A 111,587-nucleotide genomic window follows, 5' to 3' on the forward strand; every position below is an offset into this window, starting at 1 on the left:
GAGCCGCTGTTTCACCTCGTCGCTCTCTTCGACCTCGGGGAGGTCGGTATCGGTAGCTCGAGCCTCGGCAGCGTGGTCTTCCAGCAGAGCGCGGAATTGCTCGACGATTTCGGGACTCTCCGCGCTCACGTCGTGTTCTTCGCCGGGGTCCTCGGTGAGGTGGTACAATTCCACGGTGTCGGCCTCGCGGTCCCACAGGAGTTTCCACTCCGGAGTTCGGGTGGCGAGCATCCCGCCGCCCGAGGCGGTACAAACGACGACTTGCTCCTCGCGCTCCTCGCCAGCCATCAGCGGTTCGAGACTGCGCCCCTGGACGGCCTCGGGCGTCTCGACGCCCAGCAGGTCGTACAGTGTCGGGGGTACGTCGATGAGCGACACCTGCTGGTCGATCTGCCGACCATCACGGCCTGGCACGTCGAACACCAGCGGGACGTGGAGGAGTTCGTCGTAGTTGTAGGGATGGTGACCGTAGCGGTCGTGTTCACCGAACGCCTCGCCGTGGTCCGCCGTCACGACGACGGTCGTGTCCTCGCGGGCATCCTGTGCTTCGAGTTTTTCGAGAAGCCGGTTCAGGTTGTGATCCATGTAGCGAATCTCTCCATCGTAGAGATCGAGCAAGTCCGACTGGTCCTCCGCGGTCAGCGAGTCAGGATCCTCCTGCATCCGGCCGTTGAGGTCGGCGGTCCGCCGGGTCGATAGCGGGTCGACATCGATGTCTTCGAGGAACCGGTCCGGCGGCGTGAACGGGTAGTGGACATCCATATAGTGGAGCCACATGAAGTAGGGCGAGTGGCCGTCCCAGTCGGACTCCAGCCAGTCGATGGCCCGGTCCGTTATCTCTGTCGCCGGCGCGTACGCGGAGGTCTCCGTCTTCATCGTCACGTAGTGCCAGATGCGCCGCAGGACGGTGTAAAGTCGTGAGTCGGACGGCACCTGCTCGTCGACGAAGTTCTTTATCGTACGAGCGTCGTCGTCGTCTTCCGCACCGTCGTTGAACGTGTCGAACCCGTGGTTGTAGTTCTTCTCCGGGCCCAGGTGGGGGTTGGAGTGGTACCCCACCGTTCGCATACCTGCGTCCTGCAGGGTGGCAGAGAGGAAGGGTCGCCGCTCGTCGAGGTACCGGTACCCGCCGTACATCGCTGGGTACGTGCCGGTCAGGAGGGTCGGGAAACTGGAGGGCGTGTTGGGTCCGTTCGCGAACGCCCTATTGAAGCAGAACCCGTCCTTGGCCAGACGTGAGAGGGTGGGTGCCGGGGTAACCGCCCTGTCCGACTGGAGGGCTCTGTCGTAGCGGAGACTGTCGATGGTGACGAGAACCACGTTCGAGACGGACATTTTACGTCCGACTTTCAACAGCGTCTATATCAGTTTTTCCCGTCGGACGCGGTTCGAAGCCGTCTATTCCGTAGTCCCCGGATATCCAAACATATACGGTTCTCTCCAGCGGTTGTAGGAACGACTCGAACCGCCAATGCCACGTCACGCAATCCTGATTACCGTCGACTGTTTGCGGTACGACCGGCTCTCAGTCGCCGGCTACGACCGGCCCGTCTCGCCGACGATGGACGCGCTCGCCGAGGTGGGGGCCTTCTGCGACGAGGCTATCGCGACGGGGCCGAACACCCGCACGAGTTTTCCGGGGATTCTCTGTTCGACATATCCGCTGATGTACGGTGGGTACGCCCAGTTGACGGGCACTCGACAGGTCGTCAGCGAGGCGTTTCAGGACCGAGGATTCCGGACCGTCGGTGTCAACACAAACACGCAACTGCACTCACGGTTCGGCTGGGACCGCGGCTTCGACGTGTACTACGACAACGAACGGACGCTGGTCGACGACCAGTCACTCGATATAGAGACCGGCGACAGTAGCGACGACGGTTCGCGTGCGGCGGAGTTCGTCGAGACGGCCAAGGAAAAAGTATACGCCTCGCTGGACCAGAACGGCCTCCCATACCGGCTGGTCGAATCCGTCTATCGACGGGTAGCGACCCGTTCAGCACCGCACACGTCGGCCAGCGAGGCCGTCGACCGCGCCTTCAGGTACCTGGACGCGCTCCCCGGTGAGAAACCGCTCTTCCTGTGGGTTCACTTCATGGAGCCACACTCGCCATACGTCCCGCCGAGGTCCTACCGCGAGCAGTTCCTCGACGAACCGCTCTCGGACAGTGAGATGTGGCGCATCAACGACAAGGTGAACACGAAGGAAGCGGACGCGACCGACCGTGAAGTCTCGATAATCTCGGATCTCTACGACGCTTCTATCAGAGAGGTCGACGACCAGATTGGCCGCTTGGTCGAGGGTCTCCGTGAGCGTGGCTACTGGGAGGACGCGATGGCCATTCTCTGTGGCGACCACGGCGAGGAGTTCCGGGAACACGGCGAACTGGCACACGGCGGCCGACCCTACGACGAACTCGTCCGCGTGCCCCTCATCGTCCGGCGTGGCGACGAGTCGATATCGTTCCCCGAGGGCGTGACCTCGACCATCGACGTCGCGCCGACTCTACTCGACGCGACAGTCGAGGACGCGACCGTCCCCGAGCGGTTCCACGGTCTCTCGCTCGACCCCATCCTCCGGAGCGAGGAACCGATGCCCGAGGATCGGGCCGTCTTCAGCCAGATCGCGGCAGGTGGCTGGCGCGAAATCGACCTGAACAACCGGATAACTGCCTGCCGGACCGACGAGTGGAAGTTCATCACCTCCGTCCGTGACGAGGACGCCGACGAACTGTTCTACATCCCCGAGGACCAGTACGAACAGAACGATTGCGCGGCGGCCAACCCAGAAACGGTCGACGCGATGATCGACCGCGTCGCGGATCATTACGCGCTCGACGCCTACGAGAACTACGCCATCGAGGACGCGGTCGAACCCGACGACCTCGGCGACCAGCTCGAAGCCCTCGGATACGTGAAGTGACGAGTAGTTCTCAGCTTTCCTCCTCTTCGCGCAGTTCCATGTAGCCCAGCGCTTCGAGTTGTTCGCGGTCCACCTCGTCTTCCGGCTCTCGCGGGTCCTCCACGTCGCGGTCGAGCACGGAGTCGGGGATCGGCCGTGCGAGTCGGGCGGCCACGTCGGGGTTGTCGTCGACGACGTTCTCGGTCTCGGCCGGGTCGGCGGTCAGATCGTACAACCGTTCGCCCTCGCCGGTGTCGATGTACTTCCACCCGTCGTGACGCACTGCGACGGCCGGGTCTCTGTCGTTTGGCTGGCCGAGTGTGACGACTTCGCGTCCGTCGCCCTCGAACAGCGGCGTCCCCTGGAAGTCGTACGCGTCGGGGTCCAGACCGTGGAACTGGCAGATCGTCGGTGCCAGGTCGAGCAACTGGCGCTGTTCGGTGACGGTCGCCCCGCCTGCGGGGTCGTCCGCCCGCTTGGCGATCAGGGGCACGTGGATGAGCTCGTCGTAGGGGTAGTTCCGGTGGAAGTACTTCCCGTGTTCGTAGAACTCCTCGCCGTGGTCGCTGGAGAACAGCAGGTTCGTCTCGTCCCAGAGCCCCCGGTCGCGGAGGTAGTCGAAGAGTCGAGCGATGTGTCGCGAGCAGTAGCGAACGTCCGAATCGTAGAGGTCGACCAGCAACTGGCGCTCGGACTCGGAGATGGCGTCGGGGTTGGTGCCGGCCGTCTTCATCAGTTCACGGACGCACTCCTGCTCGACCGTCCCGTCGTGGTAGGCCGGGTCGTCGTCGTGGACGCCGTACGGGCGGTGGGCTTCCATGTAGTGGACCCACAGGAAGAAGTCCTCGCGGTCGGTCTCCTCGAACCAGTCGATGACCCGGTCGGTGACCACTTCGGCGCTGGTGTAGCCGCTGTGTTCGAAGGGTGTCTCCGGATAGAGCCTCCGGTAGGGGCGCTTCAACACGTCGTAGAGCCTGTCGGCACCGCGACGCTGGAGTTGCTGGCTGATCCACGTCGCGACCTTGTTCACCCGGTAGCCGATCAGTTCCGTCAGCGGGCGGTCGGCGTTGGCCTCGTCGAAGTTCTCGTCGCGGCCGAGGTCGATGGTCTCCCCGTACTCGAACCCCCCGTGGACGAGCCCGATGCCGGTCTGGGTCCCGATCACTGCGGTCTCGGTACCACCCGATTCCAGCGTCGGTGCGAGTTTCGGAATGGCGTCCAGATTCTCGTAGGCCAGGTAGCGCGAGGTCTGGAACGACGGGACCGAGATGCGGGTGTACGTCCCGTTCGAGAACGCAGATTCGAACCGCGTCCCCGCCCCCGTGAGTTCGTCCAGCACCGGCATCGTGTCGCGTTCGTACCCGTACTGACCGAGGTGATCGGCACGGAGCGCGTCGACGGTCAGCAGTAACGTCTTCATTGGTGAAGCCGTCAATTGCGTGTCTGATAAAGTATTCCGAGTCGCGTCGCGGCCGGATCAGGCCTCGACATCCGAGAGGTGGACCCCGTGGTCGACCGCGTCACACAGCCGCTCGAACGCCTCGAATCCGTCCGCGAGTCGCATACAGGCGGGGTGGGCCAGGACGGTCGCGACCGTCCCCGAGTCCCGGTGGCCTTCGACGTGTTCCAGCACCCAGTTGGCCCAGTCCGCGGGCGAGCGCGACTCGGTCCCGAACGGCCCCTCGAAGTCGTCGTCGGCGACGAACTCGGGCGTTCTGAACGCGTGATAGACGTGTTCGTGGTCGGGCGGCGTGTTGATCGGGACGACCGTCAGCCGACTCTCCTGTCTGATTTCGCCGTCGGGGTCGACGTGATCCGAGAAGTGCGTGACGCCGTACCGCGAGAGGAGGTCGGCAGTGTGACGGTCGTGGCGGTAGGCGTGGTCGCGCCAGCTCCGCACGAGGACGCCCAGTTGCTCGAACGCGTCGACCGTCTTCCGGATCTCGTAGGCCTGGAACACGCGGGGTCCGTTCCACGAGCCGATCGCCCCACCGGTCACCTTCCCCAGCGCACGCCACGCCGCGTGGACCGGGGTCGTGAACGCCCAGTAGTTGTGCCCGCCCAGTTCCACGTTGTCCATCTCGGCCAGCGTCCGCATCCGCTCGGGCTCCTCTTCGATGCACTTGGCCGTACAGAATAGCGTGACCGGCACGTCGTGTTCGGCCGCGATCTCGGCGTACTCGACGGCCGCCGCGACTTCCGTCCCGTCCAGGTACTCCTGATCGCGGGTCGCCATCGACACGTGGTGAACGTCGCCAGTGATGCAGACGGTCATTCGAGGTAGCCGAGGTCTTCGAGGCGGTCCTGTACGTCCCCCCGGGCGGCGTCGGTCACGGCGTCGAACGGGAGCGGGTCGCAGGTCTCGACCTCGCGGTCGCCGAACAGCGGGACAGGATCGCCGTCCACGTCGGTCGGAACGGCACAGTCGACGCTGTGCAGTACGGTCGGCGCGATGTCGGTGATCGAGATCGGACCGTCGATCTCGGTCGCCTCGACGGCCGGTCCGTCGACCAGAAACAGTCCGGTGCGGACGTTCTCGGCCTCCCACTGGCCGGCGTCCGCGAAGACGGGATTCGAGCCGATCGCACCGCTCGTGTGGACGCCGGGTCGCTGGTCGAACACGATCTCCGGGGCGTCGTCGACGAACGGGCCGTCGTAAGCCTCTTCGCGGCGCATCACCTGCCGAGCGACGGGATTGCCGTCATCGTCCGTCAGGGATTCGAGGTCGGCGACGAGCGCGTCGACCGTCTCCGGATCGTCGTCGATTACGTAGACGAGGCCCTGTCCGCTGGCGACGGCGCGCGACTGCTCCCAGTCGACCTTCTGCAGTTTCTGCTCGCGTTTGAACCCCTCGTCGTCTTCGGGGAGGCGGTCGGTGACCGAATCCGGCGTCAACCGTGTCACCAGATTGTGAACGCCGAGTTTGTGCGCGAGTTTCGAGAGCCGTTCCTTGTTGATGCCGTACTCGGTGAGCAGGTCCGAGGTGTCTTCGGTGACGAGATACCCCTGCTCTTCGAGCCAGGAATTGGCGTAGAACACGGTTTCGACGTCCTTACAGCCGTGATCGGACATCAACAGTAGCGTAGCGTCTGGGTGGGAGTCACGGATCGCGCCGATCTGTTCGTCGATGACCTCCCAGGCGCGCCGGGTCGGCTCCCCGCGCCAAAAGAAGTGCTGGAGGACGTTGACGTAGAAGACGGTACAGTGGGCCACGTCCACGTCGGTGTCGTCCAGCCGTTCGCGGAACGTGAGGAGTCGCTCCCGGATCAGGTCGACGACGGCGTCGGCGGCGTCGCGGTCTTCCTTCGAGGTGACCGGCACGGCAGGGTGGAGTCGGTACCCTTCCATGTCGAGTCGGTCGCCCAGTTCCGGCGGGTGGGCGTACCCATCCGATTCGCTGTCGGGCCCACCGGCGATCATGAACTCGTCGACCTCGAACGGTGGGTAAGTCATCGGGAGGTTCATGATCCCGGCGGTCAGCCCCGCGTCGTCGAGGTAATCCCAGTAGTTCGCGCTCTTGAACGAGCGGGAATCCGGCGTCGTCAGCGTCCGCCGGTCGGTGTCGATGGTCTCCCACCAGAACACGCCGAGTTTGCCGGGGTTCTTGCCGGTCGAGTAACACCGCCAGTTCGGGCAGGTAACCGGCGGGAAACAGCTGTGCATGTCCGTCCACACCCCCTCGTTCCGAAGGGCCTCGATGTTGGGCAGTCGACCCTCATCGAGCCAGGGTTCGAGCAAGGCCCAGTTGGCCCCGTCCAGGCCGAGTACGATCGTCTCAGTCATGATCTCGTGTACCGGTCGCCCGGAAGCGTTCGAACCGCCGGACGACACTCGATTCGAGTTGGTCAACGAAGGCGTCCGTTGAGAAGGTTTCGACCTGTTCGCCGAGATCCCCGGCGATTCCGTCCCGCTCGAACCGTTCGACTGCCTCCCTGATCCCCGCAGGCGTTCCGTCGTGTCGGAACCCGTTCTCGCCGTCCTCGACGAAGATTGCAGGGAACCCCTCGTCGCGGGTCAGCACCGCCTTGCCGCTGGCGTTGGCCTCGATGGGGACGATCCCGAAGTCCTCGTCGCGGCCGTTGAACACCAGTGCGCGGCAGGTGGCCAGGAGGTCGTACTTCTTGGATTCGTCGACGAACCCGCGATACTCGATCTCCTCGGCACGGCGAATCCGGTCCATCACGGCGTCGTCCACGTCACCGCGGCCCCCAGCCAGCACGAGGCGATGGTCGCTCCCGGCGAAGGCCTCGACGACCGCGGGGACGCCCTTCTCCTCGTCGAGTCGGCCGAGATGGAGGTAGAACCCCTCGTCGCCGTGGGTTTCGTACTCATCGAGGTCGACCGGCGGATACAACACTTCCGAGTCGCGATCGTAGAACTTCCGGATACGGCGGGCGACGACCGGACTGTTGGCGAAGTAGCCGTCGACGCGGGGGTCGACGGTGGCGTCGCGCATCCGCAGGTATCGCACCAGCGGACGGGCCAGCTGACCCACCAGCGAGTCCTTCCGGTCGTGATAGAGGTCGTAGAACCACCGCGGCGGCGAGTGACAGTAGTTCAGGTGGAGCGTGTCGTCCGGCGTGATGACCGCACGCGTGGTGGCACCGGAGGTCACGAGCACGTCCGGGTTGCCGTACGCCCGCCAGTCCACGTCCTCCCAGAGGGCGTACTCGAAGACGCGGCCGGCCCTGGCCTGCAGTCGCCGGAGCGGGGCGGGCGAGAGGTCACGCGTTACGTCCACGAACTGCACGTCGCCGTAGGGATTGGGGTCGTGGGGATCGGGGTCGCCGAGCGTGTAGACCCGGTCACAGTCCAGCGCCTCGGCGAGATGGGTGACGAGGTACTCGGCACCGCCCCAGGCGTTGATCCCCCAGTGGGCGACGGCGACATCGAGGTCCGCGAAACTCGTCGTCGCCCCCTCTTCGCGCTCCCCGGCGTCGTCCTCGCTCGCCCCGACTGTCATTATCGGGGCCGAGCGACGGCGCGCGCTTAAGCGTACCGACGCCAGTCCGTGGCCCCGGGGCAGCCCGAAGGCTCCCTTCACCGCCACTTGGTCGCGCCGTAGAGATAGCCGAACCCGACCGCGGCGGTGAACACGAACAGCATGACGAACTGGAGCGCCTTCTCGCGGGACGGCTCGGCCACGAGACCACGCAGTCGCTGGGGGACGAACTCCCCGAGCAACTGGCCGAGGAAGTCGTACTCCTCACCGGTCGACTCGGGGACCAGGACTTCCATCCCGCGTTTGGAGTAGCCCTGCCAGAACGCGCGGTCGAGCAGCCACGTCGGATCGGTCCGGTACTCGAAGACCTTGTGCGCGACGCGTGCGTCAGGATTGTAGTACACCCCGGCATCGTAGGCCTCACGAAGGCGGGCGCAGAGTTCGGTCTCCCCACCCTGGAGGTTCTCGTCGCCCTTCCGGCCCCCGATGTCGGTGTCGAATCCGTCGAGGTCGAGGAACACGTCGCGGCGAAAGGAGATGTTCGAGCCGAAGGTGTTGCGGACCTCGCCGGGACCGTCCGCGAACCCGCGCTGGGTGACGCCGACGAGGAAGTAGAACTCCTCGGGGAGGAAGGTGGGCCGGCCGGCGACCCACTCGGGAGTCATCTTTCCGCCGGCGGCCACGGCGTCTCGATACTCGTAGGCTTCGACGAGCTGGGCGACCCAGTCTTCGTCGGCCACGGCGTCGTCGTCGATGAACGCGACCACGTCGCCGGTGGCCACCTCGGCCCCGTTGTTGCGACTCTCCAGCAGGCCGACGTTCTCGTCGTTGCAGTGGGTGAGCACGTCCTCGCGGTCACCGAAGTCGGTCCGGAACCGTTCGTAGACGGCCTCGGAGCCGTCGCTGACCAGTACCAGTTCCGTGTCGTCGTGTGTCTGTTCGAGGACGCTGTGAGCGGCCTCGGTGAAGGTTTCGTAGCGGTCGAGCGTGTGGGTACAGAGAACGACCGAGACCCGCATAGAGACGGCTCGTCACCCGCCCGGCAAAGGTATTTCTATCCCGCGCTGCTGTTGGGGGGCCAGCTGGACAGCACCCGCGTCTCGTTCCCGCCGGTGTAGACGATCCGGACCGACGTGTCCGTCGTGATGGGCTTGCCGAACCGTCCGGTCCCGGTCAACTGGATCGTCGAGCCTTCCGAGACCTCCTCGGACTCGGTCGTGTTGGCCAGCATCGCCCAGGTACGGTTGGTCTCGCCGCTGACGATCGACAGGTCCCCTGCCGTGATCGGATCACCCTTCGCGAACGTCACGACCAGCACCGAATCGTCGGCGAAGTGCTGGTAGGAAAAGTTCGCGCGCGTCGCGTCGGTTCCCCCATCCGAGGGGGCATAGAGGACGCCCAGCCCGAGCCCGGCCGCGAGTACCACGGCCAGAACGACCAGCGAGCCGGCGGCGATGCTATCGGTGACCGTGATGGCTCGTTCGTCGCCTCGAACCGTCCGTCGTGTGTCCTGGCGGGTCATCGTCGTCAGTCCGACGTGCCGGAGGGCACGCCTGGAGCTTCGGATCCTTCGAGGTGGCCCCACGTGAGTGTTGTGTCGGTGTCGGTGTTCGATTCGAACGGTGAAAGTCCTGAATACCGGACAGTGAAACGCTCTCGAAACGGTCTCGGAATCACTGTATTGCGGGCGAGAAGAAGACGATTTGACAAAGCTTATCCCCGCGTTCGTTTTTACCCCGGGCAATGAGTCAACGCCGGGGGTACTTCGAGGACTACGACTTCGCTACAGTCCTCGGAGATGTCCAAGACTGGTATCATATTCCGACTCTGGTCGCGTTGCTCGGGTTCATGCTGTGGGTCCGGGTGCAAAGCTGGAGTAACTTCGTCAGGGGCGGACAGGTGTTTTTCTCTGGCAACGACGCGTGGTATCACTACAGACAGACCCAGTACGTCGTGAACAACTGGCCGAACACGATGCCGTTCGATCCGTGGACGTACTTCCCGTACGGCACGTCCTCGGGCCAGTTCGGGACGCTGTTCGACCAGTTGGTCGCGACGGTCGCGTTGATTATCGGGCTCGGGAATCCCAGCGATCAGACGGTCGCGATGACGGTACTGATTGCACCCGCCGTGTTCGGGGCACTCGTGGCGATTCCGGTGTACTTCGCCGGGAAGCGACTGGGTGGGCGATTCGGTGGCCTCGTCAGTGTGCTGATCCTCGCGCTCTCCTCGGGAAGTTTCCTCAGCCGCAGTATCGTCGGCTTCTCCGACCACCACGTCGCCGAGGCGCTCCTCCAGATGACCGCAGTGCTGGCGATCATGGTTGCCGTCTCGGTGGGTGAAGAGGAGATGCCGGTCTGGGAACTCGTGGTCAACCGCGAGTGGGACGCGCTCCGTCGGCCCGTCGGCTGGGCGACACTCGCCGGCGTGGCGATGGCCCTGTATATCTGGGTGTGGCCGCCCGCAATTCTGCTGGTCGGTATCTTCGGTATCTTCCTCGTCGTCCAGCTGAACCTCGACTATCTCCGCGGTCGCAGTCCGGAACACGTCGCGTTCGTCGGTGCGGTCGCGCTCGTCGTCACCGGTCTCCTCTCGTTCGTTCCGCTCAGCACCTTCGAGTTGACGGCGGTCGACTTCACCTTCATCCAGCCGTTGCTCGCCTTCGCCGTGGCGGCGGGGGCCGTGTTCATGGCGTGGCTGGCCCGCCAGGTCGACGACGCCGACGTTGACCGGTGGGCGTATCCGGCGGCTGTGTTCGGTGCCATCGCGGCAGTGGGCGTGGTGACTGCTGTGGTGCTGCCCGACGTGTTCGGGTACATCGTCAAGAACACCAACCGGTTCATCGGCCTCGGCGGCGGGGCACAGGCGGGCACCATCGGTGAGGCACAGCCGCTTCCGCTGGGCGATCTGCTCCCGCGACTCTTCGGGAGCTACGGGCTGGCCTGGTTCGGTGCCTTCGCCGGCCTCGTCGTGATGCTGGTCGGCCACGTCCGTGGGACCGAGCGTCGGGGCGAGACGGTCTTCGTGATGATCTGGACGGTCATGATGTTGCTGGCGACGTTGACCCAGGTCCGCTTCGGCTACTACCTCACGCTCCCGGTGGCCGTGCTGAACGCCTACGTCATCGCGTTGATCGCGAAGTACGTCTCTCCGACGGGCTCGCTCGAGGAGGTCGAGACGTTCCAAGTACTGACGATCATGGCGGTGTTGATCCTGGTGATCGCACCGATGGTCGTGCCGATGACCAGTGGCTCGACGACCGCGATGGCGGCAGGCAGCGGGGCCGGTCCGAGTGCTGGCGTGGTCGGCTGGACGGACAGCCTCGGGTGGATGCAGAACAACACGCCGGTTCCGGGGACCTACGGCGGTGCCGACAACCGGATGCAGTTCACGGAACCGTTCCCGCGGCAGGACGATTACGACTACGACGAAGGTGCCTACGGTGTGATGTCCTGGTGGGACTACGGGCACTGGATCACACAGCGGGCGGAGCGGATTCCGAACGCCAACCCGTTCCAGCAGGGCGCGGGCGAAGCGGCGAACTTCCTGCTCGCACCCAACGAACAGCAGGCCAACGACGTGATCGAACAGGTCAGCGAGGACGACGCCGAGACGCGGTACGTCATGATCGACTGGAAGATGGTCAATACGTACTCGCGGCTCTCGCGCGGGAAGTTCTTCGCGCCCATCGTGTTCAACGAGAGCACCACGGCGACGGACTACTACGGCCGTGTGATCGACATCAGCACCGGACAGCCCCGTGTCGGGTACAACCTCAAGACCCAGCGCTACTACGAGAGCATGGTCAACCGGCTGTGGCACTTCCACGGGAGCAGTCGCCAGCCCAGACCGATCGTCATGGACTACAACACGAGACAGACCCGGGGCGGCGAACTGAAGGTGCTCCCGACCAGCGAGGAGAGCCAGCCATACCGCGTGTTCAACTCCATGCAGGAAGCGCGTGATTACGTCGAGGAGGACGGCACGGCACAGGTCGGCGGTGTCGGCCCGAACCCGCCGGAGGCCGTCGAGGCCCTGAGCCACTATCGGCTGGTCTACAACTCGAACACGTCCGCGTTCCAGGCCGGGAGTCCGTACACCCGCGGATTCCAGCGTGCGGCAGCCTCGCTGGCCGGTGGTGTCGGCGAGTTCCGGAACTCCAGTCGGGCGGAACTGCAGGGCATCCAGAGTATCCTGCTGGGACAGGGTTCGATACCGCCCTGGACCAAGGTGTTCGAGCGTGTCCCCGGGGCGACTATCGAGGGAACTGGTCCGGCCAATCGGACGGTGATCGCCGCCGTTCCGATGCGCATGAATAGCGGCAACTCGACGTTCCGGTACATCCAGCGCGCCCAGACGGGGCCGGACGGTGAGTTCTCCATGACGGTCCCGTACTCGACGACGGGCTACGACGACTGGGGCCCCGAACAGGGCTACACGGACGTGGCTGTCGAAGCCGCCGGTCCGTACTCCATCAGAACCAACGTGTTCCGGACCCTGGGGAGTGGCTCGAGCTACATGTACAACGCCACCGCCGAGGTGAGCGAAGCGAAGGTCATCGGCGAGGACGGTTCGGCCGTACAGGTCGATCTGGAGCGGACCAACCTCAGCCAACCCCAGCCGGACGGCAACGAGTCGTCGAACGAAACCAGCGGAGACGGTACGACCGACGGGACCAGCGATGACGGCACGACCGGCGACACCGCCGGCAGTGACGGCTCGACCAACACGTCGACGAACGGGTCGGAGAGTCAGTCGCTGATCGCGGAACCCGCAGGCGGCGCTGGCATCGTGGCTCCCTGAGAACGCGACGACGATTTTTCGAGGACAGTCTTCGTTCGCCGTCCGTCAGTCCCAGTGTTCGCGTTCGTTCGGCCCGTCACTCAGACCCGTGTCGACCCAGGCGGCCGCCACGAGCGCGACGAGGACGACGACCCCGACGTGGTGGAGCGGGACGCCACCCGCGAGCGCGGAGACCTGCGCGAGCATCGGGGAGAACTCCAGCGTCGGGAACGCCAGAATCGGGGCCATCCCGGCCACCGCGAGCCCGACGACGAAGACGGCGATATCACGTCCGTTTGCTGGCATACCCAGTACTCGTCGAACATCCGGAATAAGTCCACCGCGTCAGTTACGAAATTTGAAAATCAGAACACCCTACCCGTGGTAGGGGTAGAACCGGTTTTGAGAACGCCCGTCTGACGGTGGGCGTGCGTCTGTGATTACGGACAGATTGACAGGTCCGGTTCCCGACCGGATCGAATCCACCGATAACCGCACGTCGGCGGCGGTGGTCGGTCGACCGATAGATACATTTACGGTTCTATCGACATGTCCGAATCGAAGAGCTATGAAACTGATACGACGCTGGCTCGACCGGATCAGTTTCGTCGGGGTGACCAGTGGCGTGTTCGCCTGGGGATTCGTTCAGGGGAACGTGGCACTGGGTGGTACGATCCGGTTCGAGTTCGCATTCGTCGTCCTGGCCGTGGTCCTCCTCCAGGCGGTGATCTCCAGCCTGATCTTCACCGGGTTCATCGGTGTGTCGGGGGTCACCTTCCTCTGGTCGCTTCTCCGCGATACCGATCCCGAACCGGTGTACGCTGGCGACACCGTCACGGCTATCGTCCCGGTGTACCGGGACGCGACCGTCCTCGACAGGAGTGTCGAGAGCCTGCTGGCGAGCGAGTACGAGGACCTCGAAGTACTGATCGTCACCGAGGAAGACGACGAGCGGAGCCGCGAACGGGCGCGTGAACTCGCGACCCGCGAGGGCGTGGCCGCGCTGGTCAACACGCGCTATCCCGGCTCGAAGGCCGGTGCGGTCAGCTACGCCGTCGAGGAGACCGACAGCGAATACGTGGCGGTCTTCGACGCCGACGAGGTGGTCGATCCGCAGTTCCTGCCCGAGGCGGTCGCCCGCCTTCGGGACTGTGACGTGGTGCAGGGCCGGACGGTCCCACAGCCCGACGGCCTCGTCGAGGAACTGGCCTACTACGAGTCGGTCCTGCTGAGTTACGTCGGCCGGCGGCTGCTGTACGTGTTCACGGAGTTCCGGATGGCCGCGAGCCGTGCCGTGGTGATGCGTCGCTCCTCGCTCTCGATTACCGGCGGCTACGATACCGAGATGCTGACCGAGGACTTCGACTTCGCGTATACCTGCTACAAGAAGCACCTGGACGTCGAGGAGCAACTCGGCCATCCCTCCAGGATCGAGTCGGCACACTCCCTCCGGGACTGGTGGGGCCAGCGCAAACGCTGGATGACCGGATACGTACAGGTCCTCCACAAGCTGGTGGCCAACGCGCGCCCGATCCGGAAGCTGCGCAATCTCACGTCGGCCGCGATCTGTGCGGGAACGGTCGTCGGGAGCTTCCTGCTGTTGACCATCCTCTCGAAGTTCGTCGTCCTCTTTCTGGTCGGGATGGAGGCCTACTTCCTCCCGCCGCTGGTCGCCGTGATCGGCGTGACGGCCGCGGTCAGATTTCACGACTGGCGGGTCGGCTCGGTCGACCGGCTCGGCTGGGCCTGGCTCGTCGTCCCCGTGATCGTCCCGCTGTACAGCCTCACCGCGATCAAGGCCGTCATCGAGTACGCCTATGGCTGGGACGGCGACTGGTACAGCGTCGAGAAGGGGAGCTGAGCCGGGTCGTTTTTGTCACTGGGGTCGGACAGCACGCACGATGATCAGAGCATTCGACGGTGTCGAACCGACCATCGCCGACTCCGCCTACGTCGACCCGGCGGCGACGGTCATCGGTGACGTGACGCTGGAAGCCGACGCCAGCGTCTGGCCCGGAACCGTTCTCCGTGGCGACCACGGCGAGATCGTCCTCCGCGAGGGCGCGAACGTGCAGGACAACGCGACCCTCCACGAGGGCGTCGAGATCGGTCCGTACGCGACCGTCGGGCACAACGCCATCGTCCACGCCTCGACCGTCGAAGAACGGGCGATGGTCGGGATGGGTGCCATCGTCCTGGACCGCTCGACCATCGGCGCGGAGAGTCTGGTCGGGGCCAACAGCGTCGTCACGGAGGACACCGAGGTGCCCGAGTCGGTACTGGTCGCGGGCCAGCCTGCGGAAGTGGTCAAGGAAGTCGAGGATTCCATCTGGCAGTACGCCGGCGACCAGTACGTCGAGATCGCACGGGAACACGCCGAGACGGACGAGCCGATCGCGGACGCACACATCCCCGACGAGGACTGACGGGAGCAGAGCGGTCACTCCGTCGGACCGACAGACTCCTGCAGCCAGTCGGCGAACTCGGCGGAGACGCCGGAGTCGTCGAACCGCTCGATAGCCGGCACGTCGTAGGGATGTAACTCGGCGATGCGTTCTTTGGCGTCCTCGTACCCGCTCTCGGTGGTCTTGACCAGCAGGATCTCCTCGTCGTCGGCGTGAACCTCGCCGTCCCAGCGGTACGTCGACCGGCAGGGAAACCGGTTCACACAGGCGGCGAACCCTTCCTCGACGAGCGTTTCCGCGAGGGACGCGGCCTCGTCCGGTGGCGCAGTCACGAACACTGTCGGCATACCCGAGCGGAGGAGAAGCAGGTAAAAACGTGTTGCGACGGTCAGATTTCGACGGCCCCGATCCAGCTGTCTGCCCCGTCGTGCGGACACCACTTCCGGTGGTTCTCGCTGCAGTTACGGTCGAGCCACCAGCCGCAAGTGCACTCGACGTCGTGACCGGTGTCGGGCAGTCGATGTCGGCAGAGTTTACAGCTAACAGCCATGGTAACTAGTACCACGGGATAGCGGGAAAACCTGCCGGTCGGCGTGTGTAACTGACGAGAACGTGGCCGCGTCGTGGAACGCAGTTACCCCTCGAAGGGGTTGTAATCGCCGTTGATGTCCCACTCGTGGAGACAATGGGGGTTCCCGACTGCTTTCTCGTCGCCTTCGGTGACGATGATCCAGGTGTCGCGCTCCTCGTCCCAACGGTCGTGACGGCCACAGCGCTCGCAGACGCGTTCCGTCGGCGGGATGACCTCTGCCATGTGTAACAGGAGGGTAGCCAGCCGTTAAGAAGGTCCCGACTGCCACCGAATCCCCGACCAGGATCACGGGGAACCGGGTGGTGAGTCGGAGCGAAAGGGTTATTTTGGTTCGTTTGCCAGTAACTCGCATGAATGGGATCGATCCGTACCAGCCGGGGGAATCAGTGTACGAATGTGTGGAATGTAACGGCCGAGTCCGAACGGACGATCACATGGCGAGCTGTGACGGGTGTGGCGGGGACGTACGCAACATCGCGGTCCCGCGCGAGTGATCAGAAATCGGGGAGGTCTTCTGGTGGTTCGTAGTCGGTCTCCCAGTCGATGTAGTCGTCTTTCAGCACCTCACAGACGATCTGGCCGAGTTCGGTGAGTTCGGCGTTGATCGAGGAGACGGTCCCCCACGAGTCCAGGTCGGGGTGGAGATCGTGTTGTTTCCAGTCTTCGGGAAGCCCTGGGGCGTGATATCCCACGCGGTCGGCGTGTGAGTCCCAGAAGAAGTCGAACCGCTCGATCAGGCCGAGGTCGGTCACGATGTCGTAGTCTTCGGTGTCCAGATCGGTGTGGTCGGTCCACTCGCCGAACGCCCGGTCCCAGGCCCCGTCGTCGAGGAATTCTTCGATCTCGTCGCGGCGGAAGTCCGTGTCGCCGACGACTTCGGCGTCGTCGTACTCGTTGGGGTCGAACGCTTCGAGTTCCGGCGGCTCGGGGGTGTCCACATCCAGTCCCATACCCAACGGTAGGACGCCGGCGCGGAAAAGGACCACCCTCGGAACTGACGGGGACGGCCGACTCTCACTCGTCGTGGTCGTTGTTTTCGTCGCTGGCTCTGGCGGCTTCCAGCAGTTCCTCGCCGCGCTCACTGTCGACGGTCAACTCCGGGACGCTCCGTGGTTCGAACCCCTCGTCGATGGCGACGTACACGAGGTGGGACTCGGTGGTCAGTTCCGTCTCGGGGCTGCGGAGGTCTTCACGGAAAGTTCGCACCCGGACGCGCATGCTCGTCGTCCCGGTCTCGTAGACGTAGCTCTCGATGAGGGCGTTCTCGCCGACCGGAATGGGACCACGGAAGTTCGTCTGTTCCATCCGGGCGGTCAGCACGTCGCTCCCAGCGAAACGGATCGCGGACATCGCGCCCACCTCGTCCATCCACTTCAGGACGTTCCCGCCGTGGGTGGTGTCGAGGTCGTTGGCGTGGTTGGGCTGAATCATCTTGCGGTTCTCGATGTAGGTGTCCATCAGATCCGGCATTTGCCCGGGATTTCCGGCCGCGGGAGAAGAGTCTTCCGAGCCGTCGCCGGCGGGGCGGGCGTTGTCGTCCCGACAATCGTAAGACGGGGGGTTGTCTATGACGGGGCAATGAGCGAACGGTCGGCACCGACGCCGTCGGACCCGTCGGCCCCGTCGGGGGAGGGGAGCGTGACGGTGCTGGGGACCGCCCACGTCTCCGAGGACAGCGTCCGCGAGGTCGAGGAGACCATCGAAGAGCAACGACCGGACGTGGTCGCCGTCGAACTCGACGACGGCCGATATCGCCAGCTCAAAGGCGAGACGCCCGACGATCTCGATCCGAGCGACCTGCTCGGCGGGAACACGGTCTTCCAGTTCCTGGCCTACTGGATGCTATCCTACGTCCAGGCCCGACTCGGCGACCAGTTCGACGTGGACCCCGGCGCGGACATGATGGCCGCGATCGACACCGCGGAGGAGTTCGGGCTCGGGGTCGCGCTGGTCGATCGGGACATCCAGACGACGATCCAGCGGTTCTGGGCCCGCCTGACGGGACTGGAGAAGATCAAGTTACTCGGCGGACTGATGGCCGGCGTCGCCGACCCCATCGTCGCCGGGATGACCTTCGGGTTCATGCTGGGCTTTTTCCTGGCCATCCCGCTGGAACTGCTCGTCGGACCGCTCTTGCTGGGCGGTATCGGCTTCGTTCCGGGCGTCCTCGTCGGCGTCCTCGACGGACTGGCGCTCGTGGTCACCATCGGGCTCGCCGTCGGGATGCCGCTGGCCCTCCTGCTCTCGGGGTCCGGCGAGGAAGAGGAGCTGGAAGACCTGGATATGTCCGAGATGACCAACACGGACGTGGTTTCGGCAATGATGGAGGAGTTCCGCCGGTTCTCTCCCGGTGGCGCGGAGGCGCTGATCGACGAACGCGACGCCTACATCGCGCACAATCTCGTCGAGTTGCGCGACGCGGGCTACTCGGTCGTCGCGGTAGTCGGCGCTGGTCATCGGGCGGGAATCGAGGAGTACCTCGGCAACCCCGAGACCCTCCCGCCGATGGAGTCGCTGGTCGGCGTCGATTCGGGCCGCCGGTTCTCGTTTTTCAAACTGTTCGGGTACCTGTTCACGCTCGGCTTCCTGGCCATCTTCGCCCTGCTGGTGATGGCCGTCGCGACCGGCGTCGAGGGAATCTCGACCGGCCTGCTGCTCCAGATCTTCGGCTCCTGGTTCCTGATCAACGGGCTCATCGCGTTCGGACTGGCCAAACTCGCGGGGGCACACTGGCAGAGCGCGACCGTCGGCGGGGCCGTCGCCTGGCTGACCAGCCTCAACCCACTGCTGGCCCCGGGCTGGTTCGCCGGCTACATCGAACTCCGGTACACCTCGGTCAACATCGGCGACATCAACACGCTCAACGAGATCATGAATGACGAGGAGGCACCAGTTCGGGACCTCTTCGGCCGGATGTACGACGTGCCGCTGTTCAGGCTCATCCTGATCGTCGCGATGACCAACGTCGGGAGTATGATCGCCAGCGCACTCTTTGGCTTCGTCCTCCTGCCGTACTTTTTCGCCGAGATCGGTTCGACCGCCGAAGTGGTCGGGCTGATGGCCCAGGGCGCGGAGAACAGCGCCCGCCTGATCTGGGGGCTGGTGACGTGAACATCCGGTTTTCCACCCGCGAACTGCTCGATCTCGGGGCCGCCTGGGTCGCGCTGAGTGTGGCGTTCATGATCATCATTCTGCGCCCGTTCTACGCGTTCCCGGTTTCGGTGATCGTCCAACAGTTGGCGCTGAGTTTCGTCACCGTCGGGGTGGCGTTCCTCCTGCACGAACTGGCACACAAGGTCGTCGCGATCCGGTTCGGCAAGATCGCGGAGTTCCGGGCGGACTACGGGATGCTATTCGTCGCGATCATGGGGGCGACGATCGGCTTCCTCTTCGCCGCACCCGGCGCGGTCTATCACCAGGGACGGTCGACGCTCCGGCAGAACGGCCTTATCGCGCTGGCCGGGCCGGTGACCAATCTCGTGCTGGCGGCGATATTCGCCCCGCTGGCATTTCTTGCGGGCGGTTTCCTCGGCTCCATCGGTAGCCTCGGGCTGTCGATCAACCTCTTTCTGGCCGCGTTCAACATGGTTCCGTTCGGGCCGCTGGACGGGACCACTGTCAAGGAGTGGAGTACGCCGGTGTTCGTCGCCGTGTTCGTTCCGTCGGCCGCTCTGGCACTGTGGGCGCTGTTCCGTCTCGGCCTGTTCTGACGGCGGTTCGGTGTCCCGAAGCGGTCCGGGGTTTATGCCGCTCCCAGCCCGGAGTACCGTATGCACAAGTCGACGCGGCGCGGGTACCTCGTGGCTGCCGTCGGAATCGCCGGGCTGAGTGGCTGTCAGGACGTCCTCGACGGCGGCAGTGATCCCGGTGGCAACGACGACTCCGACGACACACCCGGGTCCGAATCGTCCGATCCACAGGAAGTGGTGGAGACGTTCTATCGGGCACTGAACCAGAGTAAGTTCGAGGCCGCGAACGAACTACTGCACAGCGAGACACTGGAGCAACCGGTGACCCAGGAGCGATACGGTCAGCTCGCCGAGAACGAACTCACAGTCGAGTCGGTCGAAGTCGTGGATGGCGGCGAGGAGTGGACGGTCGTTCGGGCGAATCTACAGTTCGTGCCCCCGGAGACGAGCGAGCCGATCACCGATTCCATCGAGATCGAACTCCGGACGGAGGACGACGAGTGGCGGATCTACGCCTCCGGACGACGCATCCAGCGAGGCGAGACCGGGACACAGGAGCCGACACGTGACGGGGACGGGCAGTCCGGCTCCGGGACCGAGGCCACCGGCGACCCGGCGACGGTGGTCAGTGGGTTCTACGCCGCGCTCGACGCCGGCGACCGGGACGCCGCGAACGCTCGCGTCCACAGCGAGGCGGTGGGCATCGACGTGACCCAGCAGGCGGCCGATACGATGGCGGACGCGTCGCTATCGACCGAGAACGTGACGCTGGTCGAGGAGAGAGCCGACTCCGCGACGGTCGATGTCACGGTGATTGTGTCCCCGGCCGGGAGCGACCGGGAGCGGAGCAATCGAGTCCGGATCGAGCTCCGGCCGGAGAACGGGCAGTGGCGGATCTACTCGGCGGGGCAGGCGAGCTGAGCCGCCCGCGACCGACGGGCTTTTGCGAGCGCCGCGCGGCCTCACGAGTATGACCGAGGACGCTGACGACGGGATGACCTACGCCGAGGCCGGGGTGGACATCGACGCCAGCGAGGCGGCGACGGCCGCCCTGATCGGCGCGACCGAGGGCTTCGAGGGTGACTTCGCGGGGCTGCTGGACATCGGCGACCGCTACCTGGCGCTGGCGGCCGACGGCGTCGGGACGAAACTCCTCGTCGCCGAGGCCATCGACGACTACTCGACCATCGGCATCGACTGCATCGCGATGAACGTCAACGACCTCGTCGCGGCAGGCGTGCGCCCGGTGGCGTTCGTCGACTACCTCGCTGTGGCGGAACCCGACGACGAGACCAGCGAACAGATCGGCGAGGGACTCGCAGAGGGTGCCGACCGCGCGAGCGTCGAACTCGTCGGCGGCGAGACGGCGGTGATGCCCGAAGTCGTCAAGGGGCTCGACATCGCCGGCACCTGCGCCGGACTGGCAGAGAAGGGTGCACTGTTCCCCGGCGAGGCCGAGGCCGGCGACGCGCTCGTCGGGTTTCCCTCCAGCGGCATCCACTCCAACGGCCTGACGCTGGCTCGGCAGGCAGTCACGAAGAACCACGAGTACACCGACCCGTTCCCGCCCAATCCTGACCGCTCCATCGCCGAGGAACTGCTGGAGCCGACCCGGATCTACACCGACCTGCTCGACCCGCTCCGGGAGCACGACACCGACGCCGCGGCCCACGTCACCGGCGGTGGCTGGGGGAACCTCACCCGGATGGGTGACTTCCGCTACGAGGTCACCGATCCCTTCGAGGCCCAGCCGGTCTTCGAGTTCGTCCAGCAGGAGGGCACCGTGGCCGACGAGGAGATGCACCGCACGTTCAACATGGGGACCGGCTTCGTGGCGGCGCTGGATCCGGCGGACGCCGAGGTGCTGGTCGCAGAGACCGAGGGCCGAATCATCGGCGACGTGCGAGACGGCGAGGGAGCGGTCACGATTCGCGGCCTGGAGTTGTAGCATCCGCGCGAACGGAATGAGCGTGGTTCGCTGCCGACGAGCGCCGGAGGCGTGAGTCGGCAGGTCGTTTTTTACCCACGTTTTTACAAGGGGGTTCGCCCTCGGCGAATCCCCCGCAACAAAAACGTGGGAAGTACCCGGATCCGAAGTGGCTAAGACCACCCGTCCCGCTTGCTCGACACGGCAACCGATGACTGAGGACCTCCCCGACGAGCGAGCCGCGTTCCTGGCGATGGCTCGTGCGTTCCCGCTCCGAACCTGTCTCTTTACGCTCGGCTTACCAGCGTTTGCACTCCGACAGGTATCCAGTGGGCTGTTCAACGACGGGCCGCTCGCGTTCGGACTGATTCTGGCACTGCTCGCGGTGGCGATGTCGGTGGTACTGACCAGATATCACGTCGCGAGGTACAGACGACAGGTCGTGACCGACGCCCTGGCACCGGACCGGTAAGCAAGTCAACCCACGAAGTTGCTGGGATTAGCTGATGTTGGCGGCCACGTCCGCGTCGGTAATAATGCCGACCATCTCGGCGTCCTCGATGACGATGACGGCCTCGTGGTGGTCGAGGTGGGTGTCCACTTCGTCGACGGTCGCGTCTTTCGTGACGGTGGTGATCGACTCGCGCATCACTTCGGCCACGGGGAGTTCGCCGGGGTCGTCCTCGTCGGAGTGTCGGATGTCGCTGTGGCCGACGATCCCCACGGGGTAATCGTCCCGAACGACCGGAAGCTGGGAGTAGCCCTCCTGGTTCATCACTTCGATGGCCGTCATCACGCTGTCGTCAGGTTCGACGCCGTAGACGGGACTGTGCATCAGGTCGCCGGCGCGTAGAATACCACCCTCCGCTTCTTCGAGCGCGTTGACGATCCGCCGGAGCGTCGAGAGCCGCGGGTCCACGTCCCCACCCTCGATCCGAGCGATCAGTGGCTGGGACACGTCCGCACGTGCTGCCAGTTCACTCTGGGTCAGATCCACCTCCTTGCGGCGGTCCTTGAGATCCTCAGGGGTCGGTAACTCCATACGGCTCGATAACCAAGGGTAATATAAAAAGGTTGCCCAGTCGTCAGGCACCGGCGGAGGCGTCGGCCTCCTCGTCTTCCTCGAACTCGATGGTCTCGACGACCGAGAGCGGCACGTCTCGGAGGGCACCGCCGACCTCGCTTTTCGCGATCCGCTGGGCGTGTTCGGTGTTCTCGGCGTTGAACACCTTCATCTCCAGCACCAGGCCCACGAGCGCGGTGTCGGCGGCGATGAACGCCGAGTCGAACGGCTCGCCACAGGCGGGACAGCCCGTGGCCCCCACGTCGACTTCGACGTAGTCCATGTCCTGATCGTTGAGGCGCTTGCCCGCTTCGCTGACCGCGACGCCGATCGCGTCGTCGATGTCCTCGACGTCTCGAACCAACCAGGCGGCTTCCATCGCTACGAGATAGTTCATACCAACTCGTCCGGCCCCCACCCCCACGTGTCTTGTGATTCGCTCGCGCCACTGCGACAGATGCGCACGTCACTTCGATAATGGCCATAACTTATGGCTCCGACTGGCGTCATTTATCTCCGTGTTACCGGTCGCGGCCGACAGGACGCGCCTCCGGTTGTCGTTTCTCCAACCAGAATTGAATCGCAATACGGGAGCGCCATCGAGACCGAACATAGATCGTTATATATTCGATACAGAAGGAACGTTTATATACACCGATGGACCCAGCACAGACGAGGACAATGGAAACCCGCCTGCACAGTGGCCTGCTGTTCGCGCTGTACCAACTGAGCCTGATGGTCGGCATCGCGCTCATGCCCGTCGCGTTCGTGACGAGTCGATTCGGCTTCACACTGCCCGTCCACCGCGTGATCGACCGACTCGGCGCAGCCTACGATCGGACCAGCGCCGGAGAGTAACTCACTGCGGCCTCCCCACGGTCTCCGCTCGAACGCCCGCACTACCGAGAACGTCTGCTTTCGCCCGCACGGAATTGCGCGACTCCGCGAGGTTTAACACTCGGTCGCGGCTACTGCGTCTCGATGGAATTCGCCGCCTTCGCCGCGCGCGCCGACGAGATCGAGGCGACCGCGGCCGATCTGGAGACCGTCGCCCTCGTCCGAGACCTGTTTTCCGTGGCCGAAGACGACCTCGACACCGTCGCCCGGTTCGTCCAGGGCCGGGTCTTTCCCGCCCACGAGTCGACGACGCTCGACGTCGGTCCGACCCTCTGTTACGAGGCCATCGCCCGGGCAGCGGGGCACAACGTCTCGGCTGCCGACGTCGAATCTCGGGTCGCCACCGTCGGCGACGTGGGCGACGTGGCCGCGGACTACGATTTCGGCGGGCAGCAGGGCCTCGGCACGTTCGGCGCTGGCGGCGGGGCAGAGGGCCTGACTGTCGGCGCGGTCGAGTCCGAGTTGCGCGACCTCGCGGCGGCGGCCGGTGCGGGCAGCCAGGACCGCAAGCTCGACCTCCTGTTCGGGCTGTTCAATCGCTGTGAGCCACCCGAAGCTCGCTATCTCGCGCGGATCGTCCTCTCGGAGATGCGCATCGGCGTCGGGGAGGGGACAGTCAGGGACGCGATCACCGAAGCCTTCGAGGTCCCCGTCGAGGCCGTCGAGCGCGCACTGCAGGTGACCAACGATTACGGACTGGTCGCCACCGTCGCCCGGGCGGACGGCGAGTCCGGCCTCGACGACCTGCATCTGGAGGTGGGGCGGCCGGTCCAGGCGATGCTGGCACAGGCCGGGACAGTCACCGACGCCGTCGAGGACTGGCCGTCCGTCGCCGTCGAAACCAAGTACGACGGCGCTCGCGTCCAGGTCCACTACGACGGGGACGCGGTGTCGCTGTTCTCGCGGAACATGGAGGACGTGACCGACCCGTTGCCGGAGGTCGTCGGGTTCGTCGAGGACGCGCTCGGCGTACCGGCGATTCTGGACGGCGAGGTCGTGGCGGTCGACGACACGGGCGAGCCCCTCCCCTTCCAGGAGGTGCTGCGGCGCTTCCGCCGGAAACACGACGTTGCGAAGGCCCAGGAGAAAGTCGAAGTTCAGCTGTGGGCGTTCGACTGCCTCCACGCGGACGGCGAGGACTTGCTCGACGCCCCCCTCACAGCACGTCACGACCGACTCTCCGAGCTGCTCGATTCGCGCGTCTCGACGCTCACCGTCACCGACGACCCCGACGAGATAGCCGACGTCGAGGCCGAGGCGCTCGACGCCGGGCACGAGGGGATCATGTTGAAACTGCCCAATTCGACCTACTCACCGGGCCGGCGCGGCAAAGAGTGGCGCAAGCGGAAACCCGACGTGGAGACGCTCGATCTGGTCGTGACCGGCGCCGAGTGGGGCGAAGGGCGGCGCGCCGAGTTTCTGGGCACCTTCGAGCTCTCGGTACGGGCCGGCCCGGACGCGTTCGAGACCATCGGCAACGTGGCGACGGGCATCACCGACGAGGAACTGGCCGAATTGACCGACCTGCTGGCCCCGAAGATCCGCGCCGAGGACGGGAAAGACGTGACCATCGAGCCGTCCGTGGTGTTCGAGGTGGGGTACGAGGAGATACAGACCTCGCCGACGTACTCCTCTGGCTACGCGTTGCGGTTCCCCCGCTACCTGGGCGTTCGCGACGACAAAGACCCAGAGAGCGCCGACACGCGAGCGCGGGTGGAGCGGCTGGCAGACGGCGAGTGAACCGACACCGGTATTCTTCGACCGCCCGAAACAGTTCACATGACCGTCCACTTCGACGACTGCCGTGTCGACTGGCTCGGCTACGCCACCGTCCGCATCGAGGCGCCCGACGGGACCGTCGTCTACCTCGATCCCGGCCGGTACGGCGTGCTGGACGACTACGACGCTGGAGACGCAGACATCGTCTGTGTCAGTCACGTCCACCACTACGACACCGACGGGATCGAACGGGTAGCCCGCGACGACGCGACCGTCCTCGTCCACGAGGCCGTCCACCACAGCGAGACGGACCGCGACGTGACGCCCGTGCGTGACCTGCCATACGACACGGGCCGGGTCGACGCCGAACTCGACGAGCTGCTCGGCGACGTGATCGTCCGGACGACCGCGGCGTACAACCACGCCGACGGCCCCCACACCGACGCCGACGGTGAACCGATCCATCCCGAGGGCTTCGGCTGTGGGTTCCTGCTCACCATCGACGGCACGACCGTCTTCTGGCCGGGCGATACCGACGTACTCGCTGGCCACGCCGAACTCGACGTGGACCTGTTCCTGCCACCCATCGGCGGCACGTTCACGATGGACCGCGAGGCGGCGGCAGACCTCGCCGAAGCGATGGCTCCGGAGCTTGTCCTCCCGATCCACTACGATACGTTCGAGGCGATCGAGGTCGACGCCGAAGCCTTCGCCGCCGACGTAGCGGGTCTCGGCGTGCCGGTCGTGCTGGACGGGTAGAACAGAAGCCGGAACCAGTGGTCAGATGACACCCATCGCGTCCAGTCGCTCCGGCAGATACGTGTCCGTCACGAAGTCCAGGCCCCGCGCCGCCAGGCTCTGCTGTTCTGCCTTCTTCTCGATGTCGAGTTGCAGTTCGATCTGTTCCTCCCAGTAGTCGGTCTGGAAGCGCGGGTCCTCCAGTTCCGACTCCAGGGCGTTCACGTCCGAGTCGCTGAGCGGGTCGGTCGGGAGGTCGTACTCCACGATGTCCGCGGGCTGGATGCCGATGAACTGCGCGTCCGGCGTCGCCAGGTACTCCGAGAGGTGTGCGGACTTGATCGACCCGTACGCGACCGAGCCGTAGATGCGGTACGACCAGGGGTCGCCGTCTGTAAACACGGTCACGGGGAGGCCGAGTTCGTCGTGGAGCCGCTTGGTCAGCCGCCGGGTCGCCCGCGCCGGTTGGCCCTTGAGGTGGACGACGATGCAGTTGTGTTCCTCGTCGAACCCGTTTTCGACGAGGCGGTCGCGCATTCCGCCGGTCTCCACGCACAGCGCGAAGTCGGCGTCGTTGTCCAGGAACTCGATGGTATCGGGATTGTTCGGGATCTGGTAACCGCCCTCGCCCACGTCTTCCTGGCAGTGTATCTCGCGTTCGCCCCGCCGGGTCTGCTCGCGGATGAGGAGCGGCCCCATCACCGTCGCCCCGGACTCCTCGGGGCGCATGTGGAACTCCTCGCGGCGCACGTCCGAGACGATCTCTAAGTCCTCGATCAGCTGGTTCGACTCGTCCTGGCTGTTGAACTGTGCCTCCTCGTGGTCGAACGATTCGCTGAGGTAGTAGAGTTCACGCAGGGTGGAGGAGCGGTCCTCTTCGAGTTGCTGGGCCAGGAATTCGATGACGTAGGTGGCTTTCAGCAACTTCTGCGCGCCGCTGACGGTCTTTGCGCTGCGGGTGCTCTTCCGGTCGCCGTACACCCAGACGTCCATGTCCTCGTCGTACTCGATGTTGGATTTCGTCCGGGTCGGGATCGACATGGTCGGCACCTCGCCGTCGGCGAACTGGTCGTAGAACTCCGCCGCCAGGTCGATCAACTGCTCGCGTGCGTCACTTTCGCTCTGGGTATCGCTGTCTGTGCTCATGTCAGGCGTTGATGGTCAGTTTCTCGTCTTCGATGCCCTCGACCTGCACGTCGAAGGTGGCGTCGCCGTCGACGCTGTACTCGATGCTCGCTTCGGTGCCCGCCGCGACCTCCGCAGTCCACTTGACGAAGTACTCGCCGTCCATCTCGACGACGTTTGCCCCCTCGACCTCGCCGGGATCCTCGCTCACGATGTCGGTGATCTCCAGCGTGGCGGTGGTGTCGTCGTTGTTCTCGACGATCAGTCGCACCGTCTCCCCGTCGCGCTCGCGGTCGACGAGAACGTTGTTCATGATCCGGGCCAACGAGTCGTCGATGTTCAGCTCGCCGTTGCCCGTCACCTCCTCGAGTTTCTCGGCCATCTCGGGCAGGATCGTCGCGAGTTTGTCTTGCTTTCGGCGGCGCTTCTCCATCGACCGGCGCTTCTTGAGGTAGGACTTCAGGTCGCGGGCGGCTTCCCGGATAGCCCGCTCGACCTCGTCTTCGATCTCGGGGACGTTGGCCACCGCGTCCTTGGACTCGCTGGTGAAGGGGACGTTCGTGGAGGCGACGTGGACCATGATGACCGCCGGGCCGTTGGGGATGCCGCTCCCCCCGGGCTGGTCGAGCTTGTAGTTGCGCCAGTTGATCGTCTTTACCACGTCGGTGATCGAACAGGCCCCGCGCTGGTAGACCAGGGGGACGCGGTTGGCGAAGCGCATCACGTCGGCGCTGGAACTCTCCTCGAGGTCACCGCCGTAGGCGATGCCCGCCTCGACGATGAACGGGTCGCCGCCGTGGACGGCGGCGTCCCGCGTCGAGGCCGCGTAGAAGTCCGCGTCGAACTCCTTTTTGAGCCCCTCCAGCACCAGTTCGTCGGAGATGGGCGAGAGACAGTCCGTCGGCGGCGCGATGATGTCCGTCTCGCGCATCGCCTCGTGGAGTTCGCTGGCGGTGTCGCGGTCGTCGTCGATAGCCGTGATGTTCGGCGGTTCGTCGGGGACCGTCGCCATCCGTCCCCAGATAGCGTCGACGACCTTCTCGCGGGCCGTCTCGCCGAACGTGGCCTCGTCGTACTCCTCGGTCGCGTCTGCGGCCCGGTCGACGTAGTCCCCGACCTGATCGCGAGTGAGCCGGTCGTGGGGGGTGTCCTCGTCTTCGAACTTGGCCGCGATGCGCTCGGCCAGCCCCTGCACGTGGGCGTCGTCTTTCCGGTCCGTGGTCGCCTCGTCGACCAAGGCGTAGATATCGCCGGTGCGCTCGTCGGTGACGGCGTCCCAGGCCGCCGCGACGGCCTTCTCCCGAACGGTCGAGCCGAAGGTCGTGCCGTACTCGTCTTCGATGCCCTCGGCGACGGTCTCGACGATGCCCTGCACGCGGGAGTGGGTGACCGAGCCGGCGTCGTCGATCTCGGCGGCGACCGATTCGGCGAACTCGGCCGTGGCTTGGGCCCCCTTGTTGGCGACGGCCTCGGAGACCGCGGCCTCCACGTCCGCCTCCTCGTGTGTCGCGGGCGCACTCCAGGCCATCTCGCGGCCGAAGTGCCGATCACGGAAGCTGTCGATGACCTTGTCCGAGGTCTTCCCGCCGACGCGGGTGAACTCCTCCTGCAAAAAACCCGACACCGAGTAGGAGTCGGTGGCGTCGAGCATCTTCTGGAGGGTGCCCAGTTCGACACCGTGGGGGTGGGGGCGGATCTCCTCGGTCTCCTCGGGGAGCTGGTCGGTCGCGCGCTCGAACTTGAACTGTTCCTGGGGTTCGCGGAGTTCCAGCCGAGCGTGGGGATTGACGACCGCTGTGTGTTTGATGTAGTCGTGGAGCTGGTTGCGGGCGCGCATGTTCGCCTCCATCTCCAGTTCGATCCGCGTGCCGTGGGGTCGGTCCCACGAGGTCGTGTCCTCGCCCTCGATTTCGGGCTCGTTCGAGTCCGTATCGATCGTGAGCTCGAAGTACTTCGCGTCGGCGCTGCCCTTGGTGCGGCTGGTGATCTTGGCGGGCTTGCCGCTCGTGAGTTGCGAGTAGAGGACGGCCGCGGAGATACCGATCCCCTGCTGACCGCGGTTCTGCTCGCGGGCGTGAAAACGGGAGCCGTAGAGCAGCTTCCCGAAGATCTTGGGGATCTGCTCTTTGGTGATCCCGGGGCCGTTGTCCTCGACGATGAGGCGGTAGTAGTCGTCGTTCTCCTGGATCTCGACGTAGATGTCCGGGAGGATCCCCGATTCCTCGGTCGCGTCGAGCGCGTTGTCGACGGCCTCCTTGACGGCCGTCACCAGCGCCCGCGCGCCCGAGTCGAACCCGAGCATCTGACGGTTCTTCTCGAAGAACTCGGCGATGGAGATGGACCGCTGCGCCTCCGCCAGCTCCTCCGCGATCCCCTCTCCCTCGGCGAGCGTCGACTGGTACGAGGTCATTCTCTGCCCCCTTCTACCCCCGGAGGGGTTAAATGTTGCACGGCAGCTCGGTGAAAGTGAAAGTGTGAGTGTGTATGCCTCACAGGCAACGGAGCGACCCCTGACGAGCGAGCGAACGGGGCAGTCGAGGACGGTCACAGCGCCGCGCAGAGACGGCGAAACGTGCCCCTACTGATCGAGTTCGCACGCGAGCGTGCGCGTGCGGGAATTTTATCAGTACGCAAAACCTACGCCGTAGTAGATTTCATGTCTAACGAGTCTGAGTACGGAGCCAGGCAGATTCAGGTCCTGGAAGGGTTGGAGGCCGTCCGCAAACGGCCGGCGATGTACATCGGGTCGACGGACTCCCGTGGACTGCACCACCTCGTCTACGAGGTGGTCGACAACGCTATCGACGAGGCCCTGGCGGGGTACTGTGACACCATCGAGGTCACGATCCACGAGGACGACTCCGTCAGCGTCAGCGACGATGGGCGGGGGATTCCGGTCGACACGCACGACGAACACGACCGCCCTGCACTGGAGGTCATCATGACGGTCCTCCACGCGGGCGGGAAGTTCGACAACAAGTCCTACCAGGTCTCTGGCGGGCTCCACGGGGTGGGGGTATCGGTCGTCAACGGGCTCTCGAAGTGGCTCGAAGCGGAGGTCAAACGCGACGACGCAGTCTGGAAACAGCGGTTCGATCACGGCGAACCCGAGTACGAACTGAAGGAGGTCCGGGACCTCGAATCCGAGGAGGAGACCGGGACCTCGATCCGGTTCTGGCCCGACGACGAGATCTTCGAGACGACCGAGTTCGAGTTCTCGACGCTGGAAGCGCGCCTGCGGGAACTGGCTTTCCTCAACTCCGGCGTCGAGATTACGCTCCAGGACGAACGCGACGGCACCGAGTCTACCTTCTGCTACGAGGGCGGTATCAAGGAGTTCGTCACCTACCTCAACGAGACCAAGGAACCGCTCCACGAGGAGGTCATCTACTTCGAGGACGAGGAGGAGATCGACGAAGGGACCGTCCAGCTCGAGGTCGCGATGCAGGCGACCGACGAGCTGCAGGGCTCGATCCACGCGTTCGCCAACAACATCAACACACGCGAGGGCGGCACCCACCTCACCGGCTTCAAGACATCGCTCACACGGGTCGTCAACGACTACGCCAACGACCACGGCCTGATCGGCGACCTCGACGAGAACCTGAAAGGTGACGACATCCGCGAGGGGCTGACCGCCGTCATCTCGATCAAACATCCCGACCCGCAGTTCGAGGGCCAGACCAAGACCAAACTCGGCAACTCGGAGGTACGGGGCATCGTCGAGAGTGCCGTCCACGAGAAGCTCACGACCTTTTTCGAGGAACATCCCGACACGGCACAGTCGATCATCCGGAAGGCTGTCGAGGCCGCGAAGGCACGCAAGGCCGCCAAGAAGGCCGAAGAACTCACCCGCCGGAAGAACGCGCTGGAGTCGACGGCCCTGCCGGGCAAGCTCGCCGACTGCCAGACGAAAGACCCCACGGAATCGGAACTGTTCATCGTCGAGGGTGACTCCGCAGGTGGCTCGGCCAAACAGGGACGCAACCCCAAGTTCCAGGCGATCCTGCCGCTGGGCGGGAAGATCCTCAACGTCGAGAAACACCGGCTCGACCGGATCCTGGAGAACAACGAGATCCGGAACATGATCACGGCCATCGGGACCGGGATCGGCGACGAGTTCGACCTCGACGACGCCCGGTATCAGCGGATCATCTTCATGTGTGACGCGGACGTGGACGGCGCACACATCCGGACCCTGCTGTTGACGCTGTTTTACCGACACATGCGACCCTTGATCGAGGCGGGCTACGTCTACGCCGCCCAGCCGCCCCTGTACCGCGTCCGGTATCGCGGTGAGACCTACGACGCGATGACCGAGGCCGAACGGGACCGGATCGTCGCCGAGAAGTGTGACGGCAATCCCACGCAGGTCCAGCGGTTCAAGGGCCTCGGAGAGATGAATCCCGAACAGCTCTGGGAGACGACGATGAATCCCGAGAATCGCCACCTCAAGCAGATCACCATCGAGGACGCAGCGAAGGCGGACAAGATGTTCAACGTCCTGATGGGCGACGCCGTGGAACCGCGCAAGCAGTTCATCAAGGAACACGCGCCGGAGGCGGAGTGGGTCGACATATGAGTTCGGAACTGCCGGACCAGCCCGACGATTCGACGGCGGCCCCCGCGGCCAACGTCGAGCGCGTGCGGGTCGAAGACGAGATGGAGCAGAGCTACATCGACTACGCGATGAGCGTCATCGCGGGTCGGGCTCTCCCGGACGTGCGCGACGGTCTCAAGCCCGTCCACCGACGCATCCTCTACGCGATGCACTCCATGGGCGTCACGAGCGGCTCCAGCCACCGCAAGTCCTCGTCGGTGGTCGGGGAGACGATGGGTGACTACCACCCCCACGGCGACCAGGCCATCTACGACACCCTGGTGAACATGGCCCAGACGTTCACGATGCGGGAACCGCTGATCGACGGCCAGGGGAACTTCGGCTCGATGGACGGCGACCCCGCCGCGGCCATGCGGTACACGGAGGCCCGGATGAGCCCCATCGCCGAGGAGTTGCTGGAAGACATCGAGAAAGACACCGTCGACTTCCAGTCCAACTACGACGACCGCCTCGAAGAACCCGAGGTCCTCCCGGCGGCGTACCCGAACCTGCTCGTCAACGGGTCCACCGGGATCGCGGTCGGGATGTCGACGAAGATCCCGCCCCACAACCTCGGCGAGGTAATCGACGCGACGATCCACCTGATCGACAACCCGGACTGTGACGTGGAAGACCTGATCCACCTGGAGGAGAGTCCGGGGCCGATCAAGGGGCCGGACTTCCCGACGGGCGCGAACATCGTCGGGCGCAACGACATCCACAAGGCGTACAAGACCGGGCGCGGCCGGTTGACCGTCCGCGCCGAGTACGAGGTCGACCGCGAGGAGGGCCGCATCGTCATCTCCGAGTTGCCCTACCAGGAGAACAAGGCCCGCGTGGTCGAGCGGATCGCCGAGAACGTCAACGAGGGGAAGATCGAGGGTATCAGCGACCTGCGCGACGAGTCCGACCGGGACGGCGTCCGGGTCGTGGTCGACCTCAAGCGGGGCGCCAACGCCGACGTGGTGGAGAATCAACTGCTCGAACACCACCTCGAATCCACGTTCGGCGTCATCAACCTCGCCCTCGTTGACGGCCAGCCCCGCGTACTGACGCTCAAGGAGACCCTGGCCGAGTACGTCGACCACCGCAAAGAGGTCGTTCGCCGCCGGAGCCAGTTCGAACTCGACGAGGCGCAGGATCGCGCCCACATCCTCGAGGGTCGGCTGACGGCAGTGAAAAACGCCGACGACGTGATCGAGATCGTCCGGGACGCCGACACCCGCGACGACGCCAAGTCGGCGCTGAGAGACGAATACGACTTCTCGGCGGACCAGGCCGACCACATCGTCCGCATCCAGATCGGGAGCCTGACCTCCGAGGAGGTCGGCGAGATCGAGACCGAGTACGAGGAGGTCCAGGAACGGATCGACAGGTTAGAGGAGATCCTCGGGGACCAGCAGGAACTGCTCGACGTGATCAAGGACGAACTTCGGGAGATCAGCGAGGACTACGGCGACGAGCGCCGGACCCGGATCGTCGAGGACGACGGCGAGGTCACCCACGAGGACCTCATTCCCGAGCAGGACTGCGTGGTCGTCATCACCGAGGACGACTACATCAAGCGGATGCCCGTCGAGAAGTTCGAGCCCCAGGGTCGGGGCGGAAAGGGCATCATCGGCGCGGACCCCAAGGAGGGCGACCGCGTCAACGAAGTGTTCCGGGCCAACAGCCACGACTACCTGCTCTGTTTCACCAATCAGGGCAAGGTCTACCGACTGAAGACCTACCAGGTGCCGGAGATGAGCCGGACGGCACGTGGCAACCACATCCGGAACGTCATCGAAGGAATCGACGACGGCGAGGAGATCACGGCCGTCGTGGACACGGACGCGTTCACCGAGGACAAGTGTCTCACGATGGTCACGCGGAACGGCTACGTCAAGCGGACCTGCACGACCGACTTCCAGAACATCCGGTCGACGGGGATCATCGCCGCCTCGCTCGAAGACGGGGACGAACTCGTCGACGTGGAGGTGACCGACGGCGAGCAGGACCTCGCGATCGCGACCGCACAGGGCATGACGATACGGTTCGCGGAGACGGAGGCCCGGCAGATGGGCCGGAACGCCCGCGGTGTCGGCGCGATCAAACTCCAAGACGACGACCGCGTGGTCGGACTGGTCGCCACGAGTGGCGAGGACGACCGCGCGCTGTTGACCGTCACCGAGAACGGGTACGGCAAACGGACCCTGCTGGACGAGTACCGCCAGCAGTCCCGCTACGGCAAGGGCCTGATCGACATCAAGACCGACGGCCGGAACGGACCGGTGACTGACGTGAAGGCTGTCGAGGAAGCCGACCACCTCATCATCATGAGCGAGAGCGGCCAGATCATGCGTATCCGCGCCGCCGACATCTCGACGGTCGGCCGCAACACGAAAGGCGTCACCATCATGGAACTCGAAGGGCAGGATCGGGTCGCCAGCGTGACCGTCGTGCCCGACCTCGACGACGAGTAGTCGCCGATCCACCCTCGTCAAAATCGTCTATCGACCGTCCGTCAGTCGTCCGCGGGCGCGGCGTCGGCCAACTGGTCAGGCGAAAGCGACCCGTGCCGGACGATCTCCGCGAAGTGATCGTCGGGGAGTTTCTCCCCGTCCGTGATGCCGCGGGCGTCCTGCTCGGCGAAGCGGGTCTCGACGAACCACTCGGCGACCAGGGCCTTCCGGGCGTCGTTGTGCTTGTCGATGGCGTCTTGGGCGCGCTCGATCAGCAGGGCGGCGGTTACCACGTCGAAGATGTAATCCGCGAGCTGTTTGGCCTCGTGCTGGGCGTAGTCCTGATCCTCGGTAGCCAACGAGATCATCGCTTCCTGCATCGACTGGAACTCGTCGGCGACGGTTCCCGCGAGGTGGTCGAGGTGAGGGTGGTCGGCGGCGTCGAGACTGTCCTCGACCAGCGGGAACAGTTCTTCGTGGGCGGCTTCGCGGTTCAGCACGCGCAACACGTCCAGCGAGAGGACGTTCGAGGTTCCCTCCCAGATCGGGAGGACCTGCGAGTCCCGGAGCATGCGCTCGGTCGCAAAGCCGTTGACGTAGCCGTTGCCGCCGAGGACTTCACAGGCGTACGAGGCGGTGTCGACGGCCATCCGGGCGGTCTTGTACTTCGCGATGGGGACGAGCAGGCGCATCAGCTTGAACGCCCGCGCCGCGTCGTCGTCGCGGTCCGCGGGCGCTTCGTCGAGGCGCTGTTCGTTGGCCATGTAGTCGGCGTAGTGGCGGGTCGCCTCGAAGGTGAAGGCGAGTGCGGCCTCGTAGTCGGTCTGCATGTTCACGAGGTCCCGGCGCATCAGCGGGTACTCCTGAATGGTCTCGCCGAAGGCGTCCCGCGTCGCGGCCTGGACCTTCGATTCGAGGAGGCACCGACCCATCCCACCGACCGAGCCCGTGGCGTTGGTCAGCCGCTCGAAGTTCATCATCTCGGCCATCAGCTTGAACCCGTTCTCGGGTTCGCCGACGAGGTAGGCCTCCGCGCCGCGGAACTCGACCTCGCCCGTCGGGACAGCGATGGTGCCGAGTTTGTCCTTCAGCCGCCGGTAGAGCTGGTCGTTCAGGCTCCCGTCCCGTTTCGTGTGTGGCACCAGGAACAGCGAGAGTCCCGCAGTGCCCTCGGGCGCGTCGGGACGGCGGGCCAGCGCCAAGGTCCCCTCGGCGTCGATGTTCGAACAGAACCACTTCTCGCCGTAGAGTTCGTAGATGCCCTCCTCGTCGGTGGGTTCGGCGGTCGTCTCGTTGGCTCCCACGTCGGAGCCGCCCTGCTTCTCGGTGAGGAACATCGCGCCCTCGATGTGGTCGTCGTAGTCGCGGCTGGTGAGGCCCTGGAAGTACTCGTCCAGCAGGTCGGCGTTCGGGTGGTCCTCGTCGACGTACTTCTCCAGGACGATGGCCGCACCGGTCGTCATCGAGACCGGACAGACGAAGCCGCCGTCGGCGAAAGACAGAATGGTCTGCTGGGTCAGGACGTGCTGAAAGCCCAGCGGGTCGTCCCGCCCGGGCGGCGCGTGGAAGATGTCGTGGGTCACGCCGCGGTCGTAGACGAGCTGGTCGTTCTCGTGCTGAAGCGGGTGGTACTGGACGTGGTTCTGGATCTCGCCGTGCTTGTCGTAGGTCCGCAACTCGTGGCCCTCACGGTCGATGATCTCGGCGTTGTCCGCGATGGTGTGGCCCGTCACCGCACCCAGGTCCGACAGCTCCGACTCGGCCCACTCGAACGCCGCGTCGGGATAGGTCCGCTCGACTTCCGCCCGCAACGCGGGGTCGAGAGTCCAGTAGTTGACGTGTCTCCCCTCCTCGTACTGGCTGTAGTCGATTGGCGTGTCCACCATGCTACGCCATTTGCGGACGACCTACATAAAGACACAGCCCACCCGTTGTTCGTTTATTGCGGCCGTCGAACGGCGAATATTTTGAAAACGGGAAACTCCTTGTGAGTTTCTTCCTGTCCGAAATACTATTGCGGCGGCGTGTGCCACGATACAAAACCTCATGGAAGACCAGGAGCTCTCGAACGAGGCGCTCGACGTATCGGTGAGCGACGACGGCTTCGTCGTCCGGGCGACTATCGACCGGCCCGAGGAGCGCAACTCGCTGAACGAACCGGTGATACTTGGACTACTGGACGCGATTCAGTTCGCCGACGAGAGCGAGGCCCGGGTCTTTGTCCTCCGGGGCGCGGGCGGCACCTTCTGCTCGGGCGGCGACCTCTCGGAGATGTCCGGCGTCATCGGCCAGGGATCGGAAGCCTACCGCGAGCAGTTCTCCTCGCTATCGGCCATCGTTCAGGAGATGGTCGACGCCAGCGTCCTGACCGTCGCGGCGGTCGAGGGCTACTGTCTCGCTGGCGGACTCGGCCTCGCGTCGGCGTGTGAGTTCGTCGTCGCGCGGGACGACGCCGAGTTCGGCACACCAGAAGTGAACGTGGGGCTGTTCCCGGCACAGGCGATGGCCCCGATTATGCGCTCGGTCGACCAGAAGGCCGGGCTGAAACTCCTCTTTACCGGGGAGCACGTCACCGCCGAGGAGGCCGCCGAGATGGGGCTCGTGACCGAGTTGGCACCCGAAGGCGAGTTCGAGGCGACGCTGAACGACCTGGTGGACCAGCTCGTGAACAACAGTCCGGTCCTCATCGAGGTGGGCAAGGAGGCCTACTACACCCAGCGTGACATGGGCTTCCAGGAGGCGCTCTCCTATCTGAAAGAGATCATCACGGTGGTCGCGATGAGCGACGCGACCGAGGAGGGGATCAACGCCTTCCTGATGGACGATGACCCCGAGTGGGAGGTGCGCCAATGACCGACGCCAACCGCGAGTCCGTGAAAGGGAACGATCCGGACAGGGTCGTGATCTCGGCGGCGCTGACGGGTGCGCTCACGACCCGGGACCAGTGCGAGGCGATCCCCTACACCGCAGAGGAGATCGCCGAGGAGGCCGCCGCCGCGCGCGAAGCCGGCGCGGCCGTCGCTCACATCCACGCCCGGACGGACAACGGCTCGCCGACCTACTCGACCGAACGCTACCAAGAGATCAAAGACGAGGTGCAGGCCCGCACCGACATCGTCGTCAACTTCTCGACGGGCGCGATCCACGAACCCGTCGAGAGCCGAGCGGAGTACGTCCGCGAGACCCAGCCCGAGGTGGCCGCCCTCAACATGGGCTCGATGAACTACGCGAAGTACTCCGAATCCCGCGAGGACTACGTGTTCGACATGGTGTTCGAGAACTCCTTCTCGGAGATCCGCGAGATGGTCACGACGATGCAGGAGGCCGGCGTCAAACCGGAACTGGAGTGTTTCGACACGGGCCACATCGGGAACACCCGGCCACTGCTGGCCGAGGGGAAACTCGAACACCCACTCCACTTCAGCCTCATCATGGGCGTGCTGGGCGGCATCCCGGCGACCGCGGAGAATCTGGCCCACCAGGTTCGACAGCTCCCCGACGACGCCACCTGGCAGGTCATCGGGATCAGCGAGGACCAGTGGCGACTCGTCGGCGCGGCGCTGGCGATGGGCGGAAACGTCCGGGTCGGACTCGAGGACAACTTCTACGTCAGCGACGGCGAGATGGCCGAGAGCAACGCCGACCTCGTCGAGAAGGCCGCACGGATGGCCCGCGACGTGGGCCGGGAACCTGCCACGCCCGACGAGGCCCGCGAGATCATGAGCATCGACTGATCGAACAGTCGTCGGGACTGCCCGGACCTGCAGCTGGCCGACGGGATCTGCTCGGCGAAAAGCGGTGCCGAACTACCCGGACCAGCCGCCGCGGATGTCGCTGTTGATGTTACCACGCCACTGATCGAAGCCCGACTCGCAGGCGGGGTTGGACTTCAGGTGATCCATGAAGCCCGCGCCCGGCGATTCGAGTTGCATCTCACAGAACGGACAGACGTTCGGGTCGTTCCACGTCGTCGGCACTGGTGTACCTGTATCCCCCATGGGACCACGATTGACACGGTTGCATATAATTGTTTACGCTGACGACCGAGGCTGGATTAACTGTCCTAATATGTCACGAGCGGAGCGACCGCGACGAGTTCGTGACGACGAGCAGGCTGGAGGCGGTCATCGCGACCGCGGCGAACAGCGGGTTCAGCAGGCCGGCGACGGCGATGGGGATGGCGACGGCGTTGTAGAGGAACGCCCAGCCGAGGTTCTGCCGGATGCGGCCGTGGGTGCCGTTGGCGATCTCGAACAGCGCAGTGACGTTTCGCAGGTCGTCGTCCAGCAAGACGGCGTCCGCGGCGTCCGCGGCGAGGTCGGTCCCGCTCCCCAGCGCGATGCCGAGATCCGCGGCCGCCAGCGCGGGGCCGTCGTTGCTCCCGTCGCCGACCATCGCGACGGTGCCCCGGCCACGCAGTCGCTCGACGGTCTCGGCTTTGGCCTCCGGCGGGACGCCCGCGAACACCTCGTCGGCGTCGATTCGATCCTCGATCCGCTCGACTGCGCCGCCCTCGTCCCCGGTCAACACGACCACCTCGTGATCGGCCGAGAGGTCCGCGACGACCTCCGAAGCCACCGGGCGCTCGCGCTCGCCCAGCAGGAGCAGGCCCCGCGCCCGCTCCGCCCAGCCGACGAACACCGGACGCTGGCCCGCCTCGGCCGCCTCGGTGGCCCGCCGGTCCAGTTCGTCCGGGACCGCGAGCCCTTCCGACCGCAGGCAGTCCGCCCGACCGACGGTCACGCGGTCGCCGTCCACCGCGGCGCTGACCCCGGTTGCGTGGCGCTCGAAGTCGGTGGCGTCCGGTGAATTCTCGACGGCCTCGGTGATGGCCGTCGCGACGGGGTGGTTCGCCCGGCACTCGACCGCAGCCGCGCGCCGGCGGAGCGTCTCCGGGTCGTCGCCGACGACCTCGGCGACCCGCATCTCGCCGGTGGTCAGCGTCCCGGTCTTGTCGAACACGACAACGTCGACCTCGGGGACGGCCTCGAACACCGCTTCGGAGACGACGACGATGCCCGCGTCGGCGGCCTCGCGGACGCCCGCCGCGACGGCGAGCGGCGTCGCCAGCCCCAGCGCGCAGGGACAGGAGACGATCAGGACCGTGAGCCCGAGCAACAGGGCCGAGACGCCGCTCCCGCCGATCAGGAGTACGGCCGCGGCCGCCACCGTGCCGAGCGCGATCACGGTCGGGACGAACACCGTCGCCAGGCGGTCGGCGAGTCGCTGCATCCCCGGCCGAGCGCTCTGGATCGACCAGAGCAACTCGACGATCCGGTCGAGGGTACTCTCGGCGTCGGCCGCGACTTCGACGGTCAGCGGCGCGTCCGTGACGACGCTCCCGCCGATCACCTCGTCGCCCACGCACTTGTCGACCGGCATCGGCTCGCCGCTGAGCAGTGACTCGTCGACGGCGGCCGAGCCCTCGACCACCTCGCCGTCGGTCGGAACGCGCTCGCCGACCTTGACCAGCAGGCGGTCGCCGGCAGAGAGATCCTCGACGGGGACCGTCTCCGTTCCGTCGCCGGTCAGGCGGCGCGCCTCGGTCACTCTGGACTCGGTCAGCTCCGAGAGCAGGCCGACCGCGCGGTCCTTGACTTTCCCCTCGTAGTAGTTGCCCAGCGAGACCACGAGGACGATGGCGACGGTCACGTCGAAGTAGAGGTGGGTCCGGCCGAGTCCCATCGCGACGGTGCTGTAGCTGTAGGCGGCCGTTGCCGCGAGCGCGACCAGCAGGTCCATGTTCGGGTGGCCGGCCCGGAGGCTGACGTACGCGCCCCGGAGGATCGGCCACCCCGTGTAGAAGAGGACGATCGAGGTCATGAGCCAGACGTTCCCGAACAGGTAGAGGCCGACGAGGCTGGTCAGGTCGACGAAGGGCGCATCGTAGCCGAAGTACGTGGGGTAGAGAAACAGGGCGTACCAGCCCATCACCATCATGCCGAAGAAGCCGCCGATCGCCAGCGCCCAGGCGGACTCGTCGGCCTCGCTGTCGGCCTCGACCTCGCGGTCGCGGGCCGCGTAGCCGTAGCCCGAGACGGCATCGGCGAGTTCGTCGGTCCGGGTCTCCTCGGGATCGTAGACCAGCCGCATCGTGTCGGTGGCGTAGCTGGCGGCGGCGTCGTGGACGCCCGACTGATCGACCGCGCGGGACTCGACGAAGGCCTCGCAGGTCCCACAGTGCATCCCGTCGACAGCGAGATACCCTGTCTCGGCGTCGTCCGGGACCGAAACCGCGTCCGTGCCACGACGCTCCGTGAGGTCGTCCTCGGTCGTCTCCGCGTCGTCGAGGGCGTTCGCGACAGAGAGACAACCCTGACAGCAGTACGCGCCGCCGTCGCCGTCGGTGATCGGCGGGTCCGGCGTCGGTCGATCACAGAGGGTGCAGTCGGTCATGCGAGGGGCTGGTAGAACGGCACGGGGAGCATCGGCACGCCGACGCCGAGCAACACCAGGCCGTGTGAGAGGGGGATGTATCCGAGCACGACGAAGGTTCCACCGAGCAGCCGGTGGAGGGTCCGCCGGTGGCCCTCACCGAGCGTGCCCAGCACCGTGCCGTAGGCGAACAGCGTCGGGACCGTCCCCAGCCCGAGGACGCCGAGGCTGAGCGCGGCCCGGACGGGGTCGCCCAGCGCGAACGCGTAGACGTACGCGGGATAGAGGATCGGGCACGGGAGGATCCCGTGGACGGCCCCGAGGCCAACGATCTTGGGGCCGCCGACCAGCCGGTCGACGTGCGCGGTGAGCCACCCGCTGACCCGCTGGAACACCCGCGTGACGACGGCAGGCGTGAACCGGTCGAGGTGGCCAGTCCCGCCCAGCAGGTACCTGATCCCCGTCGCCACGATGACTGCCCCGACGGTCAGCCCGGCGACGATCCGGACGGGGTTGGCGATGGCGGGCAAGCCGTCGACCGACGCGAACAGTAGGCCACCGGCCGCGGCCGCGAGCGCACCGACGAGGGCGTAGCTCACCGTGCGTCCGAGGTTGAACAGCAGGTGCTGGCGGACGGCGAACGTGGTGAGTCGACGCTCGCGGTCGGTGCCGGTCTTTGCGTCCATCCGGTCGGCGTACAGCGTCACCAGCGGACCGCACATCCCGAGACAGTGTGCGCCGGCCAGCAGACCGATCACGGCGAACACCAGCAGGTCCACGTTGCCCTCCACGGCGGAGACACCGGCCAACTGGAGGAGTGTCGCAGTCATCTATCGGGGAGTCGGCACCACACTTAGCTGTGTGCCGGCTCGGTCCCGTGTTCTTCGCCCTCCGTCGGCGAGAACAGCAGGTAGAGACTCGTGGTGATCAACACGACGTTCGTGGCCGTCACGGCGAGTGCCACGTAGAAGGACAGCGTGAGACCGAAGGTTACCACCGGCACGAGCGCCAGTAATGAAATGGCGATGACAACTCGTGGCGACAGTGAGTCGAATGCCTGGATCATACCGGTCGTTGGCGAACGCGGGGTATAATCCTGGGCGCTGTTCTCACTCCGTGGGAACGTCCGGTATTGGATTTAACGAACATGTGCGTACACCCTTCTATGACCGCGACAGAGGCTGAGGCGGAGACGGATTCCGCGGTCGTCGGTGAAGACGTGTACGCCGACGGGACGCTGGTCAGGGATCCAGAGATCGAGGAGTCGCTGTCACAGGACGAGTACGATCCGAAGGGGACGCTGGCGTTACTGCTGGTGTACTTTCTCATCCTGGGATTGATGTGGACGTACATGTACTTCGTCGAGTTCCTGGGGAACGGGCCGACAGTCGTGGGGTGATCTGGGATGCACGTCCACAACTACGAGAAGCTGTGGCTCGGGGCGTCGCTCCTGTTGATCGTCGGGTTCATCTCGACCATCGTCTACGGGGCGGCGGGAGCCGGGGTCACCATGGTCAACGACGAGGGCGGGCATGTGAACCCGAACAACCTCGGGAACACGAGCGGGTTCGACGACCCCGGAGTGACGAAGATCGGCCCCAGCGAGTACGAGGTCCACGTCGCCGCCCTGCGGTTTGCCTTCCAGCCCGGGACCATCGAGGTACCCGCGAACAGCACAGTCACGTTCTACGTGACCTCCCGGGACGTGATCCACGGGTTCCAGATCGTCGGCACGAACGCCAACACGATGGTCATCCCCGGCGAAGTGTCGAAGATCACCGTGAACTTCGACGAGCCGGGCGAGTACGGCATCGTCTGTCACGAGTACTGCGGGGCGGGCCACCACAGCATGGCCGCCGAGTTGCTCGTCAAAGAACCGTCCAACTTCACGATGCAAACCGACACGCAGACGCCGACCAGTGGGAACGGGCCGACGAACGCGACTGCGACGCCGACGGGAGGTGAGTCGGCGTGAGCACGCCCGGTGAGACGGCCGGCGAGACCGTCGAGTCGGCCAGGGAGATGCTGCCCGACAATTCCTTTTTGATCCAGTATCCGCACGTCTCGCGGGTCGTCCGGTCGCTGTTCCTGACGGCCTTCGTCGCCTTCGGGATCGGTGCGTTCATGGGCGTCCTGCAGGCGCTCCATCGGACGGGCATCGCCCGGATCGTCGCGTCGAGCGACTACTACACACTCCTGACGCTCCACGGCGTCTTGCTGGTGATCGTGTTCACCATCTTCTTCCTCGCCGGCGTGTTCACGTGGGCGAACACGCGGAGCCTCGACAGACCACCAGTGAGCAAGCGGTTCACCTGGTTCTGGGTCGTCACGATGTCCGTCGGGAGCGCGATGGCCGGCATCGCGATCCTGGCCGGCCTGATCCCGAGTATCGGCATGAGCGCGGACGTGCTGTTCACGTTCTACGCGCCCCTGCAGGCCCACCCGCTGTTCTATATCGGCCTCGCAGTGTTCATCATCGGGACCTGGCTCGCCGGCATCGACTGGTTCCGTCAGTATCTCGCCTGGCGCGGCGAGAACACCGGCGAACGCATCCCGCTGCAGTCGTTCATGGTCCTGACGACGATGCTCATGTGGTTCATCGCGACCATGGGCGTCGCCGTGGAGGTCGTCGTCTTCCTGATCCCGTGGTCGCTCGGGATCGTGCCCGCGCCGAACCCGCTACTCACGCGGACGCTGTTCTGGTTTTTCGGCCACCCCGTGGTCTACTTCTGGCTGATGCCGGCGTACCTGCTGTGGTACACGGTCCTGCCGAAGATCGCGGGCGGCCGGTTGTTCAGCGATCCGCTCGCACGCGTCGTGTTCGTCCTCTTCTTGCTCCTCTCGACCCCAGTCGGGATCCACCACCAGTACGTCGATCCCGGCATCGCCGAGGGGTTCAAGTTCATCGCGATGACGAACACGATGTTCCTGCTGTTGCCGAGCCTGCTGACCGCGTTCACCGTCGTCGCCAGCATCGAACACGGCGCGCGCCAGCGTGGCGGCACCGGTTACTTCGGCTGGCTGAAAGCTCTCCCGTGGCGTGACCCGGCCTTCACCGGTATGACGCTGGCCGGCCTGATGTTCGCTGCCGGTGGGTTCAGCGGCATGATCAACGCCGGGATGAACATCAACTACCTCGTCCACAACACCATCTGGGTGCCGGGACACTTCCACCTCACCGTCGGGACGGCCGTGGCGCTGACCTTCATGGCCGCCTCCTACTGGCTCGTGCCCCGGATCACCGGCCGCGAACTGTACAGCCGACCCATCGGGCTCTTCCAGGTCGTCCTCTGGTTCGTCGGCATGGTGTTCATGTCCGCGGCCATGCATCGCGGCGGCCTCGCGGGTATCCCACGTCGGACGGCCGAACCGCAGTACCCGCAGGTCACCTTCGAGACGGTCGCTGGATCCGTCGGCAGTCTCCGATTGCAACTGGCCTTCGGCGGTGTCCTGCTGTTCGTCTCGGCGCTGTTGTTCCTCGTAAACGTCGGCCTCACCGCGATGAACAACGAGCCCGCACGAGGACTCGACTCGGCGCTCCCGCCGGCGCTGTCCGGGCCTGAACAGTCGCCGACTGTGCTGGACAACCTCAAGCTCTGGGCGTTGATCGCCGTCGTGCTGGTGATCCTCGCCTACTCGCTGCCGCTCTACAGTATCGTCCAGGGTGCGGGACTCTACCCACCCGGGCAAGAGGCCACGCCAGCGGTCCTCGCGCCGTTGCTGGAGGTGATCGCATGAGCCGCCTCTCACCGGCTGCCCTGCTGATCGTCGGCGCGTTCATGGTGCCGCTGTTCATCGAACTGCCCGTCGTACTGTCGTTCGTCGGCGTCGAACTGTCGATGACGGCCTCGCTCGGTATCGGTGTGGTCGCGTTCACGCTCGTGCTGATCTGGTCGGAAATCAGCGAGAAGCCCGAGGCCGCGGACGCCTGACGCCACGGGGCCACGAACCCCGGCCGTCGCTTACCGGCCGAGTACACGGAGAACGGACGTCGAATCGACGACCGCGCTCACAACGAGTGACCGCCGTCACGCAGCGCCGGACGCTGTTCTGCCAGCACGTACGCGACCCCGAGCAACAGCAGGACCGAGACGAGCGACCCGACGAGGTAGCCGTTGGCCCCGACGCTCGTCGGTCGTCCGAGCAGGACCCAGGTGCCGAGGGCCGTGTACCCCACTGCGAGGACGCCGACGAGTCGTCCGAGCCAGACTGTCACCTGTTCCGCCGTCGTTTGCCGTGTCATGGCTGTCAGGGAGTACGGGATCGTCCGATGAAACCCATGAAGCACGTTCCCACGTCGTGAGAACGGCTGTATGGCCGGTCGGTCCGCTGCCGAGTCGACTGGGGGTCTTCCCACCGCGGGGGAACCACCGCCGCACTGATTAAGTCCGGCGTTTTTTACGCCGAATAGCCCGACACGAGGCGAGAGAAACTGTGTCCGAGACCGACCAGACCAACAGAGCCGGCGTGGCACCCGCCGAAATCGCGTCACCGAGGGCCACCGACGAGGAGACGACAGTCACGGAAGAGGGGTCGGAACTGGAGCGGTCCATCGGGCTCGTCGGGGGGCTCTCGGTCGGCGTCGGCACGATGATCGGCGCGGGCATCTTCGTATTCCCCGGAATCGCGGCGGGCCAGGCCGGCCCGGCGGCGGCCGGTTCGTTCGCCATCGGGGCAGTCGTCGCCCTGCTCGTGGCGCTGCCTGCCTCGGAGCTGGCGACGGCGATGCCCAAATCCGGCGGCGGCTACTACTTCGTCTCCCGCGCACTCGGCGCACTCCCCGGGGCCATCGTCGGCATCAGCGTCTGGCTCGGGCTGATGCGATCGCCGTCCTCCTGCCCAACCCGACGGGCGAGATCGACGATATTCTGGTCCCGCTCCGTGGCGTCGTCGACGTGGACCGGCTGGCGGACCTCGTGGCCACACTCGTGGACGGCGACGACAAACGGGTCACGCTCTGGGACCTCACGGTCGGCGACGACACCGACCTCCTCGACCGGTCCGAGCGGACGCTACGGGACCGCGGCCTGACCGACGAGCAGATCCACACGGAATCGGACGACGTGGAGTTTCCCACGCGGGCCATCGTCGACCGCTCGGGCGATTTCGACGTGATCGTCATGGGCGAAGGGCAGCAGACCCTGCTGACGACAGTACTGGGCGACACGGGCGAGCGGATCGCGGAGGGTGCCGTCGCGCCAGTCCTCGTCGTTCGGCGCGACAGGAGCGAAGACGGCGAGACGGACGATTAGAACAGGATCGTCCCGTGGTGGCGGTCGGGGTCGTCCCGGCGCTTGTTCCGGAACGCCGAGAGCCGGGCCAGCAACTGCTCGCGGAGGTCTCCGGCGGGGAGCAGTTCGTCGACCTGCATCGTCGCGGCCTGGGCCCGCAGGTCGACGAAGTCGTCGAACTGCTCTTTGGCGCTCTCGATGAACGCCTCGCGGGTCTCGCCCTCCATGTCGTCCAGTTGCCCGCCAAAGAGCGCGTGGACGGCCGCGTCCGGTCCCATCACCGAGATCTCGGCGCTGGGCAGCGCCAGCGTCGCGTCGGCACCGAACGCGGGGCCACACATGGCGTAGATGCCCGCGCCGTACGCTTTTCTGGTGATGACACAGAACTTCGGCACCTGGGCGTTCGAGGTGGCGTAGATGAACTTCCGGCCGCGCTGGAGGATGCCCTCGCGTTCGACCTTCGAACCGACCATGAAGCCGGGCGTGTCACAGAGATACACGAGGGGAATCTCGTAGGCGTCACAGATCCAGACGAACTCGGCGGCCTTCTCCGCCGAATCGGGGAAGATCGCACCGCTGACGTGGTTCGGCTGGTTGGCGACGATGCCGACCGGGCGACCGCCCATGCGGGCGAATCCGGTGACCATCTCCGGGCCGAACCGGGGCTTGGTCTCGAACCAGGAGTCGCGGTCGACCACGCGGTCGATCACCTCGTGTACGTCGTAGGCGGCGTTGGGTTCGTCGGGGATCACCGCGTCCAGCCCCTTCGGGTTCTTGACCGGCGGTTTCGGCTCCCGTGTCGGGTTCGGGGCGTCGTACTTCTGGGGGAGATAGGAGAGCAGGGCCTTGACGGCCTCTGCGGCGGCCTCCTCGTCGGGCACCACGAGGTCGGCGCTGCCCGACTGGGTGGCGTGGACCTCGGGGCCGCCCAGATCCGCCATGTCGACGGACTCGCCGGTCATCGCTTCGACGATGCGGGGTGAGGCGATCGCCATGCCGGAGATGTCCTCGACCATGATCAGGAAGTCACAGAAGACGGGGGTGTAGGCCGACCCGGCGATGTTCGGGCCGTAGAGGACGCCGATCTGTGGGACCTGCCCGGAGTGGAGACACTGGTTGTAGAACATCTTCCCGCCCCGATAGCGGTCCATGTGCGTGTCGCCTTTCTCGCGTTCCTCGGCGTTGAGCCGCGCGCCCGTCGAGTCGATCAGGCGAACGATAGGCGCGCCGGCTTCGGCGGCCCGCTCAGAGAGACGAATCTCCTTCTCGACGCCCATCTGACCGAGCGATCCGGCCTTCACGCTGTAGTCGTTGGCGGTGAAGAAGACCTCCCGACCCTCGATCTCGCCGACGCCGGTCAGCAGGCCGTCGGCCGGGAGTTCGTCGTCGTCGGTGAAGCGAGCGAAGGTGCCGTCCTCGTAGGTGATCTCGTCGAACAGCAGGTCGAGCCTGTCGCGGACGAACGCCTTCCCGAGGTCCTCTAGTTTCTCGTGGCCTCGTTCGGGACCGCCGGACATGATGTCCTCGATCTGCTCGCGGAGTTTCTGCTCGCGCTCGGTGACGATGTCGCCCCCGCCCGTCCACTCCTCCTCGTCGGCCGCGACCCGGTCGCCGCCGGGGTCGACGATCTCGACGGGCTGACCGAGGTGTTCGGCGACCGCCGTCGCGATCACCCTGGCGGTATCCTCGTCGGTCTCGCCGTCGACTGTGATCTCCATGGTCAGCGCTCACCTGCCGTCGAACCGGTGGGGAAACTCACGCAGTGTTTACAATTGACTCGCATAGTGACAGCAAACTCTCGCCGGACGGTAAAATATGTATGGGTCTCTCACGCACGGTCGAGTGGGCGACCGTGGGCTCACGAATCCTCGCGGAAACGGCGCTGAACGGACCGTATCGTGGGACACAATGTTTTTTACAGTAGGTTCGAGAACCGTTGAAATGGATCATGGCAGACAAAGACGATCTGCGCCAGCAGATGATCGAAGCGTTCGAAGGGGCCGACTATCCGATCTCGAGTCCGATGGATCTCGTGCCTGCCCTGCCTGACGGGCCGTCGACGGCGTTCGAGTCCGGGAACTTCTCGATGACGGCCATGGAACTGAACACGAAACTCTCCGGGGGGGACTTCCCGTACGACAGCGCCGAGGACTTCGTCGACGACATCGTGGACGAACTGGAGGACCAGGACCTCATCTGAGCACGCGTCCGTCGTCGTGTCGTCTCTCAGCCCGGTGTGACGACCAGCACTGCCGACATCGTGCCCAGGACACCGAGTCCGAGCAGTCCGTAGTTCGCGAGCGGGTTCTTCGCCCGAACGAGATCGAGGGTGACGGTCCGCCCCGAGAGCGGCCACATCGGCGTGATGCCCATCGGGGTGAGCACGTCCCCCAGCAGGTGGGCACAGATGCCCAGCGTTCCGAACACGAACCCGGCGACAGCGAGTTCGGGGGATGATGGTGTGACCGGCCGACCGCCGAGAACCCACCCGACTGCGCCGAACCCGACTCCCACGAGCAGCGCGAACCAGACCGTGTGGGTTACGCCGCGGTGGGAGACCAGCGGCACCTCGTGGTCCACGTCGGGCAGGGAGGCGACCGACAGCACGCACAGCTCTCCGAGGACGGCCAGGTCGGCGCGTCCCGCCAGTACCAGCGCGACGCCGACCGGGAGAAAGACCAACAGCGAGACACCCAGATGGCCAGCCCTGTACACACGCGTGAGTCGTTCGCGTTCGGACATGAACCTTCGGCCGGGATGGGGACGTTTAACCGGCTTCCCGCCCGAATCCCGGTATGCTCGCGTCGGTCGCTGGAGAGGTGTTGGGTCGAGTCGGGCCGTTCGTCATCCCGGTCGTCCTGTTCGCCGGTGGGGTGGCCGTCTACGCCCTGCTGTGGCTGTTCTATCGCTGGCGCGACGGGGCAGTGATCGACGACGACGCCCCGGAGGAGTGAGCCGCGGCCAACACTGAAGCCCCCGCTGGTCGAGTAGGGTAACATGGGAGACGAAACGGACGCGATGACGCGGTTCGAAGTGCCCGATATCGAGGACCTGCCCGCGGACCTGCAGGAACGCATCGAGGAGGAGACCGAACGCGCCGGGTTCACGCCGAACGTCTTCCTGGCACTGGGATACCGGCCCAAGCAGGCGCGGGCCTTCGTCGAGTACCACGACGCCCTACTGGAGGAGACGGCGCTGGAACGCGAGGAGATCGAGATGCTGATCGTCACGGTCTCGGGCATCAACGACTGCCTGTACTGCATCGTCGCCCACGGGGCGCTCTGCCGAATCTACGCCGACGCGCCGATGCTGGCCGAGCAACTGGCCGCGAACCACCGTACCGCGGATATCAGCGACACGCACCGCGCAATGTTGGATTTCGCGGTCAAACTCACCGAGGAACCCGAACGAATCGAAGACGAAGACCTCCAGCGCCTCCGCGATCACGGGTTCAGCCAGGAGGCGATCTGGGACATCGGCAACGTCGTGTCATTCTACAACCTCTCGAACCGGATGGCCCACCTCGCGGATATGCGGCCCAACGAGGAGTTCTACACGCTCGGGCGGGCGTAGCGGGCGGCCGCTCCCGTCTCAGAGCCGGGGTTCGATCTCCTCGTCGAGATACTGGATACAGTACTCCACGTCGGCCATCGTCGCGGTCTCGCCGTCGCGTTGAATCGAGATGAGAAAGCCTGCCTTCACGTTCGTGGGGTCGCGCCACGTGAGGACCCACGCGTCCTCGAACACGCGGACGAACGATTTCAGGTCGCCGGTCTTGAACACCGATCCCTGATCGGAGAAACTCAGTTGCTGGACGATGGCGTCGTCGAGGATCTGCTGTCGCTCGTCCGCTTCGTACTGTTCTCGCACGTCGGGCCGGAACGTCACCGCCGAGGACCCGGCGTCGTACTGGACGACGGTCCGGAGGTCCTCGCCGAGCCGCTCGTGTAAATGGTCCCAGACGCCATCTACGAAATCGCGGTCCATACTCCGGTGTAGTTCGGTTTCTCGGGTTTCAGTCCTTCGTTTGGTCCTGTAAACGGAAAGTGTCGTTTGCGGTATCGACACACCGAGTGCGGGGCGGGTGGCGAAACTGACTTGCCGGGGCCGGTCGCACTGCTTGCATGCGCGGACTCGACGACACGGACCGGGAGATTCTCGACATCCTCCTGTCCGATGGGCGGCGTTCCTACAGCGACATCGCCGAAGCGGTCGACCTCTCGCCACCCGCGGTATCGGATCGAATCGACCGGCTCCGGGAACTGGGTGTCGTCCGGCGGTTCACCGTCGACCTCGACCGGTCGGTCCTCCGTGAGGGCGTGCCGGTGCTGGTCGACCTGCAGGTCCGGCCGGGTCGCGGGGATGCGGTTGCCGACGCGCTCTCGGCGGCAGAGCCCGTCGAACACGTCTTCACCACCGCGGACGAGCGGATCGTGGCCACGGCGACGGTCGGAGACGGCGACGTGAGTGGGATGCTCGCCGACACGGTCGAGATGGACGACATCGGCGAGTACGGCGTGGACCTGCTCGACGACACCGCCTGGTCGCCCGCGATGGACGACGCGGAGTTCGCCCCCGAGTGTGCCGAGTGTGGCAACACCGTCGACGCGGAGGGCGAGACGGCGGAACTCGACGGTACGCACTATCACTTCTGCTGTTCGTCCTGCCAGTCGCGGTTCGTCGCGCAGTACGAGGAACTTCGGGACGGAGCCTCGTCCTGACCGTGCGAGATCCGTGACTGTCCACCGGCGTCGACTTTCGAAACGAAAGTCTCAGCCGGAATCGAGGGCAGGAAAACAAGGACAAGCCGCTTGAACGTGGGTACCCTACGTTCAGACGAGATGACCGAACGGCGCACGCGGCTGGAGTTGACGGGGATGAGCTGTGCCAACTGCGCTGGCACCATCGACGACGCCCTCGCGGAGCTGGACGGTGTCGTCGAGTCGGACGTGAATTTCGCCACCGACGAGGGGACGGTGACCTACGATCCCGACGAAACATCCCTCGCAGCGATCTACGCGGCCGTCGAGGACGCCGGCTACGGCATCGTCCGGGAGTCGGTCACGATCCCGATCACCGACATGTCCTGTGCGAACTGCGCGGAGACCAACGAGACCGCGCTGGAGCGCCAGCCCGGGGTGATCGAGGCCGAAGTCAACTTCGCCACCGACGAGGCCAGCGTGACGTACAACCCCGCCGAAACCGACCGGCCGGCGCTGTACGACGCCATCGAGGACGCGGGCTACACGCCGGTCCGGGACGACGAAGGCGGCGATCGCGGCGACGCGGGAGCGAGTTCACAGGACCGCCAGGACGCCGCCCGTCAGGCCGAGATCGACCGCCAGAAGCGACTCGTGCTGTTCGGCGCGGCGCTGTCGCTCCCGCTGGTCGCGATGATGGCCGTGGAGTTGCTGGCACCCGGCACGATGCCGGAGACGGTCGCAGGAGTCGAAGTCGGCTGGCTCGCGTTCCTGCTCGCGACGCCCGTCCAGATCGTCCTGGGTCGGGAGTTCTACGAGAACAGCTACACGGCGCTGGTCAAGAACCGCACGGCCAACATGGACGTGCTGATCGCGCTGGGATCGTCGACGGCCTACGTCTACTCGGTGGCCGTCCTGCTCGGCCTGATCGCCTCCGAGGGGCTGTACTTCGACTCGGCGGCGCTGATCTTGACGTTCATCACGCTCGGGAACTACCTCGAAGCCCGCTCGAAGGGGCAGGCTGGCGAGGCGATCCGGCAGTTGCTGGAGATGCAGGCCGACACGGCGACGCTCGTCGACGAGGACGGGAACGAACGCGAGGTCCCCGTCGAGGAGATCGACGTCGGCGACCGGATGAAGGTGCGGCCGGGCGAGAAGATTCCCACCGACGGGACGGTCGTGGACGGCTCCAGCGCGGTCGACGAGTCGATGGTGACCGGGGAGTCGGTTCCGGTCGAGAAGAGCGAAGGCGACGAGGTCGTCGGCTCGACGGTCAACCAGAACGGCGTCCTCGTGGTCGAGGCCACGAAGGTCGGCTCGGAGACGGCGATCCAGCAGATCGTCTCGATGGTCAAGGACGCACAGAGCCGCCAGCCCGAGATTCAAAACGTCGCTGACCGCATCAGCGCCTACTTCGTCCCCGCGGTCATCGTGAACGCGCTGCTCTGGGCGGGCGTCTGGTACGCGTTCCCCGAACCGCTGGCGGGTATCGTCGGTGCGGTTCCGTTCCTCGGACTCGTGGCTGGCGGTCCGATGGTCGCCGGCGGCACCGTCTCGGTCTTCGAGTTCTCGGTGGTCGTCTTCGCCAGCGCCGTGTTGATCGCCTGTCCCTGTGCGCTGGGGCTGGCGACGCCCGCGGCGACGATGGTCGGGACCTCCATCGGCGCGCAAAACGGCGTGCTGTTCAAGGGTGGCGACGTGCTGGAGCGGGTCCGGGATGTGGATACGGTCGTCTTCGACAAGACGGGCACGCTGACCACCGGCGAGATGCAGTTGACGGACGTGGAAGTCGTCGGGACGGCCGCCGACGGGGGCACTGCCCCTGACGGTGGTCAGCTGGAACCGGAACTGGACGAGTCGGTCGTCCTCTCGGCCGCCGCGAGCGCCGAGCGGGGGAGCGAACACCCGCTGGCCGAGGCCATCGTCACCGGCGCGCGCGAGCGCGACCTCGACCCCGCCGAACCGGACGACTTCGAGAACGTCCCCGGCCAGGGCGTCCGGGCGACGACGGACCATGGCGAGGTCCGCGTCGGCAACCGCCGCCTGCTGGAGTCGAACGGGGTCGATCCGGCCCCCGCGGCCGAGACGATGGAACGACTGGAGAGCGAGGGCAAGACGGCGATGCTAGTCGCGGTCGACGGCGATCTCCTCGGCGTGGTCGCCACGGCGGACACGGTCAAAGACTCCGCGAAAGCGGCCGTGAGCGCGCTCCACGACAGGGGGTTGACCGTCCACATGATCACCGGCGACAACGAGCGCACCGCCGAGGCCGTCGCCGAACAGGTCGGGATCCGTCCCGGGAACGTCCGGGCGGCGGTCCTGCCCGAGGACAAGGCCGACGCCATCGAGGCGATCCAGGACGACGGCGAGCGCGCGATGATGGTCGGCGACGGGGTCAACGACGCGCCCGCGCTCGCGGCGGCGTTCGTCGGCTGTGCCATCGGGAGCGGAACGGACGTGGCCATCGAGGCCGCGGATGTGACACTGATGCGCTCGGACCCCCAGGACGTGCTGAAGGCCATCCGCGTCTCCGAGGGGACCCTCACGAAGATCAAGCAGAACCTGTTCTGGGCGCTGGGGTACAACACGGCGATGATTCCGCTGGCCTCGCTGGGTCTGCTCCAGCCGGTTCTCGCGGCGGGCGCGATGGCGCTGTCCAGTGTCTCGGTGCTGGCCAACAGCCTCACGTTCCGATCGTATACGCCCAGCGAGGACTATCGGTTGCTGGGGCGGTTCCGCTGATCAGAGGTCGCCGCGCTCGGCTCGCTCGCGCAGTTCGGTCGCCCGCTCTCGGATTTGCTCCATCTCCGCGTCGTCCTTGTCGTCGAGGTGGCCGTAGACGAGTCCCATCCGGTGGTTCGACCGGAGTTCGTCTTCGTTGCGGTCCAGAAAGTCCCAGTAGAACGTGTTGAACGGGCATGCTCCCTCACCGGTGGTCTTTGTCTTGTAGTACGGACAGCCCGAACAGTAGTCGCTCATCTTGTCGACGTAGTTGGCCGACGACGCGTAGGGTTTCGTGGCGAACACGCCCGCGCCGAACGATCCCATCTCGATCACGTTGGGCGTCGTGACCCAGTGGAAGGCGTCGACGTAGCCGGCGTGGAACCAGCGGTTCAACTCGGCCGGTTCGACGCCGTAGATCAGCGCGAAGTTCGAGAGAATCATCAGCCGCTCGATGTGGTGGGAGTACCCACGCCGGCGCACGCCGTCGATCACGTCCGAGAGACAGGCCATGTCGGTCTCGCCGGTCCAGTAGAACTCCGGCAGGGATTCGGTCTGGCCGAGCTGGTTGGCCGTCGCCAGTTCGGGCATCTCCCGGCGGTAGACGTGTCTGAGGAACTCGCGCCAGCCGATCACCTGCCTGACGTACCCTTCCACACTGTTGAGCGGCACGTCCCGCGACTCGTACGCGTCGAGGACGCGTTCGACCACCTCGTCGGGCGTCAGCAGTCCGAGGTTGAGCGGTGCCGACAGCAGGCTGTGATTCATCGCCCACTCGCCTTCCCGCATGGCGTCCTGGTACGGACCGAACTCCGGGAGCCGACTCTCGGCGAACCGCTCCAGCGCGTGGAGGGCCTGCTCGCGGGTCACGGGCCACTGGAACTCGTCGGGGTCGGCCCAGTCGCCGCCGTAGGGTGGGTCGTCGTAGCCGCCCGAGAACTCCGACTCGACCCACTCGATCACCTCGCGGGTCTCCTCGTCGTACTCGAAGGTCGGCGGCTCGGGCGGTTCGTATCCCTCGGGCGGTGTCTCGCGGTTCTGCTCGTCGTAGTTCCACTCGCCGCCGACGGGCTCGTCGCCGTCCATCAGGTACCCGGTCTCGCGTCGCATGTGACGGTAGAACGACTCGTGGGTGAGACTGTCGCGGTCGCCGGCCCACTCGTCGAACTCGGCTGGCGAACAGAGGAACCGCTCGTCTTCGACGACCGTGAGCGAGCCGCCGGCGTCGGTAACCAGGTCTCGCAACCGGTCGGCCCCGCCGTGGCTCGCCGGGCGGACGACGGTGATGTCGTCCTCTGGGTGGGCCTCGAAGTGGGCGTTCAACCCCTCGGCGAACGTCTCAAACTTCCGATAGTCGACCGTGTAGCCGTCCGCTCTGAGCCTGTCGCGGAACCGACGCATCGCGGCGAACACCAGCGCGAGTTTGTGGGGATGGTAGGGATGGCGGCGAGCGAAGTCGTGGGCTTCGATCATGAGTACGCGACCGTCGCGGTCGAGGGGGCCGACGGTCCGTGTCAACTGATCGCCCAGCACCAGTACCGTCATCGGTCGTTCGCTCCCCGGTGGCTGCCCGGCATATACACAATCGTAGGAGCGAAAATACAAAAACTGCGTGTCGGAGTGTGAGGGAAGGTCAAGTGATTTATATTTGTGGCCACAGAGGTTTTCGGCATGACCTGGCAATAGAAGCGTCGAGCGTTTCTCCGAACCGCAGTGGTGGCGACAGCGGCGGGTGTCGCCGGCTGTTCCGACAACGGTTCGGGTGACGGCTCGGGCGGGGACGACGAGGACGGGGACGAGACCGACGCCGGGACGCCGACGGCCACGCCCGAGGAGACGGAAGAAAACGTAGAGACGCCCGAAGAGCGCGACGAACCGGAAGGGCCGACCGACCCCGACGAACCGGCCGACGTACAGAACCCGAAACAGGCCGTCGACGACTGGCTCTCGAACACGAAAAATTACGACGGCAATATCAACGGTCAGATCGCAGAAACCGACGTGTCGATCGGCGTCGGCGTCGACGACACGTCGGGCAGTACCTTCGCGTTCGGCAAGCCGGCGATCAGAGTCACGACGGGGACACAGATCCAGTGGATCTGGCAGGACCCGAACAACGCGCACAACGTCCGGGAGCGAAACGGGCTGTTCGGCAGCGGAGACCCCGTCACTTCGTCCGGAAAGACGTTCACGGTGACGCTGACCGAACCCGGTGTCTACCTCTACAAGTGTTCGAACCACGGCGGCGCGCTCGGGATGCGCGGTGCGATCATCGTGGAGGACGAGCAGACCCTCAGCGGCTACCCCAAAGTCGACGAATGGCTCAGCGATTACAGTGAGTACGACGGCCGGCTGACAGACAGGACCGGTGAGGCATCGGTCGACGTGAAAGTCGGCGCGCGCAGTCCGAACGGACAGAACCGGTCGTTCGATCCGGTCGCGATTCTCGTCGATCAGGGGACCGAAATCGTGTTCGACTGGAGCGGCCGCGGTGGGACACACGACGTGACCTGGAAAAACGACACGTTCGAGCCGAGCGACAACGTGAGAGATGCCAGCTACACTTACAGCGTGACCATGGACGAGCCAGGCGTCTACCTGTACTACTGTCGCGGCGACCGACCCTACAACGGCCGCGGTGCGGTCGTCGTCCGCTAGGTCCGCTCGACGAACTCGACGATCTCTTCGGCGATCTCTTCTCCCTTGTCTTCCTGCAGAAAGTGTGCGCCGCCTTCGATCCAGATGTCGGGCTGGTCGCTCGCGGTCGGGAACAGATCACGCAGATAATCGCGTGATCCGTGCGTGATTGGGTCCGAGTCCGAGAAGAGGACGAACACCGGTTTCTCCCACTCCTCGAAGGTCGCTTTCGCCTCGCGCATCGTCTCGGCCCCGTCCATGTCCGGATCGGTGGGGACCCGACTCGGGAGGATGCGCGCACCTGCCATGTGATCCTCGTCCGGGAAGGGTGCGCGGTAGGCCTCGACCACGTCGTCTGGGATGTCCGAGAGACAGCCGCCCTCGACCAGTTGGCCCACGTCGAAGTCGGGGTCCTCCGCGGCCATATCCTTGAAATCGTGCCAGATGTCCGGCATCGACTGGCTCCCGTCCATGAGTCCGGTGTTCATCGGCACGAGCCGGGCGAACCGGTCGGGGTTGTTCGCCGCCACGGGCAACCCGAGCAGGCCACCCCAGTCCTGGCAGATCAGCGTGACGTTCTGCAGGTCGAGTTCCCCGAGGAACCGCTCGACCGTATCGTACATCGCACTGTAGGTGTAGTCCGCCTGCTCGGGCCACTTGTCCGAGCGGCCGAACCCGATCAGGTCCGGCACGACGACGCGGCCGGCCTCCGAAAGCGTCGGGATCATCTTCCGGTAGAGATACGACCACGTCGGCTCCCCGTGCAGACAGAGGAACGTCTCGTCGCCGTCACCCTCGACGTCGACGTACGCCATCTCGGGGCCGCCAGCGTCACCAGAACGCCCCGCGTTCTGGTTGCCCGGTGAGGTCCCCTCACCGACGTCGACGTAATTGGCCTCGTAGTCGTAGCCCGGCAGATCATCGAACCGCTCGGCTGGTGCGCGTTCCAGTGACATGGTGGTTTCCACTTTCCCATCATCCATAGTTATTTTCCTTCCAGCAGTAACGTTGAGCGCGAGCTTGCTAACAGCGTTCGGTCGCCGCCGGGCTTAAGCGGGTCGCGGTCGGAGGCCGGCCATGCACGTCGAGTTCGTCACGTACGCGACGATCCGGGACAGCATCGGCGAGAAACGGCTCGAACGGGAGTTCGATTCGGGTACGACAGTCGGCGAGGCACTCTCCGCGCTCGCCGACGACTACGAGAGTCTCGGCCCGTTGCTCTTCGACGGGGACGGCGATCTCAGACCGCACGTCAACGTCCTCGTCGACGAGGAGAACGTCCGGAACGGGGCCGGTGCGGCAACGACGCTGACCGACGGTGCAGAGTTGAGCCTCGCACCAGGCGTCGCTGGCGGGCAGAGGTGACAGTCGGCGGTAGCGAAAAGATGGTTCGCTCCACGTGGTTCGTCCCTTCGTGGGACGCGCTGTACCCGGTTAGATCAGACCGCGGAGTCCACCCGGTGTCGGCATCTCGGACTCGCGATCCGTCTCCTCTCCGTCTCGGTTTTCCTCCCTGGAACCGGACCGTTCCGCTTGTGCCATACTGCAGTTCAATGTCGGGAATAATCCAACAAAAAGTTTGTTCCTGACTCCAGTGGTCTGGAAGATACACCGCCGAGATATTTCTCTCGTGTGTGTTATCCGATTTCGGTCCGGTCTCGACGGTTCGAGTGCCGCGTCACTCGGTCGTGACGGTCGTATGAGCGTGGACCATCGTCGCGCGGTGGGTGCCCGTCCCCACCTGGAAGTGGATGGTGTGTTCGCCCGGTTCGTAGGCGTCACCCAGTTGCTCGGCCAGGTCGATGGACCCGCTGGTCGACCCATCGCCGTAGTGGATGTGATTGGCGTCGCTCGGAATCACGTCGCCGACGGGGACGTGGTCGGTGTCGATGACGGCGTGGAGATGTCCGGAGTTGCCGTTGATGCCCTCGCTCGACGGTTCGATGGTGTAGTTCTCCGCGGTCACGTCCCACTCGACGACGCTTCCCTCGACGCTGGTCGAGAGGTCGAGACTGGCGGTGTCCTCGACGGTCACCTCGACGGTGTCGGTCAGGGCCATCGCCGTGTGCTTTCCATCGGCAACCTGCAGGTGGAGCGTGTGGTCGCCCGGTTCGAGTTCGAGGACGCCGTTGTTTTGCCCCGTCCCGTAGTGGATGTGCTGGTCGTCGCTCGGAATGGTCTCGCCCGGTTCGACAGGATCCGCGTCCACCATGATGTGGTAGTGGCCGGCCCCTTCGTTGACGGTCCCCGATTCTTCGATGGTGACGCCGCTGGCCGACCCCTTCCACTGGACGTACGGACTGTTGAGCGTCGCCCCGTCCGAGGGGACCGCGAGGGAGACCGACGCGTCACTCCCCACGCCGTTCATGTACTCGCCATCGCCGGACGACGTAGTCGACTCGGGAGAGCCGCTGGAATCGTCCGTTTCGGTGTCTGTACCGCTTCCATCGTTCGAAGTACACCCCGCGACCCCCGCCGCAACAGCTCCGGCGGTCTAACCGAGGACCTCGCGTCTGTCAACTTTACCGAACATGTTTCCGTCGGGTATTTTAGATACGGAGTTAAATACGACTCGGATCGTGTCGACATTTACCCGCGGGCTCGGGGAGTATCCTGTGAGACAGCCGACGTGAGACGAGCAGGCGTGCCGGGAGTCCCGCGAGCATCCAGCGCGCAAAGCGCGCCGGTTCACGGAACTCGTGTCTCGCGCGAGTTCCGCTTTTCCCCAAGTTTTTGCTGCGAGCGGTGGCCGAAGGCCACCCGAGCAGGAAACAGTGGGTAGCGGGCGTGCCGGGATTCGAACCGGAGCCAGACGTGCTCGCTGCGCTGCGCGCGACTGGCAGGGCTCGAATCTCGGGTCCGGTTCGGTCGGCGCTCGCTCCGCTCGCGCCTCCCTGCACGGGCGTGCCGGGATTCGAACCCGGGATCGAGAGGTTAGGAACCTCTCGCCCTGTCCACTAGGCCACACGCCCTACTCCCAATTGCGTCGGTCCGGTTGAAAAACGATTGCTCTTTGCTCCCAACGGTTATATCGGAGCCACCGCAGGAACCCCTATGGAGAAAGTCGCACTCGAGGACGTTCGCATCGAGAACAACCCCCTCGGCGTCCACTCCGTCCGAAAACCCGTCTCCGACGCGCTGGGGACCACCGATTTCGCGTTCAACTACTTCGAGCTCCAGCCAGGCGAATCCTTCTCCGGCGGCATGCACCGCCACCACGATCAGGAAGAACTGTTCTACATTCTCGACGGTACGGCCACCTTCGAGACGCCCGAGGAAGTCGTGGAGGTACCCGAGGACGGCTGCATCCGGTTCGAGCCGGGCGAGTACCAGACCGGCGGCAACGAGACCGACGACGTGGTTCGGGGATTCGCCATCGGCGCACCCGACTCCCGACACGACTGGGACGAACTCGACGCGCTGGTGTACTGCACCGAGTGCGAGGAGGAGACCGACCACGGCATGGAACTCACCGACGACGGACAGTTCGCCTTCTCGTGTCGCGAGTGCGGTAACGACCCGCAGGCCTGACCGATTGTCGACCAGGTTCGAGGGAGTTGCGCCCGCACCCGCTCCAGTCGACAAGGTTGACACTGTGACGGATGGTGGACCGGAAAATGATGCTGAACGCGTCTAGCTGCTCGAGGTGTCCGTGCTGGTCTCGCTGGTGGACTCAACTTCCGAGTCGACCGAGGTGTCGGCATCGGCCGACGTGTCGGACGAGGAGTCCACGTCGGGGTTTTTCATTTCCTCGAGTTCCTCTTCGATCTCTTCACGCCCTTTCTGGAACTCACCGATGGCCTGGCCGGACGACCGGGCGAGTTCGGGAATCTTGTTCGCACCGAACAGCAAGATTGCGATGAGCAGGATCACCAGCAGCTCCGGTCCGCCGGGTGCCCCTGGAATGAACAGTGGGATCATCTGTGTCTGAGCATAACCGGAGGCTAATTATAGGCTTTTTGCTCGTCTGTAGATCGTAACAACGGCCACAGGACCGCTCTCGCGGCGCGTCGATGGCACAACAGTAATCCCACACCCGTACGAAGGGGTGGTTGTCATGGTAGACGAAGGAGACGCGGCCCCCGACTTCACTGCACCGCTCGCGAACGGCGACATCGCCGAGTTCACGCTCTCGGAGAATCTCGACGACGCACCCCTGGTTCTGGCGTTCTTCCCCGGTGCGTTCACGAGCGTCTGCTCCCACGAGATGAACACGTTCCAGGACCGCCTGGCGGAGTTCAAGGACGTGGGCGCGACGGTCTACGGCATCAGCGTCGACTCCCCGTTCGCCCAGAACGAGTTCCGCGACAAGCTCGGCCTGGAGTTCGGTCTCATCAGCGACGCCGACAAGGAGATCATCGACGAGTACGACATCGGCATGGACTTCGCCGACCTGGGCGTCCACGACGTGGCCAAGCGCGCCGTCTTCGTCGTGAACGGCGACGGCGACGTGACCTACGCGTGGGTCAGCGACGACCCCGGCGTCGAACCGGACTACGACGAGGTCGAGTCGGCCGCCGCCGACGCCTGACGTTCCCACCGAGTCTTTTTCTCCGTCGCGCGTGAGGATTCGGCCATGAGTGACGCCACCAGCGGCGGCGATAGCGGCACCAGTGGCGATGGCCGCGTGTACGACGTGGACGGCGACCACAACTTCCCCGACGAGCGACTCACCGAGGCTCTCGAATACATCGACGACGACGAGGAGATTACTGCCTACCTCGAAGCTCAGAACGTCAACCCGGTCGCACGAAAACGCTACAACGATCACGGCACGAAACACGTCGAGATCGTCCGGAACCGGGCGCTCTGTCTCTACGACCTCCTCAAAGGCGAAGGCGTGGAGTTCAACGGCGCGGCCGGGCAGGGTCTCGCCGAGGCCGACGAACCGGTCATCGTCGCGCTGGCGGCGACCCTCCACGACATCGGCCACGTCGTCCACCGCGACGAACACCCGTACTACTCGATTCCCCTCGCGGCGGACCTGCTGGACCGCATCCTCCCCGATCTCGGGTACGAGGTCGCCGAGGTCGTTCGCCTCAAAGGCGAGGTCCTGCACGCAATTCTCTGCCATCACGTCGAGGAAGATCCACTGACTCTGGAGGCGGGCGTCCTCCGCGTCGCGGACGCGCTGGACATGGAACAGGGCCGCTCGCGCATCCCATACGAACGCGGCGGCCGCGGCATCAACACCGTCTCCAGTCAGGCGATCAAGGCGGTCTCACTCCATCCCGGCGAGGACAACGCCGTCCTCATCGAGATCGAGATGACTAACGCCGCCGGGGTCTATCAGGTCGACAACCTCCTGAAGGCCAAGGTCGACGGCTCCGGACTGGCGGACCGCCTCCGGATCGTGGCGCTCAACGTCCACGAGGACGGCGACCAGATCGTCGAACGCATCGAGTTGTAATCCGACTGTCGACCGGGTGCGACCCGGACACACACCCGCGTCGAGACGTAACCTCTTATTCTCACGGGTTCCGAGCGCGACCGTGAGCGAGGATGCTGGCGGTGCGCTGAGGTTATTGAAAAACGCCGAGTTTCGCGCGCTCGCCAGCACCGCCTTCGCCCGGAGCCAGGCCTACTCGACGATCATCATCGCCCTGGCGCTGTACGCCGACCTGTTCTCGACCTCCGGGTTCGTCGAGGGCCTGTTCGGAACCGTCTTCGCCCTCACGCAACTGCTGATCGTCCTCCCGCTGGGGCGGTACGTGGACACGAACAACGCCAAGCGCATCCTCCTGGTCGGCCTCGGGATCAACGTCGTCACCTTCGTCGGCTTCACGCTGGTCTCGGCGGTCGAACACGTCCTGCTCGTCCGGATTCTCCAGGGACTCGGCGCGAGCATCCTCTGGATCACCGGCACGACGGTCGTCGGCGAGATCGGGCCCGAGGACGCCCGCGGCCGCTGGCTCGGTGCGTACAATCAGGTCGGCGCGTTCTCCAGCCTCGCGGGCGACGTGATCGGCGGCCTTCTGCTCACCCTCTACGGGTTCACGCTCACCTACGCCGTCCTGAGCGGCGTCACTCTCCTGTCGGGCCTGCTGGTCTACCGGCACCTCCAGGACGATCCCGGTGGGCAGGCCGACACCGACGACCAGGGGAGCGTCGAGACGTTCCGCCTGTTGCTCGACCGGACGACGGTCCGCGCGCTGGTGATCTTCCGCCTCGGCCTCAGTTTCGGGAAGATGGCCGTCCTGATCTTTCTGCCCATCTACGCCCGGACCGGGTTCGGCATGTCGGCGCTGTTCGTCGGCGGCATCCTCGCGGGCGGGAAGCTGACGAAGGCGCTCACGCAGGGGTACGTCGGCGACCTCACCGACCGGATCGGCCGGAAACACCGCTTCGTCTTCGTCGGAGCCATGCTGTACGCGCTCGGCGCGGCGCTGATTCCCCTGGCCGAATTCGCGGTCGGAATGGTGCCGCCGGTCGCGGTCCCGATTCCCGGGGCGGCCGCCGTCACGCTCCCGCCGGCCTTCCTCCCGCTGTTCGTCGCGTTCGGCGTCTGTGGCGTCGCGGACAGCATCCGCTTGCCCGCGAGCATGGCACTGTTCGTCGAGGAGGGCGAGCAGTTCGACGCCGTCGCCGGGAGCATGTCGCTGCGCTCGATCGCCTGGAAAGTCGGACAGGTCGTCGGCCCGGTGACCGTCGGGACGCTCTGGGACTACACCGACGTGTTCGTCGCGTTCTGGACCGCCAGCGCGCTCATCGCCGTCGCGACCGTGGCCTTCACGATCCTCTACCGGGTCGACCCCACCGAGGGCGCGGAGACGGCCACCGCCGACTGACTCACTCGTCTTCCAGCAGGGCCTCGTCCCCGTGGCGCTCCCGGAGCGCCCGGAACGCCTCCCGTTGCTCGCGGATCCGGGCCGTGTCGGACTCGTAGGCGTTGGCGAACAGTTGCTCGGGGTCCGGGTCGAACTCCTCGGCGGCGTCGATCAGGTCCGCGACCCGCTCGCGGGCCGCCTCCTGAATCGCGTCGATCCGCTCGTCGTCGAGCAGGCCGCGCTCCCGGAGGAACGTCTCCATTCGCGGGAGTGGGTCGCGTTCTTTCCACTCCTCGACCTCCTCGTCGTCGCGGTAGACCGAGGGGTCGTCGGCGGTCGTGTGCGCGCCGAAGCGATACATCACGGCCTCGATCAGCGTGGGGCGACACTGCTCGTCGTCCGGGTCCCGCGCCTTGCGGACGGCCTGGCGAGTCACTTCGTACACTGCGAGGGGGTCCATCCCGTCGACCTGGATGCCGTCGATGCCGTACGCGTCGGCCTTCCCGGCGATAGTCGGACTCGCGGTCTGGCGCTCGCGTGGGTGCGAGATGGCGTACTGGTTGTTGTTACAGAAGAAGATCGCCGGCACGTCGAAGACGCCGGCGAAGTTCAGCGCCTCGTGGAAGTCGCCCTCGCTGGTCGACCCATCGCCGAAGTGACAGGCGACGATCCGGTCGTCGCCCTTGAGTTTCGAGGCCCAGGCCATCCCCGTCGCGTGGGGGAGGTGGCTGGCGATGGAGATGTTCAGCGGGAAGACGTTCTTCTCGGCGAGCCACTCGTTGCCCCGCTCGTGGCCCATCCAGTAGAGCAGGTACTCCGGCTCCAGCCCGCGCTCGATGACGGCTCCGTGTTCGCGGTACTGGAACGAGATCCAGTCCTCGTCGGCCAGGGCGTGCGTGGAGCCGATCTGGGCCCCTTCCTGGCCGGCCAGCGAGGGGTAGGTGCCGAGCCGTCCCTGTCGCTGGAGACTGATCATCCGTTCGTCGAAGTGGCGAGCGAGCCACAACTGGCGATACATCTCGACGAGTTGCTCGTCCGGGAGGTCCGGCACCGACGCACCCTCCAGGACGTGGCCGTCTTCGTCGAGGACCTGCACGCGGTCGCTGGCGTCGTCGCCAAGGCTCCCCTGATTCGTCACGGTGTGGAATGGGCACGGAGCACCGGGACATAATGGTATCGCTCGGCGAGGTGACCCACCCCGACACAATCGTTTTGTACTGGCGGCCGTATCTTTGGGTATGGGTAACACGCCTACCCAACAGCCCTACGAAGGCGACGCCCCAGGCGCAGACGAATCGGGTGCCGGCGGGTCGGTGCGGGAGGCGATGGTCGGGTTCGTGCGGTCTACCCTCGAAAGCGTGCGCCGTCGCATCTCGGTGTTTCCGTCGTTGAATCTCGCCTCGGCGTTCGCCGTCGACGACACGGAGGTCGCCGACTCCCGTCGTCTCCGCCCTGCCCCCCGGGACGAGGAGACCGGCCCCGACGATACACAGCCGGCGTTGCCGGACCGCTCGCTCCCGCTGGTCCAGCCTGCCCGCGACACCGGCCAGGAGAACCCGCCCGACCTCGAAGCCACAGAGGACGACGGCCAGCTCTCGATCTACTATCCGGACCGGGCGGACGCGCGGATCACCTCCGACACCTGGGAAGACGTCGAACCGTGAGGATGCAGGTCCGCCGGCCCAGCTACAGCGCAGGCGGTGGCATTCAAGTTCTCGGCGCTCCGGGGGGTAAACGGTGACTACGCGTGTCCGATCTGCCGGATGAATTCGACTGCACGATCACGAACTGGGAGTACATCTACGATCTCTGTCGCGACGTGAGCGATCAGATCAAGGCCGCCGACTTCGAGCCCGACATCGTCGTCGCGCTGGCCCGAGGCGGCTGGTTCGCCGGCCGCTGTTGCTGTGACTTCCTCGGTCTCGACGACCTGACGAGCCTCAAGATGGAACACTACGTCGGCGCGGCCGAGAAATCCGACGAACCCACCGTCCGCTACCCCATGCCCGAAGGCTCGGTCGAGGGGAAAGACGTACTGATCGTCGACGACATCGCCGACACCGGCGGCTCGATCAGCCGCGCCCACGACTACGTGACCGACCGGGACTGCCACGAGGTCCGCACCGCCACCCTCCAGTTGCTGGGCACCAGCTCCTTCGAGCCCGACTTCGTCGGCGAACGCCTCGCCGACTGGACCTGGGTCGTCTACCCCTGGAACTTCGTCGAGGACATGATCGACCTCGTCTCCGACGTGATGGGCAAAGCCGACGGCGAGGTCTTCACGGAGACCGAGATCCGCGCTGCACTCCGGACCATCCACGGCATCGAGCGTATCGAGATGGAGATCGCCCAGCCCGACCGCTTCGACGAGGTGATGGCCGAGATGGTCCGCCGCGACGTGGCCGAGGCAGCGGGTGAGGGCTGGCGGCTGGTGGAGTGAGCGAGCCCTGCGGCGACCGGTCGAACTCAGTGCCGGTCGGATTCGCCCTCGCGGTCGTTCGCTGCACTCCCTTCGAGCGGACTGTCCTCCCTGCTGATGACCCACCCGGCGACGACGCTAATGAGGACGACCCCGCCGATCAACGCCCCGTGAAAGAGGAGGAGTGGATCGCCACCCGCTCCCCCCGAGGAAAACAGTCCGAACATGAGGACGAAGGCCGCGATGATGGCGATGGGGACGACGTTGACGAACAGGTCCGATAGCAGTTGCCTGTCGAAACCGCTCCGGCCCGCGTTCGAATTATCGGGCTGCGTCTCGCCGCCGGTCTCCGCCGACTCGGTATCCCGTGACATCGTCGGTTCGACATCGTTGGCCAGGGCGTCGAACCGAATAATTCCTGCTCTTGCGGGCTTTTCTTCGATAGAACTCCGCTGTGCGCGACTCTCAGGATTCAAATCGCCTCCTGCCGCAGATTTCTCTCACGGATTGTTCGAGAAATCATGCGGCGACCGGGATTTGAACCCGGGCCATGAGCTTGGAAGGCTCAGGTCCTACCACTAGACCATCGCCGCTCGCTTCTCTCGCGGCGTAGATCGCAAATCCGACGGATTTGCTCACCATCGCCGCACATCGTTCACTGCGTTCGCTCGTGCGCCGGGCCCTGCGTCGCTTCGCTCCGCAGGACATCGCCGCTCGCTTCTCTCGCGGCGGGCTTCACCTCGCTTCGCTCGGTGAACCATCGCCGCTCGAACGTCGCCCCGACCGGGCGCGCCAGTGATCCAGGCTGGACCGCCGCGGCGCGAGGTGACACCCGACTGTTCCGCGTGCCAATTTATGTGGCTTTCCCTTCGCCGTCGGCCACCACCGCGTAACAGTTCCCGCTGGAGACGAACACCTCGACCGGCTCTAGCCCGCTGTCGTCCAGATCCGCCCGGAACTCCGCAGGGCTGTAGATGTGATAGAACCGCGGCACGCGCTCGCCGCCGGGGAGCGTCCAGTCCACGGTGGTATCGAACCCCTCGTCCGCGTCGAACCGGTCGTGGGCCGTACTCCAGGCGCTGACCAGCGCTCGACCCTCCGGCGTGAGGACGCGAGCGAGTTCGTCCAGACTCGCCACGCGTAACTCGCGAGTGGGGAGGTGATGGAGGGTCGCGACGTAGACGGCCAGATCGACCGTCCCGGTCGCAACCGGGAGCGAGGACGCGTCACCCTGCACCAGCCGGACAGCCTGGCTCGCGTCGGACCCCGCGACGCGCTCGCGGGCCTCGTCGAGGAGGCTGCGACTCACGTCGAGGGCACAGACGCGACCCGTCGAGGCGGCCAGGGGTTCGGCGTGGCGGCCGTTGCCACAGCCGAGGTCCAGGCCCACCGCGCCCCCCCGGTCCGAGAGAAAGGACTCGACTTCCGGCCAGGCGTACTCGCGGGTAGCCGAAAAGTGGTCGGCGATCCGGTCGTAGGTGTCCCGGACGCCCGCGCGGGCCGGGTCGTCGTCCATGTCCGGGCTTCCGGGCCGTGGCTCAAGACGGTTGCGTTAGCCGAAAGTGAACTCTTCCTTGTTCGCGTCGACGCTGGGCGGATAGACGGTATCGGTGTCTTCGCCCTCGTCGTAGGTCCGGTCGTCGTCGGAGTCCATGTGCGGTATCAGGACGATCGTCTCCTCGTCGTCGACTTCCCGACTCAGCTGAATAGTGATGTCCTCGGAGGTCCCGGCGGGGAGGTACCCGCTCACGCCCAGGACTTTCCCCTCGGCAGTGCTCTGGCGGACGACGATGAACCCGCCGTCCGAGAGCGACGCGGATTCGACGTTCACCTCGGCTTTCCCGCCGAACTGGGCCTCCATGGTCATCGACGCGACCGGCGAGGAGAGCAAGACGAAGACGACGTAGGCCACGGTCAACAGGATGGCGGCGTGTTTCACACCGTCACGGATCGACCCCTCACCGAGCTGGCCGCCGACGAGGCCCGAGAAGAACGCCTGGACCATCCCGACGTGGAAGAAGACGAGGGTGTAGGCGGCCTTGTTGACGCTCCCGAAGCGGGTGAACTGGCTCGGGTCGACGCCGAGCCGATTGTTCGAGGACGGCGTCGGCACGCTGTTGGGCAGGCTCGGGACCAGTACCTCCTCGACGGCGACGATGATGACGAGGAACACGAGGAAGGCGACGTAGATGACGACGAGATAGGTGAGCATCTGCCGGCGGCGCTGGCGTTTCATCCGCAGATCCGCGCGGGCCTGCGTGGCGGCGATCCGCAGGACGGCTCCGATGTTCCCGCTGGCCCGCATCGCGTTGGTCAACAGCGTCACGGCGCGGGTGACGGGGATGGTCCGGACGCGGGTGCCAAACCGGACGAGCGCTTCCTCGACGTTCGCGCCGAGACTGATGTCGGCCCAGATACGTTCGATCTCGTCGGTCAAGGCGCCGAGGTCGCTCCCGCGGATGCGGTTGAAGCTCTCCACGACGGACATCCCGGCCTCGTTGAGGCTGGCGAGACGTTCGAGCATCTCGGGGGACGCGGCCTCAACCCGCTTGAGGCGGCGCTGCTGGACGAACCGCACGGCGGCGTAGGTCCCGAGGACGAACAGGAGCCCCTGGATGATCAGGTCGTCGAGGACACGGACGTTGATGCCGACACCGGTGAGCGCGGCCGGCAGACGCAGCGCGGTGACGACGACTGCGAGTGGGATCGTCACGTACAACAGCGCCGTCGGGTTCCGCAGGACGGTTTCGATGGGGGCGCCGAGGACGCGTTTGTACCGCTGGAGCCGGTCGTAGATAGCCAGTCGCTCGAAGTTGTGCGCCAGCGCGTTCGTGTGTCCGCCGTCGGCGGCGGGAACGTCGCCCTCGAACGAGGTCCCGCCACTGCCGACGAGCGAGGACTCGTCAGGGACCGACGCGCCGTCGCTCCCGATACCCAGGAGTTCGAGTCGCTGGTTCAGAAACACCATGAACCCGACGTTGGCGAGCGGAATCGCCAGGTAGCCCAGCAACTGGAGGATCCCCAGCGTGTCGGTCGTCGTGAGGCCGAACACGAGCAGGATGGTGATCAAAAAGAGCGTCCCCGCGACGAGGACGGTGACGTACGCTTCGGCGATGGTGGCCAGCAGTTCGAGCAGTTCCTCCTGTCGTTCCTCTGCTTCCTCCTGGTAGCGCTCGTACTGGTCGTGGAGGAACTGCGGGAGACTCTGGCCGCTCTGGAGGACCGACGAGAGGTTCTCGCTGAAGGTCTTGTACTCCTCGCTGGGGGTCCGTTTCGACATCCGGCGGATGGCGTTGATCATGTCGGTACCGAACAGGTCCATCTGCCGGACGGCGACCGACATCTCGCGGGCGCTCTCCCCGTAGATTCGCTTGTTGTCCGCCAGCGTGCGCATGATGACCGGAAACGGCATCCCACCGCGTGAGAGCGCGTAGAGGAAGGCGACGGTCCGGGCGAGACTCTCGTTGATCCGGCGGCGGCGCGCCTCGGCGCGACTGGCCAGCATCTGCCACCGCATCGTGTACGCCAGCGCACCCGACACCAGCGACGAGACGACACCGCCGGCGACCGCGACTGCGAGGAACACGTCGGGTGCGAGTTCGAGCGACCACGTCGAGGGGCGTCCCAGCACCGCCGTCATCGTGTTGGGCAGGCCCGCCAGCAGGCCGCCGATCAGCGGGATAGCGAGGATCAGTCCGGCAACGACGTAGCCGCCGACGATCCCGCCCAGCACGGCGAACAGGACCGCGTAGAGGTAGGTCTTGGCCGCGTAGGCCCGATAGGTCTCCGGGACGTAGGCCGACTGTAGCAGTTCCTGCCGCTGGGTCCGGTCGTGGACGAACCGACCGAACACGCCCCGGGAGATTCGGGTCAAACGGCTGTTGAGAGACTCGCTCGATCCGGCCGCGACCAGCAGGGCTCCGAGGCCGAGCGCGACGAGGGCCGGAACGAGCGAGAGTGGCGAGACCATGTCAGGGTTCCACTTCGACGCCGGCGTCCTCGATCCGGTCGAGGACCTCGGCGCTGTCGGCGTAGTACTTGTTCACCATCGCCGTGAACCGCCGGTAGTCGTTGACGCCCTCATCGCGGAGGTATTTGAGGAACTTCTTGCGGTTCCGAATCTCTTTGAGCAACTCGGACTGGCTCCAGCCCCGTTCCTCTCGGATCTCGTCGAGCAGATCGCTCCCGCTGTCGGTGAAGGTGTCCTCGGTGGCTCGCCAGGAGTAGGTGTTCGAGTAGTCCAGTTCACCGGTCCGCTGGTCGATGCCCTCGATCTCTGCGAGGGTGCGCATCCGACGGACGCGCTCGCCCTGGCTCCGCGTGAGGACCTGCACGCAGAGCACGTCCAGCGACTGGACCATCGGTCGCGGGACGTTGATGGGTTCGTTCTCCAGCCGATTGATGACGGTCTGGACGGAGTCGGCGTGCATCGTCGAGAACGTGGTGTGACCGGTGTTCATCGCCTGGAAGAGGGTGATCGCTTCCTCGCCCCGGACCTCGCCGACGATGATGTACTCGGGCCGGTGGCGCAGGGCCGAGCGCAACAGGTCGTACATCGTGATGTCGTCGTCGTCAAGGCGCTCGCGGGTCACCGACGAGAGCCAGTTGTCGTGGTACAGGGAGAGTTCACGCGTGTCCTCGATGGTCAGTACTTTCGCCCGCGGCGGGATGAACATGGAAACCGCGTTCATCGACGTGGTCTTTCCCGCCGCCGTCCCGCCCGCAAAGAGGAGCGAGCGATTGTTCTCGATGCACAGCCAGAGAAAGGCGAGCATATCGAGGTTCGCGGTGCCGTACTCCAGCAGGTCGATGGGCGTGAACGGCTCGTCGGCGTACTTTCGGATGGTGAACGCCGAGCCGCGGGGCGTGACTTCCTCGCCCAGTGCCAGCTCGATCCGGGAGCCGTCCGGCAGGGTCGCCGAAACCACGGGGTCGGAGACGCTGACGTGGCGGCCCGAGCGCTGGGCTAGCTGGATGACGAAGTTCGACAGTTCCTGGCTCTCGAAGGAGACGTTGGTCTCCACGTCGGTGTAGTCGTCGTGATAGACGAAGATGGGGAGATTCGGCCCGTCACAGGAGATGTCTTCGACGTGGGGATCGTGCATGATCGGGTCGATCTGCCCGTAGCCGTGGAACCGTCGGTGCAGGTAGTAGAACAGCCGGTAGTACGATTCCAGCTCGATGTCGACGCCGTACTCCTCGAGGCGGTCCTGAAGTTCCTCACGGAGTGCCGCCTCGGGGTCGTCGGCCACGTCCTCGCGGTACAACAGCGGTTCGCGGATGTCCTCGGCCAGCCGGTCGAGCAGGTCGGCCTCCAGTTCGTCCAGCTTGGGTTCGACGACGTGGTAGAGGTGTTTGTCGTCCTCGTGGTCGTAGTTGATCGAGACGAACGAGAAGGGGACGTTCAGCCAGTAGCGGTCGGTCTCCTCGTAGCCCGGCAGGCCCGAAAAGGAGATGAGCCGGTCGTGTTTGTCCGGGTCGTAGTTCTGGACCGGGAGCGTCGTCCCCCGGAGCAGGTCGGCGGTGTAGGAGAGCCAGCGGCGTACCTCCTCGACTCGTGACTCACCGACCTCGTCACCGGCACTCGCGTTCTGTCCTGCCATGGATCGACCTCGCCGCCCGGCGGATGCGTTACTGGCGCTTACGGACCCACTTACTTAAATTCGCATCTCGTTTCCGTCCGTTTAATCGCGGAAACTGACAGGTCTGGAGCGGACACGCGTATCACTTCTCGCCGATCTCGCCGGCATCAGCGGGCTCGGATTCCGCGTCGGCACCGGGGGTGTCGACGTCGGGGTCGCCGACACGTTCGACCCGGAGCAGAGTGTAGGCGAAGGCGAACTGAAAGACGACGCCGACGGGCAACAGGATGCCGGGGAAGGCGTCGGTCGCGAGGCCTGCGATGGGGAGTGCGCCGAACTGGAGGAGCCCGCTGGCAACGGTGTGGAGGACTGCGGCGACGAGCAGGAGGCCGCCCATGATACGAACGGGATCCCGCCGGGCCGTCCGGAAGCGATCCTCGAAGACGTACATCGCCAGGCTCAGCAGGACCGCGATGCCGACGACGGCGGCCCCGACGGTCCAGACGGCGAAGGGGAGCGGGCCAGGTGCGTCGCTGTAGTAGCCGATGGCCGCCCACGGCGGCATGATGAGCGGGTTCGGCCCCGGCACGTCGATGCCCAACAGGACCCGGAGCAACAGGAACGGGAAGTGAAACTCGATCAGCGATCCGCCCTGGATCTCGCCGATGGAGACGGAGATCGACCACGGAACGAGTGCGCTCAACCAGGCCGACACGACGGCGAGTTCCTCGGCGTACTCCGACTTCACCCAGACCATACCAGCCCTCCCGAACGCGTCCGTCAAAAATCCCCACGCCGCGGGGAACATCTTCGGGGTCGCCCCGAAACAGGCGTTACGTTCATTGGTTCGGACGACGTAGGTTGTGATACTGAATGAGGCGCGATTACTTCACGCTCGAGTTGCACGACGTGGCGGACGATCCGGTCGAGCAACCGGTGGTACACATCGAGTACGACGGCCCGTCGGACGAACTCGAGACGCGCCTGACACCCGGGACCGACCTCGACCTGGCCTTTCGCTTCCAGACGCCTGTCGACGACCCCGACGCAGACGGCGTGCTCGCCATCACCGAACGACTGACCGGCGACTTCGTCCTCGAAGTCAACGCCGACGCCGACGACATCCTCGACCTCGTCGACGCCGCGAAGGCCTACGGCCAGGAGGAGAGCGACGCCCCCGGCTGTTACAGCCTCGAAATCGACGTTGCCGGCGGCGACCGCTACACCACCGACAAGCGGACGCTGCTGGTCTACGACGACGAGGGCGACCTCCGCCGAAACCACTCGCTGATCCCCTCCGGCGTCGAACTCTGATCGGTCCGACCCACGGCCGGACCGCCTGCCTCTAAGTGCGTGTCGCCGCTCTCGGTAGCTATGAAACTGTTCGGAACGGCCGGCGTCCGCGGCCCGGTCGGCCAGCGGGTGACCCCCGAATTGGCGCTGTCGGTCGGTCGCGCGGCGGCGGCCGACGGCGACGAGTTCGTCCTGGGACGCGACGGGCGGGAGACGAGTCAGGCGCTCGCGGCGGCGGTCGCGGCCGGCCTGGAGAGCGGCGGCGCGACCGTCCGACGGATCGGCCAGGTCCCGACGCCGGCGCTCGCGTGCGCCTCGCAGGGCCGCCGTGGCGTGATGATCACTGCCAGCCACAACCCGCCGACGGACAACGGGCTGAAACTGTTCGTCGATGGCCAGGAGTACAGTGACGACGCCGAGGCCCGGATCGAGGAGCGCGTTGCCGAGGGATCCGATCCGGTGGCCTGGCACGCCTGGGGTGGAGCGACGGACCTCGACGTACTGGAGCGCTACCGCGAGGCCGTCGCGACCTATGCCGAGGGATTCGGCGCGGTCCCCGAGGGGTTGACGGTCGCCGTCGACTGCGGCAACGGGATGGCCAGTGTCGCGACGCCCCAGGTCCTCCGGGCGCTCGGGGCCGACGTGCGGGCCCTGAACGCGACCGTCGACGGCCACTTCCCCGGCCGGGAGAGCAAGCCGACGCCGGAGAGCCTGGCCGACCTCCGGGCGTTCGTCGCCGACGGGGACGCCGACCTCGGGATCGGCCACGACGGGGACGCCGACCGGATCGTCCTCGTCGACGAAGCGGGCGAGATCGTCCACGAGGACACCGTGCTGGCGATTCTGGCCGAGCGATACGTGCGCGAGAGCGCCGCGGGTGACCCGGTCGTCGTGACGACGCCCAACGCCTCGGCACGGATCGACGAGCGTGTCGAGGCCGCGGGCGGTCGCGTCGAGCGGACGGCACTCGGTATCCTCCACGAAGGACTGGCCACGGCCCGCACCGACGGCACCGGAGAGACCGAGGTCGTGTTCGCAGCCGAACCGTGGAAACACATGCACACCGGGTTCGGCGACTGGATCGACGGCGTGGTCAGCGCGGCCGTCCTCACGCGACTCGTCGCCGCGTCGGGACTGGATCGACTGACCGAACCGGTGACCGAACGACCCTACCGGAAAGAGAACGTCCGGTGTCCCGAGGAGGCCAAAGCCGAGGCGATGGCCACCCTCGAAACACGGCTCCCCGAGCAGTTTCCGGAGGCCAGCGTCGAGACCGAGTACGGCGTTCGACTCGCGTTCCCGGACGCGTCGTGGCTACTCGTCCGACCGAGCGGGACGGAACCGTACATCAGAATCTACGCGGAGAGCGAGGACGTGGACGCACTGATTTCGGACGCGGTCGCGACCGTCGAACGCGCCGTGGACTAGCGGCTGGCGTGGCTCTCGAACGTGGACCGCAGCTGGTCGGGATCGGGGCCCGACGAGAGGTCGAGCCGGTACACGTCGGTGAACCAGCCGCGTGGCCGGATCACCAGCGAGTCTTCGGCGACGGTGAACGAGTCCACGTCCTCCCAGCCGGTGAACGCACCGTCGACGGCCAGTCCGGCGTCGGTGACGACGACCGTCCGGTCGTCGGACCGGAGGACGGCCAGCGCGAGCGACACGACGACGAGCAGTCCGAGGACCGCCGCGATGGACGCCTGCCCCGACAGCACCAGCACCCCGAGCAAGCCGGCGACGGCACCGAGCCCGACGGCCAGCGCGCCGTAGGTGATCCGGCGTTCCCGCTTGTCTGGACGGGTCCGGAAGCTGTAGAGGACGGTAGCGGCCTCGATCCGGGAGACTGTCACCGAGCGCGTGCCGAGTTCGACCAGCGCGACCGCCGGTCCGACGGCCAACACGCCGAGCGTCGCCGGTCGGCCCAGCAACGTCAGCGGGCTGATCCCGGGATTGTGTGCGAGGAGCGCGATGAGCCACACGAGATAGCCCAGCGGCAGGACGACGGGCGGCACGGCCAGCGGCAGCGACGTGGCCAGCCGCTCCACGTCGAGACGATCACTCACCCAGTACCCGAGTCCGCCGGCGACGAGGCCGGCGACTGCCAGGCTGATCCAGGGGTCGGGGAGGCCGGCTACCCCCGCCAGTGCCGCGGCGAACGGCCCCACGACCAGCGTGCAATAGGTCCCCACCAGTGACCGATAGAGCGAACGCGTGTACCGCATGCCCGTCCGTTGTCAGTAGTCCCTCATAAATCGTCCGTCAGTTCTCGCTGCGGAGTCGGGCTAGGTATTTGTCCGGCCGTCCCGTCGGGTCCGGCCATGGAGGATCTGGTCAAGCGTGCGCGGGCCGCACGAGACGACGCACACGTTCCCTACTCGGAGTATCGGGTCGGAGCCGCACTCCGGACCGCGGACGGCACCGTCTTCACCGGGTGTAACATCGAGAACGCCAACTACAGTAACAGTCTCCACGCCGAGGAACTGGCCGTCGGGAAGGCGGTCGGAGCCGGCCACCGCGAGTTCGACCGCCTCGCGGTCTCGTCGAGCGAACGCGACGGCGTGACCCCCTGCGGGATGTGCCGGCAGACACTCGTAGAGTTCTGCGACGACGACCTCGTCGTGGTCTGTGACGAGGGTGACGCGACGCCCGAGTACCGGCTTGGCGACCTGTTGCCCGACGCGATCAGCGCCGAGACCCTGGGGAAGTAGAGATGGACAGCGAAGACCCCAACGACGCCGAGCAGTACCACCTCGAAGTCGGACCCGGCGATGTCGCCGACAGCGTCTTGCTCCCCGGCAATCCCGAGCGCGTCCCGAAGGTGACCGACGCGTGGGACCACAGCGAGGAGGTGGCCCGTCACCGCGAGTACCGGACCGCGACCGGTTCCTACGAAGGCACACCGATCTCGGTCACCTCGACGGGTATCGGCAGTCCCTCGGCGGCCATCGCGGTCGAAGAACTCGCTCGCGTGGGTGCGGACACGCTGATCCGCGTCGGATCCTGCGGTGCGATCCGGGAGGAGGCGGCCGTCGGCGACCTCGTGATCACCCGTGGCGCGGTCCGCCAGGAGGGGACCAGCGACGAGTACGTGCGCGAAGACTATCCAGCCGTCGCGGACCACGCCGTCGTCGCCGCCCTCGTCGCCGCCGCCGAGCGACTGGACTACGACTACCACGTCGGCCTGACCTGCTCGACGGATTCGTTCTACGCGGGCCAGGGTCGGCCGGGTTTCGAGAACTTCGAGGCTCGCGGGAGTGAGGGGCTGGTCGAGGAGTTGCGCGCGGCGAACGTCCTGAACTTCGAGATGGAGGCCAGCGCCATCCTGACGCTGGCGAACGTCTACGGCCTCCGGGCGGGGGCGGTCTGTTCGGTCTACGCCAACCGCGTCACCGGCGAGTTCCGGACCGAGGGCGAGCGGCGCGCCGCCGAGACCGCGAGTCTCGCGACGCATCTGCTGGCGCAGATGGACGAGCGCGTCGCCGAGTCGGCCGCGAGCGAGTGGCACGCCGGGCTGGGGATCGAGTGAGCTACCACGACAACACGAGTCGGTCGTCGCTCGCGTGCCCGACGACGACGAACGCGGCTTCACACATTCCGCCGAAGCAAAAGGCCAGCAGGTGCCCGAAGTGGGCGACCCAGGCCCCGTGGAGGGCGACGGCGACGACGAACAACACCAGGAAGAAGGGGAGAAAGAGGCCGATCATGATGGCCACCAGCCACTCCATCGACGCGTTCTGCATGGCATCGCCGACGGTCCTGACGAGCAGGACGCCGATAATGGCGAAGGCGATCCCGCTGGACCCGACCACGGGACCGGACCCGACGTGGTAGACGAAACTCGCCAGTGCGTCGGCCCCGACGACGACGGCGAGGACGTGCTTGTCGCTCGTCAACAACGTCAGGACGACTCCGAGGGGGACGAGCACCAGCATGTTCCCCCGATAGTGGTCGAGGCTCGCGTGGAAGAACTGGTTCGAGAGGTGAAAGAGCGGATTGAACGGACTCGGCGACGGGCCAAACACCTCCTCGATCCGGACCCCGTTGGTCACGAGCACCCACCCGACGCCCGCGATCAGGAGGATCGTGAACGGGAACTTCCGTTTGAGCAGGGACAGGAACGGAATATCGGGGAGCCCCCCGGACAGATTCGGTCGACGTGGCACGAACAGCGCAGACTTCACGGACGGATGACAAAAAGGTAGCGTCACCGGGGTGGTTGCTCAGGCCGCCTTCCGTTCGTAGTGCCAGCGAGCGAGGTGGACGAAGGCGAATCCGACGGCGAGTCCGGTTGCGGTCGGGAGGCCCCGGCGGACCGCTTCGAGGACGGTCGCCGTCGAATCGAAGACCAGGGGCTCCAGCGGGACGATGGTGGCCAGTGAGAGAAAGAAAACGAGCGGTGCGTTCCGGGTAGCCTCGCGAGGGGTCCACGATTCCATGGGAGCGCGTCGTCTCCCGATCCGCTTAGTGATTCTGGGTCAACAGGAGGTTACATGTCGGGCCAGGCCTTCATCGCGCGGCCCGGGCCGGTGACCGAGGAGATCCAGCGTGCGGCGATAGCTTTCTTCAGATTGCGTGCGAGGAACCCGCTGAAAGTCTCCATCGGCATGAACATCACGTCGTGAGCGACGGCGTCCTCACCCACGGAGATGGCGGTCCCTTTGCTCTTGAACGTCCAGTCGTCCAGCGGCTGGCCGCGCATGGCACGGGCCATGTTCTTGCCCACGTGGTCGGCGGCCTCCCAGGCGGCCTCGGCCGTCGGCGGCGCGGGGTTCTCGCCGGGCTGGTCGATGAGGGCACAGTCACCGATGGCGAAGACGCGTTCGTCCTCGGTCTGGAAGTTCATGCCCGTGTTGATGCGATGGTTGCGCTCGTCCTGTTCGAGGTCCACGTCGGTGACGGCGTCCTGGCCCGTGATGCCGCCGGTCCAGAGCAGAACGTCGTAGTCGAGTTCGGTCTCGTCGCCGATGTAGACCGTCTCCTCGTCGACTTCCCCGATGAACTCGCCGGTCATGATGTTCACGTCCAGCGCTTCCAGACGCTTCCGCAGGGCACCCTGCACTTCGGGGTCGTTGCCCGGGAAGATCTCGTCGAGGCCCTCGACGAGGTGGATGTCGATGGGCGCGCGGTGGTCGTCGCGGAACTCCGCGATCTCGCCGGCGCTCTGGATGCCCGACAGGCCGGCACCGCCGACGACGACCTGCGCGGGGTCGGACTGTGATGCCTCGCGGGCGGCCTCCTTCACGTCCTCGTGGATACCGAGCACGTCGTCGAGGCCCTTCAGCGTGTGGGCGTACTCTTCGAGCCCATCGATGCCGAAGAAGGCAGTCTGTGAGCCGAGTGCGACGAGCAGATAGTCGTAGTCGACCTCGGAGTCGTCGGCCAGCTCGACGGTGCGGTCGTCGGTGTGGATGTGGGCGACTTCGCCCTGGACGAAGCGCGTGCTGGGCGACTTGATGTCCTCGACGGGGATGGTGATCTTCTCCTGAATGCTCGGGTCCCGGATACAGCGGTGGGATTCGTGGAGAACGAGGTGGTAGTCGACGTCGGAGATCCAGGTGATATCAGCGTCGCTACCAACTTCCGATTCGAGACTCTTGATCGCGCCTGCACCGGCGTATCCGGAGCCGAGCACGACGACGTCGTCAGTCATACCCGCACCTCGGGAGTCACCCGATACAAAGGCTTTGAAATCGCCGTCGCCATGTCGTCAGTTTTTATACGAGCGCCCGTTTCGATGACTGGGGTTTGACCGACTAGCGGCGACGACTGCCGAGGTTTCGACGGGCAGTCGGACAACTGGGTGTCCGAAAGATCGGAAAAGTAGCAACGGTTACTGGACGAGCGGAGATCACTTCTCGACTTCGCCGACGGGGGCCTTCATATCGTCGATAGTGAGAATGAGGATGTTGCTCGTGTCGTCTTTCCCTTCGATGGTGCCGATGATACGGAGCTTCGACAGCGGTGTCGGGCCGACGGTGATCGTGTCGCCCTCGTGGAACTCCGAGATCGATCCCTGGAGTTTGATTTCGGCCCGGCACTCCTCGGGGTGGTGGACACTGGTGAGGTCGATCTCCTCGACGTTGGCGCTGGGGACCGCTTCGCCGTTGTGCTTGAGTGGCACGTCCGCCGCCTCGTCCATGTTCTGGACCTGGAGCGCCTCGTAGGCGTTGGAAGTCGGCTTGTAGCCACCTTTCGGCCCGGGTACACCCTCGACCAGCTGGAGGGCCTTGAGGCTCTGCATCTGGTTCCGTATGGTGCCGGGATTCCGGTCGACCTGTTCGGCGATATCTTCGCCTTTGACCGCGCTCTCGGACTGTCGGTGGAGATTGACCAGCTCCTGGAGGATGTTCTTCTGGCTCGGCGTGAGTTCGATTGATGACATGCGGGGACGTTCGTTGTAGCTTTCCATAAACCCGGCGGATAAACGAGTGCTTGCGGACGTGTCCGGAAACATAGGTGTTACAGGTCCGCAGACGCCGATTCGCGTCACATGTTCCGGGAAACGACACACATTTGATGGCCGACTAAGATGTCCAGATATGCAGGACAAACGCGTAGTCGTCACGGGGGGTGCGGGGTTCATCGGCTCGAACCTCGCGAACCATCTGGCTACCGACAACGAGGTCATCGCGCTCGACGACGGCTATCTCGGAACGCCCGAGAACCTGGACGCAGGCGTCGAATTCGTCGATGCCAGCGTCCTCGACGACGATCTGCCCGTCGACGTGGACGTGGTCTTTCACCTCGCCGCGCTCTCCTCGCTCCAGATGCACGAGGACGACCCACAGCGCGGTGCCCGCGTCAACGTCGAGGGGTTCGTCAACACCGTCGAACAGGCGCGGGGGGCGGGCTGTGAGACGGTCGTCTACGCGACGACCTCCTCGATCTACGGTTCCCGAACCGAACCCTCGCCGGAGGACATGCCCGTGAGCGTCAACACCGGGTACGAGGCCTCCAAACTCGGCCGCGAGCGCTACGGGGAGTACTTCGCCAATTACCACGACATGAACGTCGCCGGCCTGCGATTCTTCTCGGTCTACCAGGGGTACGGCGGCGCGGAGGAACACAAAGGCGAGTACGCCAACGTCATCGCGCAGTTCGCCGACGATATGGCCAGCGGCGAGTCGCCGGTGCTGTACGGCGACGGGGAGCAAACCCGCGACTTCACGCACGTCGACGACATCGTTCGGGGCATCGAACTGACCGCCGACCACGAACTCACCGGCATCTACAATCTCGGCACCGGCGAGGCGTACTCGTTCAACACCGTCGTCGAGATGCTCAACGACGAACTGGGGACCGACATCGACCCGGAGTACGTCGAGAACCCGATCCCCGAGGACGTGTACGTCCACGACACCTGCGCGGACTACTCGAAGATCAACGACGCGACGGGCTGGGAACCCCAGATCTCCTTCGAGGAGGGTATCGCGCAGGTCTGTGCACAGTACCAGTAGTTTTGTCGATCCGCGAGAGTGGTCGAGGTGATGGATCGGAACGTGCGGATCATCGGCGTCCCGATGGACCTCGGGGCGGACCGACGTGGCGTCGACATGGGCCCCTCGGCCATCCGCTACGCGGGCCTGGCCGAAGAGATCGAGGGCCTGGACGTGACCTGTACCGACTGGGGTGACGTACACGTCCCGCGACCCGAGGGGACCGACCCCGATAGCGGGGCCCCGGCGTCGGGCGACGCGAAGTTCCTCGGCGAGACGGAGACTGTTTGTACTCGGCTCGCACACGAGGTCGACGACGCCGTGGCCGGTGGTGACTTCCCCCTGGTTCTGGGCGGTGACCACTCGATCGCCATCGGTACCGCGAGCGGTGTCTCGCGCGAGGCTGAGACGGGGTTCGTCTGGTTCGACGCCCACGGCGACTTCAACACACCGGCGACGACATCCAGTGGCAACGTCCACGGGATGAGCCTCGCCGCCGTCCTCGGGAAGGGCTCGTTCGCCGACACCGACTGGGCTCCCGCGCCGAACGTCTCCGAGGAGAACGTCGCGCTGGTCGGCCTCCGGAGCATCGACGAGGCCGAGCGGCCGAACATCCGCGACAGCGACGTGACCGCCTACAGCATGACCGACATCGACGCCCGCGGCGTCACCGAGGTCGTCGGCGAAGCGCTCGACATCGCCACCGACGGCACCGACGGCGTCCACGTCAGCCTCGATCTGGACTGGCTCGACCCCACCGAAGCGCCCGGCGTGGGGACCCCCGAACGCGGCGGCGTCTCCTACCGCGAAGCCCACGCCGCCATGGAGATCATCGCCGAACGCGCCGCCGAACCTGGCCGACTGGCGAGCATGGAACTCGTCGAGGTCAACCCCATCCTCGACCGGCACAACCGGACCGCCGAACTCGCCGTCGAACTCGCCACGAGCGCGCTCGGGAAGGTCATCCTGTAACATGCACGCCGGAATCGGGCGCGGCGTCGGCGTCACGGAGTTCCTGCACGGCGGGGCCGACGTGGCCGCCATCGCGCTGTTCGCTCTCCTCACGCAACTCGGGGACGTGTGGTTCCTGTTCGCCCTCGGGAGCGCGCTCTACGTCGCCGGGACGGTCCTCCCCGGTTCGAGCGTCGACAGGCGGCGCGGGCTGTTCGTCCTCGCGCTCGTGTTCGCCTACGTCGCGCTGGTCGGCGCGGTCAAGGCCGTCTTCGGCCTCCCGCGACCGCCCGGTGCCGCCGACGCGCCCGCGGTGGCGTGGCTCCCGTCCGTGCTGGCCGCGGTCTTCGAGAGCGCAGCCACCGGCACCGGGCCGGGGTTCCCCAGCGGCCACGCGCTCGGGACGACGATGGTCTGGGGCGGGACGGCGCTGGTCCACGACGGCCTGTGCGACCGCGTGCGCTTCGGCGTCGCGGGGGTCGTCGTCGCGGTCGTCGCGACTTCGCGACTCGTCCTCGGGGTCCACTACACCGTGGACGTGCTCGCTGGAGTCGGTCTCGGTCTCGCGGTGCTGTGGGTCTGTTACCGGCTCGCGGCGGGGGGTGTCGCCCCCGGTCGCGTCCTCGCCGTCGCGGTCGCGGCGGGGGCCGCCGGGCTCGTCCTCGACGGCTCCGGCGAGAGCGTGGCCGCGGCCGGGGCGGCCGTCGGCGCGTGGCTCGCGTGGCGGGCCGTCGCCGACGCCACGCCGGACCGGTCCGCGACCCGCCGGGCGACCCTCGTCGGCGCGCTCGTCTTGATCCCGGTCGGCGGCCTGTTCGGCGCGCTGTACGTCCTCGGCCCGCCCGCGCCGATCGCGTTCGCCGGAGCCGCGGTCGCGGGCGGCGGCGTCGTCGCGGCCCCCGCGCTGGGCGATCGGCTGACCTGAGCCCGGGAAAACCACTTATCGACGGTGGCCGACCTGGACCCATGGACTTCGACGGCAAGCGGCTGATCGACCTGAGCGTCGGCCTCGAACCGGGCGTCGACAGCGAGCCGTTCCCGCCCGAGATCGCGTACATGGACCACGAGGCGGGCGCGGACCGGCTCGCGGAGAACCTCCGCGAGCTGGGCCACGACGTCCACGGCGATGACTTCCCCGACGGACAGGGGCTCGCGTGGGAGGAGATCACGGCGATCCCCCACGCCGGCACCCACCTCGACGCGCCGTGGCACTACGGCCCGGAGTGTGAGGGCGACCCCGCCAGGACCGTCGACGAGATCCCGCTGGAGTGGTGCTGTGGGAACGCCGTCGTCCTCGATTTCACCGATCTCGACGCGGGCGCGGAGATCACGCCCGAGATGATCGACGCGCGCCTCGACGACCTCGGCCACGACCTCTCGGCGGGCGAACTGGTCTTCGTCGAGACCGGCGCGGACGAGCTGTGGGGCGAGCCGGAGTACCTGACCGAGTTCCCCGGCATGGGCGCGGCGGCGACGAAACACCTCGTCGAACAGGGCGTGAAAGTCATCGGGACCGACGCGTACGGCTTCGACAAGCCCTTCGACGAGATGGGGCGGCGCTACGTCGAAAGCGGCGACGAGGCCGAACTCTGGCCCGCGCACTTCGCCGGCCGGGAGGTCGAGTACTGCCAAATCGAGAAGATGGCGAACCTGGACGACCTCCCCCGCCGGACCGACGTGCCCGTCGTCACCTTCCCGGTGAAGATCGAGGACGCCAGCGCCGGGTGGGTGCGGCCCGTTGCGATGGTCGAGGCGTGAGTCGGCGAGGGGTCAGTCGTCCGCGGGCGCGACCGGTTCGCCGTGTTCGATGTCGGTGCCGAGCATGTCGAGGAACTCCGAGAGCCACTCGACGTGGTCGCTCCAGTCCTGCCCGGTGACGAGGTTCCGGTCCCGTGTCACCCCGTCGACCCACGAACAGCCCGCGGCTTCGACCTCGGCCCGGACGGCAGGATAGGTCGTCATCGCGTAGCCGTCCAGCACGTCCGCGGCGGCCAGGATCTGTGGCCCGTGACACAGCGCCGCGACGGGTTTGCCGGCCTCGAAGAAGTGCTGGACCGCCTCGATGACTTCCTCGTGTGTGCGCAGGTACTCGGGTGCCCGACCGCCGGGAACGACCAGCGCGTCGTAGTCGGCGGGGTCGATGGCGGCCATCGTCTCCGTCACCGCGAAGTCGTGCCCCCGGGCTTCCATGTAGGTCTGATCGCCACGGAAGTCGTGGATCGCCGTCTTGCACGTGTCGCCCGCTTCCTTGTCCGGACAGACCGCGTCGACCTCGTGGCCGACCGCCTGGAGCGCCTGGAACGGCACCATCGTCTCGTAGTCTTCCCCGAAGTCGCCGACGATCATGAGGATCTGCTTGCCAGTCATAATGGATCCGTGTCCGGCTGGAACACGGGATGTGCTAACGGACGGCACAAGCATAAACCTAGCCGGCAGGGAGACGGTCGGGAACGGCCTCAGCCCAGCAGGTCGGGCACGTCGCCGATGGTCTCGAGGACGTGATCGGGCGTCACGTCGGCGTCGGCCACGTCGTCGCGGTCGGCGGCCCCGGTCAGCACGAGGGCGGTCGTCATCCCGGCGCGTTCGCCCATCGCGATGTCGGTGTCGAGGCGGTCGCCGACGAGCAGGCACTCGCCGGGCGAGACGCCGAGGGACTCCCTGACTGCGTCGATAGCTTCCGGGGAGGGCTTGCCCATCACGCGGTCCGGCTCGCGGTCGGCGACGGCCGCGACCGCGCCGATGATCGCACCCGAGCCCGGGACCGAGCGGCCGCCCGAGGCCGGGACGGTCCGGTCGGGGTCAGAGCCGACGAAGACCGTCGTCGGGTCGTCCAGCGCGCGGAGGCCGTCGGTCATGTCGTCGTAGTCGAATTCGCGGTCCCAGGAGGCGACGACCACGTCGGCGGCGGTCGGGTCGTCGATCAGGGAGACACCGGCGTCGGCCAACTGGTCGCGCAGGCCCGGCGATCCGATCAGGAAACAGTCGTCGCCGGCGTGTTCCGCGACGAGGTAGTCGGTCGTGACTGTCCCGGCCGAGAGGACCTCGTGTTCGTCGATTTCGACACCCATACCGGCGAGTCGGTCGACGTACTCGGCGCGGGTCTTGGTGGGGTTGTTCGAGCAACAGCACAGCGAGATATCGCGGGCCCGGACCGCGTCGACCGTCTCGGCCGCGCCGGGCAGGAGTTCGTTGCCACGGTAGACCGTCCCGTCGAGATCGAGCACCACGCCGCGATATGTCATCGTCCCAGTTCACGGACGGAATCGGCATAACGGTCGCGGTCCGGAGCGGGGCGTCGGCGGGCGGCTCAGGCCGGGTCGACGCCGGTCACGTCGAACCGCGCGCCGCCAGCCCCGCTCTCGCAGACGCCGACCGTCCAGCCGTGGGCGTCGGCGATCTGGTCGACGATGGCCAGGCCGAACCCGGTCCCATCCCCGGCCGTCGAGAAGCCCGTCTCGAACACCGTCTCGTAATCGTCTTTCGGGATGCCCGATCCGTCGTCGGCGACGTAGAAGGCGATGGACGCCTCGTCGTCGCTGGAGCCGTCCGCGAACGTACCAACCCGTACCGTGTCCGCACCACCGTGGGTGGTGGCGTTGCGAAACAGGTTGCTCAGGAGTTCCTGCAGGCGCGCGTCGTCGGCCATGATCTCCGCGTCCGTCTCCACCACGAGGTCCGTGCCCTCCGCGTCGACGTACGGCCACACCTTCTTGGCGGCCGTCCCGATGGTCGTCGCCACGGGGTCGTCGACGGTGTCACCCTGCCGGGCCAGCGTCAGCACGTCCTCGATGAGCCGCTCCATTCGGTCGTGCGAGCGCTGGATCGCGTCGAGTTCCTCCGGATTCTCGTCGAACTCCTCGGCCAGCAGTTTGGCGTTCATCGTCGCGATGTCGAGCGGGCCCTGGAGGTCGTGTGAGACCATACTCGCGAAGCGGTCGAGCCGCTCGTTCTTCCGCTTGAGTTCTTGGGCCCGCTCGGTCCGCTCGGTCACGTCGCGAGCGATCAACTGGAAGGTGTCCCGTTCGGTCCGGATGTCCACCGGGACGACGATGTTGTGGAAGTGCCGGCCGTCGATCTCGCTCTCGAAGGTCCGAGACTCGCCGGTTTCGAGTACCGCCTGCCCGGCCGCGAGCCACGACTCGCCCGTCTCGGGGAACTGCTCGGTGAGGGCGGCCCCCCGGAGCGAGTCACGGCCGACACCCGCGAGAGCCGCCATGGCGGGGTTGGCGGCGACGATCTCCCCGTCTTGTTCGACCTGTGCGACCACGTCGGGGGTGTTGTCGACGAGCAGTTCGTAGCGCTGCTGGGTCCGCTGCTGGTCGACGGCGCTCGTGATCCGGTTGGCCAGCTGCTGGTACTGCTGGTCCTCGACGACTTCGAGTTTGAGGATGTAGTCGTCGACGCCCGCGGAGATGGCCTCGCTGGCGATCTCCTCGGTTCCGCGACCGGTCAGCAGGATGAACGGTATGTCCCCATGTTCGGCCCCGACCATCTCCATCAGCTCCAGACCGTTCGGGCCGGGCATCTCGTAGTCGCTGACGATGCAGTCGATCTCGGCGTCGGCCAGCACGTCCATCGCCTCGTCGGCACCGGTCGCCCGGTGGGACTCCATGCCGTGCTCCTCCGAGAGAGTCTCGGCGGTCATCTCGGCGAAGAACTCGCTGTCGTCGACGACCAGCACACGAATATCGTCAGTCATGGCTCGGCTCCTCCGTGAGAAGACGACACACATAGCGCGAGACGACGGACAGACTGGCCATACGTACTACTCACAACAAATTCGTCCACTGTCAAATATCCTCGGGCGATTTTAGCCCCGAAGCCGCCGCTCCCACCGCGGTCCGGCCCGTCGCTGGAGAGCGATGCCGACGACGGCGGCGACCGCCGCGAGCGCGACCGCGGCGACGGTCGCCCCCGGCCCGAACGCGGGTTCGACCAGCGCCGCCACCAGCAAGGGCATGGCGACCACCGACAGCGCCGCCCCGAAGGCCAGGAACCGGGGCGTGTCGAACAGGAGTTCCGTCGGCGAGAGTCCAGCGACGAACGCCGTCACGCCGAAGACGTACACCGACAGCAGTGGGAGGACGACGAGGCCCGGGACCAGCGCCACCGGGTCGTACCAGACCGCCGCGATGGCGAGGGAGACGAGGCCAGTCGGCACCGAGAGCAGGAGATACGCCCGTCGTTTCGCGGCGAAGACGGTCGCGACCGACACCGGATACCGCAGGTACTCGTCGGCGCTGTCGAACTGCGTCACCCAGCTGTAGGTGGTGAACGACCCCAGACCGAGCAGGGTGCCGAACGCCACCCCGGGCGCGGGCTGGAGCCCCGTGGCGGCCGTGATCTGTTTCAGGAGCAGGGCCGTCACGGCGAACAGGACACCCATCGAGAACAGGACCTTCCAGACGGAGCCACTGGAGCGGCTCACCTCCAGCAGGGCCCGCGTCGTCAGGCCGTCGTCGTCCCGGAGCCACGACTCGAGGGTCGTAAACCGCTCGCTGGCCGTTCGATAGGCCCCGCTATCGGCCGGGCGGAACAGGACGGGACCCAGGACGCCGAAGACCGCGACGGGGGCGAACCCGCGGACCGCCGCCAGCGCCGAGGGGGCCCGGTAGAGCGCGTACGGCGTGTACGCCAGCGCGTCGATGCCCGGCCAGAGAACGGCGGCGACCACGAGCGCGACCGGGACGACGACCAGCCAGCGGCTCCGGGTCGCCGCGCCCGCCAGCGTCAGCGAGAGCGTCACGCCCAGCGCGAACGCCCCCATCAGCGTCAGCCACAGCAGGGCGATCCGATCCGGGGCGTTACCCGCGTCGAGCGCCGTCGGCACCGCCGCGATGCCAATAGGAGCGATGAAGAAGCCGGTGTAGTAGACCAGGTCCTTCCAGAGGAAGACGGCGAGCAGGCGATTCCACGACACCGGGAGCGTTCGGGCCGAGAACACGAGCAGCGTCACGTCGCCCAGCGCGTCACGTAGTGCGTCCCGCCCCACGAGACCGATGGTCCCGACCTGGAGGCCGAAGAAAAAGAGCAGGCCGTGCAGGCCGGCGACGATCGCGCCGAAGTCCGTGCCCGTATAGGAGAGCAACGCGAATCCGCCGGCCGAGAGGACGGCGACGGCCACGGGGAAGGCGGCGAACCGCCGGCCGCCAAAGAGGTGTTCGTGGAGTCGCCACTCCTCGCGAAGCATCCGCCGGAACAGGTCGGTCGTGAGCGACATCGTCAGTGCTGGGCCGGCCCGGCCGGCGTGTCGGCGTCGTTCACTTCCGTCCGGAACACGTCGAGCAGGCGCTCGCCCTCGCCCAGTTCGCGGGGGTCACGCTCGGCCACGAGGCGGCCGTCGCTGACGATGGCGACCCGCGTACAGAGTTCTTCGGCCACCTCGATGAAATGCGTCGAGAGAAAGACCGTATTCCCGCGCTCGACGTACTCCCGGAAGTGGCCCTTGATCTGTTCTTGCATCAGCGGATCGAGGTTGACCAGTGGCTCGTCGATGAACACGAGGTCGGGTTCGTGGACGAACGCGGCCGCGAGCATGACCCGCTGGCGTTCCCCCTCCGAGAGGTCAGTCGAGAGCGTGTCGAGCAGGCCGGCGAACTCGAAGCGCTCGGCCCACTCGTCGATGCGAGCGGTCACGTCGTCGAGGTCCCGGACGCTCCCGACGAACTCCAGATACTCCCGGGGCGTCAGAAAGCTCGGCGGGTCCTCGCGTTCGGGGAGGATGCCGACCGACCCCCGGACTGCGAGTGGATCCGTCACCGGATCGTGACCCAGAACCGAGGCCGTGCCCGAGGTGGGTTCCAGTTGCCCGGTCAGGATCTCGATGGTGGTAGTCTTTCCCGAGCCGTTCGGACCCAGCAGGGCGAACAGTTCGCCGTCGGGGACGGTCAGTGAGAGGTCGACCAGCGCCGACACGTCGCCGTAGCGCTTGGTCAACTCCTCCGTCTCGATGGCGGTCATCCCCCGAGTGGTGTCGGGCCAGTGAGAAAAGGATTGCCGGGGCTTTAGCCACTGATCTTCAATTCCCACACATCCGACGCTAAAGGGTTAGGCCGGTAGTGGGCACACCAGTTCCACAGAGTGGACCACGCGGTCCACGGGGGATCAGCATGACTGACATCGACACCGATTTCGAGACGATTCGCATCGAGACGCCCGGGAACTACGTCGGCCACCTCGTGCTGGACCGGCCCGAGGACATGAACACCGTCAGCGCGACGATGCTCGAGGAACTGGACGAGGCCGTCGACGTACTCGAAGACCACGAGGGGGTCCGGGCCATCTATATCACCGGCGAGGGGGAGAAGGCGTTCTCCGCGGGCGCGGACGTGTCCTCTAACGGCGCGATGGACAACCGCGAGGGCGTCGAACACTCCCGGTACGGCCAGCGCGTGTTCGGCAAGTTCCGCGAGAGCGACCTGCCCGTGATCGCTGGCATCGATGGCTACGCCCTCGGCGGCGGCCTCGAACTCTCGATGTGTGCCGACCTCCGGGTCGCCAGCGAGTCCTCGGAGATGGGGCTGCCCGAGCACAACCTCGGCCTCCTGCCCGGATGGGGCGGCACCCAGCGCCTCCAGCGACTCATCGGCGAGAGCGCCGCCAAGTACGTCGTCTTCACCGCCGAGCGCATCCCCGCCGAGCGCATGCACGAGCTCGGTTTCGTCCACGAGGTCTACGACGACGACGAGTTCGAGGAGCAGGGGCTCGAATTCGCCGCGAACGTCGCCGGCGGCCCGCCCATCGCCCAGAAGTACACCAAACGCGCCATGCGTGAGGGGTGGGACAACATGGAGGCCGGCCTCGAACTGGAGGCCAGCGCGTTCGGTCACCTGCTCGACACCGAGGACCTGAGCGAAGGGATCACCGCCTTCGTAACCGATCAGGAACCCGAGTTCGAAGGCAAGTAACGGGCGCGCCGCTCGGTCACTAGTCCGAGTCGGTGAATACCATCTCCGCGATTTCGTGGCGCGTGTTCTCGTCGTCGTCGCCCTCGTACTTGTACAGTTTCCCGTCGTCCTCGTCGGCGGTCGCCCGGTGAGAGCCGTCACAGAACGGGTAGTCGCCCGACAACCCGCACATGCAGATCGCGATGTCGCCTTTTTCTCCGATGTCGTCCTCGTCGACGATCTTCGGGCCGGTGGCCTCGTGGGTAATCTCTCGTGGCACACGTTGACATGGGCACAGGAGTGCAAAAAGGCGGCGGGTGACTCGACTCCATTCGGGGTCAGAAAGCGTAAGGGGAGGCTGTTCGTTGGGACCGATAGCGATGGACACGTGGCAGCGTCGGACGGGATACTATCTCCTCGCACTCGGTGGGATCATGCTGGGTTACGCGCTGGTCTATCACTGGGCGATGGCGACCTTCGAGGGGATCGACCGCACTTTTCTGCGCTCGCTTCAGATCGTCGTCGAGACGTTCACGACGACCGGATTCGGCTCGGACGCCTCGTCGTGGGACACCTGGCAGACGAACCTGCTCGTCATCGTCATGGACCTGACCGGCGTGGTCCTGATATTTCTGGCCTTGCCAGTGCTGTTGTTCCCGCTGTTCGAGGAGACGATCTCCACGACGCCGCCGACGGAAGCCGAGGGCGTCGAGGATCACGTCGTCATCTGTGCGTACTCTCCGCGGATCGACATGCTCATCGACGAACTGGACGTGTACGAGGTGCCGTACGTCGTCCTCGAACCGGACCGTGACCGTGCCGCGGAGCTGGTCGAGGAGGGCATCGAGGTCGTCCACGGCGATCCGGAGTCGATGGAGACGCTCGAAGCGGTGAATCTGGAATCAGCGCGGGCGCTGGTCGCGGACGTGGACGACTCGACCAACGCCAGTATCGTTCTGACGGCCAAAGCCGCCGCGCCCGACGTGCGGTGTATCACCTTCGTCGAGGACCCCGACATCGCGACGTATCACCGGTATGCCGGGGCCGATCAGGTGTACTCGCCCAGACGACTCATCGGCGAGAGCCTCGCGAGCAAGGTGACCACCGGCATCACCGCCGAGGTGGGCGACGCCGTCGAGATCGGCGAGGACTTCGAGATCGTCGAACTGCCGGTGATGGCCGGCAGTGAACTGGTCGGCGAGACCATCGCCGAGAGCGGCATCCGTGAGCGCACCGGCGCGAACGTCATCGGCGCGTGGTTCCGCGGCGAGTTCGTCAGTCCACCCTCGCTCGACGCACGGCTCGACGAGCAGACGATCCTGCTGGTCGCCGGGCACGAGCGCCAGCTCGAACCGCTCAAGGAGATGACGCTCTCGGACAAGCGCCGCCGCCGCCGGGGTCACGTCGTCATCTGTGGCCACGGCGAGGTCGGGTCGACCGTCAAAGAGCGCGTCACGGCCGAGGGGGTGCCCTGTACGACCGTCGACAAAGAAGACTACGAGGGTGTCGACATCGTCGGTGACGTGACCGAGAAGGAGGTCCTCCGGGAAGCCGGCGTCGACGAGGCGAGTACGGTCATCCTCGCGCTGTCCTCGGACACCATGACGATCTTCGCGGCGCTGGTGGTCCGCCAGCTCAACCCCGAGGTCGAGATCATCGCCCGCGCCGACCAGACCGAAAGCGTCCGCAAACTCTACCAGGCCGGTGCGGACTACGTCCTCGCGCTGGCGACCGTCAGCGGCCGGATGCTCGCCTCGACGATCTTCGAGGAAGACATCATCTCCTACGATAAACAGGTCGAAGTGGTCCGGTTCGACGCGGGGAAACTCGTCGGCGAGACCCTCGCCGGGGCCGACATCCGCGCCGAGACCGGCTGTACCGTGATCGCCGTCGAACGCAACGGTGCCGTCATCACCGACCTCGCGCCCGAATTCGAGATCCAGGACGGGGACGACGTGATCGTCGCCGGCCCCGACGAGAACATCACCGAGTTCGCCGCCCGCTACGACTAGACCTCGCCGAGCCAGTCCGGTTCCTCGACCGTCGTGGACCCGATATCGGAGAAGACCGCGCTGGCCTCGTAGCCGAACGAGAGGCCCCGGTCGGACCCGGAGGTCGCGCTGAAGGAGGCCTCGTGGATGATGCCCTCGGAGTCGACGAACACCGTTCCCTCGACCTGCGTGTCGCTCCCGATGTTCAGTTTCGCGTCGGGCGTCGAAACCACGGTTTCGAGGTCGTAACGGACGAGTTCGGTCCCATTGCGGGTGACCACATCGGTCGCGTTGTACTCGCCGGAACCCAAGATGGTCCGCAACAGTGCTCGGCCGGTGAAGCTGTCGGGCGCGGTGTCCGCAAACGGCGCGTCGACCGCCGTCGAGACGGCGCCGTACTCGACGCCGGCGGCCCCCTCGACCCGGTACGCCGCCGTTCCGTCCGTGACGTACGACGTGAAGGTATCACCGGAGCCGCCGCCGACGATCCGCGTCAGCGTCTCGTTACTGCTCGCTTCGTGTGCGATCGTGTACTCGATGCCCGCGCTGGCGGAGCTTTCACTGCCGCCGGCCGAGAACCCCTTGGTCCCCGAGAGGGTGACGCTCGACCCAGAGAGCGCGGCCTCGTGTTCGTCGAGCAGAGTCGTGACGTTCTCGATGCCGGACGGCGTGGCTCCGGCCGGGTAGGCGAAGGAAGTCACCGTCGCAGTCGTCGCGTCGAGCGCCGCCTCGTTCGCGTCCGCCGAATCTGTCCCTGCGTCCGTGGTCGTTCCCTCCCCACCGGAGGGACCCCCCGTACAGCCCGCGAGGGCGACGACGAGAGTCAGCGCCAGCGTCACGAGAACTCGTTTTCGCATATCACCCTATCGGCAATCGTCTTTTGTAAACGTATCGCTCACATTATCTTTGGCGATGGCGACCTGAAAGGAGTGTCAGGACGCGTGTCCGAGCCGTCGTCGGACCCACAGCGCCGTCGCGACGGTCCAGCCGGCCAGTGCCGCCGCGCCGACGACCTCCGGCAGGGCCAGCCCCGGCCGGCTGAACTCCCCGGTCGAAATCCACACGGCCCACGCACCGGTGTTCAAAACCCCGAGTCCAACCGTCACACCGCCGCGAGTCCGGTCACCGGCCAGGAAGTTCCCGGCTCCATACACCCACAGCGCGAGCGACAGGAGGACGTAGAAGGAGACGGCGACGAAAAAGTGAGCGTCCTGCGGGAGCGGGAACACGCCGATCAGCGCCATCGAGAGCGAGGTGAGCCCGAACAGCCCGATGCCCGCGAGCTCGACGAGATTGCGCGCGGCCAGGAACATGGCGTATCCGAATCCGAGGGCGACGACCCCGCCCGAGATGAGGCCCCCGTTGAACAGGAGTCGGGTGAGGTCCGTCGCGACGGGTCCGGTCGGCCCGCCCAGGTCGGAGAGTGCGTTGCCGGTCCACGCGAACGACGGCGAGACGACGGTCGCGAGTAGGACGCCGACGAACGACAGGACCGGAGCGACGAGTCCGGCCCCCACGCTCGCCCGCTCGACAGTGTCGGTCATAGACCTGGTGTCCGGACGCCGACTAATCAACGGTTCGGTCTCCGGAGCGGCCGTTCGGTGGCGCTACCGGTCGTGTACCCCTCGCTCACGATGACGCGCCTTTTTTTTACGCCCGGCCCCGAGGTCCGGGTATGCGCGGGTACGACCGTCGGACGTTCCTGACCGCCACCGGGGCCGCAGTGACGGCACTGAGTGGGTGTACCCAGTTGCCCGGGTCGCGCGATGGGCCGGGCGCGAGCGGTGATGGCGACGCCGGCACCGGAGACGGCGCGCAAACGCTCGACACCCTCGACGTTGGTGGCTCCCCCGGCGAGACGATGGCGGTCGTACCCGACGGGACCGTGACCCTGCTCGATTTCTTCGCGACGTACTGCGCCCCCTGCAAGCCACAGATGGCGGAGTTGCGCGAGGTCCGGTCGGCGTTCCCGGACGTGCACATGCTGTCGATCACCTGGGAACGGGATGCGGCCACGGTCCGGTCGTTCTGGCGGGAGTACGACGGGACCTGGCCCGTCGCGATGGACCCCGAGGTCGAGACGGGACCGGTCTACGACGTGCGGGCACTGCCGACGATGCTGGTCGTCGACGCCGACGGGGCCGAGACCTGGCGGCACAAGGGGCTCGCGGCGGCGGCGACCATCGAGACGGAACTGGAGGCGGCCCGGCAGTGACGGACCTCGGGGTGGCCCGGCTGACCTACGCGTTCACACTGGGGACGGGCACCTTCTTCGCACCCTGTGCGTTCCCCCTCCTGCCCGGGTACGTCGCCTACTACCTCGGGACGTCCGAGGACGGTGGATCGACGGGGTCGGTGCCGCGCCGCCTCGGTCGCGCGGTCGGCGTGGGCCTGCTGGTGAGCCTCGGGTTCGCGCTGGTGTACGGCGCGCTCGCGCTCTTGCTCGCCGCGGTCGGGCCACGCATCGTCGAGAACATCGCGGCGCTGGAACTGATCGTCGGCCTCGCGCTGATCGCCGTCGGCGGCATGATGGCGACCGGGCGGTTCCGGGCGACGACGCTCCACGTCCCCTTGCCCGAACGTCGGCGCTCGGCGGCGGGCTACGTCCTGTTCGGTGTGGTCTACGCCGCGGCGGCCGCAGGGTGTACCGCCCCGCTCTTTCTCGGTGTGGCCTTCGCCGCGGTGACGACCGGCCCCGTCACGACGGTGGCGACGCTGGGCGCGTACGCCGCCGGCATGAGCGTCCTGATGATCAGCGTCACGACTGCGACCGCGTTTGGCCGGGACGCCGTCCTGAAACGGCTGTCCGCGGCGACCGGCCGGATCTCGCAGGTCGCAGGTCTCGTCGTCGTGCTGGCCGGGCTGGTACAGCTGTACTACTTCCTCGTGGTCTTCGACGGACTGTCGACGCTCGGGCTCGCCTGAGAGAAACCGGACCGGTTCAGTGCTGGTCGCTCTCGGCGTCGAACAGCCCCGTGATCGGGACCTCGTTGTCGGTCGCGAACGTCAGCGGTGCGCCGCCTGTCTCGTCACCGGTGGTCGTGGGTCGAGTCGTCGGGGTCGGTGTGCGTGTACTCATGGTGAACGTCTGCGAACCGCGTGATCTGGAAGCGATACCGATACGGCTCAGGAAAGAAGCGAACAGCGCCCGCGTACTATCGGTATCATCGTGACACGTAGGCGTAGTCCGCAATCTGTAATAAATGTTCCTGCTAGACCCACGGGGCGGGAATCGTGGGGCCGAACACGGGCCGCCGCGGCGTCAGTCGCGTCGATCCAGTTCCGCCAGCGCCGACTCGAAGTGATCGGTCCCGATCACCACCTCGTCGGCGCGGGCGGTCGCCTCCGCAGGACCGTGTTCGCGGGCGAACGTGCGGATGGCTCGCATCGAGGCGTCCCGGACCAGTGCGTCGAGTTCCGCTCCGGAGAGCCCCTCGGTCTCGGCGGCCAGATCCCCCAGAGACACGTCGCCGGCGATGGGTTTCTCCCGGGTGTGGACGGCGAGAATCTCCCGGCGAGCGTCGGCGTCTGGATCGGGGACCTCGATGTGTTCCTCCAGCCGACCAGGGCGAAGCAGGGCGGGATCGAGCGCGTCTCGGCGGTTCGTCGCCGCCAGCACCACGAGGTTCGGGTTCTCGGCCAGCCCGTCGAGTTCCGTCAGGAGTTGCGAGACGACTCGCTCGGTCGCCTCACCGGTCTCGCCCCGTCTGCCGGCGATAGCGTCGATCTCGTCGAAGAAGACGATGGAGGGGGCGGCCTGCCGGGCCCGCTCGAAGACCTCCCGAACGGCCTTCTCCGATTCGCCGACGTACTTGTCGAGCAGCTCCGGGCCGGCGACGTGGATGAAGTTCACGTCGCTCTCCCCGGCCAGCGCCCGCGCGAGCAGGGTCTTGCCGGTCCCGGGCGGGCCGTGCAGCAGGACGCCCGATGGCGGATCGGTCTTCGTGGCCTCGAACAGTTCCGTGTAAGAAAGCGGCCACTCGACGGCCTCGGTGAGCCGGTCTTTGGCCTCGGCCAGCCCGCCGACGTCGTCGAAGGAGACGCCTGGCGACTCGGCGACGTACTCCCGCATCGCGGAGGGATCGACCGCCGCCAGCGCCGCCTCGAAGTCCTCGCGGGCGACGACCGGTTCCTCGCGGGTGCGCCGGAGCGCGGACATCGCGGCCTCGGTGACGAGCGACTGGAGGTCCGCGCCGACGAACCCGTGCGTCCGGGCGGAGAGCCAGTCGAGGTCCACGTCGTCGTCCAGCGGCATCCCGCGCGTGTGGACCGCCAGGATCTCGTGGCGGCCCGTCTCGTCGGGGACGCCGATCTCGATCTCGCGGTCGAACCGGCCGCCACGCCGGAGCGCTGGATCGATGCTGTCGACGCGGTTGGTCGCCCCGATGACGACCACACGACCCCGATCTTCCAGCCCGTCGAGGAGGGTGAGCAGTTGCGCGACCACGCGATTCTCCATGTCGGCGTCCTCGTCGCGCTGGCCGGCGATGGAGTCGATCTCGTCGATAAAGAGGATCGCCGGTGCGTTGGCCTCGGCCTCCTCGAAGGCCTCCCGGAGGCGCTCCTCGCTCTCGCCCTTGTACTTCGAGACGACCTCCGGACCCGAGATGGTCTGAAAGTGGGCGTCGACCTCGTTGGCGACGGCGCGGGCGATCAGCGTCTTCCCGGTGCCAGGGGGGCCATACAGCAGGACCCCTTTCGGCGGGTCGATGCCGAGCCGCCGGAACAGGTCCGGCTCCGAGAGCGGGAGTTCGATCATCTCCCGCACCATGTCGAGCTCGTCGTCGAGGCCGCCGATATCCTCGTATGTCGAGCCGAGATCTTCCGCCTGTTCGCCGGCCCCGGCGGCCGCGTCGGCGTCGGGGTCGGGCGCGTCGTCCGGAACTGCGTCGCCGTCGGTGGCACCGTCGCTCAGGTCGAGATCGATGCCGGGCAGGACGGTGACCTCGGTGTCTTCGACGACTCGCACGGGGCCGTCGGGATCGGTCAATGAGACGACCACGACGCCGAGGCCGTCGACGTGGACGCGCTCGCCCTCCCGGATCGGGCGGTCGAGCAGGGCGTCCGCGACGAGCGCGTCGGTGTCCCCGTCCTCGGGCAGTGACTCGGTGGGCCGGACAGAGACGATGCTGGCTTCCGCGACGGACGTGGTCGCGACAGTGACGGTGTCACCGACGTTCACGCCGGCGTTGGCTCGCGTGTCGGCGTCGATGCGCACCACGTCGTCGCCGTCGTCGGTCGGCCAGACCTTCGCGACGGTCTCGCGCTCGCCGCGGACGACGACCGGATCGCCGCTGAGGACGCCCAGCTGCTGGCGCGCGGGTTCGGGGAGGCGGGCCACGCCCCGGCCGGCGTCGCGTTTGTCCGCGCCGGCGACGGTCAACTCGACGCCGTGCTCGTCACTCATGCGCGGCCGTAGTCGCCCCACCGTCAAGAGGTTTCCCCGGAGAAACGCATATACCGCCGGGCGTCCCACGCACACACATGGTCGTGCAAACTCAGCGCGACGAGGTTACCTGGTACAAATGTGAGGCCTGCGGCCTCATGTTCGACGCCAAAGACGACGCGCGCCAGCACGAATCCGACTGCGACGGCGAAGATCCGTCGTACATCCAGTGATCGCCGGGGGACACCAGGTGCTTTCTCCGACGTTCGCGGGACGCAAGCCGTTTGTCCGTCCACCGCCAATCGGCCCGTAGTGACCGACAGCGACGAGTCCGACGGCACCGACACGACGGACGAGGAGACGCATCCCGACGGTGACCGACCGGCCAGCGACACCACGCTCGACGCCGAGACGTTCGCCGACGTGGTCCAGGAGATCGGGCGGCCCGTCGTCACCGCAAGCCACGTCGCGCAGGCGCTGGACTGGACCCAAGACGAGGCCAGCACCGCCCTCGACGCGCTGGCAGAGGAGCGTGCGGTCGACCGACTCGACGTGTCGGCCGACCCCGTAGTCTGGTACCCGACCGACTGGTCGCGGCTGGTCGAGCGCGAGCGCGTGATACTCTTCCCGGGTCGCCGCGAGATCGTCGTCGACCACCCGACGCAGTTCACGCGGGCGCAACTCTCGCAGTTCGCCCACCTCGTCGACACCACCCATCGCGGCGGGTACCTGTACGAACTCCGCCGGGAGGACATCTGGGGCGCGCCCTACGAAGAGTTCGACGACCTGCTCGGCACCGTCAGGGACGTACTACCCGAACGGTCGCCCGACCTGGAGGAGTGGATCGAAGACCAGTGGAAACGCGCCCACCGGTTCACCCTCCGGACCCACGAGGACGGCTACGTCGTCCTCGAAGCCGCCACGGACGCGCTGATGGGCAACGTCGCCCGCGAGAAACTCGACGAGGGACAGCTCCGGGCAGCCATCTCCGACACGGAGAGCTGGGTCGCCGAGGAAGCGGTCGCCGAGGTCAAGCGGACCCTCTACGAGGCGGGCTATCCGGTGCAGGACGAACGGGATCTGGACACCGGCGAAGCGCTCGACCTCGATCTGGACCTCGATCTCCGGGACTACCAGCACGAGTGGGTGAGCGAGTTCATGGAGTCCAAATCCGGCGTGCTGGTGGGGCCGCCCGGCGCGGGCAAGACCGTCGCGGCGCTGGGCATCCTGGCCCGCGTCGGCGGCGAGTCGCTGATCCTCGTCCCGAGCCGCGAACTCGCCAGCCAGTGGCACGAGGAGATCCTCGCGCGGACGACGCTGACCGAGGAGCAGGTCGGCGAGTACCACGGCGGCGAGAAGACCATCGCGCCAGTGACCATCGCCACCTACCAGACCGCAGGGATGGATCGGCACCGACAGCTGTTCGACAGCCGCGAGTGGGGGCTGGTGATCTACGACGAGGTCCACCACATTCCAGCCGCCGTCGCGCGACGGAGTGTGGACCTCCAGACCAAGCACCGCCTCGGACTCTCCTCCTCACCCGTCCGCGAGGACGACAAGGAGGAGGAGATCTACACGCTGATCGGCCCGCCCATCGGAACGGACTGGGACGCGCTGTTCGAGGCCGGCTTCGTCGCCGAACCGGAGGTCGAGATCCGGTACGTCCCCTGGGTCGACGAGGACGCGCGCAACCAGTACGTCAGTTCCGACGGCCACGAGCGCCGACAGCTGGCGGCGTCGAACCCGGCGAAGGTGGCGGAAACGCGCTACATTCTCTCCCGCCATCCCGAGAAGAAAGCGCTCGTCTTCTGTGACTACCTCGATCAGGGGCGGGAGCTGTCGGCCGCCCTCGACGTGCCCTTCGTCAGCGGCGAGATGCCACACAGCCAGCGCGAGCGGTTCCTCGACGAGTTCCGGCGGAGCGACCGCGACACGCTGATCGTCTCCCGGGTCGGCGACGAGGGGATCGACCTCCCCGACGCCGAGCTGGCAGTCGTCGCCTCCGGGCTGGGCGGCTCCCGCCGGCAGGGTGCCCAGCGTGCCGGACGGACCATGCGCCCGGAAGGCAAATCGCTGGTCTACGTGCTGGCCACGCGCGGGAGCCGCGAGGAGGACTTCGCGCAACGCCGGATGCGCCACCTCTCGTCGAAGGGCGTCCGCGTCTCCGAAGCCGAAGCGGAGGCGGTCACCGACGACGACGGCGACGCGGCCGATGGAGACACGACTGATGGCGACGCGGCCGGCGACGGCGAGGACAGCAGTCGCTGATCGGTCGAGGCGGCACGAAGGGAGAATCGGTTACTGCGTCGGGCGGATCGGCGGGTTGACGAACAGCGCGTCCAGCAGCGCGAGCGCGCTGACCGCCGACGCGCCGACGAGCGTCGTCCGGAACGGCACCGACAGCAGGTGGCCGAGGACGACACTCAGTATGAACACCACCGGAATGAACGCGAGTACGAGATCGTACCGCGACAGCGAGTCGAACGTCTGGAATCCGATACGATCCGAGCGAGCGTTGTCACTCCGGGGCATGCGTGTCACCCCCTTCAGTCGTACCTACCACACAATCCCACTAAAATCTTACTCCGATACAGTTCAGTGAACACACTTCGAACGGCAGTAGCGGTTCGGAAAATTATTCAAAAATAATATCGGGTACGTATTCGTCCCACCGGCTCGATTGCGTCGTGGCACCGTCGACGCGCTGAACCGGTCGTTCACGCGTAGTTCCGATGGGCGCCCCCACGACGAGTCCGCGGGCCTGACGGTCGTGGTCACCATGGCCAACGGCGTGACCGTGCGTTGAGTCGGCGGGTTCCACAAGGCACAGGGCGTCGCGGCCGTAACGCCGGGTATGGACGAATCCGGAAGCAGGCCCGTGGAGGGCCAGCGAGTGCGCACCACACTCGACGGTGCGGACGTGCGAGGGACCGTCGAGTCGGTGACGTACACGCCGAAGAAGGGGAACCTGATCGCGAAAGTGAGGCTCGACGAGCCGGGGCCGGACGGGCAATCGGCACTGGCTGTCGCCGTCGAAGACCTCGCCGAACTCGACTAGTTCTGTGACCACTTGGCGTCGGCCAGCGTCCGCTGGACCGCTTCCTGCCCGACCGCGGTGGCCAGCGTCTCGAACCCGGCGCGTTCCTTGCGGTCGTCGGCGTTGGCGACGAGTCGCGAGACGATGAACTCCGGCGTGGACTTCCCCACAGTGCCGAACCTCGGCTGGTAGTCCACCGAGAGGTCCAGGTCGGGGGTCAGCCCCTCGGCGAAGATGCCGTCGGTCCGGGCCTCGTCGGGGAGGGGTTCGAGGTCGTCGGCGAGGTGGGTGACGAACACGCCCAGCGCGTCCTCATCGACGGTCAGCGTCACCAGCCCGTGCAAGAGGTCGGCGGCGCTTCCCGGTTCGGTGATGGCCTCGAACTCGTCGACGAGCATCAGCGTCCGACCCTCGTCGGTGAGCGGCGGCACGACGGTCTGGAGCGTCGACTCCAGCACGCCCGCGTTGAAACTGGCGTGGCGGCGGTGGAACACGATCACGTCCACGATACCGACCTCGGCGGCCTCGGCCGGAACCGGCAATCCCATCTGAGCGAGCAGTTGTACCTGACAGAGCGTCTCCAGCAGGGTCGTCTTCCCCCCGCTGTTGGCTCCTGTGAGGACGGCCACGCGGTCGCCGGCCGGTGGCGCGGAGGCAGACGAAACGTCCAGGTCGTGGTCGCCGACGGCGTAGTCGACGGGCTGGACGGTCACGTCGGCCGCCTGCAGGTCGAGATTCCGCGCGCCACGGACGGCGACGGTCTCGCGGTCCTCGACGAAGGCCGGCCGGGTGAGGTCGTAGGCATCGGCGAAGCGAGCCAGCGAGACGTACAGCGCCGCGTCGTCGACGGCGGCGACGGCGGCGTCGATATCCTCGCGGGCGTCTTCGATGGCACCCTCCAGCTCGGCGACGATCTCGGCCTCGCGTTCCTCGACCGTGGTCCGACGGTCGTCGGCCAGGTTCCGGAGGCTCTCGCCGACGAAGCCGGCCGCGTCGGTGGCGTCGCCCGGCATCGCCTCCCTGATCGCGGCCGCTGGGACGGCGGTCTCGTCGGTGACGTGACGGCGGAACGCTTCGCGGAACTCGTCGGCCCGCGGGCGCTCCCCTGGACAGCCTCCACGACCGCGCTCTGGTTGGCGGCGAGTTCGTCGACGGCGGCGTACTGGTCGCGCAACTCGTCGAGGCGGTCGTCGACACCCCGGTCGACGCTGCCGTCACCCAGTGCGGCCAGCGCGTCGGCGGCGTCGGCCAGCGCGTCGCGGTCCAGGTCGGCCACGCGGTCGAAGACGCCGCCGCTGACGCCCAGGTCGAGCAGTTCCACCGCGGTCTCGACCGCCGAGCGGTCGCCACCGCTGACGCTGTCGTGGGCCTGGAAGGCCTCGACGACGGCCTCCCGGTCGCCTTCGGAGAGCGCGGTCCAGGCGTCGACGGCCGCGAGGACGGTATCGAGGCGCTCCGTCATCGCCTCGCGGTCGCGCAGGGGTGTCAACACGCGGATGCGGTCCTCGGCGTGGCGCGTGACGGCGAACTGGCTGGCCAGGTCGAGGAGCGACTTGTACACGTCCCGCGTGTCGCGGGTCGCGAGGACAGCCATCCCCTCGCCGCCGTTGGCGCGCCGGAGAATCCGGGTGGCCCGCCCCCGGCCGAGTCCAGCGTCCATCAGCGCACGGCTGTCGGCGCTCTCGATGGCCTCGATGGCCGCCGCTTCGCCGATACTGTCGGCAAGCACCGCCTTCGTCTTGGGCCCGACGCCCCAGTACTCCTCCAGTCGCATACCCCCGGCCAGACACGGCGCGGTCTTAGTGGTTCGGAAACCCGGCTACTCCAGCAGTTTCCGTGTCTGCCCATGACGGTACCGGAACATCGGTTCCATCCCGACGACCGCCAGCGGTGAGATAGCCCGGCCGAGTTGGCCCAGCGGAAGTTCGTACTCGACGCTGTCGAAGACGAGGGTCCCGTCGCCGTCGGCGAAGAACTTGTGTGTATGTTCCCACTCGGCGAAGGGACCACCGTCCATCGTGTCGCGGAACATCGCCGACCCGTCGCGTTCCTCGCGTTCGGCGATGACCGAGGTCCACTCTTGCCGGGGACCGACGCCGAAGGGGCGAACCGACGACTCGATCCGCGACCCGGTCTCGAGTATTCCCGGATCGGGGTCGCCGTCGGGCCCGGTGACCGACTCGACCTCCAGGTTCATCCAGCCGGGCGTCAACGCTTCCAGACCCGTCACCCGGGAGTGAAAGTCCCACACCTCGTCGAACGGCGCATCGACCCGGACTGTTCGCTGGTACTGAGACACGAACGCGTTAGGGCCAGCACGGGTAAAACTCCGGCGTTCGAGGAGATCACCGGTGCATCGAACCACGGCTACCGAAGACTGGTCGAAAAGTCGACCACTCCGCCCGAACCCTGAGAGCCGGCACTATCCGACGCTCGCTGCCTATCCCGAGTGCCGCAATTTTAACTGTAAGACATATTTTGTGTCCGACATGGATCGACGACAGTTCGTCAGGGCTGCTGGCACGGCGGGGACACTGGCGACGACGTCGCTGGCAGGGTGTCTCGGCGGCGTTTTGAACGGTGTCACCGGTGGCGGGGGGAGCGTCAGCGAGGGTGAACCCGCAGCGTACAACGCGTGGATCGGGGCCAGTACGACGGACGGGGGCGGTGGCATAGACGTGTCCTCGGCCAGCGGGTCGATACTCAGACGAGACTGGGGGTCGGCCCAGGAGAACCAGCGCATCCAGGACGATGCGCTCGCGATGTCCGTCACGGAGTGGGCCGTTCCCATCGGCTGGCTCTCCCAGGCCCTGAATCCCGAGGGAATCGCCAAACCGACCGCCGACGGGTCGAACACGGACCGCTTCACCCTCGTCAACGGGACGCGCGTGTTCGAGGGAGACTACGACCCGGCCGAAATCCGACAGATACAGGAGCGAAACGCGAACCAGAGCGAGACCTACGAGGGATACACGCTGTACATCGACGGCGAATCGACGACAGCAGTCTCGGCGGAGGCCGTGCTGTACGTGAGCGACGGGGCGGCCGGCGTCGACGACGCGACAGCGCGAATCGAGGCGACAATCGACGCCGCCACGGACGAGCGTACCCGGTTCGCCGCCGAATACGAGGCGTACGACGAACTCCAGTCCGCACTCCCGGTCCGGGGGTACAGTGGTGTCGAATTCGACCCGGATGGTGGCGTCCTCGAGGGCGACTCCGAGCGCGAGTTCACGACGTTGCAGGATACCGACCTGGATCCGGACGTACTCGGGTTCGCCGGCAGTGCGAGCATCGACGAAGACGACATGACCGCATCGGTCGCCCTGCGTTATCCCAGCTCTGACGCGGTCGACGACCGCGAGACCATCGAGTCCGAGCTGGGACAGGAAGCCGACAAGCGAGCCATCGAGATCGACGGTCCACTCGTAATCGCTGAGGGAGAGTACCGGGATCTCTCGGAGGACTAGGGGAAGACGCCCGCCTCGTCGGCGGCGTCGGCGACGCGTTCGATGGCGGTGACGTAGGCCGCAGTCCGGTAGTTAGGAACGTCGGTTTCTTCGTAGGTATCGGTAAGGGTGTCGAAAGCCTCGGTGATGACCCGTTCGAGTTCCTCGTTGACGCGCTGTTCGGTCCAGTAGAACCGCTGGCGGTTCTGCACCCACTCGAAGTACGAGACCGTGACACCGCCCGCGTTGGCGAGGATGTCGGGGAACACCGCCACGTCGCGGTCTGTCAACACGTCGTCGGCGTCGGGCGTCAGCGGTCCGTTCGCGGCCTCGACGATCACGTCGGCACTGACCCGCTGGGCGATCTCCTGGTCGATGGCGTTTTCCAGCGCGGCGGGGATCAACAGGTCCACGTCCATCGTCAGCAGTTCCTCGTTGGTCAGTTCCTCGCTGGCACTGGGGTAGCCGGAGAGCCGGCCAGTCTCTCCTTTGTGGTCCTTGGCGTCGGCCACGTCGAGGCCGTCGGGCTGATGGATCGCACCACTGGAGTCGGAGACGGCGACGACGTTCGCGCCGAGTTCCTCGTCGATCAGCCGGGCGGCGACCGACCCGGCGTTGCCGAAGCCCTGCACGGCGACGGTCGCTTCCGAGGCCGACTTCCCGAGGTACTCGAACACCTCCCGAGCGGTGAGCATCACCGAGCGACCGGTCGCCTCGACCCGGCCAGCGCTTCCCCCGCTGGTCGGGGCCTTCCCCGTCACCGTCCCCGGTGCCGTGGTGTTTTCGAGGGTCTCGTAAGTGTCTTTGATCCAGTTCATCTCCCGCTGGCCAGTGTTCACGTCCGGGGCGGGAATATCCTGATCCGGGCCGATCAGCGGCCGGAGTTCGTTGGCGTAGGACCGTGTGACTCGTTCCAGTTCCGACAGCGAGTACTCGCGCGGGTCGATCACGATACCGCCTTTCCCGCCGCCGTAGGGGATGTCGACGGTCGCACACTTGTACACCATCCACCCGGAGAGCGCCTTGACCTCGTCACGGCTGACGTTTGGATGGTACCGGATACCCCCCTTGTAGGGGCCACGGTCGCCGTTGAACTGCGACCGAAAAGCGGTGAACACCTCGATAGACCCGTCGTCCATCTCGACCGAGAGGGTGGTCTCGAGGACGCGCTCGGGCCGTTTCAGCCGTTCGAGCGCGTCGGAACCCACGTCGACGTAGGCGGCCGCGTCGTCGATCTGCTCCTGCAGACTCTCGAACGGGTTTACGTCGCCAGACATGCCAGATCCCTCGACCGTTTCGATAGTAAACGTTGCGGTGTTATTATCATGTGGAAGAATTAATATTATATAAGGTACGCTACCGCTTCCCCGCTGCGCGGGCGCGCTCGAGTATCTGTTCGGCCTGGGCGATCAGGGGCGCGTCGATCATCTCGTCGTCGACGCGGAACACGCCCCGGCCCTCGGCATCGGCCTCGTCTCTGGCTGCCAGCACGCGCTCGGCCCAGTCGATGCGCTCCTCGCTCGGGGTGAACGCATCGTTGATGATCGGCACCTGTGCGGGGTGGATCGCCATCTTCCCGTCGAATCCCAGCTGGACCGTGAACTCGGCGGCCGATTCCAGCCCTTCGGCATCGTCAACGTCGACGTGGATTGTATCGAGTGCGTCGATCCCGGCGGCCGCGGCAGCGAGGACGATCTGCTCGCGGGCGTGGAGCACTTCGACCCCCTCTTCGGTTCGCGTCGCGCCGATGTCGGCGGCGAGGTCCTCCGCCCCGATGGCGACGGCCTCCACGCGGTCGGCCGCAGCGATCTCCTGGGCGTGGAGGACGCCCGCCGCCGACTCGATCAGCGCGATTACGGGGACGTCGACGCCGTGTTCGTCGAGCAGGTCGACGACGCGTTCGAGACCCGCCGCGTCGCCGACTTTCGGCACCATCACGGCGTCGACGGCCGTCGAATCGGCCAGCGCAGTGGTAACGTCGGCGTCGACCACTGTCCCCGGCGGATTGACGCGAACCCAGACCGAACAGTCGGGGTCGAACTCCGGATCGGTGAGAACCTCGTGGATAGCCTCCCGGGCCGTGGGTTTCTGGCTGGGTGCGACCGCGTCTTCTAGGTCGAGCACGACGGCGTCGGCCCCGGAACCGGGCGCTTTCCGCATGAGGTCCGGCTGGTCACCGGGGGAGAACAGGACGCTTCTGCGAGCCATATCCGGGCGTGTGTGCCCAGCCGTAAGTCCGTTCCCCACGCCGAATCGACCCGGCGTCACCGTTATTGGCTCCGGGGACGACGAGGCGGCCATGACTGGTCTGTATTACGAAGACTTCGAGGTCGGGGAGACGATCCGCCACGAGAAACGCCGGACGATCTCCGAGAGCGACAACCAGCGGTTCTGTGACATGACGATGAATCAGCAACCGCTCCACCTCGATTCGGCGTTCGCCGCCGAGACGGACTTCGGCGAGCGGATCGTCAACGGCCTCCTGACGATGAGCCTCGCCGTCGGCCTGACGATCCCCGACACGACCGACGGGACCATCGTCGCGAACCTGTCGTACGACAACGTGGAACATCCGGCCCCGGTCTACCACGGCGACACGATCCGGGCCCAGTCGACTGTCACGGACAAACGCGAGACCAGCGACGGCGACCGTGGGGTCGTGACGATGCACGTCGAGGCGTTCGTCGTCGGCGAAGAGGAGCGACTGGTCTGTGAGTTCGACCGGACGGCGCTCTCGCTGAAGCGACCTGACTGACCGCGGCGGCAGGCGCGCCCCTCTCACAGCGGGGTCTGGAGTCGAACTGGCGGGAATCAACGAGTGTAACGACCGATTACGAGAGGGAGAAGTCCACCAAAAGTTGATTTACTAGGTCGGTAATGGGACACATAGTATGGTGAACAAGGCGGCGTTGTCGGTGCTTGGCGTCATCGTTCTCGTCTCGATGGGCGTGGGTGTCCTCATCGGGATGCAGATCGGTGGTGGCGGTGCCGGTACGACGGGCATGTCGACCCCGACACCGGGCGAGGGCACGGCACAGGGCCCGGGCGACGGTGAATCGAACCCTCGAGCGCAGACCACGATTCCCGGCGGAGAGATAGAGACCGTCCAGCCACCTGAAGAGGAGCAGACGATTCCCGCCAGACGATTCGAGAGACGGGAGATCAACACGGAGATCAAACGGTTGATCAACCAGCGCCGGACGAACCGGGACCTGTCGGACCTGATCACCGACGGGCAGGTCACGGACAAGCTCGACACAATGGCACGCAACCACAGCGTGGCGATGGCTGACGAAGGGCGCGTCAGCCACGCTATCGACGGAATATTTAGTAAGGAACGGTACAAACGTGCCGGACTCTATTCGTCCTGTCAGTTCAATTCTAATCCCGGGACGTACGTCGTCAACGCGGATGGTAACCAACTCGAAGTGATCGGGCACGTCGTCGCCGGCCGAACCCACGATGGGGAGTTCCTGGCGACCGAGAAGGAAGTCGCACGAGCGATTGTCGACGCCTGGTTCTCGGGGATCACTCGGAACCGCCTGCTCTACGAGAACGCCAATCAGATCGGCATCGGTGTCGAAGTCACCCAGAGCGGAGACGTCTACGTGACTGGGAACCTCTGCTAGCTCCGCAACCGATCTCTTTCGGTCCCGTCTTCTCGTCCCGAGTCATCGGCAAGACTTGCGATAGCGTTATATGTTACCGACACACATACTACGAGCGAGAACGATGTCCGGACCGAACTGGATGCGATCGGCGGACGAGCGGATTCTCCGGCAGCTACAGGAAGGGCGGCCGGACTATCTCGCGCTGGTCGCAAACCGTCTCGGGATGCATCTGCGCTACGTCGAACGTCGGTGTGCCGTCCTCGTCGAGCATGGCCTGGTGGAACCGGTCAGTGGCGAAGTCGTCTACCGGACGACGGAGCGTGGCGAGCGATTCCTGGCCGGAGAGGCGGACCTAGAGACGGACACGGCTGATGCGGCGACGAGCGACTAGTCGATCATCGGCCACTGCGAGCCTGATTGTCGCGACGAATCGAGTCGTTGAATGTTACCCCGCGCACGGTGGCGCGGGGAATCCTGCTCTCACGAGGGCAGGCTTCCTGTTTCGATGACGTGACTTGCAGACACAGACTCAAACTGAGTCGTGTCCGTAGCGGTCACAGTCTCTACAGGCGTTGATTCGGGTCATCCCAGCCCTAACTCAGCAAAGCCGCGTTGCAGGACGTTTATCGCCGCATTCGCGTCCCTGTCCGTCTCGAACCCACAACTCGGACAGGAGTGTTCCCGCACCCAGATGGGTTTCGCGGTTTCCACACCACACCGGGCGCACTCTTTCGTTGTTCCCGCAGGTTCAACCTGTACGACGTGCGTGCCGTACAGGTCGGCCTTGTAGTCGAGCAAGTTGATGAACTGCCGCCACGCCGCGTCCTGCTTGTTGCGAGCGTTGCCGTCGCCCCGAAGCATCCCTGTTACATCGAGATCTTCCACGAACACGGCGTCGTACTCCGTGACGAGCCACGTCGTAAGTTTGTGCTGATAGTCCAGCACTTTGCGGCGAATCCGGCGCTTCACTTTGGCGACCTTCTGGCGTTGTCTCTCGTAGTTCCGACTCCCGTGGTCTTTCCGCGAGAGTCTGCGTTGTTCGCGGCGCAGACGGTCGTAGTCGTCTTCGAGGTCGAGCCAATCCACGGTTTTGCCGTCGCTGGTGTGGATGTAGTTGCGGATACCGAGGTCGATCCCGACGCTGTTACTCGCGTCCAGTGAGTCCACGTCGGGTTTCTCGGGTAGGTTGTCGTCGTCGGTTTCGAGGGCGACAGAGACGAACCACTCGCCGGTCGTCTCCTTTTTGAACGTGACTTCGTTGATGGTGGTGTTGTCGGGAATCGGTCGAGAGTATCGGATTTTCACCCACCCAATCTTGCTGAAGCGGACGTATGCGTACTTGTCGTGGCCCCTCTTTTCATCGAGGTCGAAACCAGACTGATTGTACGTCACGCTTCGGTACTCGGTGGGTGCTTGCCGTTTAAGCTGACCAACGTTGTACCCGCTTTCTTTGAGTTCGCTCAGAACGCTGAGGGTATGGTGGAAACGAGCAACGGTGGCTTGGGCGGCTTTTGAGTGCAGTTCGCTGAACACTGGCCACCGTTGTTTCCACGCGGGGAGTTTGTTGTTCTGGTCGTACTCACTCGGCTTGTCGTTCTCTGGACTGTTCTCGTAGTCCCAGCGGACGTGGTTGTAGAGTTGGCGATGAACGTCGAGATGGTGGTCCAGCCTGTCCGCTACCTCTTGTGTCGGATAGGCGCGGTAGTGGTGACTGTATTCTATCGCTGTCTGCTGATTTGTATTTGTCTACTTAATGGTTGGTTTTGCGGGTTGTCGGCTTCATCCCCGACCACGGTGGGTCGGGGTATTCGCCTCGCTTACCAGTATAAACAGCGGCGCTGTTAGCCCTGTGCGCTGAACCAGGTCTGTGCCAGCCAGGAGTCGTAGTTCGACTGTGATCGGACTTCGACGGTCCCGAGCATTCCGGAGTGGCCGACACCACAGTATTCGGCGCAGTAGAGCTGGTACTCGCCCGTCTTCGTGGGCCTGGTGACGATGGAGTTCGACTGGCCGGGCAGTGCGTCCTGTTTCAGCCCCAGGTCGGGGACGTGGAACGCGTGCAGCCAGTCACGCGAGGTGATGTTCAGTCGGATGTTCTGGCCTTTCGGCATGACCAGCGTGTTCGTACTCTTGACGGTGGCATCGGTGATGCTCGCGCCCTCGATGGCTGCCCCGCTGACGCTCACATCGGTGAAGCGCACCTGCTCACCGGTCTCGTACTGGGAGGGGTTGCCAGCGCCTGCGGTCACGGTCCCGTTGACCAGCGAGGCGCTATCGAGCGCGCCGTCCCCGGCGCTGGAGACGGATCCACCCGATATCACGATCCCCTCGTCGGTGACGTTCTCGACGGTCGCGCCCTCGATCGAGACGTTCGTCATCGACACGTCGGTGGCGCTCGCGCCGTCGACGCTGACGTTGCGGTAGACGAAGTTCCAGTTGTACTTCTGGCCGTACACTTCGATCTCTTCGGCCGCTTCGCCGGGGATCTCGGCCTGTGACTCCGCGGCGACGTAGGGGTTCCCGAGCACCTGATAGGAGGCGACGCCGACGAAAAGCAGAATCACGGCCGTCGCGACGGTCCAGGTAATCTCCAGACGACGGTTCTCCTGGGTCGGTTTGGCTTCGTCCGTCTTGCTGTATTTCCAGACGGTGTAGATCAGGATCCCCTCGACGAGGATGGTGATCGGGACCGCCACGTAGATCAGGTTGCTGTTCAGTCCCCGGATCGCTCCTTCGGTAGTCGACGCGTACCCTGACTGGGCGGCCGCGGGTTCGACCGCCATCAGCAGTAACGTGGCACCGTAAAGCGCCATCGCCCCGACGCGCTTGCGGTTTATCATTACGCGGGGCTTAGGAATTGGCGCATAAATAGCTGCTGTCTTCGCGCGAGTCCGGTCCCCCTGCGACGGTTTCTCGCGGTGTCTGGAGTCGCCTGACTGACCGAAAGCGCGGGTCATAAGTACGCCCACTCCAATGATCTAGTAGTGAGAGGTACAGCCGTGATCGAACGCTATTCTCGTCCCCGTTTCGCGACGCTGCTGGCCGGATCGGCAGTCGGTGTGTACCTGCTCGTCGTCGCCGGCGCGACGGCGGCCATCGCGGACGCCGCGAGCGCCTGCTCGGCGTGGCCGGTCTGTTCGAGCCCGCCGTCGCTCGCCGAACCCGAACTGCTCGTCGCCTGGGGACATCGCCTGGCCGCGGCACTCGTCGGCGGGCTGGTGCTCGCCACCGCAGTGATCGGCCTGCGGCGGTCGACCGTCTCGCGTCGCGTGAAGGCCGCGCTCGCGTTCGCGCTCGTCCTCTTTCCGGTGCAGGTGGCACTGGGCGCACAGGTCGCGACGACCGGTGCCGCGAATCCGTTCCCGGCCGCCCACCTGCTCACCGGAATGGGCATCTTCGCCGGGTTGACGCTCGCACTCGCGTGGGACCTCGAACCCCGCGACACCGACGCGTCGGCGGCCGATCCCGACCCGGAGCCGACGCCGGCTGCGGACCCGGCGACCGAACCCGGGGACCAGCCACCACTTCCGGATAGTTCGTTCGCGCGTGCAATCCACGTCGTCGAGGCGTACTTCCGGCTGATGAAGCCACGCCTGATGTGGCTGCTCTGTCTCGTGGCGTCGGCCGGGATGGCGCTGGCCGCCGGTGCCGCCGGGACGGACCTGACGGTCCGAACCATCGTGTTGACGCTGGGCGGCGGCGTCCTCGCGATTGGGGCGAGCGGAACGTTCAACCACGTCCTCGAACGCGACCGGGACAAGAAGATGGACCGGACCAGCGACCGGCCGGTGGCGACCCACCAATTGCCGGTCGGAAACGCCGTCGCGTTCGGCCTGGCGCTGGCGGCCGCTTCCGTCGCCGTCTTCCTGCAGGTGAACCTGCTCGCGGCCGCGCTGGGCCTATCGGCCATCCTGTTCTACAGCGTGATCTACACGCTCGTCCTCAAACCCAACACCGTCCAGAACACGGTCATCGGCGGGGCGGCCGGGGCCCTGCCGGCCCTGATCGGCTCGGCCGCCGTGACGGGGACCATCGGTCTGCCGGGGCTGATGCTGGCCGGTGTCATCTTCGTCTGGACGCCGGCGCACTTCTACAACCTCGCGCTCGCGTACAAGGACGACTACGAGCGCGGCGGCTTCCCGATGATGCCGGTCGTCCGCGGCGAGGCCACCACCCGCAAACACATCCTGCTGTGGCTGGGGACGACGCTACTGGCCGCGGCGGGGCTGGCGGCCCTGACGAACCTCGGCTGGGTGTACGCCGTCACGACCACCGCGCTCGGCGCGGTGTTCCTGTGGGCGGTCGTCCGCCTCCACCGCGAACGGGACGAGTCAGCGGCGTTCCGCGCGTTCCACGCCTCGAACGCATACCTCGGTACGCTCCTGCTCGCAATCGTCGTCGACGCACTCGTCGTATGACCACCGACGCTACGATCACCGACCGACTCGCGGGGCTGAGACCGACCCGGGAGGACCTGCTGATCGCACTGCTGGTCGTCAACTCCGAAATCCTCCTGCTGGGCGTCTACTGGCTCGTCAGCCCGAGCGAGTTGACGAGCATCTGGGCGGTCCGCTACTGGCTCTACCCGTTCGTCTGGATCAACGTCGGACTGTGGGCCATCTTCCGGACGACGCCAGCGCCGGCTCCCAGCCGTGACCGCTGGCTCGCCGGCATCGTCGCTGTCGGCTACTTCGTCGTCCTGGCGTACTTCGGTGGGATCGTCGGCCCCGCCAGTAGCATGGCCGGGCGGAGCCTCCGGGTTACGGTGCTGGCACTACCACCGGGCTGGGCCCCGACGCTCATCTACAACGGGACCTACCTCTCCGCGGCGCTGTTTCCGTTCAAAGTCGTCGGCTACGTCGCGCTGGCCTATCTCGTGTACGCGACGGTGCTGGACGCCGCGGGGTCGGCGGTGACGGGCCTGCTCGGACTGCTCTCCTGTGTGAGCTGTAGCTGGCCGATTCTCGCCTCGCTCGCGGCGGGCCTCCTCGGAAGCGGGAGCGCCCTCGCCGGCGCGGTGTACGCCCAGTCCTACGGGCTCTCGACGCTCGTGTTCGTGGTGACGGTTGGCCTGCTGTACTGGCGGCCGTTCGGACGGTGATGGACGGGTTTTTCCGCATCACTCGCCACCTTCGTGGTATGCCAGAAGTCGAAATCGAGTACTGCGTCCCCTGTGGCTTCCTCGACCGCGCCGAGAACGTCCAGCACGTCCTGCTGACGACCTTCGGCGAGCGACTGGACGCGGTGACGCTCCGAACCGGCGCGAACGGTGTATTTCGCGTGACCGTCGACGGCGAGCGGGTCTACGACAAGCAAGAGGACGCCTTCGACGTGGACGAGATCGTCCGGCGGGTTCGCGAACACGTCTGACAGCACCGAACCGACGGGCTTAGGGCGGTACCGGACCGCCATCCGACAATGACAGCAGCCGTCGTCGCCGAGGACGTTCGTCGGGTCTACGGCGACACGACCGCACTCGAGGGGGTTTCGCTCACCGTGGACGAAGGGGACGTGTTCGCGTTGATCGGGCCCAACGGCGCGGGAAAGACCACACTCGTCCGGGCGTTGCTCGGCACGACCGACGCCGAGGGCGACGTGACGGTGTTCGGAACGGACCCCAGAGCGGTCGAGCGGGCGCGGCTGGGATCGCTCCCGCAGTCGTTCGAGCCGCCCGCGCGGCTGACCGCCCGTGAATTGCTCGACTACTACGGCGGACTCTACGACGAGGCCCGGCCGGTCTCGGACGTGCTGGACGACGTTGGCCTGCGCGACGACGCCGACACCTGGTACGAGAACCTCTCGGGCGGCCAGCAGCGCCGGGTCTGTGTCGGGACCGCGCTGGTCAACGACCCCGATCTGCTCGTGCTCGACGAACCGACGACGGGCATCGACCCCGCGGGCCGGCGGGCGCTCTGGCGACTCATCGAAGACCTCGCCGCGGGCGGGACGACTGTCTTCCTGACGACCCACTACATGGCCGAGGCCGAGCGGCTGGCCGACGAAGTGGGCCTGCTGGCCGACGGGAAACTGGTCGCCCGGGACTCGCCCACGGCGTTGATCGCCGACCACGGTGGGGAGAGCCGGCTGGCGATCGACACCGACGCCGACCCCGCGATCACCGCCGACCTGGACTACCCCGCGGAACTCGCGGACGGCAAATTGACCGTCTACGACGTGCCGCCGGAGGAGATCGGCGCGGTCGTCGCCGCCCTCGATTCGGCCGGCGCGACCTGCGACTCGATCAACTGGACCGAACCCGACCTCGAAGACGTGTATCTCGATCTGACGGGGCA

113 protein-coding genes, 2 tRNA genes and 3 pseudogenes (2 of these 118 running past the window's edge) are annotated in these 111,587 nt (G+C 66.1%); 59 read left to right on the plus strand and 59 right to left on the minus strand.

Translation table 11 applies throughout. From position 1 onward, the window contains the following. Window positions 1-1,335, minus strand: the 5' portion of a protein-coding gene (locus MU521_RS00290) for a sulfatase family protein (RefSeq protein WP_092687290.1). The gene continues 24 nt to the left of window position 1, outside the view; only the first 1,335 of its 1,359 coding nucleotides appear in the window; it begins with the start codon at window positions 1,333-1,335; its stop codon lies off the left edge, out of view. A gap of 136 nt (window positions 1,336-1,471) precedes the next feature. Here MU521_RS00290 and MU521_RS00295 point away from each other — a divergent pair, with 136 nt between their 5' ends. After that, window positions 1,472-2,923 (plus strand): sulfatase, encoded by a 1,452-nt coding sequence (locus MU521_RS00295; RefSeq protein WP_092687287.1) that lies wholly within the window; start codon window positions 1,472-1,474, stop codon window positions 2,921-2,923. A gap of 10 nt (window positions 2,924-2,933) precedes the next feature. On the opposite strand, the gene MU521_RS00300 is transcribed toward MU521_RS00295, so the two are convergent. The 6 genes from MU521_RS00300 to MU521_RS00325 form a co-directional block, all read right to left on the minus strand. Continuing rightward, the gene (locus MU521_RS00300) at window positions 2,934-4,322 is read right to left on the minus strand and encodes a sulfatase family protein (protein ID WP_092687284.1); all 1,389 of its coding nucleotides are present in this window, start codon (window positions 4,320-4,322) and stop codon (window positions 2,934-2,936) included. A 57-nt stretch (window positions 4,323-4,379) separates the two neighbouring features. Next, a complete protein-coding gene (locus tag MU521_RS00305) occupies window positions 4,380-5,177 on the minus strand; it encodes a polysaccharide deacetylase family protein (protein WP_092687281.1) in 798 nt (265 codons plus the stop codon). After that, a complete protein-coding gene (locus MU521_RS00310; RefSeq protein ID WP_092687278.1) occupies window positions 5,174-6,685 on the minus strand; it encodes an alkaline phosphatase family protein in 1,512 nt (503 codons plus the stop codon). The genes MU521_RS00305 and MU521_RS00310 overlap by 4 nt, the downstream gene beginning before the upstream one ends. Beyond that, a complete protein-coding gene (locus tag MU521_RS00315; protein WP_092687275.1) occupies window positions 6,678-7,865 on the minus strand; it encodes a glycosyltransferase in 1,188 nt (395 codons plus the stop codon). The genes MU521_RS00310 and MU521_RS00315 overlap by 8 nt, the downstream gene beginning before the upstream one ends. Window positions 7,866-7,942: 77 nt before the next feature. Beyond that, window positions 7,943-8,863 carry a glucosyl-dolichyl phosphate glucuronosyltransferase gene (gene aglG, locus MU521_RS00320; protein ID WP_092687272.1) on the minus strand — a complete coding sequence of 307 codons (921 nt, stop codon included), beginning with the start codon at window positions 8,861-8,863 and terminating at the stop codon, window positions 7,943-7,945. 35 nt (window positions 8,864-8,898) lie between these two features. Further along, a complete protein-coding gene (locus tag MU521_RS00325; RefSeq protein WP_092687269.1) occupies window positions 8,899-9,366 on the minus strand; it encodes a hypothetical protein in 468 nt (155 codons plus the stop codon). Between the two features lie 221 nt (window positions 9,367-9,587). Between MU521_RS00325 and MU521_RS00330 the strand changes: the two genes are divergently transcribed. Further along, complete coding sequence (locus MU521_RS00330) at window positions 9,588-12,647, plus strand: oligosaccharyl transferase, archaeosortase A system-associated (protein WP_092687265.1); 3,060 nt, start codon at window positions 9,588-9,590, stop codon at window positions 12,645-12,647. A 45-nt stretch (window positions 12,648-12,692) separates the two neighbouring features. Here the strand turns inward: MU521_RS00330 and MU521_RS00335 are convergent, their stop codons facing one another. Beyond that, complete coding sequence (locus MU521_RS00335; RefSeq protein ID WP_092687262.1) at window positions 12,693-12,932, minus strand: hypothetical protein; 240 nt, start codon at window positions 12,930-12,932, stop codon at window positions 12,693-12,695. Window positions 12,933-13,194: 262 nt separating this feature from the next. Between MU521_RS00335 and MU521_RS00340 the strand changes: the two genes are divergently transcribed. Then, entirely contained in the window at window positions 13,195-14,487 is a 1,293-nt protein-coding gene (locus tag MU521_RS00340; RefSeq protein WP_092687259.1) for a glycosyltransferase family 2 protein, read from the plus strand. A 40-nt stretch (window positions 14,488-14,527) separates the two neighbouring features. Beyond that, the gene (locus MU521_RS00345; protein ID WP_092687256.1) at window positions 14,528-15,052 is read left to right on the plus strand and encodes a gamma carbonic anhydrase family protein; all 525 of its coding nucleotides are present in this window, start codon (window positions 14,528-14,530) and stop codon (window positions 15,050-15,052) included. 14 nt (window positions 15,053-15,066) lie between these two features. On the opposite strand, the gene cutA is transcribed toward MU521_RS00345, so the two are convergent. Both cutA and MU521_RS00355 read right to left on the minus strand, forming a co-directional pair. Continuing rightward, on the minus strand, window positions 15,067-15,378 hold the full coding sequence (gene cutA / locus MU521_RS00350; RefSeq protein ID WP_092687253.1) for a divalent-cation tolerance protein CutA: 312 nt from the start codon (window positions 15,376-15,378) through the stop codon (window positions 15,067-15,069). 287 nt (window positions 15,379-15,665) lie between these two features. After that, a complete protein-coding gene (locus MU521_RS00355; protein WP_092687250.1) occupies window positions 15,666-15,845 on the minus strand; it encodes an HEWD family protein in 180 nt (59 codons plus the stop codon). Between the two features lie 128 nt (window positions 15,846-15,973). Here MU521_RS00355 and MU521_RS21330 point away from each other — a divergent pair, with 128 nt between their 5' ends. Continuing rightward, window positions 15,974-16,117 (plus strand): rubrerythrin-like domain-containing protein, encoded by a 144-nt coding sequence (locus MU521_RS21330; RefSeq protein ID WP_139171026.1) that lies wholly within the window; start codon window positions 15,974-15,976, stop codon window positions 16,115-16,117. On the opposite strand, the gene MU521_RS00365 is transcribed toward MU521_RS21330, so the two are convergent. Further along, window positions 16,118-16,573, minus strand: a complete 456-nt coding sequence (locus tag MU521_RS00365; RefSeq protein ID WP_092687247.1) for a DUF7992 family protein — start codon at window positions 16,571-16,573, stop codon at window positions 16,118-16,120. A gap of 64 nt (window positions 16,574-16,637) precedes the next feature. Beyond that, window positions 16,638-17,093, minus strand: coding sequence for an acyl-CoA thioesterase (locus MU521_RS00370; protein WP_092687244.1), 456 nt, complete (start codon window positions 17,091-17,093; stop codon window positions 16,638-16,640). 108 nt (window positions 17,094-17,201) lie between these two features. Here MU521_RS00370 and MU521_RS00375 point away from each other — a divergent pair, with 108 nt between their 5' ends. From MU521_RS00375 to MU521_RS00395, 5 genes are all read left to right on the plus strand, one after another. Continuing rightward, window positions 17,202-18,734 carry a TraB/GumN family protein gene (locus tag MU521_RS00375; RefSeq protein ID WP_092687240.1) on the plus strand — a complete coding sequence of 511 codons (1,533 nt, stop codon included), beginning with the start codon at window positions 17,202-17,204 and terminating at the stop codon, window positions 18,732-18,734. After that, window positions 18,731-19,333, plus strand: a complete 603-nt coding sequence (locus tag MU521_RS00380; protein ID WP_394327215.1) for a zinc metalloprotease — start codon at window positions 18,731-18,733, stop codon at window positions 19,331-19,333. Before MU521_RS00375 ends, MU521_RS00380 begins: the two co-directional genes overlap by 4 nt. A gap of 60 nt (window positions 19,334-19,393) precedes the next feature. Continuing rightward, the gene (locus tag MU521_RS00385) at window positions 19,394-20,233 is read left to right on the plus strand and encodes a hypothetical protein (RefSeq protein WP_092687234.1); all 840 of its coding nucleotides are present in this window, start codon (window positions 19,394-19,396) and stop codon (window positions 20,231-20,233) included. Window positions 20,234-20,282: 49 nt separating this feature from the next. Further along, window positions 20,283-21,260 carry a phosphoribosylformylglycinamidine cyclo-ligase gene (gene purM, locus MU521_RS00390; RefSeq protein WP_092687231.1) on the plus strand — a complete coding sequence of 326 codons (978 nt, stop codon included), beginning with the start codon at window positions 20,283-20,285 and terminating at the stop codon, window positions 21,258-21,260. A 190-nt stretch (window positions 21,261-21,450) separates the two neighbouring features. Next, entirely contained in the window at window positions 21,451-21,711 is a 261-nt protein-coding gene (locus tag MU521_RS00395; RefSeq protein WP_092687228.1) for a hypothetical protein, read from the plus strand. Window positions 21,712-21,738: 27 nt separating this feature from the next. Here the strand turns inward: MU521_RS00395 and MU521_RS00400 are convergent, their stop codons facing one another. Both MU521_RS00400 and MU521_RS00405 read right to left on the minus strand, forming a co-directional pair. Continuing rightward, window positions 21,739-22,281, minus strand: a complete 543-nt coding sequence (locus MU521_RS00400; RefSeq protein ID WP_092687225.1) for a CBS domain-containing protein — start codon at window positions 22,279-22,281, stop codon at window positions 21,739-21,741. Window positions 22,282-22,324: 43 nt separating this feature from the next. Next, complete coding sequence (locus MU521_RS00405; RefSeq protein WP_092687222.1) at window positions 22,325-22,699, minus strand: DUF555 domain-containing protein; 375 nt, start codon at window positions 22,697-22,699, stop codon at window positions 22,325-22,327. Between the two features lie 284 nt (window positions 22,700-22,983). Here MU521_RS00405 and MU521_RS00410 point away from each other — a divergent pair, with 284 nt between their 5' ends. The 3 genes from MU521_RS00410 to MU521_RS00420 all read left to right on the plus strand — a co-directional run bounded on the left by MU521_RS00410 (window position 22,984) and on the right by MU521_RS00420 (window position 25,677). Further along, on the plus strand, window positions 22,984-23,160 hold the full coding sequence (locus MU521_RS00410) for a hypothetical protein (protein ID WP_175452740.1): 177 nt from the start codon (window positions 22,984-22,986) through the stop codon (window positions 23,158-23,160). A gap of 123 nt (window positions 23,161-23,283) precedes the next feature. Then, complete coding sequence (gene ligA, locus MU521_RS00415; protein WP_092687218.1) at window positions 23,284-24,939, plus strand: ATP-dependent DNA ligase LigA; 1,656 nt, start codon at window positions 23,284-23,286, stop codon at window positions 24,937-24,939. 39 nt (window positions 24,940-24,978) lie between these two features. Then, window positions 24,979-25,677: an MBL fold metallo-hydrolase gene (locus MU521_RS00420; protein ID WP_092687215.1), complete on the plus strand. Its 699-nt coding sequence runs from the start codon at window positions 24,979-24,981 to the stop codon at window positions 25,675-25,677. Between the two features lie 21 nt (window positions 25,678-25,698). Here the strand turns inward: MU521_RS00420 and MU521_RS00425 are convergent, their stop codons facing one another. Beyond that, a complete protein-coding gene (locus MU521_RS00425) occupies window positions 25,699-26,802 on the minus strand; it encodes a DNA topoisomerase IV subunit A (RefSeq protein ID WP_092687212.1) in 1,104 nt (367 codons plus the stop codon). Window position 26,803: 1 nt separating this feature from the next. Continuing rightward, entirely contained in the window at window positions 26,804-29,191 is a 2,388-nt protein-coding gene (locus tag MU521_RS00430) for a DNA topoisomerase VI subunit B (RefSeq protein WP_092687209.1), read from the minus strand. 246 nt (window positions 29,192-29,437) lie between these two features. On the opposite strand from MU521_RS00430, the gene gyrB reads away from it, so the two are divergent. Both gyrB and gyrA read left to right on the plus strand, forming a co-directional pair. Then, the gene (gene gyrB / locus MU521_RS00435; protein WP_092687206.1) at window positions 29,438-31,363 is read left to right on the plus strand and encodes a DNA topoisomerase (ATP-hydrolyzing) subunit B; all 1,926 of its coding nucleotides are present in this window, start codon (window positions 29,438-29,440) and stop codon (window positions 31,361-31,363) included. Next, window positions 31,360-33,843 (plus strand): DNA gyrase subunit A, encoded by a 2,484-nt coding sequence (gene gyrA / locus MU521_RS00440; protein WP_092687203.1) that lies wholly within the window; start codon window positions 31,360-31,362, stop codon window positions 33,841-33,843. Before gyrB ends, gyrA begins: the two co-directional genes overlap by 4 nt. Window positions 33,844-33,884: 41 nt before the next feature. Here gyrA and MU521_RS00445 read toward each other — a convergent pair whose 3' ends face one another. Then, entirely contained in the window at window positions 33,885-35,708 is a 1,824-nt protein-coding gene (locus MU521_RS00445) for an acyl-CoA dehydrogenase family protein (protein WP_092687200.1), read from the minus strand. 160 nt (window positions 35,709-35,868) lie between these two features. Between MU521_RS00445 and MU521_RS00450 the strand changes: the two genes are divergently transcribed. Beyond that, the gene (locus MU521_RS00450) at window positions 35,869-36,675 is read left to right on the plus strand and encodes an enoyl-CoA hydratase/isomerase family protein (RefSeq protein ID WP_092687195.1); all 807 of its coding nucleotides are present in this window, start codon (window positions 35,869-35,871) and stop codon (window positions 36,673-36,675) included. Further along, the gene (locus tag MU521_RS00455; protein WP_092687192.1) at window positions 36,672-37,556 is read left to right on the plus strand and encodes a beta-keto acid cleavage family enzyme; all 885 of its coding nucleotides are present in this window, start codon (window positions 36,672-36,674) and stop codon (window positions 37,554-37,556) included. The genes MU521_RS00450 and MU521_RS00455 overlap by 4 nt, the downstream gene beginning before the upstream one ends. 72 nt (window positions 37,557-37,628) lie before the next feature. Here MU521_RS00455 and MU521_RS00460 read toward each other — a convergent pair whose 3' ends face one another. The 4 genes from MU521_RS00460 to MU521_RS00475 form a co-directional block, all read right to left on the minus strand. Continuing rightward, window positions 37,629-37,820 (minus strand): DUF7501 family protein, encoded by a 192-nt coding sequence (locus tag MU521_RS00460; RefSeq protein WP_092687189.1) that lies wholly within the window; start codon window positions 37,818-37,820, stop codon window positions 37,629-37,631. 73 nt (window positions 37,821-37,893) lie between these two features. Next, window positions 37,894-40,218 (minus strand): heavy metal translocating P-type ATPase, encoded by a 2,325-nt coding sequence (locus MU521_RS00465; RefSeq protein ID WP_092687186.1) that lies wholly within the window; start codon window positions 40,216-40,218, stop codon window positions 37,894-37,896. After that, complete coding sequence (locus MU521_RS00470; protein WP_092687183.1) at window positions 40,215-41,027, minus strand: sulfite exporter TauE/SafE family protein; 813 nt, start codon at window positions 41,025-41,027, stop codon at window positions 40,215-40,217. The genes MU521_RS00465 and MU521_RS00470 overlap by 4 nt, the downstream gene beginning before the upstream one ends. Before the next feature lie 23 nt (window positions 41,028-41,050). Then, window positions 41,051-41,263, minus strand: coding sequence for a DUF8131 family protein (locus MU521_RS00475; RefSeq protein WP_092687180.1), 213 nt, complete (start codon window positions 41,261-41,263; stop codon window positions 41,051-41,053). 99 nt (window positions 41,264-41,362) lie between these two features. On the opposite strand from MU521_RS00475, the gene MU521_RS00480 reads away from it, so the two are divergent. Genes MU521_RS00480 through MU521_RS00495 form a run of 4 tightly spaced genes read left to right on the plus strand, consistent with a single transcriptional unit; the run spans window position 41,363 to window position 44,129 of the window. After that, window positions 41,363-41,596, plus strand: a complete 234-nt coding sequence (locus MU521_RS00480; RefSeq protein WP_245681125.1) for a hypothetical protein — start codon at window positions 41,363-41,365, stop codon at window positions 41,594-41,596. 6 nt (window positions 41,597-41,602) lie between these two features. Then, on the plus strand, window positions 41,603-42,172 hold the full coding sequence (locus MU521_RS00485; RefSeq protein ID WP_092687177.1) for a cytochrome c oxidase subunit II: 570 nt from the start codon (window positions 41,603-41,605) through the stop codon (window positions 42,170-42,172). 47 nt (window positions 42,173-42,219) lie between these two features. Then, window positions 42,220-43,935, plus strand: coding sequence for a b(o/a)3-type cytochrome-c oxidase subunit 1 (locus MU521_RS00490; protein ID WP_092687495.1), 1,716 nt, complete (start codon window positions 42,220-42,222; stop codon window positions 43,933-43,935). After that, complete coding sequence (locus tag MU521_RS00495; protein WP_092687174.1) at window positions 43,932-44,129, plus strand: hypothetical protein; 198 nt, start codon at window positions 43,932-43,934, stop codon at window positions 44,127-44,129. Before MU521_RS00490 ends, MU521_RS00495 begins: the two co-directional genes overlap by 4 nt. A 77-nt stretch (window positions 44,130-44,206) precedes the next feature. Here MU521_RS00495 and MU521_RS00500 read toward each other — a convergent pair whose 3' ends face one another. Next, complete coding sequence (locus MU521_RS00500) at window positions 44,207-44,440, minus strand: hypothetical protein (RefSeq protein ID WP_092687171.1); 234 nt, start codon at window positions 44,438-44,440, stop codon at window positions 44,207-44,209. A gap of 239 nt (window positions 44,441-44,679) precedes the next feature. Here MU521_RS00500 and MU521_RS00505 point away from each other — a divergent pair. Then, window positions 44,680-45,018 (plus strand): annotated as a pseudogene (locus MU521_RS00505) (amino acid permease); the annotation flags it as partial. A gap of 107 nt (window positions 45,019-45,125) precedes the next feature. Continuing rightward, window positions 45,126-45,449 carry a universal stress protein gene (locus tag MU521_RS00510; protein WP_092687168.1) on the plus strand — a complete coding sequence of 108 codons (324 nt, stop codon included), beginning with the start codon at window positions 45,126-45,128 and terminating at the stop codon, window positions 45,447-45,449. Here MU521_RS00510 and MU521_RS00515 read toward each other — a convergent pair. Next, window positions 45,446-47,146, minus strand: a complete 1,701-nt coding sequence (locus MU521_RS00515; protein WP_092687165.1) for an acyl-CoA carboxylase subunit beta — start codon at window positions 47,144-47,146, stop codon at window positions 45,446-45,448. The genes MU521_RS00510 and MU521_RS00515 overlap by 4 nt on opposite strands. A 230-nt stretch (window positions 47,147-47,376) precedes the next feature. Here MU521_RS00515 and MU521_RS00520 point away from each other — a divergent pair, with 230 nt between their 5' ends. Beyond that, the gene (locus tag MU521_RS00520) at window positions 47,377-47,628 is read left to right on the plus strand and encodes an MTH865 family protein (protein WP_092687162.1); all 252 of its coding nucleotides are present in this window, start codon (window positions 47,377-47,379) and stop codon (window positions 47,626-47,628) included. A 26-nt stretch (window positions 47,629-47,654) separates the two neighbouring features. Here MU521_RS00520 and MU521_RS00525 read toward each other — a convergent pair whose 3' ends face one another. Continuing rightward, window positions 47,655-48,143, minus strand: coding sequence for a metal-dependent hydrolase (locus MU521_RS00525; RefSeq protein WP_092687493.1), 489 nt, complete (start codon window positions 48,141-48,143; stop codon window positions 47,655-47,657). 80 nt (window positions 48,144-48,223) lie between these two features. Between MU521_RS00525 and MU521_RS00530 the strand changes: the two genes are divergently transcribed. Together MU521_RS00530 and MU521_RS00535 are read left to right on the plus strand one after the other, a co-directional pair. Continuing rightward, window positions 48,224-48,382, plus strand: coding sequence for a hypothetical protein (locus MU521_RS00530; protein WP_175452738.1), 159 nt, complete (start codon window positions 48,224-48,226; stop codon window positions 48,380-48,382). A gap of 43 nt (window positions 48,383-48,425) precedes the next feature. After that, a complete protein-coding gene (locus MU521_RS00535) occupies window positions 48,426-49,001 on the plus strand; it encodes a peroxidase-related enzyme (RefSeq protein ID WP_092687158.1) in 576 nt (191 codons plus the stop codon). An 18-nt stretch (window positions 49,002-49,019) separates the two neighbouring features. On the opposite strand, the gene MU521_RS00540 is transcribed toward MU521_RS00535, so the two are convergent. Then, window positions 49,020-49,415, minus strand: coding sequence for a DUF7522 family protein (locus MU521_RS00540; RefSeq protein ID WP_092687156.1), 396 nt, complete (start codon window positions 49,413-49,415; stop codon window positions 49,020-49,022). Between the two features lie 137 nt (window positions 49,416-49,552). Here MU521_RS00540 and MU521_RS00545 point away from each other — a divergent pair, with 137 nt between their 5' ends. Both MU521_RS00545 and MU521_RS00550 read left to right on the plus strand, forming a co-directional pair. Next, a complete protein-coding gene (locus MU521_RS00545) occupies window positions 49,553-50,149 on the plus strand; it encodes a winged helix-turn-helix transcriptional regulator (RefSeq protein WP_092687153.1) in 597 nt (198 codons plus the stop codon). Window positions 50,150-50,269: 120 nt separating this feature from the next. Next, window positions 50,270-52,870, plus strand: a complete 2,601-nt coding sequence (locus MU521_RS00550; RefSeq protein ID WP_092687150.1) for a heavy metal translocating P-type ATPase — start codon at window positions 50,270-50,272, stop codon at window positions 52,868-52,870. Here MU521_RS00550 and MU521_RS00555 read toward each other — a convergent pair whose 3' ends face one another. Next, window positions 52,871-54,394: a cryptochrome/photolyase family protein gene (locus MU521_RS00555; RefSeq protein ID WP_092687147.1), complete on the minus strand. Its 1,524-nt coding sequence runs from the start codon at window positions 54,392-54,394 to the stop codon at window positions 52,871-52,873. 168 nt (window positions 54,395-54,562) lie between these two features. On the opposite strand from MU521_RS00555, the gene MU521_RS21565 reads away from it, so the two are divergent. Further along, complete coding sequence (locus tag MU521_RS21565) at window positions 54,563-55,507, plus strand: halocyanin domain-containing protein (RefSeq protein ID WP_092687144.1); 945 nt, start codon at window positions 54,563-54,565, stop codon at window positions 55,505-55,507. Here MU521_RS21565 and MU521_RS00565 read toward each other — a convergent pair. Continuing rightward, the gene (locus MU521_RS00565; protein WP_092687141.1) at window positions 55,504-56,442 is read right to left on the minus strand and encodes a haloalkane dehalogenase; all 939 of its coding nucleotides are present in this window, start codon (window positions 56,440-56,442) and stop codon (window positions 55,504-55,506) included. The genes MU521_RS21565 and MU521_RS00565 overlap by 4 nt on opposite strands. Window positions 56,443-56,563: 121 nt before the next feature. Between MU521_RS00565 and MU521_RS00570 the strand changes: the two genes are divergently transcribed. Further along, window positions 56,564-56,851 (plus strand): ubiquitin-like small modifier protein 1, encoded by a 288-nt coding sequence (locus MU521_RS00570; RefSeq protein ID WP_092687138.1) that lies wholly within the window; start codon window positions 56,564-56,566, stop codon window positions 56,849-56,851. 313 nt (window positions 56,852-57,164) lie between these two features. Here MU521_RS00570 and MU521_RS00575 read toward each other — a convergent pair whose 3' ends face one another. Together MU521_RS00575 and MU521_RS00580 are read right to left on the minus strand one after the other, a co-directional pair. Continuing rightward, window positions 57,165-57,854: a DUF4399 domain-containing protein gene (locus MU521_RS00575; RefSeq protein ID WP_217630091.1), complete on the minus strand. Its 690-nt coding sequence runs from the start codon at window positions 57,852-57,854 to the stop codon at window positions 57,165-57,167. Window positions 57,855-58,385: 531 nt separating this feature from the next. Beyond that, window positions 58,386-58,458, minus strand: a tRNA-Arg gene (locus MU521_RS00580). 82 nt (window positions 58,459-58,540) lie between these two features. On the opposite strand from MU521_RS00580, the gene MU521_RS00585 reads away from it, so the two are divergent. Then, a complete protein-coding gene (locus tag MU521_RS00585; protein WP_092687135.1) occupies window positions 58,541-59,017 on the plus strand; it encodes a cupin domain-containing protein in 477 nt (158 codons plus the stop codon). Between the two features lie 102 nt (window positions 59,018-59,119). Here MU521_RS00585 and tatA read toward each other — a convergent pair whose 3' ends face one another. After that, a complete protein-coding gene (gene tatA / locus MU521_RS00590) occupies window positions 59,120-59,407 on the minus strand; it encodes a twin-arginine translocase TatA/TatE family subunit (RefSeq protein WP_092687132.1) in 288 nt (95 codons plus the stop codon). A 136-nt stretch (window positions 59,408-59,543) separates the two neighbouring features. Between tatA and MU521_RS00595 the strand changes: the two genes are divergently transcribed. The 3 genes from MU521_RS00595 to MU521_RS00605 all read left to right on the plus strand — a co-directional run bounded on the left by MU521_RS00595 (window position 59,544) and on the right by MU521_RS00605 (window position 62,274). Further along, window positions 59,544-60,017, plus strand: coding sequence for a redoxin domain-containing protein (locus MU521_RS00595; protein WP_092687129.1), 474 nt, complete (start codon window positions 59,544-59,546; stop codon window positions 60,015-60,017). Window positions 60,018-60,062: 45 nt separating this feature from the next. Further along, window positions 60,063-60,896 (plus strand): HD domain-containing protein, encoded by an 834-nt coding sequence (locus MU521_RS00600; protein WP_092687125.1) that lies wholly within the window; start codon window positions 60,063-60,065, stop codon window positions 60,894-60,896. 82 nt (window positions 60,897-60,978) lie between these two features. Then, a complete protein-coding gene (locus tag MU521_RS00605; RefSeq protein ID WP_092687122.1) occupies window positions 60,979-62,274 on the plus strand; it encodes an MFS transporter in 1,296 nt (431 codons plus the stop codon). 1 nt (window position 62,275) lies between these two features. Here MU521_RS00605 and pdhA read toward each other — a convergent pair whose 3' ends face one another. After that, window positions 62,276-63,391, minus strand: a complete 1,116-nt coding sequence (gene pdhA, locus MU521_RS00610; RefSeq protein ID WP_092687119.1) for a pyruvate dehydrogenase (acetyl-transferring) E1 component subunit alpha — start codon at window positions 63,389-63,391, stop codon at window positions 62,276-62,278. 100 nt (window positions 63,392-63,491) lie between these two features. Here pdhA and MU521_RS00615 point away from each other — a divergent pair, with 100 nt between their 5' ends. Together MU521_RS00615 and MU521_RS00620 are read left to right on the plus strand one after the other, a co-directional pair. Then, entirely contained in the window at window positions 63,492-63,917 is a 426-nt protein-coding gene (locus tag MU521_RS00615; RefSeq protein WP_092687116.1) for a hypothetical protein, read from the plus strand. Window positions 63,918-64,000: 83 nt separating this feature from the next. Then, on the plus strand, window positions 64,001-64,693 hold the full coding sequence (locus tag MU521_RS00620) for a phosphoribosyltransferase (protein WP_092687113.1): 693 nt from the start codon (window positions 64,001-64,003) through the stop codon (window positions 64,691-64,693). A 26-nt stretch (window positions 64,694-64,719) separates the two neighbouring features. Here the strand turns inward: MU521_RS00620 and MU521_RS00625 are convergent, their stop codons facing one another. The 6 genes from MU521_RS00625 to MU521_RS00650 form a co-directional block, all read right to left on the minus strand. After that, on the minus strand, window positions 64,720-65,046 hold the full coding sequence (locus MU521_RS00625) for a DUF6684 family protein (protein ID WP_092687110.1): 327 nt from the start codon (window positions 65,044-65,046) through the stop codon (window positions 64,720-64,722). Between the two features lie 148 nt (window positions 65,047-65,194). Next, a tRNA-Gly gene (locus tag MU521_RS00630) sits at window positions 65,195-65,265 on the minus strand. A 260-nt stretch (window positions 65,266-65,525) separates the two neighbouring features. After that, the gene (locus MU521_RS00635; protein WP_092687107.1) at window positions 65,526-66,188 is read right to left on the minus strand and encodes a class I SAM-dependent methyltransferase; all 663 of its coding nucleotides are present in this window, start codon (window positions 66,186-66,188) and stop codon (window positions 65,526-65,528) included. Between the two features lie 36 nt (window positions 66,189-66,224). Next, window positions 66,225-68,642: a type II secretion system F family protein gene (locus tag MU521_RS00640; RefSeq protein ID WP_092687104.1), complete on the minus strand. Its 2,418-nt coding sequence runs from the start codon at window positions 68,640-68,642 to the stop codon at window positions 66,225-66,227. A 1-nt stretch (window position 68,643) separates the two neighbouring features. Continuing rightward, complete coding sequence (locus MU521_RS00645) at window positions 68,644-70,275, minus strand: type II/IV secretion system ATPase subunit (RefSeq protein ID WP_092687101.1); 1,632 nt, start codon at window positions 70,273-70,275, stop codon at window positions 68,644-68,646. A gap of 121 nt (window positions 70,276-70,396) precedes the next feature. After that, window positions 70,397-71,011 (minus strand): DUF7549 family protein, encoded by a 615-nt coding sequence (locus MU521_RS00650; RefSeq protein ID WP_092687098.1) that lies wholly within the window; start codon window positions 71,009-71,011, stop codon window positions 70,397-70,399. Window positions 71,012-71,127: 116 nt separating this feature from the next. Between MU521_RS00650 and MU521_RS00655 the strand changes: the two genes are divergently transcribed. Together MU521_RS00655 and MU521_RS00660 are read left to right on the plus strand one after the other, a co-directional pair. Then, window positions 71,128-71,568, plus strand: coding sequence for a DUF5793 family protein (locus MU521_RS00655; protein ID WP_092687095.1), 441 nt, complete (start codon window positions 71,128-71,130; stop codon window positions 71,566-71,568). A 60-nt stretch (window positions 71,569-71,628) separates the two neighbouring features. Then, window positions 71,629-72,975 (plus strand): phosphohexomutase domain-containing protein, encoded by a 1,347-nt coding sequence (locus MU521_RS00660; RefSeq protein ID WP_092687092.1) that lies wholly within the window; start codon window positions 71,629-71,631, stop codon window positions 72,973-72,975. On the opposite strand, the gene MU521_RS00665 is transcribed toward MU521_RS00660, so the two are convergent. Continuing rightward, window positions 72,972-73,769, minus strand: coding sequence for a hypothetical protein (locus MU521_RS00665; RefSeq protein ID WP_092687089.1), 798 nt, complete (start codon window positions 73,767-73,769; stop codon window positions 72,972-72,974). The two genes, MU521_RS00660 and MU521_RS00665, sit on opposite strands and share 4 nt — an antisense overlap. A 96-nt stretch (window positions 73,770-73,865) precedes the next feature. Here MU521_RS00665 and cdd point away from each other — a divergent pair, with 96 nt between their 5' ends. Continuing rightward, entirely contained in the window at window positions 73,866-74,255 is a 390-nt protein-coding gene (cdd, locus tag MU521_RS00670) for a cytidine deaminase (RefSeq protein WP_092687086.1), read from the plus strand. Between the two features lie 2 nt (window positions 74,256-74,257). Beyond that, window positions 74,258-75,073: a nucleoside phosphorylase gene (locus MU521_RS00675; protein WP_092687083.1), complete on the plus strand. Its 816-nt coding sequence runs from the start codon at window positions 74,258-74,260 to the stop codon at window positions 75,071-75,073. Between the two features lies 1 nt (window position 75,074). Here MU521_RS00675 and MU521_RS00680 read toward each other — a convergent pair whose 3' ends face one another. The 4 genes from MU521_RS00680 to MU521_RS00695 all read right to left on the minus strand — a co-directional run bounded on the left by MU521_RS00680 (window position 75,075) and on the right by MU521_RS00695 (window position 77,929). After that, a complete protein-coding gene (locus tag MU521_RS00680; protein WP_139171024.1) occupies window positions 75,075-75,710 on the minus strand; it encodes a rhomboid family intramembrane serine protease in 636 nt (211 codons plus the stop codon). 57 nt (window positions 75,711-75,767) lie between these two features. Then, window positions 75,768-75,983 carry a hypothetical protein gene (locus MU521_RS00685; protein WP_092687077.1) on the minus strand — a complete coding sequence of 72 codons (216 nt, stop codon included), beginning with the start codon at window positions 75,981-75,983 and terminating at the stop codon, window positions 75,768-75,770. A gap of 50 nt (window positions 75,984-76,033) precedes the next feature. Beyond that, the gene (locus MU521_RS00690) at window positions 76,034-77,197 is read right to left on the minus strand and encodes an NAD(P)/FAD-dependent oxidoreductase (protein ID WP_092687074.1); all 1,164 of its coding nucleotides are present in this window, start codon (window positions 77,195-77,197) and stop codon (window positions 76,034-76,036) included. Between the two features lie 198 nt (window positions 77,198-77,395). After that, window positions 77,396-77,929: an Rrf2 family transcriptional regulator gene (locus MU521_RS00695; RefSeq protein WP_092687071.1), complete on the minus strand. Its 534-nt coding sequence runs from the start codon at window positions 77,927-77,929 to the stop codon at window positions 77,396-77,398. Between the two features lie 157 nt (window positions 77,930-78,086). Here MU521_RS00695 and MU521_RS00700 point away from each other — a divergent pair, with 157 nt between their 5' ends. Genes MU521_RS00700 through MU521_RS00715 form a run of 4 tightly spaced genes read left to right on the plus strand, consistent with a single transcriptional unit; the run spans window position 78,087 to window position 81,692 of the window. Further along, entirely contained in the window at window positions 78,087-79,004 is a 918-nt protein-coding gene (locus MU521_RS00700; protein ID WP_092687068.1) for an NAD-dependent epimerase/dehydratase family protein, read from the plus strand. Between the two features lie 30 nt (window positions 79,005-79,034). Continuing rightward, window positions 79,035-79,955 (plus strand): arginase, encoded by a 921-nt coding sequence (rocF, locus tag MU521_RS00705; protein WP_092687065.1) that lies wholly within the window; start codon window positions 79,035-79,037, stop codon window positions 79,953-79,955. 1 nt (window position 79,956) lies between these two features. Continuing rightward, window positions 79,957-80,859 carry a phosphatase PAP2 family protein gene (locus tag MU521_RS00710; protein WP_092687062.1) on the plus strand — a complete coding sequence of 301 codons (903 nt, stop codon included), beginning with the start codon at window positions 79,957-79,959 and terminating at the stop codon, window positions 80,857-80,859. A gap of 41 nt (window positions 80,860-80,900) precedes the next feature. Next, entirely contained in the window at window positions 80,901-81,692 is a 792-nt protein-coding gene (locus tag MU521_RS00715) for a cyclase family protein (protein ID WP_092687059.1), read from the plus strand. Window positions 81,693-81,704: 12 nt separating this feature from the next. On the opposite strand, the gene MU521_RS00720 is transcribed toward MU521_RS00715, so the two are convergent. From MU521_RS00720 to MU521_RS00740, 5 genes are all read right to left on the minus strand, one after another. Next, entirely contained in the window at window positions 81,705-82,301 is a 597-nt protein-coding gene (locus MU521_RS00720) for a DJ-1/PfpI family protein (protein ID WP_092687056.1), read from the minus strand. A gap of 89 nt (window positions 82,302-82,390) precedes the next feature. Beyond that, a complete protein-coding gene (locus tag MU521_RS00725) occupies window positions 82,391-83,176 on the minus strand; it encodes an HAD-IIA family hydrolase (RefSeq protein WP_092687053.1) in 786 nt (261 codons plus the stop codon). A 65-nt stretch (window positions 83,177-83,241) separates the two neighbouring features. Further along, entirely contained in the window at window positions 83,242-84,633 is a 1,392-nt protein-coding gene (locus MU521_RS00730) for a sensor histidine kinase (protein WP_092687050.1), read from the minus strand. 111 nt (window positions 84,634-84,744) lie between these two features. Beyond that, the gene (locus tag MU521_RS00735; RefSeq protein ID WP_092687047.1) at window positions 84,745-86,154 is read right to left on the minus strand and encodes a hypothetical protein; all 1,410 of its coding nucleotides are present in this window, start codon (window positions 86,152-86,154) and stop codon (window positions 84,745-84,747) included. A 2-nt stretch (window positions 86,155-86,156) separates the two neighbouring features. Next, window positions 86,157-86,894, minus strand: a complete 738-nt coding sequence (locus tag MU521_RS00740; RefSeq protein ID WP_092687044.1) for an ABC transporter ATP-binding protein — start codon at window positions 86,892-86,894, stop codon at window positions 86,157-86,159. A gap of 149 nt (window positions 86,895-87,043) precedes the next feature. On the opposite strand from MU521_RS00740, the gene MU521_RS00745 reads away from it, so the two are divergent. Continuing rightward, a complete protein-coding gene (locus tag MU521_RS00745) occupies window positions 87,044-87,841 on the plus strand; it encodes an enoyl-CoA hydratase/isomerase family protein (protein ID WP_092687041.1) in 798 nt (265 codons plus the stop codon). A gap of 19 nt (window positions 87,842-87,860) precedes the next feature. Here MU521_RS00745 and MU521_RS00750 read toward each other — a convergent pair whose 3' ends face one another. Then, window positions 87,861-88,100: a CDGSH iron-sulfur domain-containing protein gene (locus MU521_RS00750; protein WP_092687038.1), complete on the minus strand. Its 240-nt coding sequence runs from the start codon at window positions 88,098-88,100 to the stop codon at window positions 87,861-87,863. 100 nt (window positions 88,101-88,200) lie between these two features. On the opposite strand from MU521_RS00750, the gene MU521_RS00755 reads away from it, so the two are divergent. Further along, complete coding sequence (locus tag MU521_RS00755; protein ID WP_092687035.1) at window positions 88,201-89,832, plus strand: potassium channel family protein; 1,632 nt, start codon at window positions 88,201-88,203, stop codon at window positions 89,830-89,832. On the opposite strand, the gene MU521_RS00760 is transcribed toward MU521_RS00755, so the two are convergent. After that, window positions 89,829-90,668, minus strand: a complete 840-nt coding sequence (locus MU521_RS00760; RefSeq protein WP_092687032.1) for a DUF7537 family lipoprotein — start codon at window positions 90,666-90,668, stop codon at window positions 89,829-89,831. The genes MU521_RS00755 and MU521_RS00760 overlap by 4 nt on opposite strands. 75 nt (window positions 90,669-90,743) lie before the next feature. Then, window positions 90,744-91,355, minus strand: a complete 612-nt coding sequence (locus MU521_RS00765) for a DUF998 domain-containing protein (RefSeq protein WP_092687029.1) — start codon at window positions 91,353-91,355, stop codon at window positions 90,744-90,746. A 131-nt stretch (window positions 91,356-91,486) separates the two neighbouring features. On the opposite strand from MU521_RS00765, the gene MU521_RS00770 reads away from it, so the two are divergent. Both MU521_RS00770 and MU521_RS00775 read left to right on the plus strand, forming a co-directional pair. Next, window positions 91,487-92,026 (plus strand): TlpA family protein disulfide reductase, encoded by a 540-nt coding sequence (locus MU521_RS00770; RefSeq protein WP_092687025.1) that lies wholly within the window; start codon window positions 91,487-91,489, stop codon window positions 92,024-92,026. Beyond that, on the plus strand, window positions 92,023-92,736 hold the full coding sequence (locus tag MU521_RS00775; protein ID WP_092687022.1) for a cytochrome c biogenesis CcdA family protein: 714 nt from the start codon (window positions 92,023-92,025) through the stop codon (window positions 92,734-92,736). The genes MU521_RS00770 and MU521_RS00775 overlap by 4 nt, the downstream gene beginning before the upstream one ends. 16 nt (window positions 92,737-92,752) lie before the next feature. Here the strand turns inward: MU521_RS00775 and MU521_RS00780 are convergent, their stop codons facing one another. Both MU521_RS00780 and MU521_RS00785 read right to left on the minus strand, forming a co-directional pair. After that, window positions 92,753-92,890, minus strand: coding sequence for a hypothetical protein (locus MU521_RS00780; RefSeq protein ID WP_175452737.1), 138 nt, complete (start codon window positions 92,888-92,890; stop codon window positions 92,753-92,755). A gap of 183 nt (window positions 92,891-93,073) precedes the next feature. Next, a complete protein-coding gene (locus tag MU521_RS00785) occupies window positions 93,074-95,218 on the minus strand; it encodes an AAA family ATPase (RefSeq protein ID WP_092687019.1) in 2,145 nt (714 codons plus the stop codon). Between the two features lie 77 nt (window positions 95,219-95,295). On the opposite strand from MU521_RS00785, the gene MU521_RS21345 reads away from it, so the two are divergent. Continuing rightward, window positions 95,296-95,430: a DUF7128 family protein gene (locus tag MU521_RS21345; RefSeq protein ID WP_281186977.1), complete on the plus strand. Its 135-nt coding sequence runs from the start codon at window positions 95,296-95,298 to the stop codon at window positions 95,428-95,430. A gap of 79 nt (window positions 95,431-95,509) precedes the next feature. Beyond that, window positions 95,510-97,465: a DEAD/DEAH box helicase gene (locus MU521_RS00790; protein ID WP_092687016.1), complete on the plus strand. Its 1,956-nt coding sequence runs from the start codon at window positions 95,510-95,512 to the stop codon at window positions 97,463-97,465. A gap of 30 nt (window positions 97,466-97,495) precedes the next feature. Here the strand turns inward: MU521_RS00790 and MU521_RS00795 are convergent, their stop codons facing one another. Then, on the minus strand, window positions 97,496-97,729 hold the full coding sequence (locus tag MU521_RS00795; RefSeq protein ID WP_092687013.1) for a DUF8015 family protein: 234 nt from the start codon (window positions 97,727-97,729) through the stop codon (window positions 97,496-97,498). A gap of 322 nt (window positions 97,730-98,051) precedes the next feature. Here MU521_RS00795 and MU521_RS00800 point away from each other — a divergent pair, with 322 nt between their 5' ends. Then, window positions 98,052-98,255: a hypothetical protein gene (locus MU521_RS00800; protein ID WP_139171023.1), complete on the plus strand. Its 204-nt coding sequence runs from the start codon at window positions 98,052-98,054 to the stop codon at window positions 98,253-98,255. On the opposite strand, the pseudogene MU521_RS00805 reads toward MU521_RS00800, so the two are convergent. Both MU521_RS00805 and MU521_RS00810 read right to left on the minus strand, forming a co-directional pair. Continuing rightward, window positions 98,252-100,008 (minus strand): annotated as a pseudogene (locus MU521_RS00805) (MutS-related protein). The gene MU521_RS00800 and the pseudogene MU521_RS00805 sit on opposite strands and share 4 nt — an antisense overlap. Before the next feature lie 45 nt (window positions 100,009-100,053). After that, on the minus strand, window positions 100,054-100,533 hold the full coding sequence (locus MU521_RS00810; protein ID WP_092687009.1) for an SRPBCC family protein: 480 nt from the start codon (window positions 100,531-100,533) through the stop codon (window positions 100,054-100,056). A 190-nt stretch (window positions 100,534-100,723) separates the two neighbouring features. Here MU521_RS00810 and MU521_RS00815 point away from each other — a divergent pair, with 190 nt between their 5' ends. Further along, window positions 100,724-101,704, plus strand: coding sequence for a hypothetical protein (locus MU521_RS00815; protein ID WP_092687006.1), 981 nt, complete (start codon window positions 100,724-100,726; stop codon window positions 101,702-101,704). On the opposite strand, the gene MU521_RS00820 is transcribed toward MU521_RS00815, so the two are convergent. Beyond that, complete coding sequence (locus MU521_RS00820; protein ID WP_092687003.1) at window positions 101,701-102,960, minus strand: Glu/Leu/Phe/Val family dehydrogenase; 1,260 nt, start codon at window positions 102,958-102,960, stop codon at window positions 101,701-101,703. The genes MU521_RS00815 and MU521_RS00820 overlap by 4 nt on opposite strands. A 79-nt stretch (window positions 102,961-103,039) precedes the next feature. After that, complete coding sequence (locus tag MU521_RS00825) at window positions 103,040-103,891, minus strand: HpcH/HpaI aldolase/citrate lyase family protein (RefSeq protein ID WP_092687000.1); 852 nt, start codon at window positions 103,889-103,891, stop codon at window positions 103,040-103,042. Window positions 103,892-103,982: 91 nt separating this feature from the next. Here MU521_RS00825 and MU521_RS00830 point away from each other — a divergent pair, with 91 nt between their 5' ends. The 3 genes from MU521_RS00830 (at window position 103,983) to MU521_RS00840 (ending at window position 105,685) form a co-directional block, all read left to right on the plus strand. Next, window positions 103,983-104,438, plus strand: a complete 456-nt coding sequence (locus tag MU521_RS00830) for a MaoC family dehydratase (RefSeq protein WP_092686997.1) — start codon at window positions 103,983-103,985, stop codon at window positions 104,436-104,438. 136 nt (window positions 104,439-104,574) lie between these two features. Further along, window positions 104,575-105,312, plus strand: coding sequence for a CAP domain-containing protein (locus MU521_RS00835; RefSeq protein ID WP_092686994.1), 738 nt, complete (start codon window positions 104,575-104,577; stop codon window positions 105,310-105,312). Between the two features lie 121 nt (window positions 105,313-105,433). Next, window positions 105,434-105,685, plus strand: coding sequence for a DUF2250 domain-containing protein (locus tag MU521_RS00840; RefSeq protein WP_217630090.1), 252 nt, complete (start codon window positions 105,434-105,436; stop codon window positions 105,683-105,685). 89 nt (window positions 105,686-105,774) lie between these two features. On the opposite strand, the pseudogene MU521_RS00845 reads toward MU521_RS00840, so the two are convergent. Together MU521_RS00845 and coxB are read right to left on the minus strand one after the other, a co-directional pair. Then, window positions 105,775-107,016, minus strand: a pseudogene (locus MU521_RS00845) (RNA-guided endonuclease InsQ/TnpB family protein). Window positions 107,017-107,135: 119 nt separating this feature from the next. Continuing rightward, on the minus strand, window positions 107,136-108,131 hold the full coding sequence (gene coxB, locus MU521_RS00850; RefSeq protein WP_394327220.1) for a cytochrome c oxidase subunit II: 996 nt from the start codon (window positions 108,129-108,131) through the stop codon (window positions 107,136-107,138). Between the two features lie 147 nt (window positions 108,132-108,278). Between coxB and cyoE the strand changes: the two genes are divergently transcribed. The 4 genes in view from cyoE to MU521_RS00870 are tightly spaced (at most 48 nt apart) and all read left to right on the plus strand, a layout consistent with a single transcriptional unit that may run on beyond the window. Next, a complete protein-coding gene (gene cyoE, locus MU521_RS00855) occupies window positions 108,279-109,712 on the plus strand; it encodes a heme o synthase (RefSeq protein ID WP_245681124.1) in 1,434 nt (477 codons plus the stop codon). Further along, entirely contained in the window at window positions 109,709-110,395 is a 687-nt protein-coding gene (locus tag MU521_RS00860) for a DUF7546 family protein (protein ID WP_092686985.1), read from the plus strand. Before cyoE ends, MU521_RS00860 begins: the two co-directional genes overlap by 4 nt. Before the next feature lie 38 nt (window positions 110,396-110,433). Then, window positions 110,434-110,664 (plus strand): Rdx family protein, encoded by a 231-nt coding sequence (locus MU521_RS00865; protein WP_092686982.1) that lies wholly within the window; start codon window positions 110,434-110,436, stop codon window positions 110,662-110,664. 48 nt (window positions 110,665-110,712) lie between these two features. After that, window positions 110,713-111,587 carry the 5' portion of an ABC transporter ATP-binding protein gene (locus tag MU521_RS00870; RefSeq protein ID WP_092686979.1) on the plus strand. It continues 106 nt past the right edge of the window, so only the first 875 of its 981 coding nucleotides appear in the window; it begins with the start codon at window positions 110,713-110,715; its stop codon lies off the right edge, out of view.

The organism is Halorientalis regularis (assembly GCF_023698535.1).
Lineage (GTDB): Archaea > Halobacteriota > Halobacteria > Halobacteriales > Haloarculaceae > Halorientalis > Halorientalis regularis.

Coding starts and splice junctions, on each gene's coding strand:
- MU521_RS00295 (WP_092687287.1), top strand. CDS start 1,472: ATGCCACGTCACGCAATCCTGATTACCGTCGACTGTTTGCGGTACGAC.
- MU521_RS00300 (WP_092687284.1), bottom strand. CDS start 4,322: ATGAAGACGTTACTGCTGACCGTCGACGCGCTCCGTGCCGATCACCTC.
- MU521_RS00305 (WP_092687281.1), bottom strand. CDS start 5,177: ATGACCGTCTGCATCACTGGCGACGTTCACCACGTGTCGATGGCGACC.
- MU521_RS00310 (WP_092687278.1), bottom strand. CDS start 6,685: ATGACTGAGACGATCGTACTCGGCCTGGACGGGGCCAACTGGGCCTTG.
- MU521_RS00315 (WP_092687275.1), bottom strand. CDS start 7,865: ATGACAGTCGGGGCGAGCGAGGACGACGCCGGGGAGCGCGAAGAGGGG.
- aglG (WP_092687272.1), bottom strand. CDS start 8,863: ATGCGGGTCTCGGTCGTTCTCTGTACCCACACGCTCGACCGCTACGAA.
- MU521_RS00325 (WP_092687269.1), bottom strand. CDS start 9,366: ATGACCCGCCAGGACACACGACGGACGGTTCGAGGCGACGAACGAGCC.
- MU521_RS00330 (WP_092687265.1), top strand. CDS start 9,588: ATGAGTCAACGCCGGGGGTACTTCGAGGACTACGACTTCGCTACAGTC.
- MU521_RS00335 (WP_092687262.1), bottom strand. CDS start 12,932: ATGCCAGCAAACGGACGTGATATCGCCGTCTTCGTCGTCGGGCTCGCG.
- MU521_RS00340 (WP_092687259.1), top strand. CDS start 13,195: ATGAAACTGATACGACGCTGGCTCGACCGGATCAGTTTCGTCGGGGTG.
- MU521_RS00345 (WP_092687256.1), top strand. CDS start 14,528: ATGATCAGAGCATTCGACGGTGTCGAACCGACCATCGCCGACTCCGCC.
- cutA (WP_092687253.1), bottom strand. CDS start 15,378: ATGCCGACAGTGTTCGTGACTGCGCCACCGGACGAGGCCGCGTCCCTC.
- MU521_RS00355 (WP_092687250.1), bottom strand. CDS start 15,845: ATGGCAGAGGTCATCCCGCCGACGGAACGCGTCTGCGAGCGCTGTGGC.
- MU521_RS21330 (WP_139171026.1), top strand. CDS start 15,974: ATGAATGGGATCGATCCGTACCAGCCGGGGGAATCAGTGTACGAATGT.
- MU521_RS00365 (WP_092687247.1), bottom strand. CDS start 16,573: ATGGGACTGGATGTGGACACCCCCGAGCCGCCGGAACTCGAAGCGTTC.
- MU521_RS00370 (WP_092687244.1), bottom strand. CDS start 17,093: ATGCCGGATCTGATGGACACCTACATCGAGAACCGCAAGATGATTCAG.
- MU521_RS00375 (WP_092687240.1), top strand. CDS start 17,202: ATGAGCGAACGGTCGGCACCGACGCCGTCGGACCCGTCGGCCCCGTCG.
- MU521_RS00385 (WP_092687234.1), top strand. CDS start 19,394: ATGCACAAGTCGACGCGGCGCGGGTACCTCGTGGCTGCCGTCGGAATC.
- purM (WP_092687231.1), top strand. CDS start 20,283: ATGACCGAGGACGCTGACGACGGGATGACCTACGCCGAGGCCGGGGTG.
- MU521_RS00395 (WP_092687228.1), top strand. CDS start 21,451: ATGACTGAGGACCTCCCCGACGAGCGAGCCGCGTTCCTGGCGATGGCT.
- MU521_RS00400 (WP_092687225.1), bottom strand. CDS start 22,281: ATGGAGTTACCGACCCCTGAGGATCTCAAGGACCGCCGCAAGGAGGTG.
- MU521_RS00405 (WP_092687222.1), bottom strand. CDS start 22,699: ATGAACTATCTCGTAGCGATGGAAGCCGCCTGGTTGGTTCGAGACGTC.
- MU521_RS00410 (WP_175452740.1), top strand. CDS start 22,984: ATGGAAACCCGCCTGCACAGTGGCCTGCTGTTCGCGCTGTACCAACTG.
- ligA (WP_092687218.1), top strand. CDS start 23,284: ATGGAATTCGCCGCCTTCGCCGCGCGCGCCGACGAGATCGAGGCGACC.
- MU521_RS00420 (WP_092687215.1), top strand. CDS start 24,979: ATGACCGTCCACTTCGACGACTGCCGTGTCGACTGGCTCGGCTACGCC.
- MU521_RS00425 (WP_092687212.1), bottom strand. CDS start 26,802: ATGAGCACAGACAGCGATACCCAGAGCGAAAGTGACGCACGCGAGCAG.
- MU521_RS00430 (WP_092687209.1), bottom strand. CDS start 29,191: ATGACCTCGTACCAGTCGACGCTCGCCGAGGGAGAGGGGATCGCGGAG.
- gyrB (WP_092687206.1), top strand. CDS start 29,438: ATGTCTAACGAGTCTGAGTACGGAGCCAGGCAGATTCAGGTCCTGGAA.
- gyrA (WP_092687203.1), top strand. CDS start 31,360: ATGAGTTCGGAACTGCCGGACCAGCCCGACGATTCGACGGCGGCCCCC.
- MU521_RS00445 (WP_092687200.1), bottom strand. CDS start 35,708: ATGGTGGACACGCCAATCGACTACAGCCAGTACGAGGAGGGGAGACAC.
- MU521_RS00450 (WP_092687195.1), top strand. CDS start 35,869: ATGGAAGACCAGGAGCTCTCGAACGAGGCGCTCGACGTATCGGTGAGC.
- MU521_RS00455 (WP_092687192.1), top strand. CDS start 36,672: ATGACCGACGCCAACCGCGAGTCCGTGAAAGGGAACGATCCGGACAGG.
- MU521_RS00460 (WP_092687189.1), bottom strand. CDS start 37,820: ATGGGGGATACAGGTACACCAGTGCCGACGACGTGGAACGACCCGAAC.
- MU521_RS00465 (WP_092687186.1), bottom strand. CDS start 40,218: ATGACCGACTGCACCCTCTGTGATCGACCGACGCCGGACCCGCCGATC.
- MU521_RS00470 (WP_092687183.1), bottom strand. CDS start 41,027: ATGACTGCGACACTCCTCCAGTTGGCCGGTGTCTCCGCCGTGGAGGGC.
- MU521_RS00475 (WP_092687180.1), bottom strand. CDS start 41,263: ATGATCCAGGCATTCGACTCACTGTCGCCACGAGTTGTCATCGCCATT.
- MU521_RS00480 (WP_245681125.1), top strand. CDS start 41,363: ATGACCGCGACAGAGGCTGAGGCGGAGACGGATTCCGCGGTCGTCGGT.
- MU521_RS00485 (WP_092687177.1), top strand. CDS start 41,603: ATGCACGTCCACAACTACGAGAAGCTGTGGCTCGGGGCGTCGCTCCTG.
- MU521_RS00490 (WP_092687495.1), top strand. CDS start 42,220: ATGCTGCCCGACAATTCCTTTTTGATCCAGTATCCGCACGTCTCGCGG.
- MU521_RS00495 (WP_092687174.1), top strand. CDS start 43,932: ATGAGCCGCCTCTCACCGGCTGCCCTGCTGATCGTCGGCGCGTTCATG.
- MU521_RS00500 (WP_092687171.1), bottom strand. CDS start 44,440: ATGACACGGCAAACGACGGCGGAACAGGTGACAGTCTGGCTCGGACGA.
- MU521_RS00515 (WP_092687165.1), bottom strand. CDS start 47,146: ATGGAGATCACAGTCGACGGCGAGACCGACGAGGATACCGCCAGGGTG.
- MU521_RS00520 (WP_092687162.1), top strand. CDS start 47,377: ATGGCAGACAAAGACGATCTGCGCCAGCAGATGATCGAAGCGTTCGAA.
- MU521_RS00530 (WP_175452738.1), top strand. CDS start 48,224: ATGCTCGCGTCGGTCGCTGGAGAGGTGTTGGGTCGAGTCGGGCCGTTC.
- MU521_RS00535 (WP_092687158.1), top strand. CDS start 48,426: ATGGGAGACGAAACGGACGCGATGACGCGGTTCGAAGTGCCCGATATC.
- MU521_RS00540 (WP_092687156.1), bottom strand. CDS start 49,415: ATGGACCGCGATTTCGTAGATGGCGTCTGGGACCATTTACACGAGCGG.
- MU521_RS00545 (WP_092687153.1), top strand. CDS start 49,553: ATGCGCGGACTCGACGACACGGACCGGGAGATTCTCGACATCCTCCTG.
- MU521_RS00550 (WP_092687150.1), top strand. CDS start 50,270: ATGACCGAACGGCGCACGCGGCTGGAGTTGACGGGGATGAGCTGTGCC.
- MU521_RS00555 (WP_092687147.1), bottom strand. CDS start 54,394: ATGACGGTACTGGTGCTGGGCGATCAGTTGACACGGACCGTCGGCCCC.
- MU521_RS00565 (WP_092687141.1), bottom strand. CDS start 56,442: ATGTCACTGGAACGCGCACCAGCCGAGCGGTTCGATGATCTGCCGGGC.
- MU521_RS00570 (WP_092687138.1), top strand. CDS start 56,564: ATGCACGTCGAGTTCGTCACGTACGCGACGATCCGGGACAGCATCGGC.
- MU521_RS00575 (WP_217630091.1), bottom strand. CDS start 57,854: ATGAACGGCGTGGGGAGTGACGCGTCGGTCTCCCTCGCGGTCCCCTCG.
- MU521_RS00585 (WP_092687135.1), top strand. CDS start 58,541: ATGGAGAAAGTCGCACTCGAGGACGTTCGCATCGAGAACAACCCCCTC.
- tatA (WP_092687132.1), bottom strand. CDS start 59,407: ATGATCCCACTGTTCATTCCAGGGGCACCCGGCGGACCGGAGCTGCTG.
- MU521_RS00595 (WP_092687129.1), top strand. CDS start 59,544: ATGGTAGACGAAGGAGACGCGGCCCCCGACTTCACTGCACCGCTCGCG.
- MU521_RS00600 (WP_092687125.1), top strand. CDS start 60,063: ATGAGTGACGCCACCAGCGGCGGCGATAGCGGCACCAGTGGCGATGGC.
- MU521_RS00615 (WP_092687116.1), top strand. CDS start 63,492: ATGGGTAACACGCCTACCCAACAGCCCTACGAAGGCGACGCCCCAGGC.
- MU521_RS00625 (WP_092687110.1), bottom strand. CDS start 65,046: ATGTCACGGGATACCGAGTCGGCGGAGACCGGCGGCGAGACGCAGCCC.
- MU521_RS00635 (WP_092687107.1), bottom strand. CDS start 66,188: ATGGACGACGACCCGGCCCGCGCGGGCGTCCGGGACACCTACGACCGG.
- MU521_RS00640 (WP_092687104.1), bottom strand. CDS start 68,642: ATGGTCTCGCCACTCTCGCTCGTTCCGGCCCTCGTCGCGCTCGGCCTC.
- MU521_RS00645 (WP_092687101.1), bottom strand. CDS start 70,275: ATGGCAGGACAGAACGCGAGTGCCGGTGACGAGGTCGGTGAGTCACGA.
- MU521_RS00650 (WP_092687098.1), bottom strand. CDS start 71,011: ATGGTCTGGGTGAAGTCGGAGTACGCCGAGGAACTCGCCGTCGTGTCG.
- MU521_RS00655 (WP_092687095.1), top strand. CDS start 71,128: ATGAGGCGCGATTACTTCACGCTCGAGTTGCACGACGTGGCGGACGAT.
- MU521_RS00660 (WP_092687092.1), top strand. CDS start 71,629: ATGAAACTGTTCGGAACGGCCGGCGTCCGCGGCCCGGTCGGCCAGCGG.
- MU521_RS00665 (WP_092687089.1), bottom strand. CDS start 73,769: ATGCGGTACACGCGTTCGCTCTATCGGTCACTGGTGGGGACCTATTGC.
- cdd (WP_092687086.1), top strand. CDS start 73,866: ATGGAGGATCTGGTCAAGCGTGCGCGGGCCGCACGAGACGACGCACAC.
- MU521_RS00675 (WP_092687083.1), top strand. CDS start 74,258: ATGGACAGCGAAGACCCCAACGACGCCGAGCAGTACCACCTCGAAGTC.
- MU521_RS00685 (WP_092687077.1), bottom strand. CDS start 75,983: ATGGAATCGTGGACCCCTCGCGAGGCTACCCGGAACGCACCGCTCGTT.
- MU521_RS00690 (WP_092687074.1), bottom strand. CDS start 77,197: ATGACTGACGACGTCGTCGTGCTCGGCTCCGGATACGCCGGTGCAGGC.
- MU521_RS00695 (WP_092687071.1), bottom strand. CDS start 77,929: ATGTCATCAATCGAACTCACGCCGAGCCAGAAGAACATCCTCCAGGAG.
- MU521_RS00700 (WP_092687068.1), top strand. CDS start 78,087: ATGCAGGACAAACGCGTAGTCGTCACGGGGGGTGCGGGGTTCATCGGC.
- rocF (WP_092687065.1), top strand. CDS start 79,035: ATGGATCGGAACGTGCGGATCATCGGCGTCCCGATGGACCTCGGGGCG.
- MU521_RS00710 (WP_092687062.1), top strand. CDS start 79,957: ATGCACGCCGGAATCGGGCGCGGCGTCGGCGTCACGGAGTTCCTGCAC.
- MU521_RS00715 (WP_092687059.1), top strand. CDS start 80,901: ATGGACTTCGACGGCAAGCGGCTGATCGACCTGAGCGTCGGCCTCGAA.
- MU521_RS00720 (WP_092687056.1), bottom strand. CDS start 82,301: ATGACTGGCAAGCAGATCCTCATGATCGTCGGCGACTTCGGGGAAGAC.
- MU521_RS00725 (WP_092687053.1), bottom strand. CDS start 83,176: ATGACATATCGCGGCGTGGTGCTCGATCTCGACGGGACGGTCTACCGT.
- MU521_RS00730 (WP_092687050.1), bottom strand. CDS start 84,633: ATGACTGACGATATTCGTGTGCTGGTCGTCGACGACAGCGAGTTCTTC.
- MU521_RS00735 (WP_092687047.1), bottom strand. CDS start 86,154: ATGTCGCTCACGACCGACCTGTTCCGGCGGATGCTTCGCGAGGAGTGG.
- MU521_RS00740 (WP_092687044.1), bottom strand. CDS start 86,894: ATGACCGCCATCGAGACGGAGGAGTTGACCAAGCGCTACGGCGACGTG.
- MU521_RS00745 (WP_092687041.1), top strand. CDS start 87,044: ATGACTGACATCGACACCGATTTCGAGACGATTCGCATCGAGACGCCC.
- MU521_RS00755 (WP_092687035.1), top strand. CDS start 88,201: ATGGACACGTGGCAGCGTCGGACGGGATACTATCTCCTCGCACTCGGT.
- MU521_RS00760 (WP_092687032.1), bottom strand. CDS start 90,668: ATGCGAAAACGAGTTCTCGTGACGCTGGCGCTGACTCTCGTCGTCGCC.
- MU521_RS00765 (WP_092687029.1), bottom strand. CDS start 91,355: ATGACCGACACTGTCGAGCGGGCGAGCGTGGGGGCCGGACTCGTCGCT.
- MU521_RS00770 (WP_092687025.1), top strand. CDS start 91,487: ATGCGCGGGTACGACCGTCGGACGTTCCTGACCGCCACCGGGGCCGCA.
- MU521_RS00780 (WP_175452737.1), bottom strand. CDS start 92,890: ATGAGTACACGCACACCGACCCCGACGACTCGACCCACGACCACCGGT.
- MU521_RS00785 (WP_092687019.1), bottom strand. CDS start 95,218: ATGAGTGACGAGCACGGCGTCGAGTTGACCGTCGCCGGCGCGGACAAA.
- MU521_RS21345 (WP_281186977.1), top strand. CDS start 95,296: ATGGTCGTGCAAACTCAGCGCGACGAGGTTACCTGGTACAAATGTGAG.
- MU521_RS00795 (WP_092687013.1), bottom strand. CDS start 97,729: ATGCCCCGGAGTGACAACGCTCGCTCGGATCGTATCGGATTCCAGACG.
- MU521_RS00800 (WP_139171023.1), top strand. CDS start 98,052: ATGGACGAATCCGGAAGCAGGCCCGTGGAGGGCCAGCGAGTGCGCACC.
- MU521_RS00815 (WP_092687006.1), top strand. CDS start 100,724: ATGGATCGACGACAGTTCGTCAGGGCTGCTGGCACGGCGGGGACACTG.
- MU521_RS00820 (WP_092687003.1), bottom strand. CDS start 102,960: ATGTCTGGCGACGTAAACCCGTTCGAGAGTCTGCAGGAGCAGATCGAC.
- MU521_RS00825 (WP_092687000.1), bottom strand. CDS start 103,891: ATGGCTCGCAGAAGCGTCCTGTTCTCCCCCGGTGACCAGCCGGACCTC.
- MU521_RS00830 (WP_092686997.1), top strand. CDS start 103,983: ATGACTGGTCTGTATTACGAAGACTTCGAGGTCGGGGAGACGATCCGC.
- MU521_RS00835 (WP_092686994.1), top strand. CDS start 104,575: ATGGTGAACAAGGCGGCGTTGTCGGTGCTTGGCGTCATCGTTCTCGTC.
- MU521_RS00840 (WP_217630090.1), top strand. CDS start 105,434: ATGCGATCGGCGGACGAGCGGATTCTCCGGCAGCTACAGGAAGGGCGG.
- MU521_RS00860 (WP_092686985.1), top strand. CDS start 109,709: ATGACCACCGACGCTACGATCACCGACCGACTCGCGGGGCTGAGACCG.
- MU521_RS00865 (WP_092686982.1), top strand. CDS start 110,434: ATGCCAGAAGTCGAAATCGAGTACTGCGTCCCCTGTGGCTTCCTCGAC.